Origin of the sequence: Microbacterium paludicola, from assembly GCF_015235415.1 — a bacterium.
Taxonomy (GTDB): domain Bacteria; phylum Actinomycetota; class Actinomycetes; order Actinomycetales; family Microbacteriaceae; genus Microbacterium; species Microbacterium paludicola.
Genome location: NZ_JADGLL010000003.1, coordinates 56632 through 171229 on the forward strand (window position 1 = coordinate 56632; position 114598 = coordinate 171229).

Sequence of the window (114598 nt, forward strand, 5' to 3'; positions counted from 1 at the left end):
GGGACGCGTCGACACCGACGGCCGAGAGCGACGTCCGGTTCGTGATCGACAGGACGTAGCCGAGCACACCGATGCCCCACATCAGCCACATGCGCCAGCTCGGCGCCACGGTGGGAAGGGTCACGCGGCGCCCCCGAGGACGATCGCCGCCGCCTCGTCGACGGTCTCGACGAGGTGGATGTGCCGCTCCATCGGGCGGCCCTTCGCGAGGGCCTGCAGCAGCGGCCACGCGGGAAGCGTCTCGGTCCAGTGCGCACGGCCGACGAGCACCATCGGCGCGATCGCATCCTCTGTCGCGTAGTAGTTCTCGCACGCGTCCTGGAAGATCTCCTGCACGGTGCCGCCCGCGCCGGGAAGGAACACGATTCCGCTCTCGCAGACCTGCAGCAGGATGGCCTCCCGCAACGCGTTGCGGAAGTACTTGGCGATCGCGGTGGCGAACAGATTGGGTGGCTCGTGCCCGTAGTGCCAGGTCGGCACGCCGAGGGTGTCGGTCGGCGGCGCGTCCGCGGTCTCGGTGAGGACGGTGCGCGCCGCCCCGATCCACTGCTCGATCGACGGGTGATACGACGGCGCGGTCGCGAGCACCTCGAGGGCTCCGGCGAGCGCGTCGTCCTCGGCTCGGGCGAGCCGCGCACCGAGGTTCGCGGCCTCCATGGCGCCGGGGCCGCCTCCCGTGGCGACGGTGAAGCGCGCGCCCAGGAGCTTTCCCATGCGGGCCGCGTCGGCGTAGGTGTCCTCGCCGCGCCGCAGCGCGTGCCCGCCCATCACGCCGACGAGCCGCCGCGTGCCCGTCCAGGCCGTCAGCGCCCGGTCGATGCCGTCGTCGTGAAGGGCGCGGGCGAGCAGCCCGTCCTCCTCCGACCCCTGCGACCACGCGTAGGCGCGGCCGTCGAGCGTGCGGCGGTACGTCATGTCGTCGTAGAGCTCATCCGCGGTGTAGAGCGCATCCCGGTTCGGATCGACCGGCGCCGTGTCGACGGCGGGAAGCACGAGCGCGCCGCGGGCCTCGTGCAGCTCGGCATCGCGCGGGGCGAAGGTGCAGCCGGCGAACGTCGTGCGGGAAGTGTCGCGGTCGGCGAGCACCTCGCCGCGCTCGCGCAGGTCGAGCCCGACAAGCCGCCAGCCGCGCAGGCGGTGCGCGCCCTGCGCGAGCCGCCGATCGAGCTCGGTGAGCGACTCGATGGTGACGATGCGTCCCGCGCGGTGCTTCATCCGTCGCTCCGGCCGGGGAAACGCGCACGCAGCAGCACCTCGGGGGAGGGAGCAGGCGACGGAGGAAGCATCCTGTCCAGTCTGCCGCACGGGCCTGTGGAGGAGTGCCGTCGGATGTCGGCGGCGCCTGCGAGGCTGGGGTTCATGACCGACGATCTCCGCCCCGCGGCGCTTGCCGCCCTCCGCCGCCTCGTGGGGCGCGACGACGCGGTCTTCCACGACGGGCAGTACGAGGCGATCGAGGCCCTGGTGGGCGGGCGGCGCCGGGCGCTCGTTGTGCAGCGGACCGGATGGGGCAAGTCGGCCGTCTACTTCGTCGCCACGCGGCTGCTGCGCGACCAGGGCGCGGGCCCGACGATCCTCGTGTCGCCGCTGCTCGCGCTCATGCGCGACCAGATCGCCGCCGCCGAGCGCGCGGGCGTCCGGGCGGTCGCGATCAACTCGACGAACGCGCACGAGTGGGGCGAGGTGCTCACCCGACTCGAGGCCGACGAGGTCGACGTGCTGCTTGTCTCGCCCGAGCGGCTGAACAACCCGACGTTCCGCGACGAGCAGCTGCCCGCCCTCGTGCGCCGGATCGGGATGCTCGTGGTCGACGAGGCGCACTGCATCAGCGACTGGGGCCACGACTTCCGCCCCGATTACCGCCGGCTGCGGGATCTGATCGCGCAGATGCCACCCTCGGTGCCGGTGCTCGCGACCACGGCGACGGCCAACAGCCGCGTCGTCGCCGACGTCGTCCACCAACTCGGCGCGGAGGGCGTCACCACCATCCGCGGCCCGCTCGCGCGCGCCTCGCTGCGGCTCGGCGTGCTGCGGCTGCCGGATGCGACGGCGCGGCTCGCGTGGCTGCTGAGCCATCTCGACGACCTTCCCGGATCCGGCATCATCTACACGCTCACGGTGGCGGCCGCGGTCGACACCGCGCGGCTGCTGCGCGAGCACGGGCATGCGGTGCGGGCGTACACCGGCCAGAGCGACGCGGACGAGCGGGAGGAATCGGAGGCGCTGCTCAAGCGAAACGAGGTCAAGGCGCTCGTCGCGACGAGCGCGCTCGGCATGGGCTTCGACAAGCCCGACCTCGGCTTCGTGCTCCACCTCGGCGCACCGTCCTCACCCGTCGCCTACTACCAGCAGGTCGGCCGAGCGGGCCGTGCCACCGAGTCGGCCGACGTCGTGCTGCTTCCCGGGCCGGAGGACAAGGACATCTGGCACTACTTCGCGACCGCGTCGATGCCCGATCGCGACCGCGCGGAGCGGGTGCTCGCCGCCCTCGGTGCGTCACAGGGGCCGCTGTCGACCGCCGCGCTCGAGGCGATCGTCGACATCCGCCGCACGCCGCTCGAGCTGCTGCTCAAGGTGCTCGACGTCGACGGCGCGGTGCGTCGCGAGAAGGGCGGGTGGGTCGCCACCGGCGCTCCGTGGACCTACGACGCCGAGCGCTACGGCCGGATCGCCGCCGAGCGACGGGCCGAGCAGGACGACATGCTCGCGTACGAGAGCACGACCGGCTGCCGGATGGAGTTCCTGCAGCGCCGCCTCGATGACGACACCGCCGTCCCCTGCGGGCGCTGCGACAACTGCGCGGGCCCCTGGCTCAGCGCCGAGCTGTCGCAGGACGTCGCCCAGTCCGCTGCCTCGGCGCTCGACCGCGTCGGCGTGCCGATCGAGGTGCGCCGGCAGTGGCCGTCCGGGCTGGATCGGCTCGGGATCCCGCTGAAGGGACGCATCCCCGCGGAGGAGCAGGCCGCCGAGGGCCGAGCCCTGGCGCGCCTCACCGACCTCGGCTGGGGCGGGGCGCTGCGCGAGCTGTTCCGCGCCGGAGCGCCCGACCAGGAGGTGCCGACGCGCATGTTCGACGCCTGCGTGCGCGTGCTCGCCGAGTGGGGCTGGGATGAGCGTCCCGTCGCGGTGGTCGCCGTGCCGTCCCGTACGCACCCGCGCCTTGTCGGCTCGCTGGCGCGGGGCCTCGCGCAGACGGGCAGGCTCGCGTACCTCGGCGAGCTCGCCCTGGATCCCGCGGCCCCCGCCGGGCGCCCCGGCGGCAACAGCGCCTTCCGCGTGGCCGACCTCCACGGCCGGCTCGACACCACGGGGCTGCAGGTCCCCGCAGGACCGGTGCTGCTCGTCGACGACCTCGCCGACAGCCGCTGGACCCTCACTCTCGCCTCCCGCGAACTGCGCCGCGCGGGCGCGACGGCCGTGCTCCCGTTCACCCTCGCGTTGCGCAGCTGACACGCCCGGGGGCACGGAGACCCTCCGCGGCGGCCTCCGCACGGCGGGACGTTGCATACGCTCGAGGGATGACGGAGACGACGTACCGACGTGTCAACGCCCGAGTCACAGGCATCGCCATCGCCGCCGCGCTCGGCGGATTCCTGTTCGGCTTCGACACGGCGGTGATCAACGGCGGGGTCGACGCCCTCGCGGGCGAGTTCGCGCTGTCGGCGGCGCTGAAGGGCTTCGCGGTGTCGAGCGCCCTGCTGGGCTGCGCCGTCGGGGCCTGGTTCGCCGGCTCCCTGGCCAACCGCTGGGGCCGGGTGCCGGTGATGCTGGTGGCCGCGGTGCTGTTCCTCGTGTCCGCGATCGGATCGGGCCTCGCGTTCGGCGTGGTCGACCTGATCGTGTGGCGTGTGATCGGCGGCCTGGGCGTCGGAGCGGCATCCGTCATCGCCCCGGCCTACATCGCCGAGGTGTCGCCGGCGCAGATCCGCGGCCGTCTGGGCTCTCTGCAGCAGCTCGCCATCGTGTCCGGAATCTTCGCGGCGCTGCTGTCGAACGCGCTGCTCGCATGGCTCTCGGGCGGCGCGGCCGAGGTGCTGTGGCTGGGGCTGCCCGCCTGGCGCTGGATGTTCATGATCGAGGCGATCCCCGCGGTCGTGTACGGCCTCATGTCGCTGCGCCTTCCCGAGTCGCCGCGGTACCTGGTGCTGCGGGGCGACTACGACAAGGCGTCGCAGGTGCTGCTCGACTTCACCGGCGCCAAGGACGTGAACCTGAAGATCCAGCAGATCCGCGACTCGCTCGAGTCGGAGCAGCGCGAGTCGGTGCGCGACATCCTCGGTCCCGTGCTCGGCCTGAAGCCCATCGTCTGGGTCGGCATCCTGCTGTCGGTGTTCCAGCAGTTCGTGGGCATCAACGTGATCTTCTACTACTCGACCACGCTGTGGCGCTCTGTCGGGTTCGACGAGTCGAGCGCGCTGCTCACGTCGGTGATCACGTCCGTGACGAACATCGTCGTCACGATCGTCGCGATCCTGCTCGTCGACCGCGTCGGCCGCCGCCGTCTGCTGGTTGCCGGATCGATCATCATGACCATCGCACTCGCGACGATGGCCGTCGCATTCTCGTTCGCGCAGCTGGTCACGGCCGACGACGGCACCACCAGCGCGACCCTCGAGGCGCCGTGGTCGATCATCGCGCTCGTCGCGGCGAACCTGTTCGTCGTCGGATTCGGTGCGACGTGGGGCCCGATCGTGTGGGTGCTGCTGGGCGAGATGTTCCCCAACCGCATCCGGGCCAGCGCGCTCGCGGTCGCGGCGGCCGCGCAGTGGATCGCGAACTTCGCGATCTCCACCACATTCCCCGTGATGAGTGCGATCAGCCTGTCGTTCGCGTACGGGTTCTACGCCCTGTGCGCCGCGGGATCGCTCGTCTTCGTGTTCTGGAAGGTGCGCGAGACGAAGGGCATGGAACTCGAGGACATGCACTGACCCCGGATCGGTGGGGTGTCGCTCGGGGGATGCCGGGCACCGCCGCTTAGGCTCGCTGGTGCCATGATCCGGTTCGAACACGTCACCAAGCGATACCGAGGGACCGCCCGACCGGCCCTCGATGATGTCGACTTCGAGGTCCAGCGCGGGGAGTTCGTCTTCCTCGTCGGCGCATCCGGTTCGGGCAAGTCGTCCTGCCTGCGCCTCATCCTGCGCGAGGACACGCCCAGCGACGGCCGCGTTGTCGTGCTCGGCCGCGACACCAAGACCCTCTCCAACCGCCGCACGCCGTACTTCCGGCGCCACATCGGCTCCGTCTTCCAGGACTTCCGGCTGCTGCCGTCCAAGACGGTGTTCCAGAACGTGGCGTTCACGCTGCAGGTGATCGGCTCCTCCCGCGCCTTCATCAAGCAGGCGGTGCCCGAGGCCCTCGAGCTCGTGGGTCTCGCCGACAAGGCGAAGCGCCTTCCGCACGAGCTCTCCGGTGGCGAGCAGCAGCGTGTCGCCATCGCCCGCGCTCTCGTGAACCGTCCCCAGGTGCTGCTCGCCGACGAGCCGACCGGAAACCTCGACCCCGCGACGTCGGTCGACATCATGATGCTGCTCGAACGGATCAATGCCTCGGGCACGACCATCCTCTGCGCGACGCACGAGGCGACGTTCGTCGACCAGATGCAGCGCCGCGTGATCGAGCTGAAGGACGGCAAGCTGATGCGCGACGAGCGGCACGGCGGCTACGGCGACCGGTCGGGGATCAAGACGCTCGAACCCCAGGTCGAGCGTGGGGCGGCCGCGGTCGCCGCGCTCACCGCGGTGTTGGAGCTGCAGCGCGAGGTCACGAGCAACCCCACCGGGGCGATCGACCCGCTTCCCGCGCAGACCCCCGACGCCCAGCCGCCGGCCGAGGCCGTCGAGGCCGCGAAGGAGGCGACGTTCGCCGACCTGATGGCGGATGAGCCGGCCCCCGCGGAGCCCGATCCCTTCCCGCAGGATGAGCCCGCCGAGCCGGAGGGCCCGTTCGCGGATGAGCCCGCCGACGAGCCGGCCGCGGACGAGAAGCCCGCGCCGCGCACGGAGCACGTCGACATCGAGGAGCTCGGCATGGCGGATCGTCTGGGGCTCCGGGCGAACGACGACGAGGTGGGTCCGACGTCATGAGGCTGGGACTGATCCTGTCCGAGGTGCTGACGGGACTGCGGCGCAACGCGTCGATGGTCGTGTCGGTGATCCTCGTCACCTTCGTGTCGCTCACGTTCGTGGGCGCCGCGATCCTGATGCAGGCGCAGATCGCCACGATGCGCGACTACTTCCAGGACCGCGCGCAGGTCGACGTCTACATGTGCTCGTCGATCTCGAACACCGAGACCTGCACCGGCGGCGTCGCCACGGAGGAGCAGATCGCGGCGGTGCAGGGCGAACTGCAGGGGCCGACGCTCTCCCCCCTGATCCGGGAATTCTCGTATCAGACGCCCGCCGAGGCGTACGAGTCGCTGGTCGAGAACTTCCCGGAGAACGCCACGGTGTTCACGGAGGAGCAGACGAGCGCCGTGTTCCACGTCAACCTGCTCGATCCCACCCGGTCCGACGTGATCGTCGAGGCGTTCAGCGGCGTGGAGGGCGTGGAGCAGATCACCGACCAGCTGCAGTACCTCGATCCGCTGTTCTCGGCCCTGACGATCGCGACCTACATGGCGGTCGGCGTCGCAGGACTCATGCTGATCTCGGCGGTGCTGCTGATCTCCACGACCATCCGGCTCTCGGCCTACGCCCGACGCCGTGAGGTCGGGATCATGCGCCTCGTCGGTGCCTCGAACCGCTTCATCCAGACGCCGTTCGTGCTGGAGGGTGTGGTCGCGGCACTGATCGGATCGCTGCTCGCCAGCGGTGCGGTGCTGCTCGGCGTGAAGTTCGGCGTCGAGGGCTACCTGACCGAGCGCATGGGCACGATCCCGTGGGTCGGTCTGGGGGAGGCGCTGCTCGTGGTCCCCGTGATCGTGCTCGTCGGCGTGGTGCTCGCTGCCCTGTCGGCGGGCTTCGCGATCCGGCGCTGGCTGCGGGCGTAGCCGCTCAGCAGCTGTCCGACCAGATCCGCTTCGGCCCGTCAGGGGTCGTGACGTCGTAGATCGCGTCGGCCTGGCCGCGCGGCGCCTCGTCGCGCACGTACTTGACCTGTTCCGCGTACGACTCGGGGGAGAGCGGCACATCGCCCTCCAGCCAGACGCGGAAGTGCCAGGCTCCGCGCAGGCGGGGGCTCAGCAGGAACCGGCCGTCGACGAGCAGGTAGCCGTCGCCGTCCTCCTTGCGGAACTCCGCCAGCGTCGCGCGCAGGGCGGTGTCGTCCTCGTCCGGCCGGTAGGCGTCGCCGTGCGCGCTCGCCCGGTTCGCCGATCGGCCCTGCGCCCGGATCGCGCCGGCGAGGTCGTCCGCGAAGCGCGCGGTCGCCTCCGCGGACGGTCCCTCGATCGCGACCAGGATCCGTCCGCGGCCGTAGTGCTGCGTGATGTCCGCCACGAGGGCGTCGAAGACCGCCGTCGCCGAAGTGTCCCTCATGCTGCAAGCATTCCACGCGTGCGCGGCGCCCACAGCTGCCGGTCTCGTCAGGCGGGCAGAGAGGCGCCGATCCGGTAGCGCGCGGCGCGGTGGGTGTCCTTCACGCGGTCGCCGGCACCGTGGAGCTTCTGCCGCAGCGTGCCCTCCGTGTAGCCCTCGGGGTAGACGCCCCGCTCGCGCAGCACGGGGATGACGTGCTCGATGACGTCCTCCCACGTGGCGGGGGTGACGGCGTACGCGAGGTTGAACCCGTCGATGTCGGTCTCCTCGACCCACGACTGCAGCTCGTCGGCGATCTCCACGCCCGAGCCGACGATCGTCGGCCCGAGGCCGCCGATCGCGTTGTGACGGCCGAGGTCGCCGACGGTCCACTCGCGGCCCAGGTCGGCCTCGTCCTGCAGGTGCTGAAGCACCGACTGGATCGCGTTGGACTCCACGTTGCCGACGGGCTCGTCCTCGCGGTACTGCGAGAGGTCGACGCCCATCCAGCCCGACATGAACGTCAGCGCGCCCTCGGGGCTCGCGTACTCGAGGTACTCGGCGTGCTTGGCGACCGCCTCCTCGTGCGTCGCGGCGGTGATCACCGTCAGCAGCGTGTAGATCTTGGCGTCGTACCGGTCGCGGCCGGCGGCCTGGAGGGCGTCGCGGATGCGCTTGACCGTGCCGGCGAGCACCTCCTTGGACGGTGCTGCGACGAAGATCGCCTCCGCGTTCTCGGCGGCGAAGCGCACACCGCGGGGCGAGGCGCCGGCCTGGTAGATGACGGGCGTGCGCTGCGGCGACGGCTCGGAGATGTGGATGCCCGGCACCGTGAAGTAGCGGCCCTCGTGCCCGATCTCGTGCACCTTCGCGGGGTCGGTGAAGACACCGCTCTCGCGGTCCTCGATGACCGCGTCGTCCTCCCATGAGCCCTCCCACAGCTTGTAGAGCACCTCGACGTATTCGTCGGCGTGGTCGTAGCGGTCGTCGTGCTGCATCTGGTCCTGCTGGCCCATGTTGCGCGCGGCGCTCGGCAGGTAGCCGGTGACGACGTTCCAGCCGACGCGGCCCTTGGTGAGGTGGTCGAGCGTCGTCAGGCGGCGCGCGAAGGGGTAGGGGTGCTCGAACGCGGTGCCGGCGGTGATGCCGAAGCCGAGGTGCTCGGTCACGAGCGCCATCGCGCTGACCAGCAGGATCGGGTCGTTCACCGGCACCTGCGCGCCGTTGCGGATCGCGGCCTCGTTCGTGCCGCCGTAGACGTCGTACGTGCCGAGCACGTCGGCGATGAAGATGCCGTCGAACGTGCCGCTCTCGAGCAGCTTGGCGAGCTCCGTCCAGTACTCGAGCGTGTTGTACTGCCGCGAACGGTCCTTCGGGTGACGCCAGAGCCCCGACGACTGGTGGGCGACGCAGTTCATGTCGAATGCGTTGAATCGGATCTGCCTGCTCATGCATGTATGGAAGCGGCTGACCCGGCGCGCGGGCAAAGCCGCGGAAACACCGCGTCACACAGTCCCGGTTGCACAGTGGGCCGCGCAGGAGGGGCGGTGCCCGGCATCCTGTGGATAGGATGGAGGGCTGTCTGCCAGATGAAGGAGGTGAGCACATGCCGAAGGAGCAGGGCGAGAAGATTGTCGCGACGAACCGTCGCGCCCGCCACGAGTACACGATCGAGAAGACGTACGAGGCCGGTCTCGTGCTCACCGGCACCGAGGTGAAGTCGCTGCGCCAGGGGCGTGCGAACCTCAGCGACGGCTACGCCTTCATCGACGGGGGAGAGGCCTGGCTCGACTCGGTGCACATCCCCGAGTACTCGCAGGGCACGTGGACGAACCACTCGTCAAAGCGCGTCCGCAAGCTCCTCCTGCACAAGGAGGAGATCGTCAAGCTCAGCCACGCGGTCTCGGCCGGCGGGTACACGCTCGTGCCGCTGCGGCTCTACTTCCTCGACGGGCGCGCGAAGGTCGAGCTCGGCGTCGCGAAGGGCAAGCGCGAGTTCGACAAGCGCCAGACGCTGCGCGAGCGTCAGGACAAGCGCGAGGCCGAGCGCGCGATGCGCACCCGCAACCGCATGGGGGAGTGACGTCGGAGGCGGTCGCTACCCTGGCGACATGGGTGTGCGGATCGCGTTCGAGTCGGAGGTCGTCCGGTGGGACGCCCGCACCGAGTCCTGGTTCTTCGTGCACGTCCCCGAGGAGCTCTCGGCCGATATCCGCGAGCTTCCGGCGCCGCCGCGCGGGTTCGGCTCGCTGCGGGTGGAAGCGCGGATCGGCGGCACGACCTGGCGCACATCGATCTTCCCGGGGCGCGACGGCTACTCGCTCCCACTCAAGCGGGCCGTCCGCGATGCGGAGTCGCTCTCGGAGGGTGACGTGGTCACAGTGAACGTCGACATCATCGACCTCTGACCTCCCGGCGCGCGGTTATCCACAGGGGCTGCGCGCCGCGATCGCCGGTTCCCTAGCCTCGTGCAGGAGGGGAGCGGCGATGAGCGGATCCGACGCGGTGCTGGCGGTCGCGCACGCCGGCGTGTTCGCGGTGTCGCTCATCCTGATCCGGATCGACATCCGCGATCACCGGCTTCCCGACGCGATCGTGCTGCCCGCCTCGCTGGGACTCGCCGCGCTGCTCGCCCTCGCGGCGGTCACCGCGGGAGATGCCGAACCGCTGGGGCGCGCCGCGGCCGGTGGGCTGGGGCTGTTCGCCTTCTACTTCGCCCTGCGCGGGCTGTTCCCCTCGGGGCTCGGCGGTGGAGACGTGAAGCTCGCGGCGCTGCTGGGGCAGCTGCTCGGCCTGCACGGCTGGACGGACCTCGCCGCCGGTGCCGCCGCCGCGTTTGTGCTCGGCGGCATCCACGCGACCGTGATGCTGGCGACCGGGCGCGCGAGCCGGGACACGCACATCGCCTTCGGCCCGTGGATGATCGTCGGCGCGTGGGCGGGGCTGCTGGCGTGACCGGGCTGTGGTGTCAACCTCTGCGCGGCACGCGCCGTCCCCGTTAGCCTGAAGCGCATGGCGGGTCTCATGGCGAAGCTGAAGGTCCTCATCGCGTGGGCGCTCGCCCGCAAGCCGGTACGGGCATTCCTGCTGTACTCGGAGCAGCAGGGCGCCCTGCTCGCCGGTGCCGTGACCTACCGCGCCCTGTTCTCGATCTTCGCGGGCGTGCTGCTCGGCTTCTCCGTCGCCGCCATCTGGTTGGTGGGGCAGCCCGAGCTGTGGCAGGCGCTGCTCGACTCGGTCGACAACGTCATCCCCGGCCTCGTCGGCGAGGGCGGGCTGATCGACGCCGACGCGCTGAGGCAGCCCGCGAGCTTCACCCTCGCCGGGATCATCTCGCTGCTCGGTCTGCTCGTGGCCGCGATCGGAGCCGTCGGCGCCCTGCGCACGGCGATCCGGATGATGGCAGGCACAACCCACGCGAGCGGTTCGCCCATCGTCGTCATCCTGCGCGACCTGCTGTTCGCGGTCATCCTGGGCGCGCTGCTGCTCGCGGCGGCCATCACATCGTTCCTCGGCTCGGCGTTCGTCGGCACCGTGCTCGATTGGATCGGCGCGGGCGAGACGGGCATCTCCGTCGTCCTCACGCGGTCGATCACCATCCTCGTCACCCTCGCCCTCGACGCCATCATGATCGCCGTCATGTTCTGGATGCTCTCGGGTGTGAAGGCACCCCCGCGCGCGGTGTGGGCCGGCGCGATCATCGGCGCGATCGGCCTCGTCGCGCTGCAGCAGCTGTCGAGCCTGTTCGTGAGCGGCGCGGGAAGCAACCCGCTGCTCGCCTCCTTCGCGTCGCTCATCGCCCTGCTGCTGTGGGTGAACCTGTCGGCGCAGGTCATCCTCATCGCGGCGGCGTACATCATCGTCGGCGCCGAGGAGCAGCACGACCGGGTGCATGCCCGCTTCGCGGCCGAGACGTTCGCGCAGCGGCGCGTCCGCCGGGCGGAGCACGCCGTGCAGGCCGCGGTCGCCGAGCTGAACGAGGCGCGTGACGCCGAGGACGCAGAGCGCACGAACGACCTCCGTCAAGTCCGCGAGAGCCACGACGCCTGAGGGCTAGGGTGAGGCACATGGCTATCGCACGACTGAACGGCGGACCCCTCGATGGACAGGTCCTGCCCCTGGAGACCCCCGACCTCGAGCAGCTGATCCTGCCCTACTCGGAGGGACAGCTCGTCTACGAGCGCGCCGGCGCGGCGGCGAACACCGGTTCGGACGACGGGCCGACCGAGGTCGAGTTCCGCTTCGCCGCGGAGCCGCAGGAGGTCACGCCCGGCGACGACGACGTGCGGCCGGGCGAGTGACGGCGGATCTCCACGCGTCGGACGGGCCGTCGCGCTCGGTCGAGATCGAGCGCAAGTTCGATGTGGACGCCGGGACGCCCGTGCCCGACTGGAGCGCGGTGCCGGGTGTCGTGTCGGTGACGGAGGGCGAGCCCCGCCACCTCGATGCGCTGTACCTCGACACCGACGACCTCGCGCTCGCGCGCGCCGGCGTGGCGCTCCGGCGTCGCACGGGCGGCCCCGACGAGGGCTGGCACGTCAAGGGCCCGCTCGTGGACGGCGGTCGCACCGAGCTTCACTGGCCGCTCACGGACGGGGACGACGTCCCCGCCGCGGTCGCCACGGAGATCGCCGAATACACGCCGACGGCGCTGCATCCGCTCGCGCGGATCCTGAACGACCGCACCGCCTACGCGCTGCTCGACGCGGACGGGGGAGTGCTCGCCGAGTTCGTCGACGACTCCGTGCGCACGATCGACCTGCGCACCGGGGAGAACCGCGCGTGGCACGAATGGGAGGTCGAGCTCGGACCGGCCGCCCCCGCCGACCCGGAGGCACGCGACGCGTTCTTCGCGGCCGTGACGGACGCCGCGTTCGCGGCCGGTGCGCGCTCGGCGACCTCGGCGTCGAAGCTCGCCCGTGCCCTGGGCCGCTGACGTGACGGGGATCGACCTTCAGGGCATCCTCTCGGGCGCGTTCGTCGCGCCCGAGGTGTTCGCGCTGCGCCCCGACTACCGCGCGCTGCTGATCGCGGTGGACGGGATCCGCCCCGCCGCCGGCGATGCCGCATCCGAGGCGCTGCTCGCGCGCGCCGAGGAGTCGGCACGCGCCGCCGTCGCCGATGCGCCCGTCGAGGAGGAGCCGCACGTGGCCGCCTGGCGTGAGGCATACCGTGCGTTCGGGGCCAAGCCGCAGCGCACGCGCAACAGCCTCGAGGCGCTGCTGCGCCGCGCCGCGGGAGACGGACTGCCGCGGGTGAACCGCCTGACCGACGTGTACAACGCCGTGTGCGTGCTGCACCGGCTTCCGCTGGGCGGCGAGGACCTCTCCGCCTATCAGGGCTCGCCGCGCCTCACGAGGGCGACCGGCGCCGAGCCGTTCGACACCGTCGCGGGCGGGGAGGACGTCGTCGAGCATCCGCTGCCCGGCGAGGTCATCTGGGGCGACGAGGCCGGCGTCACCTGCCGCATGTGGAACTGGCGTCAGGGTCGGCGCACGCGGCTGACCGACGAGACGGCGAGCGCGCTGTTCATCCTCGATGCGCTCGACCCGATGACCGACGAGCAGCTCCTGGCCGCGGCGGATGATCTGCTCGCGCACCTGCGCGAGGCGGATCCCGACCTCGTCGTCGCGCAGCGACTCATCGCCGCCGGCTGACCCGCAGACGACGACGGCCCCCGGAGCGATCCGGGGGCCGTCGTCGTGAAGAGCGGGGTCACATGTTGATGAAGTGTCCCTGCAGTCCGTGGAAGCCCTCCTGCAGCGTCTCCGAGAGGGTCGGGTGCGTGTGCACGTTGCGCGCGGCCTCGACCGCGGTGAGGTCCCACTTCTGCGCGAGCGTGAGCTCGGGGAGCAGCTCGGACACGTCCGGGCCGATGAGGTGGGCGCCGATGAGCTCGAGGTGCTCGGCGTCGGCGATGAGCTTGACGAAGCCGACCGGCTCGCCGAGGCCGTTCGCCTTGCCGTTCGCGCTGAACGGGAACTTCGCGACCTTGATCTCGCGACCCTCGGCGCGCGCCTGCTCCTCGGTGAGGCCGAAGCTGGCGACCTGCGGCGAGCAGAACGTCGCGCGCGGCATCATCCGGTAGTCGCCAAGCGGCATCGTCTCGGCCTTGCCGATGGTCTCGGCGGCGACGACGGCCTGCGCTTCGGCCACGTGGGCGAGCTGCAGCTTGGCGGTGACGTCGCCGATCGCGTAGATGCCCTCGACGTTGGTGCGCATGTAGTCGTCGATCTCGATGGCACCGCGCTCGGTGAGCTTGACGCCGGTGTTCTCGAGCCCGAAGCCCTCGATGTTCGGCGCGAAGCCGACCGACATGAGCACCTTGCCCGCGGTGATCTCACCGGGCTGGCCGTCGCGCGTCTCGTACGTGACGCGCACGGACGATCCGCTGTCCTCGACGGTCTTGACCGCGGTCGAGGTCAGGATGTCGATGCCGTACTTCTTGTACTGCTTCTGGATCTCCTTGGAGACCTCGGCGTCCTCGTTCGGCAGGGCGCGGTCGAGGAACTCGATGATCGTGACCTTCACGCCGTAGTTCGACAGCACGTACGCGAACTCCATGCCGATCGCGCCGGCGCCGACGATGACGATCGACTCGGGAAGCTCGCGGGAGAGGATCTGCTCCTCGTAGGTCACGACGTTGTCGCTCAGCTGCACGCCCGGCAGCAGGCGCACCTTCGAGCCGGTGGCGATGATCGCGTTGTCGAACGTGACCTCCTCGGTGGAGCCGTCGGCCTTGGCGACCGAGATCGCCTTCGGGCCGGTGAAGGTGCCGCGGCCCTCGTACTCGGTGACCTTGTTCTTCTTCATCAGGAAGTGGATGCCCTTGACGTGCGTGTCCGCGACCTTGCGGCTGCGGTCGAACGCCGCGCCGAAGTCGAAGTGCACGTCACCCGAGATGCCGAACAGGTCGGCCTTGTGGGTGAAGGTGTGAGCGATCTCCGCGTTCTTCAGCAGCGCCTTCGACGGGATGCACCCGACGTTGAGGCAGACGCCGCCCCAGTACTTCTCTTCGATGATCGCGACATTGAGTCCGAGCTGCGCGCTGCGCACGGCCGCGACGTAACCGCCGGGACCCGCGCCGAGGATGACGACGTCGTAGTGAGCCATGTCCTCCAGCCTAGTGCCGCGGACGAGGGCCTCAGCCCTGCGCGGTGGGGTCCGTCCCGGGGTTCTCGTCGTCATCGTCGCCGCGGCCGCGCGAGGCGAGGATCGCGATCAGCGCGCCCACGATCGCGATGCCCGTGACACCGAGCAGGATCCACGGCAGCACCTCGCCGAACGAGCGGTCATCGCCGTCGCCATCGCCCTCGTCATCGGCGGCGGGCGGGGTCGACGATGCGGCCGGGGTCTCCTTGACCGGCGTGGGAGTCACGTCGCCCTTCGCCGGCGGGGGAGTCGCCGTCTCGTCGTTCTCCGGAGCCACGGCCCCGGCGCCGCTCTCGGCGGAGGCCGACTCGACGGTGAACGTGTAGGTTCCCGAAATCGGGTGCGAATCGCTCGAAACGGCGCGCCATTCGACCGTGTACGCACCGGCCTCGGTCGCGGGGGATAGCTGCTGTCGAATAATGGCGCCGTCGATCGATTCAGCCCCGGTGGAAAGGTTCTCGCCGCTCGGGGCGAGCACATTGATGTATGTGTCGTTCTCCGTGATGGACTGGACCGCGGCGTCGAAGGTCAGTGTGATCTCGTCCGGCATGCTCTGGACGGTCGATCCGTCTGAGGGATCGGACGTCAGCAACCGATCGTGTGCCGAGGCCGGTGCCGTCGTCGCGAACACGCCGAGCATTACCAACAGCGCGGCGCTGCCGATAGTCAGAAGACGGTGCAGGGAAGACGGATGAGCGGCGCGCATGCCGCCACGGTACCCGGGCATCCTGATCCCCGGCCCCGATTCCGCCCAGGCGTCGTGACCGACTTGTGATCAGCGGAAAGGGATCGGTTAGGCTGGTCCGAAAGGAGGGAAGACGTGTCACAGAACGAGAACGGCGCAGGCTCGCCGATTCACCGCGGTGCCGAGACCACGCGATTCGGCCACGACGGTGCGGGCGACTCGACGCAGACGTTCGGGCACGACTCCGACCTGTCCTTCGTCCCGTTCGCGGGCGAGCTGACGGCGACCGAGCGCGACGCCATCGCGGCGCTGCCCTCCGGATCGGCCCTGCTGCTTGTGCGCTCCGGCCCCACAGCCGGCGCCCGGTACCTCCTCGACACCGACGTCACCACGGCCGGTCGTCACCCCGAGGCCGACATCTTCCTGGATGACGTCACGGTCTCCCGTCGTCACGCCGAGATCACGCGGCGTCGGACGTCGTTCGAGATCGTCGATCAGCGCTCGCTGAACGGCACCTACGTGAACGGCGAGCGCGTCGACCGCGCGGAGCTGAGCAACGGCGCCGAGGTGCGCATCGGCAAGTTCCGCCTCAACTTCTTCATCTCGCCGGCAGACCGCCAGGCTGCGGCACCCCAGAACGGATCGGGCCAGAGCGGATCGGGGCTGGGCGCCTGATGGCGGCTGCCGCCGCCCGCGACCACGCTTCCGCACGGAAGGCGCCCGCGGGGCTGCTGAGCATCGGTCAGGTGCTCGCGAAGCTCACCCCCGAGTTCCCCGCGCTCACCTCGAGCAAGCTGCGCTTCCTCGAGGTGCAGGGGATCGTCACGCCGCAGCGCACGGCGTCGGGCTACCGCAAGTTCTCGCCCGCCGACCTCGACCGTCTGCGCCTGGCGCTCACGCTGCAGCGCGATCACTACCTGCCGCTGGTCAAGATCCGCGACTACCTCGACGACGTCGAGGCCGGTCGCGCGCCGGCGACGCCCCAGGTGCCGCCGCCCTCGATCCACCCGGCGGTGCGCCGGCACACGCGCCAGGAGCTGCTGAGCGCGGCGGGCGCCGCGCCGCAGCTGCTGAACGACGCGGTGAGCACGGGCCTCATGAAGGCCGCCGATTCGTACGACGACCACGCGCTCGCTCTGCTGCGCGCGCTCGTGGCGCTGTCCCGCCATGGCATCGAGCCCCGCCACGTGCGGGGAATGCGCCAGAGCGCCGAGCGCGAGGTGGCGCTCGTGGAGTCGGCGATGTCCGCTCTGCTGCGCCGCACTGACGCGGGATCGCGCGCGAAGGCGAGCGAGCTCGCCCCCGAGCTCGCGGCGAGGCTCGACGAGGTGCGCTCCATCCTCGTCAAGGACGCGCTCAGCCGGCTGCTGCCGTAGCCTCCGCGCCGTCGCGCATGCCGGCGAGCGTCGCCCGCATCATCGGCGACATCGTCCCGTCGACGAAGCCCTGCACGGCCGGGCGCAGGATCGGCAGGGTCGGCAGCAGCGAGTACGTCCAGGTCAGGCGGGTGCCGTCTCCCTCGGCCTCGTAGCTGAACTCGGCCACGCCGTGCCGTACGACGAACCGCTGCGGGCTCGTGAAGCCCCAGATCATGTAGCGGAAGGTCTCCGGCGTGTCGACGAGCACCTGCTCGGCGAGGTAATGGCCGTCTGCGAACCCGACGCGCCGCCGGTCGCCCTCGCGGCGCCCCGGCACCCAGTCGCCGATCAGGGGCTGGGTGGCGGTCACGGCGGGGAAGCCGCCGTCGAAGTCGACCACGTCGGCAAGATCCAGCCCGGGATCGTTCGCCCAGGCCCACACGGCATCCGGGGGAGCAGCGATCAGCACCGAATGACGGGCCTGCACGTAGCCGTGGGCCGCCGGCTCCGGGGCATTGCCGTCGTAGGCCGGCGGCTGCGGCGGCGTCAGCTCGCGGGCGACGAGCGCGCCGGCGAGCAGCGTCACGGCGAGCAGCGTGGGGACCAGCCAGCGTCGGCGGCGGCGAGAGGACGGGGGCCTGCGGGACATTGCTTCCTCCAGGTTGACGTTGTCACCTTCGGGGCGAGCGTAGGTCGCCAGGGTGACACTGTCAACCACTCGCGTAGGATGAGCGGGTGACCGGGACGAGACAGGCACTGCTGGCCGCCGCCATCGAGCTGCTCGACGAGGGTGGGCCGGCGGCGGTGACGATGCGCGAGGTCGGCCGGCGCGCCGAGGTCTCGCACAACGCGCCGTACAAGCACTTCGCCGACAAGGAGCACCTGCTCGCCGAGATCGCCGCCGCCGAGTTGCGCGAGACGGCGTCGCTGCTGGGCGAGCACGGCGACGACATCGCGGCGGCGATGCGCGCCGTTGTCGAGCTGTCGCTGCGCCGACCCCAGCGCTTCCGGCTCGTCTACGGCCCGTGGCGCAGCGCACCGGGCGAGCTCGCGGACGCGGCCGCGTCCGCGTGGGGGGCGCTGATCGGCGCCGTCGAGCGCGCGATCCGGGCGGGTGCGCTGCCCCCGGGAGAGCCCGCCCGCATCGCCAACCTGCTGCGTGCCCTCGCCCACGGCGCGGTCGAGCTCGAGCTCGGCGGCCACCTCACCAAGAGCGGCGACGACGCGGATCCCGCCGGTCTCGTCGACGACCTGCTGAGCCGGCTGCGCGGCTGACGGCCACCGTTTCCGCGGCCCGCCGCGGTACTGTTGATAACGGCCGATAACGCTTGCGCGACACGCCGCCGGCGTCGCGCGGATGTCGTTGCCCGTGAGGGGTGGCTCCCATACGGTTGAAGAGTCACCGCACCCCGAGGAGGACGACTATGGACGCTGACGATCACACCGGTCGTGGCATGACCGAGCTCCTCTTCACGGACGGCCTTCCCGACCTCGACCCCGAGATGGGCTATCGCGGCGCCGTCGCCGCGCGGGCCGCAGGCATCACCTACCGTCAGCTCGACTACTGGGCCCGCACCGAGCTCGTCGAGCCCACGGTGCGCAACGCCACCGGCTCCGGATCGCAGCGCCTCTACGGCTTCCGCGACATCCTCGTGCTCAAGCTCGTCAAGCGGCTCCTCGACACCGGCATCTCGCTTCAGCAGATCCGCACCGCGGTCGAGCAGCTGCGTGCCGCGGGCATCCGCGACCTCGCCGGCACCACCCTCATGAGCGATGGCGCCTCGGTCTACCTCTGCACGTCGAACGACGAGGTCATCGACCTCGTCAGCCGTGGCCAGGGCGTCTTCGGCATCGCCGTCGGCAAGGTCCTGCACGAGGTCGAGGCGACCCTCGTCGACTTCGAGGCCACCGCCCCCGACGCCGTCGACGAGCTCGCCCAGCGTCGCGCCAAGCGCACGGCGTAGATCCCGCTTCGCGCCGGGCGCGCGAGACCGCATCTGGCTCGCGAGACCGCACCGGCCCACGCGGTATCGCGACACACGCGCGGTGTCGCGGACCAGACGCGAGGGGCGCCCGAGCGGCGGGACCTACTCCGCGGTCTCCTCGGCGGGATCCGCGATCCGCCCGGCGCGCATGATGCGGTCGAGCAGGGCGTCGAAATCGGCTGCGAGCTCCTGAGCCGACTCGCCGGGCCACACGTGAAGGGGCTTCGCGGCGCCCTGCGCCTGCTGCAGCGACGTGCGCTCCGGCAGCTGAGGCTCGAGGACGAGCGGGCCGAACATGTCGCGCAGCTCCTTGATGCGGAACTGGTGCTCCACCGACTGCGGGCGGACGCGGTTCACGACGATGCCGAGCGGCTGCAGGCGGGGGGAGAGGCCGCGGCGGATCTCCTCGATCGCGCGCAGCGCGCGGTCGGCCGCGGCGACCGAGAACAGGCCGGGCTCGGTGACGACCATGACGCGGTCGCTCGCCGCCCACGCGGTGCGCGTGAGGGCGTTCAGGGACGGCGGGCAGTCGATGAGCACGAGGTCGTACTCCGCCTCGATCGAGGCGAGCGCCTCCTCGAGCTTCCAGACATCCGCGACCGTGGGGTGCGGGCCGTCGAAGTTGATCGCGGACGGGCTGCCCAGCATCACGTCGATCGTGCCGTCGTGCACGCGGGTCCATCCGCTGGAGGTGATCGCCTGGCGGACGATCTTCTCCTTGGGGCTCGTGAGCACGTCCGAAACGTTCAGACGACCGGCGATCTGCACATCCAGACCCGTCGAGACGTCCGCCTGCGGATCGAGGTCGACCACCAGCGTGCGCAGCGAGCGTGCGAAGGCGGCGGACGCGAGACCGAGGGTTACGGTCGTCTTGCCCACGCCTCCCTTGAGGGAACTGACGCTGAGTACGTGCACAATCCCCAACGTTACAACGCCCTATGCTGAGAACCACTTCAGGGAGCAGCTCCTTGGAGCAATCCGACCTCACCGACCCCCAGTCGATGAAGTCATCACGCCCTGGCGGCCCTTCGTCGCCGAGGCAGACGGCAGCGAGGCCCGGTGTATCCCCACGCGCCGGCGCCCCGACGGAAGGACCTGCATGTTCTCGAAGATCCTTGTCGCGAACCGCGGTGAGATCGCCATCCGCGCTTTCCGCGCGGCGTACGAGCTCGGCGCCCGAACGGTCGCCGTCTACCCGTACGAGGACCGCAACTCGCTCCACCGCCTGAAGGCGGATGAGGCGTACCGCATCGGCGAAGAGGGACACCCCGTCCGGGCGTATCTGAACGTGGACGAGATCGTCCGCGTGGCCGTCGAGAGCGGCGCCGACGCGATCTACCCCGGATACGGCTTCCTCTCCGAGAACCCCGAGCTCGCGGCGAAGGCCGCGGCGGCGGGAATCACCTTCATCGGCCCGTCCTCCACCGTGCTCGAGATGGCCGGCAACAAGGTCACCGCCAAGGAGCACGCCATCAAGGCGGCCGTCCCCGTGCTGCGCTCGACCGAGGCCTCGGACGACGTCGATGCGCTCGTCGCGCAGGCCGATGAGATCGGCTTCCCCGTGTTCGCGAAGGCCGTCGCCGGCGGCGGCGGACGCGGCATGCGCCGTGTCGAGACCAAGGAGGAGCTCGCCCCGGCCCTCGCCGAGGCGATGCGCGAGGCGGAGAGCGCCTTCGGCGACCCCCGGATGTTCCTCGAGCAGGCCGTCGTGCGCCCGCGCCACGTCGAGGTGCAGATCCTCGCCGACAAGACCGGTGCGACGGTGCACCTGTTCGAGCGCGACTGCTCGGTGCAGCGGCGCCACCAGAAGGTGATCGAGATCGCGCCCGCGCCGAACCTCGACGATGCCACCCGCGCCGACCTCCACCGCTACGCCGTCGCGTTCGCCGAGTCGATCGGCTACGAGAACGCCGGCACTGTCGAGTTCCTGCTCGAGACGGCGGGGGAGCGTGCGGGCGAGGTCGTCTTCATCGAGATGAACCCCCGCATCCAAGTCGAGCACACGGTGACCGAGGAGGTCACGGATGTCGACCTCGTGCAGTCGCAGATGCGGATCGCCGCGGGCGAGTCCCTGGCCGACCTCGGCCTCCAGCAGGACCAGATCCAGCTGCGCGGCGCCGCGCTGCAGTGCCGGATCACGACGGAGGACCCGTCGCAGGGCTTCCGTCCCGACACCGGCAAGATCACGACGTACCGCTCGCCCGGCGGCGCCGGCATCCGCCTCGACGGCGGCACGACGGCCGCCGGATCGCAGATCAGCCCGCACTTCGACTCGATGCTCGCGAAGCTCAGCGTGCGCGGCCGCGACTTCGGCGCCGCCGTCGCCCGTGCCCGGCGTGCGCTGGCCGAGTTCCGCATCCGCGGCGTGGCCACCAACATCCCGTTCCTCCAGGCGGTGCTCGACGACCCGGCCTTCGTCGCCGGCGACCTGTCGACATCCTTCATCGACGAGCGTCCCCAGCTTCTGCAGGGCCGCGTGTCCAAGGACCGCGGATCGAAGATCCTGAACTGGCTCGTCGACGTCACCGTCAACAAGCCGCACGGCGAGAACCCGATGTCGTTCGCTCCCGCGGTGAAGCTGCCCGCCGTCGACCTGAGCACGCCCGCCCCGGCGGGCTCGCGCCAGCGGCTGCAGGAGCTCGGCCCCGAGGGATTCGCCCGCGCCCTGCGCGAGCAGACGGCCCTCGCCGTCACCGAGACGACGTTCCGCGACGCGCACCAGTCGCTGCTGGCGACCCGCGTGCGCACGAGGGACCTCGTCGCCGTCGCGCCGCACGTCGCACGCCTCACTCCGCAGCTGTTCTCGGTCGAGGCCTGGGGCGGCGCCACGTACGACGTCGCGCTGCGCTTCCTGGCGGAGGACCCGTGGGAGCGGCTCGACAAGCTGCGCGAGGCGCTGCCGAATGTCGCCATCCAGATGCTGCTGCGCGGCCGCAACACGGTGGGCTACACGCCGTACCCCACCGAGGTCACCGACGCCTTCGTGCGTGAGGCGGCGGCGAGTGGCATCGACATCTTCCGCATCTTCGATGCGCTGAACGACGTGTCCCAGATGCGCCCCGCGATCGACGCCGTGCTCGCCACGGGCACGTCGGTGGCCGAGGTGGCCGTCTGCTACACGGGCGACCTGCTGAACCCCGCCGAGGACCTCTACACGCTCGACTACTACCTGCGTCTGGCCGAGCAGATCGTCGACGCGGGCGCGCACATCCTGGCCATCAAGGACATGGCGGGCCTGCTCCGTCCCGCGGCGGCCGCCAAGCTCGTCTCGGCCCTGCGTGAGCGCTTCGACCTGCCGGTCCACGTGCACACGCACGACACGCCTGGCGGCCAGCTCGCCACGCTGCTCGCCGCCAGTGCGGCCGGGGCCGACGCGGTTGACGCGGCCTCGGCGCCGATGGCCGGCACAACGAGCCAGCCGTCCCTGTCCGCGCTGATCGCGGCGCTCGCCCACACCGAGCGCGACACGGGGATCGACCTGCAGGCGGTGTCCGACCTCGAGCCGTACTGGCAGGCGGTGCGCCAGCAGTACCGCCCGTTCGAGTCGGGTCTGGACGGCCCCACCGGCCGCGTGTACAAGCACGAGATCCCGGGCGGCCAGCTGTCGAACCTGCGCCAGCAGGCGATCGCGCTCGGCCTCGCCGACGACTTCGAGCTCATCGAGGACATGTACGCCGCGGCGAACGACATCCTCGGCCGCGTGCCCAAGGTGACGCCGTCGTCGAAGGTGGTCGGCGACCTCGCGCTGCACCTCGCCGCTGTCAAGGCCGACCCGGCCGACTTCGCCGAGAACCCGCACAAGTACGACGTGCCCGACTCGGTCGTCGGCTTCATGGCCGGAGAGCTCGGCGACCTGCCGGGCGGATGGCCCGAGCCGTTCCGCTCGAAGGTGCTCGCCGGTCGCGACGTGAAGATCGGCGTGACGCCGCTCGCGGCCGACGACCAGGCGGCCCTCGACGGCGACTCCGCGACGCGCCGCTCGACGCTCAACCGCCTGCTCTTCCCGCAGCCGACGAAGGCGTTCGAGAGCGCGCGCGAGACGTACGGCGACCTGTCCGTGCTCAACACGGCCGACTATCTCTACGGCCTCGAGCAGGGCGGCGAGCACGTCGTCGAGATCGAGCGCGGTGTGCAGCTGCATGTCGGCCTCGAAGCGATCGGCGAGCCGGACGAGAAGGGCATCCGGTCGGTCATGGCCACGCTCAACGGGCAGCTCCGCCCGGTCTCGGCGCGCGATCGCAGCATCGACGTCGAGGTGCTCGCGGCCGAGAAGGCCGACACCTCCCGGCCCGGCCAGGTCGCGGCCCCGTTCTCGGGTGTCGTGACCCTCAAGGTCGCCGTCGGCGACCGCGTCGAGGCCGGCCAGGCGGTCGCCTCGATCGAGGCCATGAAGATGGAGGCGGCGATCACCACCGCGGAGGGCGGCGTCGTCGAGCGCCTCGCCATCGCGCCGACCCAGCAGGTCGACGCGGGTGACCTTTTGGTCGTCGTCAGCCCCGCCAAGTAATCTTGGGGGGCCCGGGCGACCGGGCACCGGAGCGGGAGGGGCTCGCCCGGAGGGGAACCCGACCCCCGTTGGAGTGAAGCCGCAGTGGTGAAGAAGATCACGACCGAACCTGACGACCAGCCGACGGAGGCCGACGACCACGGCGTGCTCGCCGACGCCGGGCTCGACACGACGGCCATCGGCATCATGGGGCCGCAGACCGCGCAGGTGCGCGTGCTGCTGCCGCAGGTGCTCGAGGAGCCGGATGACGAGGTCGTCGACGACGAGCTCGAGCCGGGTGACCTGCGCAGCGGGGAGATCGTGATCGAGCTCCCCGCCGAGCAGGTGGACGAGGTCGCCGAGGCCGTCGCCGAGGCCCGTGAGACGGGGGAGGACCCCGCCATCACGGGCGAGATCGTCGATGACGTCGTGGACGCCGTGCGCGAGCACCTCGCCGACAACGACGAGTCGGTGGCAGATGACGCGGTCATCGACGTTGTCGTGATCCCCGAGCAGGACGCGCCGCAGCATGACGCGGACGACGCGGATGACGCGGATGAGGACGGCGACCCGTACGGCGACGACGAGGGCGACGAGCGCGAGGAGCTGCGCGCCGAGGATGCCCTCGTGGAGGACGAGCCGATCTCCGAGTCGGAGGATTCGGACGACGCCGATGAGCCGGAGTTCGTCGAGGACGTCCCGGCCGCCGAGGCGACGGTCGCCCCCGAGGCCGCGGATGACGAGACGGTCGAGGAGCAGCCCGTCGAGCCGGCGAAGCCCGTCGACAGCTGGCGCATGGCTGCGGCCGAACTCGCCGCCGAGCACGCGAAGACGGCTCCTGCCACCGAGCCGCAGGATTCGCCCGAGGAGGACGAGTCCGAGCAGGACGAGATCGATGGCGGCCCCGTCGAGGACGAGCTCGACACCGCGAGCGACGGCCCCGAGGCGGAGACCGAGATCGATGCCGAGGTCGACGCTGAGCACCCGGCCGAGGCCGAGCAGGGGGCGGATGAGGGCGGCGCGCCCGCGCCGTCCGCCGTCGACAAGGCGAAGTCGTACGCCCGGATCTGGGCTGAGGAGTCGGCGGTGGCCCGTGGCGCCTCCACGGACCTCGAGACCACGAGCACGCAGCAGACGACAGGAGCGATGACGATGACCGCGCGACGCCTAGAGGATCTCGGCAAGAACGCGGAGCGCGAGTCCAGCGACCTGCTCACGGCCGACCGCGTGCTGAACCCGCACCGGACGTCCCGGCCCGTTCCCGAGGGCGCGTGGAGCGAGTTCGTCTACGGCCTCACCGGCGGCCGGCTGAACCTTGGCGACAGCCGCAAGGTGCGCGCTCGCAAGGCGCTCGAGGCCCGCGTCGCGGCGCCCCTGTCGGGCGAGACGCGTTTTGTGCCGGTGCTCAGCCGCAAGGGCGGCGTCGGCAAGACGACGGTCACGACGCTGCTCGGCATGGCGCTCGCGGACGGCCGCGAGGACCGCGTGATCGCCATCGACGCGAACCCCGACCGCGGCACGCTCGCCGACCGGATCGGCAAGCGCACGGACAAGACCGTGCGCGACCTCGTGCACAAGGCGGGGGAGATCCGCGGCTTCAACGACATCTCGAGCTTCGTCGCCCGCGACGAGACCCGTCTCGACGTGCTGGCGTCCGACCCGGATCCGCGGATCGCCGAGGCCTTCGGCGAGGACGACTACCGCCGCGTCGCCGACGTCGCCGAGCACTTCTACTCGCTGGTGCTCACCGACACCGGCACGGGGATCATCCACTCGGTGATGGGCGCCACACTGACGCACGCCGACCAGCTGATCATCGTGACGGGCCTGAACCTCGACGAGGTGCGCCTGGCCTCCGAGACCATCACCTGGCTCGAGTCGAACGGCTACGAGGAGCTTGCGCGCAATGCGATCGTCGTGCTGAACCAGCAGTCGGAGGGAACGCCCATGGTGCGCCTGAGCGAGCTCGAGACGCACTTCGGCAGCCGCGTGCGATCGGTCGTCCACCTGCCGTACGACCGCGCCCTCGCGACCGGTGCGGCCATCGTCTACCGCGAGCTGCAGCCCGCCACGCGCGAGGCCGCCCGCGACCTCGCCGCCCGCGTCGTCGACGGTCTGCGAGAGGGCCGCTCGGCGTGACCGCCCGCGAGATCCGCCTGTACGGCGACCCGGTGCTGCGCACGCCCGCCGCCGAGATCGAGACGATCGACGAGGGCATCCGCGCGCTCGTCCAGGACCTGCTCGACTCCGTGGCGCTTCCCGGACGCGCCGGCGTCGCCGCCCCCCAGATCGGGGTGGGCCTGCGTGCGTTCAGCTACAACGTCGACGAGAAGATCGGCTACATCCTGAATCCGCGCATCGTCGAGGTGCGCGGCGAGCCCGAGCTGACGGGCGAGGGCTGCCTGTCGGTGCCGGGCCTGTGGCACGACACCCCGCGCCACCCGTACGCGCGGGTCGAGGGCATCGACCTCGACGGGCAGCGCGTCGTCCTGGAGGGCGAGGGGCTCATGGCGCAGATGCTGCAGCACGAGACCGACCACCTCGACGGCGTCGTCTACCTCCACCGCCTCACCAAGGAGGAGCGCGCCAAGGCCATGAAGGCCGTCCGCGAGTCCGACTGGTTCTGAGATGTTCCCCCTCCGCTTCGGGGGGGGGGGGGGAGTCCATGGATGGGTACGTCGGGACTCCCTCCCGACGCGGCACGTCATCGTGACTCGCCGATCACGAGCCGGAACCTCTTGAGCAAGACGCCCTGGGCGACGAGGTCGCGCCCTGGGATCATCCCGCTGTTCTGCCGGTCTCTGCGGCGGGATGGGGCTGGTCGTTCCGCACGGAGCGCGTGAGCATGGCGGACCTGCGGATCTTGCCGGCCTCGTTGCGCAGCGGGCCGTCAGCCGTGTGGATGACCGTCGGCGCGCGTGCGTGGAGTCGCTGCGCGGCATAGGCGTGGACGGCATCCGCCGTGACGTTCGGATCGGAGAGGACGACGGTCGCGTGCACCACCTGGCCGAGTTCGTCGTCGGGGGCCCCGAAAGCGACAGCCTCGAGCACCGCAGGGTGCGATTCGAGAACCGCCTCGACGCTGGCGGGAGCGATCTTCTCGCCACCGCGGTTGATGAGGTCGTCGGCGCGGTCGTGCAGATAGAGGTAACCGTCCGGGTCGAGGTGGCCGATGTCCGCGAGGCTGTCCCAGCCCTTCTCGTCGCGGCGCGTGACGGCGCCGATGTACTCGTACGCGGGTGAGGCGCCGCGATGCATCCAGATCATGCCCGCGTGACCGGTGGGGAGGTCTTCACCGTGCTCGTCGCGAATGCTCACGACGGTCCCGCCGATGCCTCGACCGACACTGCCCGGATGATCCAGCCAGTCCAGGCCGTTGATGTGGGTGAGTCCGTTCGACTCGCTTCCGGCGTAGACCTCGTCGACGCGGGCCGGACCGAGCCAGTCGAGGAAGGACCTCTTCAGCTCGATCGAGCACGGCGCCCCCATATGCAGGACGGCGCGGAGGGTCGAGAGGCGTGAGGCCTCACGAAACTCCTCCGGCAGCTGCAGGAGCCGGGACATCATGGTCGGAACGAGCAGGCCCCAGGTCGCGCGGTGCCGCTCGACGAGATCCACCCACCTGCGGGCGTCGAAGCGGCTCATGACGATCAGGTCGTGCCCGGTCAGCAGGCCTCGGAAGGCGTACGTGAACACGGCAGAGTGCCACATCGGCCCCGCGACGATCTGGGTTGCGCGGAGGGGCAGGAACGGCGCGACGGGCTCGTGCGGGTCGAGGAGCGCGGGCGCTGCCGCGCGCACGAGCTTGGGGCGACCGGTGGATCCGGACGTCGCCACTGACTTCCAGCAGGACGATGCCAGATCCGGGAGCGGACGCGCGTCGGGCTCGACCCTCACGGTGGGCAGCCAGGGGATCCCTGCCGTCTCGGGCTTGACGCCGATCGCGGCGGCCGGCGCGCTGAGACGTTCGATCTCGGCGCGTTCGACGGAGGCGAGCGCCGAGTCGAGGGGCTGTGGCGTGCCACCGGCCCGCCAGATGCCAGCGCAGGCGATGACGAAGTCGATCCCGTTGGGGACGGACACGGCGACCGAATCATCCGGTCTCACGCCCTGACGGATGAGCGCGTGAGCCAGGCTCGTGGCGGCCCGGTCCAGCTCACGCGCCGTGAGCGCACCGCGCTCGTCGCTCACGATTCTCCGGTGCGGGTGCGCCATCGCACGCTCGCGGAGGATGCGGGAGAAGGTGAGCCTGGTCATGCTCCTCGTCCGTTCTCCGCCAGGAAGCCGTCGTAGAAGCGCTCATGCGCGCGGGCCGCGGAGCCCCATGAGTGCCGCCGGACGAGCGCCATGCCCTGGACCGCATGAGTCGACTCTTCCTCGACGAGCGCCGCATCGATCTCCGCAGCTATTTCCGCCGGGTCGGCGGCGTAGCGAACAGTGGGACCGAACACCTCTCGGATGACGGGCAGGTCGCGTGCGACGACGGGCGTGCCCGCCGACAGAGCCTCCATCGCCGCGAGACCGAATCCCTCCTTCGTGGAGACGAAGGCCAGGACCTTGGCAGCGGCGACCAGCCCGGGCAGCTGGTCGTCCTCCACGGTGCCCAGGATCGTGGGGCTGATGCCGAGGCGCCGCGCGCGAGCATCGAACCGGGCGCGGTACTCGCGATAGTCGAACAGCGTCTCCCCTCCTCCGAAGACCAAACGCAATCCGGGGTGCGCTTCACGCGCGGTCGCATATGCCTCCAGCAGGTCCAGGGAACCCTTGCGCGGTTCGATGCCGCCGAGCGCCAGCACGTAGTCGCCGAGCCGGTCGCGCCACACCGCCCGCGCCGCCGAGCCGTCGGGCCCCGCCGCCCGCCCGAACCTGGCGGCGTCGACGCCGTTCGGGATGACAGCGGGCCGGTATCCGTAGGCTGTCTCGACCTCGTCGGCCACCGCACGCGAGACGCAGATGCGGGCGGCCGGCTGGTGCACGGCCCGCTCGTGGCATGCGACTAGGCGGGGTGTCGTGAAGGCATCAAGGTGATGAATGGTCCGGATGGGCGCCGCGCCGGCGTCGAGCACGGCGTTGGTCGAGATGCAGTCCTGCGCGTGCACGATGTCCGCGGAGGAGTCGAAGGCGGCGGCGAGGGCCCGGATGGACCGCTCGATCCGGTCGCCGACCGTCTCGTCGTCGCGTGGGGCGAACGGCACGACCCGGACCCGTACGCGAGGGTCGACGGCGCGGAAGAACGCACGGTCGCCGCCGCGCCCGAGGGTCCACACCTCGACGTCGTGCCCGCGGCGAGCGAGCGCCTCCGACAGTGCGAGGGTGTGCACGACGCCGCCGCGCGGCTTGGTCGAGTAGGTGAGCTGGGCGATACGCATGGGACTCCGTGAAGGTGCGCCCGCCGCAGGAGGCTCAGGCGCGGGTCGTGAGACGGTAGGCGTGCTCGGCACGCTGGTGGATGTGGTCGAGTGAGCGGCGGGCGCGGGCGACGGTGGCGTGCACGTCGGCCTCGGCGACCGCGAGGCCGCCCTTCGCCCACGTCTTCGCGACGATCTCACCCGCCGGATCGACGACCTTCGCCTGCCCGAGGAAGCGCAGCCCGCCGAGCACTCCCGTCTGGTTCGACGAGACCAGGTACACCTGGTTCTCGGCCGCTCTGGCGCAGTCGTACAGGTCGAACAGGTGCGCCTGCCGGTCGTTGCGCATGCGATCCGACCGGTCGGTGACGCTCGCGGGCCACGCACTGAGGCACGCGATCACCTCGGCACCGTCGAGGGCCAACGTACGCGCCGCCTCGGGGAAGGTCTTGTCGAAGTCGATGAGCATGCCGATGCGGCCGACGGGGGTGTCGAACGCCTCGAACACGTCGCCCGCGCGGTAGGCCTCGGACTCGCCCAGCGGCAGATGCACCTTGCGGTGGACGCCGAGAACCCCGTCGCCGCTCACGCAGACCGCGGTGTTGTACCGCACCGCCTCGCCGTCGACCACGGCGCGCTCAGAGAGCCCGACGCAGATCGTCATGTCGCCCGCGAGCGCGATGACCGACGCGATCTCCGGGCCGTCGAGGTCGACGGCCGGAGGCAGATCGGACTCCTCACCCCCCGGATGCCGCAGATCCCCGAGGTACCCGCCGATCGTGGCATCCGGGAGGACGAGGAGGTCGACGCCGCGCTCGCGCGCCTGCGCGATGATCCCCGGCAGCTTCGCGAGCGTCCGCTCGACATCGCGACCGAAATGCGCCGCGACCGCCGCCATCGTCACCGTGCTCATCCGACCAGGGTAGAACCCGTCAGGCGACGCCCGCCCTCGCACGGTCCGCGACGAGCGCGGCGACGTGCTCGGCATCTCGGGCGATCGCGTGGAACCGCCCCGATCCCCACGTGTGCAGCCAGGGCAGCCCGAGGAAATGGAAGCCGGGGACGGCGGTCGCCCCGCGCTCGTGCTGAGGGTGGCCCTCGTCGTCGAGCACGTCGAGATCGCCCAGCCACCCCCAGTCAGCCCGGAAGCCGACGGCCCAGACGATGCTGCCGATGTCCGCGAGATCGACGGTGCTGCCGCCGGGCCCCGGGCTCCAAGCCGGCTCGCGGCGGGGCTCGGCCGGGGCCGAGAGTCCCTCTCGCTCGATATAACGGTCGATGTCGTCCTTGATCGATTCGGCCACGGAGTCAGCGTGGTCGAGGTTCGCAGCGAGCGTGTCGTCGAAGCGCACGGCCCCGTCCACGACATCGAGCGCGCGACCGTGCAGGGCCATCCCGCGCAGCGCGAACTCCCGCAGGTCGATATCGCGGCCGCCGTCGCGACCCGTCACGTAGTGGTTCGTCGACTCGCGCTTGGCGAGGCCACGCGCCGTCACCGGGATGTCGTAGAGGCCCATCTCGGCGAGCCAGGTCATGCAGTCCTTGCCGCGGTAGAACCGCGCGACGCGGGGCGCGCGGCCGACGGCGAGGTGCACGGCGCGGCCCTCGATGAGGAGGTCCTCGGCGATCTGGGTGCCCGACTGGCCGGTGCCGACTACGAGCACGGGCCCGTCGGGCAGCTGGCCCGCGTTGCGGTACTCATGAGAGTGGACCTGCGCGACGGACGCGGGAACGTCGGCGGCCCATGAGGGCACGACGGGGTCGTGATAGCCGCCGGTCGCGGAGGTGACGGTGTCGGCCGTGATGACGCCCGCCGTCGTGGCGACCGTGAAGCCGCCCTCCGGACGGTGCGTCACGCGGATGACCTCGACGCCTTCGGCGACGGGCGCATCGAAGGTGTCGGCATACGCGCGCACCCAGGCGTGCACCTCGTCTCTCGTCATGAAGCCGTCGGGGTCGGGGCCGTCGTAGGGGTAACCAGGGAGCCGGCAGTGCCAGTTCGGGGTGACGAGGGTGAACGCGTCCCACCGGCCATCGCGCCACTCGTGCGCGACCTCGCTGCGCTCGATCACGATGTGCTCGATGCCGCGGTCGACGAGATGACGGCTGAGCGACAGGCCGGCCTGCCCGCCTCCGACGATGACGGCCTCGACGTGCTCGCCGTCCACGATCTGCCGGGGGATCACGCGCCGCTCCTCTCGAGCGGGGGTTCCATGGCGAGGATCTCCACCTCGGCCGCGGGATAGGTGTCGACGGGGTAGCGTGCCGCCGCAGCGGCGATCTCCTCCTCCGAGTGCATGGCCGACGTGCACGCGAACCCGTATCGGGCGCGCACACGCTCGCTGGCGGCGTCGAGCGCCTCCTTCGTGCGCGTGACGAACTCCTGCAGCGGGTAGCGCAGGCCCGTCACGAGGTAGTCGTGCATGACCAGGCTGGGGGAGTAGTGCGCGCTCTCGGCGCCGTCGGGCCAGCGCACGGTGAAGGTCATCTCAGGCATGCGCGAGCTCCCGCCATCCGTCGACGTGCGGCGCCGAGACCTCGGCGACGGGGCCGTAGACGTCGGGTCGGCGGTCGCGCAGGTGGAACATTCCCGCGCGCATCGTGCGGAAGGTCGCGTCGACGTCGATCTCGGCGATCGCGAGCCCCGTGCCGAGCAGGGTCGTGGCGAGGATGTTCCCGCCCGGGTCGACGACCTTCGCATTGCCCACGTAGCGCAGCGACCCGAATGTGCCTGACTGGTTCGACGCCACCCAGAACACCTGGTTGTCGAGTGCCCGGGCGATGTCGAACTGATTGAACCGGTAGGTCCAGCGGTCGTCCTGCAGATTCTCGGCCGTGGCGGTCCGCGCGGCCGGCCATGCCGACATGCTGACGACGATCTCGGCGCCGTCGAGCGCCAGCATGCGCGCGGCCTCGGGGAACGCCTTGTCGTAGCAGATCTGCATGCCGACACGACCCACCGGGGTGTCGAATGCACGGTAACTGTCGCCCGCCGAGTACGACATGTTCTCGCCGAGCGGCTGGTGCACCTTGCGGTACGACCCGTAGATCGTGCTGCCGTCGAGGCACACTGCCGCGTTGTAGCGCGTCTCGCCGTCTTCGGCGAGCTCGCAGAAGCCGATCGTCAGCACGATGTCGCCAGCGAGCTCCTGGACGCGGCGGATCTCGGGACCGTCCAGGCGGAGCGCGGGCGGGAGCGATCGGCGAGTGCTCTGCACGGTGTCGCCGTGGTTTCCCAGCGACGAGAGGTAGCCGCCGATCGCCGCCTCTGGGAAGGCGACGAACGACACGCCCTCGGCGCGGGCCTCGTCGAGCAGCTGCGCGATGAGCGCGTAGTTCTGCTCGAGGTCGCGCGTGAAGTTCGCGGACACGGACGCGATTTTGATGGTCATCGGAGTGCCTCAGAGGTTGTAGGTCGAGTTGATGATCGCGCCCTTGCGGGCGTAGTAGATGAGCGCGTCCTGCACGTCGAGCGGGTGCGCGGGGATGACGCCCTCGATGAGGTCCTCCTCGCGGATGCCGTGGAGGGCGAGGCCGAAGCGGCAGCAGTAGACCGTGCCGCCCTCCTTGATGAACGTCTCCAGTGAGGCGTTCATGTTCAGCTCTCCCGGGAAGCCGGAATCGCCCGTCGTGGGGAACCCGCGGTTCGCGGTCGCGGCGAGGGTGCCGGGGCCGTACAGGTAGATCGCGGACTCGAATCCCTTGCGCAGCGCGCGCGTCGCCTGGAGGATCGCGACGAAGCTCACAGACGACTCGTGCGGGATGCCGTGGATGAGGGTGAAGTAGGTCTCGCCGTCCTCGGCCTGGAAGTCAGGGAAGAGCTTCGTCGACCCGTACAGGTTGCTGCCCTTGGGAAGCGAGGGGTGGGGCACCTCGCCGAGCGACTTGGCGATGTTCTCGGCGATCTGGGCGTCGATGTCGGTGGTCATGGCACTGCCTTTCGTGACGGTGGGGTGGATCAACAGGGGAAGAGCCCCGTGGCGGTGAGGCCGACGGCGTCGGTCTCTACGCCGTCGGGCCAGAGGAGGCGCACGCCGCGCTCGGAGGTCGCGGTGCCGATGCGCGCGGTCTGCGCGATCGGAGTTGACATCCGGCCGCGACCGGGGCGGTCGGCGGTGATCATCCCGAACCCGGGGAAGCACGTGAGCCAGTCGCCGAACGCCACAGAGTCGGGAGCGGGGATGGTCGCGGGCTCGATCACGGCGCCGACCGACGACGCCTCGGCGAGCATGGCCGTCGTCCCGACGATCCCCGCCATGCTTACGTCCTTCGCGGCGGCCGGCCGCGCGTCTCGGACGAGGGTGCCGAGGGCGCGGAGGTCCTCGCCCGTGCGCGTGGACGTGCTGTCCCACTGACGGCCTTCGAAGCCGGGCCGCCAGCGTCCGTGCAGGTCGATGGTGAGCGAGATGTCGTCCCCGCGACGCGCGCCGCCTCCGGGGACGGGGCGGGTCGTCCGACCGAGTGCCGTGACGGAGAGCGCGGCCGGCACGCCGAGCTGCGTGTGCCCGCCGAGCAGTGGCACGCCCCACGCGTGAGCCGCGCTGCGCAGCCCGCCCATCACGCGGCGGGCGATCTCGGACGAGGGGGCGCCGAGCGCATCGAGAAGCCCGACGGGTGCGGCGCCCATGGCCGCGAGGTCGTTGACGTTGACGAGCACGGCGCACCATCCGGCCCATTCGGGGTCGCGCTCGATGAGCTCGGGGAGGATGGCGTCGCACGCGGCGACCACGTCGGTGCCGGGAACGGGGGCTCCGTCGTCGCCGACGAAGCCGGCGCCGCCCAGCGAGAAGGGCGCGTCGCCCCGCAGGGCGCCGAGGAGCGGCCCGAGCTCCGACTTCGTGGATTCGACGAGGTCGCGGATACGGGTGATGGGCCACCGCATGCGCACGTGCCGCATCCCCCCGATGTCGACCGTTCCCCACGGCGTCCAGCCGAGGCGGCGGAACAGCGCCTGGTTGCGCTCCTGGACGGTCGCCTCGAAGCGGAGGACGCCATGCTGCAGCGCGGTCGCGCACGCTTCCCGTACGAGGGCCGGACCGATCCCTCCGGCGTGGCGCGCATCTGCGCGCACGGCGAGTCGGCTGCCCGTCCACCACCCGATGTCGCGACGGGCCGTCGCGGGGGCGAGGCGCACTCCGCCGAGCACGGTGCCCTCGCCATCGCGCGCCACGAGCACGATGGTGCGCGGGTCGTCGTCGATGTCGTCGCGGTCGTCGTCGCCGAAGACCCCCTGCTCGGTGACGAAGACCTCTCGCCGCAGCGCCCGGTAGGCGTCGACCTCTCTGGCCTCGGCGCGCTGGATGGTCCAGGCGGGCGTCGACTGCATGACCGCCGGCCCCATGAGCGCGGGGATCTCGAGCATCTCAGGCACCCGCCGTCTGGAGCGCGCTGCATGCTCCGCACGCCGCGCATCCCGCACGCTGGTCTTCGCCGCGCATGCCCGCGGCCTGCAGCAGTGTCGCGACGCGCGCCGTGACGCTGTTGAGGATGCGGCGGTCGGGGGCGGGGACGCGGTCGACGTCGGTCGCGAGCGTGCCCTTGAGGGGGCGGAACGGGACGATGAAGGGGTAGACGCCCATCTCGATGAGCTCGGCTGCGCCGGCGACGAGCTCGTCGGGATCCTCGCCGAGGCCGACGAGGAGGTAGGTCGAGACCTGGTTCCACCCGAAGACGCGGACGGCCTCGCGCCACGACGCCCGGTACTCGTCCATGCTCACGCGCGATTTGCCGGGCATCCAGCGGGCGCGCACCGCGTCGTCCATCGACTCGACGTGGATGCCGATCGAACGCGCACCCGCCTCGTACAGGTCGGTGATGGCCTGGAGATCGGCAGGCGGCTCGCACTGCACCTGGATCTCGAGCGACGGAACCGCCTTCTTCACCGCACGGACGCACCGGGCGAGGTGTTTCGCGCCGCGGTCCCATCCGTTCGACGTGCCGGTCGTCATGACCATGTTCGTGACGCCGTCCAGGCGCACCGCCGCCTCCGCGACCTCGGCCAGCATCGCGGGAGTCTTCACGGCGATCGTCGTCCCGGCGTCGAGCGACGCCTCGATCGCGCAGAACCGGCACCGCTCGCTCTCGTCGTAGCGGACGCACGTCTGGACGACGGTCGTCGCGAGCACGTTCTTGCCGTGCAGCTTCGCGATCTTGTCGTACGCCACGCCCTCGGATGTCTGCAGGTCATAGAAGCGGGGCCGCGTCACGGGTGAGACATCGAAGCCGAGGTCGGCGCCGTCGAGCGTCAGCCGCCCTCGAGCGTTCACGACATAGGGGCTGGCGAGGTTGAGAGGGATGGCGGCCCCGGCTCCGTCTATGACGAAGTGGCCGTCGTCGCTCGGTCCGGCTCCGCCCGTGCGGCGGACGGGTGCGTCGCTGCGCACGCCGAGGAGCGCGATGCTGACGCGAGTGGAGACGCGGTCGGTGGTGCTCGTCGGTGCCGGGGTCATGCATCCAGTAGACGCATGGAGCGTTTCGGTGTGGTTTCGTTCGGAATGCGGTGTCGTTTCCGCGTCGAACGATCTCGTTTCCAGTGAAGTCGCGGTGACGAGAGGGGAGGCGGCCATGCCGAAAACATAAAGGCCACGAATACTTCACGCGCTAACAGAAAATGACAATCGTGTTTCAGCCCGCGCACACTCATCTCCCGCGGATGCGGGCAAGACGAGCGTCAGCGAGGGACACAGAGGCCTCCTGGCAAGTGAAGAACTCAGACAGCTCCACTAAGCCAGGAGGCCTCCTCGCATGACAGCAGGCGTGTCACCACGTCATGGCGGGGTCCACCTAGCCGGCGACGGAGAGGTTGGTCGTGGCGTCCTTGGCGGCGTAGAGGTCCTCGATCTCGTGTGCGAAGTCCTTCATGATGACGTTGCGCTTGATCGACATCTTCGGCGTGAGGTGACCGGTCGCCTCGGTCCACTCGGTGCCGAGGATGACGAACTTCCGGATGGACTCGGCGCGCGAGACGCGGGTGTTCGCCTCGTCGATCGCGCGCTGCACCTCCGCGCGCACCGTCGGGTTCTTCGCCGCCTGCTCGAGCGTGAGGTCCGAGCTCTCGCCGTGCGTGGCGAGCCAGGCCGGGAGCATCTCGGGGTCGAGCGTGATGAGCGCCGAGATGAAGGGCTTCTGGTCGCCCACGACGACGACCTGGCCGACGATCGGGTTCGCGCGGATCGGGTCCTCGAGCGCGGCGGGGGCGACGTTCTTGCCGCCCGCCGTGACGATGATCTCCTTCTTGCGGCCCGTGATCGACAGGTAGCCGTCCTCGTCGAACGTTCCCAGATCGCCGGTGCGGAACCACTCGCCGTCGAAGGCCTCGGCCGTGGCCTCGGGGTTCTGCCAGTACTCCTTGAAGACGTTGACGCCCTTGACCTGGATCTCGCCGTCGTCGGCGATGCGCACCGCGACGCCCGGGAGCGTCGGTCCGACGGTGCCGACCTTGCTCTTGTCCGGCAGGTTGACGGTCGCGGGCGCGGTCGTCTCGGTGAGGCCGTAGCCCTCGAGGATGTGGATGCCGAGGCTGTGGAAGAAGTGGCCGAGACGCCCGCCGAGCGGCGCGGATCCCGACACGGCGTAGGCGACGTTGCCGCCCATGAGCGCGCGCAGCTTCGAGTACACGAGCTTGTCGAACAGCGCGAACTTCACCTTCAGGCCGAGGCCGACCTTCTCGCCCTCCTGCACGCGGCGGGAGTGCTCCACGGCCGTGGCCGCGGCGGCGCGGAAGATCTTGCCCTTGCCCGCCGCCTCGGTCTTCGCCTCGGCCGAGTTGTAGACCTTCTCGAACACGCGGGGGACCGCGAGTAGCAGCGTCGGCTTGAACGAGCCGAGCGTGGCGACGAGGTTCTTCGTGTTCGGCTCGTGGCCCGTGCGCACGCCCGCGTGGATGTAGATGACCGACATGAACCGGGCGAACACGTGCGCCGTGGTGATGAACAGCACGGTGGAGGCGTCGCGCAGGGGACCCTCGAGCGCCTTCGCGGCGTTGCGCGAGGTCTCGACGAAGTTGCTGTGCGTGAGCACGCAGCCCTTCGGACGGCCCGTGGAGCCCGAGGTGTAGATGAGCGTCGCGATGTCGGAGCCCTTGGCGATGCTGCGCCGGCGCTCGATCTCGGCGTCCTCCACCGAGGCGCCCTGCGTCGTCAGCGACGCGATCGCGCCCTCATCCATCCGCCACACCTGACGGATGAGCGGCAGCTCGTCGGCGACCGTCTTGAACGACTCCGCGTGCGCGGCGGTCTCGACGATGAGGCCGACCGCGCCCGAATCGGACAGGATCCATTGGATCTGCGACGGCGAGCTCGTCTCGTAGACCGGCACCATGATCGCGCCCGCATAGAACAGGGCGAAGTCGATGAGGGTCCACTCGTAGGTGGTCTTGGCGAGGAAGCCGATCTTCTCGCCGGGCTGCACGCCGGCGGCGACGAGTCCCTTCGCGAGGGCGATGACCTGCCGCTCGAATTCGGAGGCGGTGATGTCACGCCAGCCATCGCCGTCCGGGACCGAGAAGATCGCCCTGTCGGGGGTGGTGCGTGCCCGCTCGACCAGGAGATCGGCGATGTTCGCCTCAGGGTCGGCGGGGACGATCGCGGGTGTCGAGAATTCGATCACGGCAGCTCCTTCGGTACCGGACGGGGTAAAGCGGGTTCGGTCGATTCTAGTGTCCCTCTAGACTTTCCCCGTGTTCTACTGGCTGATGAAGTACATCGTGGTCGGGCCCATCGTGAAGGCGATCTTCCGTCCGTGGATCATCGGCGCCGAGAACATCCCGCCGACGGGCGGCGCGATCCTCGCGAGCAACCACCTCTCCGTCGCCGACTCGGTCTTCCTTCCGCTGATGATCGAGCGGCCGATGACGTTCCTGGCGAAGGCGGAGTACTTCACCGGCAAGGGACTCAAGGGCTGGGCCACGAAGTGGTTCATGAAGGGTACCGGCCAGATCCCGATCGACCGCTCGGGCGGATCCGCCTCCGAAGCGGCGTTGAACACAGCCCTGCAGGTGCTCGGGCGCGACGACCTGCTCGGGATCTACCCCGAGGGAACGCGCAGCCCCGACGGCATCCTGTACCGAGGCCGCACGGGCATCGCGCGCATGGCGATGGAGGCGAAGGTCCCCGTCATCCCCGTGGTGATGGTCGACACCGACACGATGATGCCGATCGGGCGGAGCATCCCCCGGGTCATGCGCGTCGGCATGGTGATCGGCGAGCCGCTCGACTTCAGCCGGTACGAGGGCATGGAGAACGACCGCTACGTGCTGCGCTCGGTGACCGACGAGATCATGGTCTCCCTCCAGCAGCTTGGGCAGCAGAAGTACCGCGACGTGTACGCCTCGTCGGTGAAGAAGCAGCGCTCGTCGATGGATGACGCGGTGTCCGAGCCGGTCACCGACGCCGTCGCGGGCTGACACACGGTCTCTCGCACCTCTCGGGCGGCACTAGCATCGAGAGCATGCAAGACACGGCTCTTCTCGATCCGAGCGCCCTTGATGCGTGGCGCTCCCTTCCGATCAAGCAGCAGCCGGAGTGGCCGGACTATGCCGAGGTCGAGCGCGTCTCGGCCGAGCTCTCCCAGCTTCCGCCGCTCGTCTTCGCCGGCGAGGTCGACAGCCTGAAGGAGCGCCTCGGGCAGGCGGCATCCGGGCGTGCGTTCCTGCTGCAGGGCGGCGACTGCGCCGAGACCTTCGCGGGCGCCACGGCCGACAAGATCCGCAACCGCGTGAAGACGCTGCTGCAGATGGCCGTCGTCCTGACGTACGGCGCGTCGATGCCCGTCATCAAGATGGGGCGCATGGCGGGCCAGTTCGCCAAGCCGCGGTCGAACGACAACGAGACGCGCGGCGAGGTGACGCTGCCGGCCTACCGCGGCGACATCGCCAACGGCTACGACTTCACGAGCGCGTCGCGGACGCCGGACCCCCAGCGGCTGCTGAAGGCGTACCACACGTCCGCATCCACGCTGAATCTCATCCGCGCCTTCACGCAGGGCGGTTTCGCCGACCTGCGCGAGGTCCACTCGTGGAACAAGGGCTTCGCCGAGAACCCGGCGAACCACCGCTACGAGCGCCTCGCCGCCGAGATCGACCGCGCCATCAAGTTCATGGAGGCGGCGGGCGCCGACTTCGACGAGCTCAAGCGCGTGGAGTTCTACACGGGTCACGAGGGCCTGCTGATGGACTACGAGCGCCCGCTCACCCGCATCGACTCCCGCACCGGCCTGCCGTACAACACGTCGGCGCACTTCGTGTGGGTCGGCGAGCGCACGCGCGACCTCGACGGCGCGCACGTCGACTACTTCTCGCGCATCCGCAACCCCATCGGCGTCAAGCTCGGTCCGACCACGACGCCCGAGACGGCGCTCGCCCTGATCGACAAGCTCGACCCCGAGCGCGAGCCCGGTCGCCTCACCTTCATCACCCGCATGGGGGCCGGCAAGATCCGGGACGCGCTGCCGCCGCTGCTCGAGGCGGTGAAGGACTCGGGGGCGCTGCCGCTGTGGGTCACCGACCCGATGCACGGCAACGGCATCACGACCCCGACCGGCTACAAGACCCGTCGCTTCGACGACGTGGTCGACGAGGTGCGCGGGTTCTTCGAGGCGCACCGCGCGGTGGGGACGTACCCCGGCGGCATCCACGTCGAGCTCACGGGCGACGACGTCACGGAGTGCCTGGGCGGCTCCGAGCAGATCGACGAGGCGACCCTCGCGACGCGCTACGAGTCGCTGTGCGACCCGCGCCTGAACCACATGCAGTCGCTCGAGCTCTCGTTCCTCGTCGCCGAGGAGCTCGAGAAGCGCTGACCTCCGCCTCAATGACGAAGGGCGTCCGCATCGCGCGGGCGCCCTTCGTCATTCGGCGGATCTGGACGGGATCAGCCCGTGAGGGTCAGTTGGATGTACACCCGGGTACCCGCGGGTACGGTCTGGCCTGCCGCAGGATCCGTGCCGGTGGCCGTCGCCATCGGCGCCACGCTCCAGATGTCGCCGTAGGCCGCGTCAAAGCCCGCCGCCTCGATGGCTGCGACGGCGTCATCGCGGAGCATGCCTGCGACATCCGGCACGGGGAAGAGCTGAGGCCCGAGCGAGCGGACGATCGTGATCGCGTCGCCCGGACGCCAGTTGCCGCCCTCGGCGCGCGGCTCGACCCGGATGACCGTGTCGGCGCCGACCGAGTCGCTGTACTCGTCGACGACGTTCGGGGCGAGGCCCGCGTCGGTGAGCGTCTGCTGCGCCTCGCCGATCGGGCGGCCCGTCACATCCGGCAGCGCGCCGAGCGAGTTCACGATCGTGATGGAGTCGCCGGGGCGCCAGTTGCCCTCCTCGGCGCGGGGCTCCACGCGGATGATGGTGCCGGCCGCGACCTCGGCCGTGAACTCTTCGGCGACCGTGACGTCGAGATCAGCCTCGCCGAGGGTCTGCTGCGCCTCCGCGAGCGGCTTGCCCGTGACGTCGGGAAGGGGACCGAGGGAGACGATGAGGTCGGCCGTGTCGCCCTGGAACGCCGTGCAGCCGGTGAAGCAGTCGACCCGCTCCTCGCTCGCCGCCGGCAGGATGTCGAGGCCGATGACCTGGTCGGCCGGCGCGTCCGAGTACACGAGCAGGTTCTCGGCATCGTCGTACGCGATGTAGTTCTCGTCGAGCACCGCCTGCGCATCCGAGAGGGGCATCCCCTCGAACGAACCGAGCGTCACCTCGGCGGGGCCCGTGGAGATCACGACGGACACCTCCTCGCCCTTGTCGAGGCGTGTGCCGACCTCGGGGTCGGTGCCGATTGCCCGCCCGGCCTCCACCGTGGGGCTCGTGTCCCTGGTCTCGACCGCCGTGAGCTGGGCGTCCTCGAGCCGCTGCTGGGCCTCGGCGAACGTCAGGCCCGCGACCTCCGGCACCGGCACCTGCGAGCCGGGGCCCGACCCGAACCACCAGCCGGCAGCGCCGGCAAGGGCGGCCAGGACCAGGACGAGCGCGAGCAGGATGGCGCCGCGGCGGCGCCGCTCGTCGGTGCGACGGCGAAGGCGGGAGGCGTTGTCGGGCTCGGTGGGTCCGGTGTCGGAGACGTCACCGGTGAGATCCGCCGTCGTCGGCAGCACGCCCGCGAGCACCTTGGTGGCGCCGGCGCCGCCGCCATCGGCGGGAAGCGCGCGCGTCTCGAACGCGGGGGAGGAGCGCGTCGGCAGGGGAGCGATCCCCAGCTCGCGCTCGATCTCGCGCAGCCGCTCGAGCATCTCCTGCGCATCGGAGGGACGCTCGTCCGGGTCCTTCTCGGTCGCCCACAGCACGAGCTCGTCGAGCTGCTCGGGCACGCCCGGGTTCTTCACGCTCGGGCGCGGCACCGAATCGGTGGCGTGCTGGAAGGCGATCTGCATCGGCTGCTCGCCCTTGTAGGGCTGCTCGCCGGCGAGCATCTCGTAGAGCAGGATGCCGAGCGCGTAGATGTCGCTGCGCGCGTCCGCGGTGCCGCGCGTGACCAGCTCGGGCGCGAGATAGGCGATGGTGCCGAGAAGCTGGGCACCGGTCGCGGTGTTGGCGGATGACGCGCGCGCGAGGCCGAAGTCGCCGATCTTGATGCGGCCGTCCTCGGCGAGCAGCACGTTCTCGGGCTTCACGTCGCGGTGGATGAGCCCGGCCCGGTGCGCGGCGGCCAGGCCGCTCAGCACGGCGTCCATGATCGTGATGGTCTGCGTGACCGTCAGCCGGCGCTGCTCCTTGAGCAGCTCGCGCAGCGTGATGCCGGGCAGGTACTCCATGACGAGGTAGGCGAGCTCGCCGTCCTGGCCCTGGTCGAAGACGTTGACGACGTGCGGATCGGCCAGCCGCGCGGCGGAGCGGGCCTCCTGGATGAACCTGCTCTGGAAGACGCTGTCATCGCTCAGGTGGCCGTGCATGACCTTGAGCGCCACCCGTCGCTCGAGCCGCAGATCGGTCGCGACGTAGACCGTCGCCATCCCGCCACGGGCGATGCGGGCCCGCACGCGGTATCTGCCGTCGACAAGCCGCCCGATGAGGGGATCGACCTGCTGGCTCGTACTCACGTGTGAATTCTACGTTCGGGGCTCCTGTGAGCCTGGGAACGGCGCACCAGTGGAACGCCGCGCGAGGGCGGCTGTTCGAAGATGTCGACGGGCGTGGCGCGTCAGCCGAGCTGGGCGAGCCAGCCGAACGCGGCCGTCTCCCACTGCCCGTAGCGGTTCGGGAACGCGGAGATCTGGACGGCCTGCGCGGCCTTCGTGAACTCCATCTTCTCCCAGCCCGGGATGTCGAACAGGCCGCGGGTCTTGTCGCCGTTGGGGTTCTGCGGGCCGCCGAAGAACACGCGCGTCGCGCGCACCCGGTCGCGGATCTGCTCGGGCGTTCCCCAGCCGGCGCTCGGGCGCTGCTGGAAGAGACCGAGCGAGTCGCGGTCGCCGTAGTTCAGGTTGCGGATGCCCGACTCGACCATCGCCGTGGCGAGGGCGATGGCGATCGCGCGGTCCGACGCGCCGAGCTCGCGGCCCACCTGGATGATGATCCGGGCGTTCTCGATCTGCTGGGCGTCGAGCACGGCCGAGCGCTGGATGCGCGGGTCCTCCTGCTCGGCGGCCGTCGCGGGCGCTGCGGCGGGAGCCGGGGCGGGCGCGGAGAGCTTGAGCTTCTGACCCGGGTAGATGATCGCGCCCTCGGAGAGTCCGTTGGCCGCGAGGATCGTCTTGACGCTGACGCCGTGCTTGGCGGCGATCGCCCACAGCGTGTCGCCGGCCTTGACCTCGTGCGTGCGTCCGCCGACGCTCTTCGCGGGGGTGGAGACCGCGGCGGGGGCGGGGGCGACGACCGCGACGGTGGCCGGCGCGGGGGTGGCGGAGCCCGAGAGCTTCAGCTTCTGACCGGGGAAGATCGTCGCGACCGAGCCGAGGCCGTTGGCCTTGATGATCTCGGCGACGCTGGTGCCGTGCTTCTGCGCGATCGCCCAGACGGTGTCGCCGGTCTTGACCGTGTACGTGGCGCCGCTCGCTGCGGGGGCAGCAACGGGCTTGGCCGCGGGGGCGGCGGGAGCGGATGCCGGTGCCGGCGCGGCGGCGGGCTTCGCGGCGGCGGCAGACCCGCCGATCGTGAGCTTCTGACCCGGGTAGATCACGGCCGACTCGCCGAGACCGTTTGCACGGAGCACGGCCGCGACGGTGGTGCCGTGGCGGTAGGCGATGCCCCAGACGGTGTCGCCGGCCTTCACGGTGTAGGTCTTGCCGGTCGCGGCGGGCGCCGGCTTCGCCGCCGGCTTGGCGGGCGCGCCGCCCGGGGTGAGACGCAGCGTCTGGCCGGGGTAGATGGTGCTCGACCAGCTGAGGTTGTTCCACGTCAGGACGTCGATGGTGCGCAGGCCGGCGTGGATCGCGATGCGCGTGATCGTGTCGCCGGGCTGCACGACGTGCGTGGTGGGCACCGCGGCGGTGCGGACGGCCGCCTCGACGCGCGGGGCCGGAGCGGCGGCCACCGCGTTCGCGCCGTGCACCGCGCCGAAGGCATCGGTGCGCGCGTTCCCGTCGCGCACGCCGTCGCGCAGCTTCACGTCGGCATGCGCCGCCGCAGGCGTCGCGCCCAGGGACAGCGCGATGGATCCGGCGATCGCCACCGGAACGGTGGTGAGCAGCGAGCGCATCGGCTGGCCGGCGCGGGCGTGGCTTGCGCGTGCAGGAAGGCGTCGGTGCACGGTCGGGGTCCCCTCGGTCGACTTCCGCCAGGTGCGGTGGAAGATTCGGCTCCAGAAACCGTGTCACGGAAGTGAAATCGTGTCAACCAGTGGTATCGGGTGTGATCTGTGTTAACGGCGTGTCGAAAGCGATCAAAGTGATCGCTGTGACGGATGTGATTTGCGCGCAATCGACGGCATCAGCGTTCGCGCCGATCCGGATGAGATAGTTGCACCGTGACCGACGACTACTCCCGGATCCAGACCGAGTGGCTCAGCATCCCCGAGGTGGCAGAGCTGCTCGACGAGACGCCCGGGCGCGTCCGCCGCCTGCTCGACGACAACGCGCTTGTCGGCTCGCGCCGCGAGGGCCCCGTGAAGATCCCGGCGATCTTCTTCGTCGACGGCGAGGTGCTGTCCTCGCTGCGCGGCACGGTGTTCGTCCTGCACGACGTGGGCTTCAGCGACGACGAGGCGATCGACTGGCTGCTCACCCCCGAGGAGTCCATCGGCGTCGCGCCGATCGAGGCTCTGCGCGCCGGCCGCAAGGCCGAGGTGCGCCGGGTCGCCCAGACCCTCGGCTGAGAAGCGGCGCCGACCGGGTTACGCGCGGCGCTGCACGGCGGCGCGCGCCAGCGATCGCAGCTCGGCCGCGGCCTCGGCGTCGAGACGCGCGGCATTCAGCGCCGCGTCCGCCTCCGCCGCGTAATCGACGATCAGCCGCTCCACGCGGTCGAGCGCCCCGGTGGATGTGATGCGCTCGCGCAGCCACGCGATGTCGGCATCCGTCATCGCGCTGTCGCCAAGCAGCTCGTCGAATCGGGGCCGCTCGTCGGGCGCGAGCGCGGCGCGGGCGTACGCCACCAGCGCTGTGCGCTTTCCCTCGCGAAGATCGTCTCCCGCGGGCTTTCCGGTCTCGGCCTCGTCGCCGAACACGCCGAGCACGTCGTCGCGCAGCTGGAAGGCCATGCCGAGCGGATGACCGAACGCCCGCAGCGCCGCGAGGGTGGCCTCGTTGCCTCCGGCAAGGGCCCCGCCGATCACGAGCGGCTGCTGCACGCTGTAGCGCGCCGACTTGTAGGAGGCCACGCGCAGCGCGCGGTCGGCGAGCGTGTCGTCCGGCGCGGTGCTCCACGCCGACTCCTCGGCGATGTCGAGGAACTGGCCCGCGGTCACGTCGCGGCGCATGCGCGCGTACTCGGCGCGGGCCCTCGCCGCAGCGGCCGGCCGCAGGGTCGCGAGCGACTCCTCGAGCAGGTCGTCGCTCCACGCGACGAGCAGATCGCCCAGCAGCACCGACCCGGCGCGGCCGTAGGCCTCGGCATCGCCCGTCCAGCCCGCTCCGCGGTGGCCGGCCTCGAGCGCGCGGTGCGCCGACGGACGGCCTCGGCGCGTGTCGGAGTTGTCGATGAGGTCGTCGTGCACGAGCGCGGCGGCCTGGAACACCTCGAGGGCCGCCGCGGCGCCGACGACGGCGTCCGCATCGGCGGCGTTCTGGCCGGCGACGCCCCGCCAGGCCCACCAGCAGAAGCGGGCGCGCAGGCGCTTGCCTCCCTGCAGGCTCGCGGCCGCGTGATCGACGAAGGTGAGGCCCTCGGGGCCGAGCTCCGCTGCCTCTTCTCGTCGCTGCGCCGTGAACCTATCGACACGCTGGGAGATCGCTTCGACAAGGGGGAGGGAGGGTGGCACGGGCCTAGCCTAGTTCTCTGGCCCCAGACTAGAATGGGGCCAGCAACGAACAGAGGGGGACACGATGCCACTCTCCGAACAGGAGCAGCGCCTTCTCGACGAGATGGAACGCCATCTCATGCAGAACGACGCCGATGTCGTGAGCGCGCCTGCGGGGCCGCAGGTGCTGAGTTATCGCAATCTGATCATCGGCGCGCTCGTCGTGCTCGGCGGCCTCGGAGCCGTGATCGCGGGCATCGCGCTGTGGCGCACGAGCCTGCCCCTCGGCCTGACCCTCGGTGTGGTCGGCTTCGCCGCCATGCTCGGCGGCGTCATCCTCGCTCTCACCCCCGTCAAGGGCAGTGCGCCCGCCGCACGCCCGAGCGGCAGCGGTCAGGCATCGCGTGGACCGCGGCCGAACGCCTCCTTCATGGATCGCATGAACGAGCGCTGGGAGCGCCGCCAGAACGGCGAGCAGTAACCCTCCACTTCTCTCCAAAAGAGCGTCGACCTTCGGGTCGGCGCTTTTTTTATGCCCTGAACCACCCCTGTGGCCTCCTCGGCGTGCGATTTCGGTGGAATCCCCTCCACCATGCTCCACCAGCGCTCCACCGCGGAATCATGCGGCTCTCCAGGGCGACACGGTGCGGATCCGGCGCGATTGGCACTAGACAGTGGGGAGAAGTGGAGTAAAGTGGGGAATACCTCGGGACCGGCCGGACAAAGGGGGTGATGGCCAGTGCTGTTGGGTACGCATACCCCCAAGCTCGACGACAAGGGCCGCGTCATCCTGCCGGCGAAGTTCCGCGAGGAGCTCGCGGGCGGCGTCGTCGTGACGCGCGGCCAGGAGCGATGCCTGTACGTGTTCAGCACGGCTGAGTTCGAGCAGGTCCACGAGCGGGTCCGTCAGGCCCCGCTCAGCAACAAGCAGGCACGCGACTTCCTGCGCATGTTCCTGTCCGGAGCGAGCGCCGAGACCCCCGACGGCCAGAACCGGATCACGATCCCGCAGCACCTGCGCACGTATGCCGGGCTCGGCAAGGAGCTCGTCGTGACGGGTGTGGGTGCCCACGCCGAGATCTGGGACGCGGCCGCATGGAACGCGTACCTGGAGAGCAACGAGGAGAGCTATTCGGAGATGGAGCAGGAGGTGATTCCGGGCCTGTTCTAGACGTGACCCCGGTTGTGACCCCCAGCCGCAGCCCTGACGCACTTCCCCGGCGCCAGGTCGAGCGGATGGGGATCAGAGCCGGGGGACCGCCTCACCGAAACGGACCCCACGCATCATGAACCTCCGCGACATCCACATCCCCGTCATGCTCGAGCGCTGCGTCGAGCTGCTCGCCCCCGCCCTGCAGCGGGACGGCGCCGTCTACGTCGACGGCACCCTCGGCATGGGCGGCCACTCCGAGGCCTTCCTCGAGCGCTTCCCGGACATCCGTCTTGTCGGCCTCGACCGCGACCCGGACGCGCTGCGCATCGCGGGGGAGCGGCTCGCGCCGTTCGCCGACCGGATCGCGCTCGTTCACACGGTGTACGACGGCATCGCCGACGCACTCGCCTCCGCCGGCCACGACCACGCGGATGCGATCCTGTACGACCTCGGGGTCTCCTCCCTGCAGCTCGACGAGGCCGAGCGCGGCTTCGCCTACGCGCAGGACGCTCCGCTCGACATGCGGATGGACCCCACCCAGGGGATGACGGCCGCCGACGTGGTCGCGACCTACGGTGAGGGCGACCTGCGCCGGATCTTCGAGCGCTACGGCGAGGAGAAGCTCGCCGGACGCTATGCCCGCGCGATCATCGCCGCGCGGCAGACGGCGCCGATCACGCGCTCCGGCCAGCTCGTCGACATCCTGCAGGCGGCCACCCCCGCGGCCCTGAAGAACGCCGGGCACCCCGCCAAGCGCGTGTTCCAGGCGCTGCGCATCGAGGTCAACGGCGAGCTCGCCGCGCTCGAGCGCGCGATCCCCGCCGCGCTCGGCACGCTCGCCGTCGGCGGGCGCCTGGTCGTGCTGTCGTACCAGTCGCTCGAGGACCGGTTCGTGAAGCGGCTCTTCGCGGAGGCGACGAGCTCGACCGCGCCGAAGGGCCTTCCCTTCGAGCTGCCGGAGCACGCGCCGCAGTTCCGGCTGATCGTCAAGGGCGCCGAGCTGGCGAGCGACGAGGAGGCCGCGCGCAACCCGCGCGCCAAGCCGGTGCGCCTGCGCGCCATCGAACGAGTGAAGGAGGCGGTGTGAGTCTCGCAACCACGGCCGCGGTGAACGACCGCGCCGTCCGTCCCGCCGAGCGCCCCGCACCGGGGAGCCCGCGCCGCCGCCTGCAGGCGGTTCCCGACGCCGCCCCGCGTCGTCGTCCGCGCCTCGGCTACGCCATCGTCGCGTTCGCCGGCGCCGTCGCCATCGCCGTGGCGCAGATGAGCCTGTCGGTGCTGACCACGCAGTCGTCGTACGAGCTCGCGAACCTCAACCAGGAGCGCCGCGAGGCCTCGCTGCAGGCCCAGGAGCTGCGCGACGAGGTCGCCGGGCTCAGCTCGCCCCAGTACCTCGCCGCGAACGCCGCGGTCATGGGAATGGTGATCGACGGCGCGCCGAGCTTCCTCCGCCTGAGCGACGGGAAGATCATCGGAGACAGCGCGGCCGCCGGTGCCGCCTCGACCGTGGATGCCGCCAAGCGCGGCGCTGTCGGCAACGCGCTGCTCGAACGCCGTCCGCTCACCACCGACCCGAAGGCAACGATCGAGGGCAAGAAGGAGGAACCGGCGAAGGCCGCTCCCCAGGAGAAGCCCGAGGCCGAACTGCCGCCCCCGCTCACGGAGGGGCTTCCGAGCCCCACCACCCGCTGATCGCATCCGATCCGCGATCCCGTTCACCTGACAGACCCGACGACAGCCCGCCGCACGCAGGGGAGCCCGATGAATCCGATCGCCAAGCGCTCATCGCGCCGCCGCACGATGGTCGCCGCCGCACTGGTGCTGACCGTCCTCGGCGGCTTCGTGGTGCGACTTGTGGACATCCAGGTCGTTCACGCCGAGGAGCACGTCGCCGACTCGATCAGCACGGGCAACATGGCCGGCAGCGAGACGCTGTACGGCAACCGCGGCACCATCGTCGACGCCAACGGGGTGGTGCTCGCGAGCACCACGATGCGCTACGACGTCAACATCGACCCGACGGTCGTGACGCCCGCGAAGCGGGACGGCACGATCGATCCAGCCGACGCGAAGCTCTGGGAGGAGCAGTCGGCGGCGATCGCCCAGATCCTCGGCATGGACGCCGAGGAGGTCCGGCGCATCGTGGCCGACAAGAAGAAGAACGAGCCGGAGTCGCAGTGGGCGCAGCTGAAGCGCAACGTGTCCACCGCCCAGTTCCAGGCGCTGCGCGAGCTCGGTGTCACGTACCTGACGTACGACCCCCGCCCGGCGCGCGCCTATCCGAACGGCGCGGTCGCCGGCAACCTTCTCGGCTTCGAGTCGAGCGACGGCGAGGCCCTCGCGGGCGTCGAGCGCTGGCAGGACCAGTGCCTCGAGGCGAAGAACGGCGAGGAGAGCTACCAGATCGGCGCGACCGACGGCATCCGGATCCCCGGGTCCGAGAAGGTCACGCCCGCCGTCGACGGCGGCGAGGTGGCCCTCACGCTCGACTCCGACCTGCAGTGGTACCTGCAGCAGATGATCGCGGAGGAGACGCAGAACCAGAAGGCGATCTCGGGCACCGTCACGGTCGCCGAAGTGGACACCGGTGCGATCCTCGCCGCAGCGCAGTATCCGTCGATGGACCCGAATGACGTCCTCGCGACGGATCCGGAGTTCCGCGGATCCCTGGTGTTCGGCACCACCTTCGAGCCCGGCTCGACGTTCAAGGCGGTCACGGCCGCCTCGCTGCTCGAGGAGGGAGTGGCGACGCCGCTCAGCTCGGTGACCGCGAAGGACTGGGAGCAGTTCCCCAACGGTGCACGCCTCGGCGACTCGCACCCGCACCCCGAGCAGACCTACACCCTCGCGGGCGCCCTCATCGACTCGTCCAACGTGGCGCTGTCGAAGTTCGGCGAGCTGCTTCCCGACCAGACGCGCTACGAGTGGCTGAAGAAGTTCGGCATCGGTGCAGGGCCCGTCGTCGGGTTCCCCGGCGAGGAGAACGGCTGGATCGAATCCCCGGACAAGTGGGACAACCAGCAGCACTACGCCACGACGTTCGGGCAGGCGTTCACCGCGACGATCCCGCAGGTCGTGAGCGCGTACCAGACCATCGCCAACGACGGTGTGCGCGTGCCGCTGCGGCTCGTCGAGTCGTGCACCACGGCCGACGGCGAGGTGAAGAAGCCCGAGACCGGCGAGCCGGAGCGCGTCATCAGCGAGAGCACCGCCCAGCAGATGCAGCTCATGCTCGAGAACGTCGGCTTCCAGAGCTCGGTGGCCGACCAGATCAAGGTGCCCGGGTACAGCATCGCCTCCAAGACCGGCACGGCGCAGAAGCCGGCGGCGGGCGGCGGGTACAAGCCCGGTGTGTACTTCACCAGCATCGTCGGCTTCGCCCCGGCGGATGACCCCCAGTACGTCGTCATGATTACGCTCGACGAACCGAAGCGGGTAACCTCGTCTGCGGCCACGGCGCCCGCGCTTCAGAAGGCGATGAAGTACGTGCTGCAGTCATATCGGGTCGTTCCGGGTCGCTCGGAGCCCGAGACCAAGCTCCCCATGTTGAAGTGACACGCCGCCCTGATCCCCGGGAAGTGCGTGCGCCACGGAGGTATCCCATCCGCATGATCCGTCCTGCCCACATGATCGCGCGCGCCGCATGATCGCCCTGACGCTCACGGAGATCGCGGCGGCGGTCAACGGCGAACTGCACCTGCACGGGACCGACAGCGCCGAGACCGTCGTCTCCGGCGTGGTCGACACCGACTCGCGCACCATGGAGCCCGGTGCGGTGTTCGTCGCCAAGCCCGGCGAGACGACCGACGGCCACCTGTTCGTCGGCACGGCCGTCGAGGCGGGCGCGGTGCTCGCGCTCGTCGAGCGCGTCGTGGACGAGCCCGTCACCCAGATCGTGGTACCGGATGTCGTCCTCGCGATCGCCGACCTCGCGCGCGAGGTCGTCGCGCGGGTGCGCGCCGCCGGCGACCTGAAGATCGTCGGGATCACCGGATCCAACGGCAAGACGACGACCAAGAACATGCTCGCGACGATCCTGCGCCCCGAGGGTGAGACCGTCGCGCCCAAGGGCTCGTACAACAACGCGGTCGGCGCGCCGCTCACCATGCTGCGGGTGACGCACGAGACCCGGTATCTCGTGTGCGAGTTCGGCGCGGATGCGCCGGGCCAGATCGGGCGCCTCGCGGGCCTGGTCTCCCCGGACGTGGGAGTCGTGCTCATGGTCGGCATGGCCCACGCCGGCGGCTTCGGCGGTCTCGACGGCACGGTTCGCGAGAAGTCCGAGCTCGTCCGCGCCGTACGCCCCGGCGGCATCGCCGTGCTCAACGCCGACGACCACCGCGTGGCGGGGATGGCCCCGATCGCCGACGAGCGCCAGCTGGAGGTGCGCTGGTTCGGCGAGTCCGAGCGCGCGGACGTCCGCTCCGGCAGTCTCGAGGTGACCGCCACCGGCACGCACACCACGGTGACGATCGAGGGTCGGGAGCTTCCCCTTCACCTGCGGGTGCTGGGCGGGCACCACATCAAGAACGCCCTCGCCGCCATCACGGCCGCCGGCGCGCTGAGCATCGCCCCCGAGACGGCGATCGAGCGCCTCGAGACCATGGAGCTCGCCGAGCGCTGGCGCATGCAGGTGCTCACGCAGTCTCCGATCCGGATCATCAACGACGCGTACAACGCCAGCCCCGACGCCGTCGCGGCCGCGCTGCGCACGCTCGCGCAGATCACCGGCCCCGACGAGCGCATGGTCGCCGTCCTCGGTGCGATGAGCGAGCTGGGGGAGCATTCGGTCGAGGAGCACCAGAAGATCGGGCTGCTCGCGGTGCGCCTGCGGATCCCGCGCATCGTTGTCGTCGGGCAGGAGGCGCGCGCGCTGTACCTCGCCGCCGTCGCGGAGGGCTCCTGGAGCGACGAGGCGGTGTTCTTCGAGAGTGCCGACGAGGCGTTCGAGTACCTGAAGACCGAGCTGCGTCCCGGCGACTCCGTGCTCGTGAAGTCGTCCAACGCGGCGGGACTCAGGTTCCTCGGCGATCGTCTGGGAGAATCGTTCTCGTGAGATCACTCCTGACTGCGGCTGCGATCTCCCTGGCGTTCTCGCTCTTCCTCACCCCGGTGTTCCTGCGCCTGTTCCGGCGCTGGGGCTGGGCCCAGCCGATCCGCGTCGCGAGCGCGAAGATGCTCGCCCCCGATCACGAGGTCAAGCGGGGCACGCCCACGATGGGCGGCACGATCTTCATCGTCGGCACCGTGTTCGGCTATCTCGTCGGCTGCTTCGCGGGCGGCAACCCGCCGACGCCGTCCGGTTGGCTCGTGATCTGGCTGATGCTCTCCTTCGGCGCGGTCGGCTTCATCGACGACTACCTGAAGGTCAAGCAGGACCACTACGACGGCCTGAGCGGATGGCGCAAGATCGCCGGTCAGGTGCTCGCGATCATCCCCTTCGGCATCGCGGCGCTGAACTTCGAGAACGCGTACGGCCAGACGCCGGGCACGGGATACATCTCGCTGTTCCGCGACATCCCCGTGCTGTCGTTCATGGCCCTGACTCCCGTGCTCGGCTGGCTGCTCTACCTCGCGTGGCTGTCGCTGCTCGGCACCGGCTTCTCGAACAGCGTCAACCTCACCGACGGCCTCGACGGCCTCGCCGCGGGAGCCGGCGTCTTCGTCGTCGGCGCGTACAGCCTCATCGCGTTCTGGCAGTTCAACCAGGCGTGCACGCGTCTGCTGCTCGAGCCCGAGCTCGCGCAGGCCTGCTACAGCACCCGCGATCCGCTGGACCTCGCGATCGTCTCCGCGGCGCTGGTGGGCGGTCTCGTCGGCTTCCTGTGGTGGAACGCGCCGAAGGCGCAGGTCTTCATGGGCGACGTCGGGTCGATGGCGATCGGCGGCGTCGTGACCGCGATGGCGGTGCTGACCCGCACCGAGCTGCTCGGCATCCTGATCGCGGGTCTGTTCGTGATCTCGTCCGGCTCGGTCATCCTGCAGCGTCTGTACTTCAAGGCCACGCGCGGCAAGCGGCTGTTCCTGATGAGCCCGCTCCATCATCACTTCGAGATGCGCGGTTGGCCGGAGGTCACGATCGTCGCCAGATTCTGGATCATCGCCGGTCTCCTCTCCGTGGGAGGCATCGGCCTCTTCTACGTGGAATGGCTCAGCCGGACATGACCGATCGCCTCGACTCCCTGACCAGCTGGAACGCCGACTGGAAGGGGCTGCGCGTCGCCGTGCTCGGCCTCGCCTCGACCGGATTCTCGGTGGCCGACACCCTGACCGAACTCGGCGCGGATGTGCTCGTGGTGACGGAGACGGCGGCCGAGGAGTACTCGCGCCTCGTGCCCGTGATCGGCGCGCGCCTGTGGGAGGGGTCGCTCGCCGAGGTGCCGGCCGCGCTCGTCGACTTCGCGCCCGAAGTCGTCGTCGCCTCGCCCGGCTTCCCGCCGTCGCATCCCGTCGTCGCGTGGGCGCGCGAGACGGGCGTCGCCCTATGGGGCGACATCGAGCTCGCCTGGCGCGTGCGCGACAAGGTGACGCGGGCGGATGGGACACCGGCCGAGTGGGTCTTCATCACCGGCACGAACGGCAAGACCACCACCACGCGGCTGACCGCCACGATGCTCGTCGAGGGCGGCCTGCGCGCAGCCCCGTGCGGCAACATCGGCGTGCCGATCCTCGACGCCGTGCGCGATCCGGCGGGCTTCGACGTGCTGGTGGTCGAGCTGTCGAGTCATCAGCTCTGGTACCTCGGGCTCGACGACGGCCCGGGATCGCCGTCCCCGCACGCGGCCGTGTGCCTCAACCTCGCCGACGACCACCTGCTGTGGCACGGCTCCTTCGACGCCTACCGCGACGCGAAGGCCGTCGTGTACCGGCACACCAAGGTCGCCGCCGTCTACAACAAGGCGGACGATGCGACGATGCGCATGGTCGAGGACGCCGACGTCGTGGAAGGTGCGCGCGCGATCGGCTTCGACCTGGGCGTGCCGGGCCCGAGCGACCTCGGCGTGATCGACGGCATCCTCGTCGACCGCGCCTTCCTCGAGGAGCGCCGCACGTCGGCCCTCGAGCTCACCACCGTCGCGGCGCTGCACCAGCGCGGCCTCGCCGCCCCGCACATCGTGGCGAACGCGCTCGCGGCAGCGGCGCTGGCGCGATCGCTCGGCGTCGAGCCGGGCGCGATCCGCTCGGCTCTGGACGGCTTCCGCCTCGACCCCCACCGCATCGAGGTCGTCGGCCGCGCCGACGGCATCACGTGGGTGGATGACTCGAAGGCGACGAACCCCCACGCCGCCGCCTCGTCGCTCGCTGCGTACCCGGGGGCGGTCTGGATCGTCGGAGGCCAGCTGAAGGGCGTCGACATCGGTACGCTCGTCGCGCAGCGCGGGCCCGCGAGCCGCGCGGCGGTCGTGATCGGCGTCGAGCGCGCGGAGGTCGTGGCGGCGTTCGAGCGACACGCGCCCGGGGTGCCGGTGTTCGAGGTCGACCACACGGAGACTGAGAGCGTCATGACCCGGGCCGTCGAGCTGGCGGCCGGGATCGCGCGGGAGGGTGACGTGGTGCTGCTCGCACCGGCAGCCGCCTCGTTCGACCAGTTCACGGGATATGACGACCGCGGCTCGCGTTTCGCCGCCGCGGTGAGGGCTCGGATCGAGGGGGGAGCGGACCGTGAGCACGACGACGACGCGGACCCCGAAGGCGCGCGCGACTCCTGAGAAGCAGGAGCCGCGCTCCGGTGCACTGACGGCGCGCGTCTCGCTCGGCAGGGTGTTCGCGCCCGTGCCGCTGGAGTTCCTGCTCATCGCGTCGACCGCCCTGCTGCTGACGGGCTTCGGCGTGGTGATGGTGACCTCCGCCACGACGGCCTCCGCCTTGAGCCGCGGCGAGAGCCCCTACAACGACGGCATGCAGCAGGCGATGTTCGCCCTGCTCGGCCTCTCGATGATGTTCGTCGTCAGCCGGCTGCCGGTGAGGTTCTTCCGCCGGATCGGATGGGTCGCGCTCGGGCTCGCGCTGGTCGTGCAGCTGCTCGTGTTCACGCCGCTCGGCGTCGAGGTGTACGGAAACCGCAACTGGCTGAGGATCGCCGGTTTCTCCCTGCAGCCCTCCGAGCTGCTGAAGCTCTCGCTCGCGCTGTGGGCGGGAATGATCCTGTACCGCAAGCGCAACCTGCTCTCGAAGTGGCAGCACGTGTTCATCCCGCTCGTGCCGGTCTCGATGCTCGCGATCGGCACGGTGCTCGCGGGCAAGGACCTCGGCACCTCGATGGTGCTCGTGCTCATCCTGCTCGCGTGCCTGTTCTTCTCGGGCGTGAAGCTGCGCATCTTCGTGCTTCCGGTGATCGCCGGAGCTCTGGTGGTCGCGGCGCTCGCCATCACCAGCCCCAACCGGATGGGGCGCATCATGAGCTTCCTCGACCCGGACTGCGACTACATCAAGGAGTGCTACCAGCCCCTTCACGGCATCTGGAGCCTCGCGGGCGGCGGGATCTTCGGACGGGGCCTCGGCAACTCGATCGAGAAGTACAACTGGCTTCCCGCCGCCGGAGACGACTACATCTTCGCGATCGTGGGCGAGGAACTCGGCCTGATCGGCTGCATCGTCGTGCTTCTGCTGTTCGCCACATTCGCCGTCGGGGCGTTCCGGATCATCCGCAACAGCGACGATCCGTTCGTCAAGATCGCGGCGGGCGGCATCACCGTGTGGATCCTCGGTCAGGCGCTGATCAACATCGGCGTCGTGCTGCGCGTGTTCCCCGTGCTCGGAGTGCCGCTGCCCTTCCTGTCGGCGGGCGGAAGCTCCCTCGTCGCAGTGCTGGCTGCGTGCGGCGTGCTCCTGGCGTTCTGCCGGACCCTGCCCGATCCGTCCCAGGTGGCGATGCGCCGGCCGGGTGCCGCGCGGGGCGCGACCAACACTCCGGGGTCGGCCAAGCGTCGTCCTGCACGACCGAACCACCCTCGGGCGGGAAGATAGTCACGTGACGACGTATCTCCTCGCCGGCGGTGGCACCGCCGGGCACGTGAACCCCCTGCTCGCCGTCGCGGACGGCCTGCGCCGCCGCGAGCCGGATGACGACGTGCTGGTGCTCGGCACGCAGGAGGGGCTCGAATCGCGTCTCGTGCCTGAACGCGGCTACGAGCTGCTGATCGTCGCGAAGGTTCCCTTCCCGCGGCGCCCGAACGGTGCCGCGGTCGCCTTCCCCGCACGCTTCCAACGTGCCGTCGCGCGTGTCCGCGGATACATCCGCGAGCGCGGCGTCGAGGTCGTCGTCGGTTTCGGCGGCTACGCGTCTGCCCCCGCGTACGTGGCGGCGCGGCGCGAGCGCATCCCCTTCGTGGTGCACGAGGCGAACGCCCGTCCCGGCCTGGCGAACGTGCTCGGCGCGCGCCGCGCGGCCGGCGTCGGGGTGACGTTCCCCGGCACGCCGCTGCGCGGCTCCGAGGTCGTCGGCATGCCGCTGCGTCCTGAGATCGTGGAGCTCGATCGCGCCGGGCGGCGTTCCGAGGCCGCCGAGTACTTCGGGCTGGACCCCGCCAAGAAGACGCTGCTTGCATTCGGCGGATCGCTGGGAGCCCGTCGCATCAACGAGGCCCTCGCCGGGTCCTGGCGCGACATCCTCGACGCCGGCTGGCAGCTGCTGCATGCGACGGGAGAGCGCTCCGACCTCGAGGATCCCGGTGCCGAGGGATACGCGATGGTCCGCTACCTCGACCGCATGGACCTGGCCTTCGCGCTCGCGGACCTCATCGTCTCGCGCGCCGGCGCGTCGACGGTCAGCGAGGTGGCGGCGCTCGGGATCCCCGCGGTGTACGTGCCGTACGCGGTCGGAAACGGCGAGCAGCGGCTCAACGCCGCCTCCTCGGTCGCTGCGGGCGCGGCGATCCTGATCGACGACGCGGCGTTCACGCCGGATCGCGTGCGCACGGAGATCGTGCCTCTGCTGAAGGACGACGACCGCATCGCCCGGATGGCCGCGGCCGCGGAGAACGCCGGCGAGCGCCACGGCACCGAGAACGTGATCGCCCAGCTGGATCGCGCGCTGGGCCGCTGACGGACCGCGCCCCGCGTGCCGGACAGCCGCGCGTCGGTTCGTCGACCTACACTCGTAGGGCCATGATCAGACCCGACCTCAGCACCCCGATCCCCGCACACATCGGTGCCGCGCACTTCATCGGCATCGGCGGATCCGGCATGTCGGGCCTTGCCCGGATGTTCCTCGCTCGCGGAGTGAAGGTGTCGGGATCCGACCGCTCCGACAGCCAGAATCTGCGCGATCTCGAGGCGCTCGGCGCGACCGTCCACGTCGGTCACGACGCCGCCAACCTCGGCGACGCCGACACTGTGATCTTCACGGGCGCGATCTGGCCCGAGAACCCCGAGTACCTGCTCGCCAAGGAGCGGGGCCTGCCGATCATCCACCGGTCGCAGGCGCTCCATTGGCTGATCGGCGGACGCCGCCTCGTCGCCGTCGCCGGCGCGCACGGCAAGACCACGTCGACCGGCATGATCGTCACGGGTCTGCGCGGCCTCGGCGTCGACCCGAGCTTCGTCAACGGCGGCGTGATCGCGGGCCTCGGCGTCTCGAGCGACACCGGCTCCGACGAGCTGTTCGTGATCGAGGCAGACGAGTCGGACGGATCCTTCCTGCTCTACGAGACGTCGATCGTCCTGATCACCAACGTCGACGCCGACCACCTCGACCACTACGGCTCGCACGACGCGTTCGACGCCGCCTTCGTGCGGTTCGCCGACGCGGCGCGCGAGGCCGTCGTGATCTCGTCCGACGACGAGGGCGCGCGGCGCGTCACCGCGGGGCTCAGCCACGCGAACGTGGTCACCTTCGGGCGGGCCGAGGACGCGGACGTCCGGATCACCGACATCGTCACCGACGGGCCCGTGTCGTTCACGCTCACTCACGGCGGGCGCAGCGCCTCCGCGCGCCTTGCCGTGCCGGGCGAGCACAACGCGATCAACGCCGCCGGCGCGGTCGCGGTGCTGATCTCGCTGGGCCACGAGCTCGAGCCCGCGCTCGAGGCCGTCGCCGCCGGGTTCGAGGGGACCGTCCGCCGCTTCGAGCTTCACGGCACCGAGCGCGGCGTGCAGGTCTACGACGACTACGCGCACCACCCGACCGAGGTGGCCGCGGCGCTGTCGGCGGCGCGCACGGTGGTGGGCGAGGGGCGCATCATCGCGCTCCACCAGCCGCACACCTACTCGCGCACCCAGCTCATGGCGGGCGAGTTCGCCCACGTGCTCGAGGAGCTCGCCGATCACACGGTTGTGCTCGACGTGTACGGCGCGCGGGAGGATCCGATCCCCGGCGTGACGGGCGAACTCGTGAGCGGGGCCTTCGACGATCCCGAGCGCGTGCACTTCGTCGCCGACTGGCAGGAGGCCGCCGACTACACGGCATCGGTCGCGCGTGAGGGCGACTACGTCATCACGCTCGGCTGCGGCAACGTGTACCAGATCATCCCGCAGGTGCTCGAGTCGCTGCGGACGGGCGAGGGCAGCGAGTCGCAGTGAGGCGCCCCGGCCCGCTCCCTGCTCCGGAGGAGCGCGCCGCCGAGCGGACCGGGCGGCGACCGCTCGCCGACCCGGAGGGACTCGTCCCGCTGGAGGACGAGCCGCGTCGGCGTGCCCTGGTGGTTCCCTTCCGCCGTCGCGATCGGGACGAGGCGGAGCCGGATGCGCCGGAGCAGGACGAACCGGCCGGGGCGCCGCGGGGAACCGGCTGGCGTGACGTCTGGCGCGCCACACGTGCCCGCCGCCGCGCGCTGCGCTCGGAGATCCGCCGGTTCACGGTGCGCTCGCGCCGCCGGCGGATGATCTGGATCGGATCCATCTCGGCTCTCCTGCTGCTGGTCATCGGCAGCGTCGGTGCGGCCTACAGCCCGCTGTTCGCCGTGCAGCGCATCTCGGTCGTCGGGGCGGAGAAGCTCGACGACGACGCCCTGCAGGAAGCGCTCTCGGCGCAGGTGGGAAGGCCGCTCCCGCTCGTCGATCACGCCGAGATCAAGGCGGCGCTTGTGGAGTTCCCCCTGATCGAGACGTACACGCTCGAGGCGCGGCCGCCGCACGACCTGGTGGTGAAGATCGTCGAGCGTACCCCGATCGGCGTGGTGCGCTCCGACGCCGGATTCACGGTCGTGGATGCCGCCGGCGTTGTGCTCTCGACGACGGAGGCGCAGCCGGAGGACCAGCCGTTGATCGATGCGCGCGATGGTCTCGACTCGCCCGCGTTCGCCGCGGTGGGGCAGGTGCTGCGATCGCTGCCGGAGGACGTCCACGGCCTCGTGGTCGGTGCGCGCGCGACGACGCAGGATGACGTCACCCTGACTCTTCGCGACGGCACGGAGGTGCTGTGGGGGAGCGCGGAGAAGTCCGCGCTCAAGGCGCGGACGCTTCTCGCCGCCCCCGACGGCAAGAGCTTCTACGACGTGTCGTCGCCGGGCGTCCTGATCTTCCGCTGAGCCGCGCGCGATCCATCCGATCGGCCGTGGAGCGCCGCTGAGCGGGCCGGATCGGCGCGTTGCGGACACGACTCGCGACACGCCCAGGGCCAATCCGGGCGTGCGGCGCCCGCGCGCATACCTTCATGGAAGGAATTGCATACCGGGCAATACTTTAACCCTCACGTCGAACATGAAGGTTCAAGCCCGGATGAGACCAGGGGTTCGGAGCAAACGGAGGCCGGCATGAGCCAGAACCAGAACTACCTCGCCGTGATCAAGGTCGTCGGCGTCGGCGGCGGTGGCGTGAACGCCGTCAACCGGATGATCGAGCTCGGTCTCCGCGGAGTCGAGTTCATCGCGGTGAACACCGACGCGCAGGCGCTGCTGATGAGCGACGCGGACGTCAAGCTCGACGTGGGCCGCGAGCTCACGCGCGGTCTCGGCGCCGGCGCCGACCCCGAGGTGGGTCGCCGCGCCGCCGAGGACCACGCCGAGGAGATCGAGCAGGCGCTCGCGGGCGCCGACATGGTCTTCGTCACGGCGGGCGAGGGCGGCGGCACCGGCACGGGCGGCGCCCCGGTCGTGGCGCGCATCGCGAAGTCGATCGGCGCGCTGACCATCGGCGTCGTGACCAAGCCCTTCTCCTTCGAGGGACGCCGCCGCCAGAGCCAGGCCGAGGCCGGCGTGGCAGCGCTGAAGGAAGAGGTCGACACGCTCATCGTGGTGCCGAACGACCGCCTCCTCGAGATCAGCGACCGCGGCATCTCCATGGTCGAGGCGTTCGCCACGGCCGACCAGGTGCTGCTCGCCGGTGTCCAGGGCATCACCGACCTGATCACGACTCCCGGTCTGATCAACCTCGACTTCGCCGACGTCAAGTCGGTCATGCAGGGCGCCGGCTCGGCGCTCATGGGCATCGGCTCCGCCCGCGGCGCCGACCGCGCCATCAAGGCGGCCGAGCTCGCCGTCGAGTCGCCGCTGCTCGAGGCGTCGATCGAGGGCGCTCATGGCGTGCTGCTGTCGATCCAGGGCGGATCGAACCTCGGCATCTTCGAGATCAACGACGCCGCCCAGCTCGTCAAGGAGGCCGCGCACCCCGAGGCGAACATCATCTTCGGCACGGTCATCGACGACACGCTCGGCGACGAGGTGCGCGTCACTGTGATCGCCGCTGGCTTCGACGGCGGCGAGCCGCAGACGCGCCTCGAGGTGCCGTCGCTCGCCTCGAACCGCGCGTCGATGCCCACGCTCCCCGGCAGCGGCCTCGGCAGCAGCTCGTCGAACGAGACCGCCAAGAAGGACGAGCCCACGCGCGAGCCGGTCGCGGTCGCCGCGCAGGCGCCCGTCCTGCCCGACTCGGGCTTCGACTCGGCGTTCGGGGACGACGACCTCGACATCCCCGATTTCCTGAAGTAAGCGCCGGTGCCCGACCTCGCGCAGCGCCTCGCCGATGTGGACTTCCGCATCGGCGAGGCTGCGCGTGCGGCCGGACGCGATCCGGGGGAGCTGACGCGCATCGTCGTGACGAAGTTCCATCCGGCATCGCTCGTGAGAGAGCTGCACGCCCTCGGGGTGCGCGATCTCGGCGAGAACCGCCAGCAGGAGCTGAGCGCGAAGGCCGAGGAGACGAGCGATCTCCCCGACACCAGGTGGCACTTCATCGGGCAGGCGCAGACCAACAAGGCGCGCGCCATCCGGCGGGCTGCCGCGGTCGTACACTCGGTGGATCGCGAGCGCCTCGCCGATGCGCTCGACGCGGCCGCCGAGCCCGGCGATGCCGTCCTCGACGTCCTCGTGCAGGTGAACCTCACGGACGACGCCGGGCGCGGGGGAGTGAGCCCCGATGGGATCGAACCGCTCGCCGAGCGCATCGCCGCCGCCGCGACCCTCCGCCTGCGGGGCGTGATGGCCGTGGCGCCGCTCGACGAGGCGCCCGTCGCTGCGTTCGAGCGGCTCGCGGGCTACTCCGACCGCGTGCGGGCCGTCGTGCCCGAGGCGACCTGGATCTCTGCCGGCATGACCGGCGACTTCGCCGAGGCGATCGCCTGCGGTGCGACACACCTGCGGATCGGTTCCGCAATCACGGGACCGCGCCCACCCCGGGCGTAGCCTCGAAACAGACGAGCAGACTACGGAGGACGCCATGGCGAACCCGCTCAAGAAGACGATGGTCTACCTCGGCCTTGCCGACGAGGAGGAGTACGAGGATGCGCACGAGCAGCCTCAGCGCACGCATCGGGACGAGCCGCAGCACGACGACGCCAAGCCGGCGCCCGTCACTCCGCTGCGACGCCCGGCCGTCATCCGTCAGCCCGCGGCGGCTGCCGTGAACGAGATCGTGACGGTGCACCCGAAGCAGTACCGCGACGCGCAGACGATCGCCGAGCACTTCCGCGACGGCATCCCGGTGATCATCAACCTCTCGCAGATGAGCGACGCCGACGCGCGCCGCCTCATCGACTTCGCGAGCGGCCTCTCGCTCGGCCTCTACGGGCGCATCGAGCGTGTCACCAGCAAGGTCTTCCTGCTCTCGCCCGAGAACATCGCCGTGTCGGGTGACGGCGGGATCGCGCACGCGGACCCCGAGTCCGCGCCCTTCGCGCAGGCCTGACGCACACCGCCTCGTCTCGTCGTGGGTCCCGTCGGGCTGATCGCCTCGATCCTCAATCTCGTCATCCTGCTCTACATCCTCGTGCTGTTCGCGAGGCTGGTGCTCGAGTACATCCCGATGTTCAATCGCGAGTGGCGCCCCAGGGGGGCGCTGCTCGTGGTGGCTGAGGTGACGTACACGCTCACCGACCCCCCGATCCGGCTCCTGCGGAGGTTCATCCCGCCGCTGCGGATCGGCGGGATCGCCATCGATTTCGGGTTCGCGCTCACGATGCTGCTCTGCTTTGTGCTGCTGTCGGTGACGCGGGCCTTCATGATCTGATTCCGTCGCCTTCGGTCTCGCCTCTCGCGGCGCCGGAGGGGACGGTTATGCTTGCAACCGGAGAAGTGCCCAGGGCTCGGCCCACGGCCACAGACACCCCACGGAAGAGGAGCCACCCATGGCATTGACGCCGGATGACGTCGTCACCAAGCAGTTCCAGCACGTCCGGTTCAAGGAGGGTTTCGACCCGGACGAGGTCGACGACTTCCTGGACGAGATCGTCGTCGAGTGGCGCAAGACGATCGAGGAGAACAACGAGCTCAAGGCCAAGCTGGCCAAGTACGAGTCCGGTGAGCTCGCTCCGGCCGAGCAGGCCGCTCCCGTCGAGGCACCGGCCGAGGCCCAGCCTGAGCCCGCTGCGGCTCCCGAGCCCACCCCGGCGCCCGTCGCCGCTCCCGCCGGTGACGTCTCGAGCACGGCCACCAGCGCCGCCAGCATCATCGAGCGCGCCCAGCGCCTTCACGACGAGCACGTCGCCGAGGGTCGCCAGATGGCCGAGCAGCTCGTCGACGAGGCCAAGACCGAGGCCGACCGCATCCGCAGCGAGGCCGAGGCCAAGCAGCGCGAGCTCACCGAGAAGTACGAGCGCGAGCGCACCACGCTTGAGAGCCGCATCACCGAGCTGCGTCAGTTCGAGCGCGACTACCGCGCCCAGATGCGCAGCTACTTCGAGTCGAAGCTGAAGGACCTGGACGCCTCGGGCTCGACCTCGGGTGACACGCCGGTCTCGGCGATCGGTCTCTGAGCCGGTCTTGACTGACCGCGCACCCCTGCGCACTGCGGCGGCCAGCACCACCATCGCGATCCTCGCGGTCCTGGTGCTGGCCGCCGATCAGTTCGCCAAGCAGCTCGCCCTGAGGTCGCTCGAGTTCCAGACCCCCGTCCCCGTCCTGGGCGAGGTTCTGCAGTGGTACCTCGTGCTCAATCCCGGCGCCGCGTTCTCGATCGGCGAGGGCGTCACCTGGATCTTCAGCATCGCACTCGCGGTGGTCGCCTGCGCGATTATCTGGATCGGGCTCACCCGCGTCGGCTCCCGCATCTGGGCGGTCGTCCTCGGTCTTCTGCTCGGCGGCGTCCTCGGCAACCTGACGGATCGTCTCTTCCGCGACCCGGGCTTCGCCGTGGGGCACGTCGTCGACTTCATCTCGACCCCGTGGATGATGCCCGCGATCTACAACGTCGCCGACATCTTCATCGTCTGCAGCATGATCACCGTCGCGGCGCTCACCCTGTTCGGTGTGTCACTCGACGGGTCCGGCCGGAAGACCGTGGCCGAGGCGGCGGCCGAGTCGGCCGCGGACGAGGCGGATGCCGCGGAGACGACCGGTGACGGCACGACCGACGGCGTGGACGACCGCCGGCGGGAGAGCTGATGGAGTCGCGCAGCCTTCCGGTTCCCGACGGACTCGACGGGACGCGCGTGGACGCGGCGCTCGCCAAGATGCTGGGCTTCTCGCGCACCTTCGCCGCCGACGTCGCCGAGGCCGGCGGCGTGCGGCTGGACGGCGTGACGCTCGGCAAGTCGGATCGTGTCCGCGCCGGCGGGTGGCTGGAGATCGAGTGGCGCCCGAAGGAGGAGCCGCGGGTCATCCCCGTCGAGGTGCCGGATCTCGGCATCGCGTACCAGGACGACCACATCGTCGTCGTCGACAAGCCGTCGGGCGTGGCGGCGCATCCCTCGCTCGGCTGGGAGGGCCCGACCGTGCTGGGCGCGCTCGTCGCCGCGGGAGTGCGTGTCGCCACCAGCGGCGCGGCCGAACGGCAGGGAATCGTCCACCGGCTGGACGTGGGCACGAGCGGTCTTATGGTCGTCGCGAAGACCGAGCACGCCTACACGGTGCTCAAGCGCGCCTTCAAGGAGCGCACGGTCGACAAGATCTATCACGCGGTCGTGCAGGGGCATCCGGATCCGCTCGCGGGCACGATCGACGCTCCCATCGGGCGGCATCCGAGCCACTCGTGGAAGTTCGCCGTCACGCACGACGGCAAGGACTCGATCACGCACTACGAGACGATCGAGGCGTTTCCCGGCGCGTCGCTGCTGGAGATCCACCTCGAGACGGGGCGCACGCACCAGATCCGCGTGCACATGGCCGCCCACCGGCACCCCTGCGTCGGCGACCCGCTCTACGGCGCCGACCCGACGATGTCGGCGCGCCTCGGTCTCACCCGGCAGTGGCTCCACGCGCACGAGCTGTCGTTCGCGCATCCGGCCACCGGCGACTGGGTGACGTTCACCTCGGACTACCCGGCGGACCTGGCTCACGCGCTGGCGGTGCTGCGCGGCGAGTAGCGTGCGCTCCGGATGTCGGTGACGGCTGGCATCCTGGCCGCATGACGATCGAGGTGCGGGCGGCGACCGATTTCGAGGGCGTGCGCGTGCTCGTGGGTCCGAAGAACCCCGATGCGAACGTGTGCTGGTGCCTCAGTCACCGGGTGCCGGGCAAGGTCAACTCGTCTCTGCACGGACCCGAGCGCGGCGAGTTCGTGCGGCGGATGTGCGAGTCGGATCTCCCGCCGGGAGTGCTCGCCTACGACGGGGATGAGCCGGTCGGATGGGCGGGCGTCGCGCCGCGCGTCGACACGCAGTTCGCGCGGAGCCGGAAGATCCCGGTGATCGACGACCTCCCCGTGTGGACCGTGTGGTGCTTCCGCGTGCGGCCGGGGCATCGCGGCAAGCGGATCCTCGATCTGCTGCTGGAGGGCGCCGTCGACTTCGCGCGCGAGCGCGGCGCACCGGCGATCGAGGGGTATCCGGTCGACAACCGCGGGGCGAAGGTCGATCAGACCATGGCTTTCGTCGGCTTCCGGTCGATGTTCGAGCGGGCGGGCTTCCACAAGGCCGCGGACACGGAGTCGGTGTCCGGCGGCTTTCCGCGGGTGCTCATGCGCCGCGACCTGCGCTGAGTCAACCCCTGGTCGCCAGGCGCCGCGGTCGCGAGGATGGGCGCATGCCCGGCCGGATCACGACGCGCGACGCGACGATCGACCGGTGGACCGCGCACCTGGGCGAGGCGCAGGGCGATCCGGGCGGGGGAGCGGCCGCGGGGGTGATGCTCGCGCTCGCGGCGGGGCTGATCTCGATGGTCGCGCGGTACTCGCACGCGGACGAGGTCGCCGCACGGGCGGGCGAGCTGCGGCAGGCCGCGCTCGACGCCGCCGACGCTGATGCCGAGGCGTCCGCGGCCTTCGGCGCCGCGTTCCGGGACGCGGGTGAGGGGCGAAGGGAAGCGATCCGGGAGGCGTCTCTCGAGGCCGCCCGCTCATCCGCGCGCCTTGGCGAGCGCGCCCGCGGCGCCATCGCGGATCTCGAGCACCTGGCCGCGCACGGCGATCCGGCCCTCGTAGCGGACGTCGCCGTCGCCGCGGCGGCCCTGCGCGCCGCCCTCGCGAGTGCGCGCACGAACCTCAGCTACGACCTGGCGACCCTGCGCTCGGCGGGCGACACCCTCGACGAGGTGCGCGCGGCGCATCCGGATCTCTGGGCATCCGTCGCCGCCCTGGACGACGCGATCGCGCGCATCGACGGCCTCACCGCGCGGATCGACGACAGGGCCGCCCCGACCGACTGAGCCGAACCGGATCGCGACCGTCAGAATGAATCCGTGAACCGGATCCGCCCGTCTCGGCAATACCAAGTGTGAGCACAGACAGCGAGATCATCGCGCGGTCCGTGGACAGCCCAGGGCTGTTCTCGGAGATCTTCGAGCGGCATGCGACCGCGATCGGCGGCTACGCCCGCCGACGCGTCGGACATGACGCGGTGGACGACGTCCTCAGCGAGACCTTCCTCGTGGCGTTCCGTCGTCGAGGGTCGTTCGATACGCGATGGGGCACGGCGCGGCCGTGGCTGCTCGGCATCGCGACGCGCGTGATCAAGAAGCATCGCGCGACCGAGGCCGCGCAGTGGCGGGCGTTCGAGCACGCCGCCGGAGCCGAGGATGGGATCTCCGGATCGCACGCCGGCGACGCGGACGCGCGGATGGATGCGTCCGCCGCCCTGCGCGAGCTCGGACCGCGGATCGCGTCGCTGTCGGCGAAGGACCGGGACACGCTCCTGCTGTACGCGTGGGGTGACCTGACGTACGAGCAGGTCGCCGACGCGCTCGGCGTTCCCGTCGGCACCGTGAGGTCTCGGCTGAACCGCGTCCGCCGCAAGCTCGCGCCGCCGGGATCGCAATCCGCGACCCGGCTGACCTGGATGGCGAAGGAGGAGAGCGATGTCGCTTATGGAATGCGTGCGTGAGATCCGGGCGGACGAGGCGCACGTCGACGAGACGGAGCTGGACACCGCGCGGCAGGCGCTGCTGCGCGAGATCGCGGGAGCGGAGCGGCGGCCGGCGCGGCGCAGGCTCCGCCTCGGAGTCGGTTTGGCCGGGCTCGCCGCCGCGAGCGCCGTCGGCGCGATCGTCATCGCGAACACGATCGCACCGCCGGAGAGCGCCGCGGCCGCGGTGTTCGAGGAGGCCGCCGAGGTGGCCGTGACCGGCGAGGCGTTCGACGTGCCGGCCGGGTCCTACCTTCGGGTCTCCGCAGACAGCGAATCGCTCGTGCCTTGGGATGTCGACATGCCGGATGAGACCTCGCGCTTCAACAACGGCAACGTGGCGGACGCGGAGGCCGTGCTTCAGCTGCAGGGAACCACCGAGCTGTATCTCCCGTCGGATCGGAGCGGCGACTGGATTCAGACGGGCGGCGAGACGGAGTTGGTCGCGACGTACGGCGAGCGGGCGGATCAGGCACTCGCCGAGTTCACGTCCCAGGACGGCAGGTTCGGGGGCGAACCAACCATGCTGATCGCTCCGGGAGGCGTCTACCAGGCGCCGGGGGCCTTCGGAGAGACCGACCACACCTACTACCTCGACAGCCGGGAGTACTGGGCCGAACAGCCCACGGACCCGCATGAGCTGCTCGCGTGGCTGCGCACCTCGATGGGAGAGACGGATCCGGACAGTGCGGCCTCAGACAGCTCGATCGTCGAGACGCTCACCGACAGCATCGGCAACGCGGCGGCACCGCCGGAGCGTCGCGCCGCGTGGTTGCGGGTGCTGGCGCTGCTTGACGGCTCGACGGTCGAGTCCGTGGAGGGCGACGTCACGACGATCCGCTTCTCCTGGTCGACCGAGTGGTGGGACGCCTGGACGCTGATCGAGATCGACACCGCGCGGGGCGTCGTGCTCGGCGTGACGAAGTCCGGTGCGCAAACGGGGGCGGACGTGAAGATCGACGGCTTGCCACAGTGGGGGAGCCGCACGACGTTCACGTACGACGTCGTGGACGCCGCCCCCGCGCTGGTCGACTGAGCCCGTCCGTCGTCGCGAGGAGATCCGGCGAGCGGAGGAGATCCCGGACGGATTCGTCCTCTTTCGGCCGGATCTCCTCCGTACGCCGCGCCCGGCGATCCCGACACCCGGGTCGCCGGGCCGGCATGTCGGTGGTGAAACCTAGACTCGATCCATGGCATCCGACTCCTTCGTCCACCTGCATGTGCACAGCGAGTACTCGATGCTCGACGGGGCCGCGAAGATCGGGGCGATGACCCAGGCGGCCGCCGATTACGGCATGCCGGCGATCGCGGTGACCGACCACGGCAACACCTTCGCCGCCTTCGAGTTCTACAAGGCCGCGCAGGCCTCCGGCGTCAAGCCGATCATCGGCCTCGAGGCGTACGTCACGCCCGGCACCCACCGCAGCGACAAGTCGCGTGTGCAGTGGGGCTCGCCCGATCAGAAGAGCGACGACGTGTCTGGTTCCGGCGCCTACACCCACATGACGATGTGGAGCGAGACGACCGAGGGAATGCACAACCTGTTCCGCCTCAGCTCGCTGTCGAGCATGGAGGGGTACTACTTCAAGCCGCGCATGGACCGCGAGCTGCTGCAGACCTACGGCAAGGGCCTGATCGCGACCACCGGATGCCCGTCGGGCGAGATCCAGACGCGGCTCCGGCTCGGTCAGTACGACGCGGCGCGGGCCGCGGCGGCCGAGTTCCAGGACATCTTCGGCAAGGAGAACTACTTCGCCGAGATCATGGATCACGGCCTCTCGATCGAGCGTCGGGTGATGACCGACCTGATCAAGATCTCGAAGGATCTCGGCATCCCCCTGGTCGCCACCAACGACTCGCACTACACGCACCAGCACGAGGCCGACGCACACGCCGCGCTGCTGTGCGTGCAGTCGGGCTCGACACTGGATGACCCGAACCGGTTCAAGTTCGACGGCGACGGCTACTACGTCAAGACCGCGCAGGAGATGCGCCAGCTCTTCCGGGATCACCCCGACGCCTGCGACAACACGCTGCTGATCGCCGAGCGCTGCGAGGTCGAGTTCAACACGTCGGCCAACTACATGCCGCGATTCCCGGTTCCCGAGGGCGAGACCGAGGACAGCTGGCTGATCAAGGAGGTCGAGAAGGGTCTCCACTACCGGTACCCCGCCGGCATCCCCGACAAGGTCCGCAAGCAGGCCGAGTACGAGACGGGCATCATCCTGCAGATGGGCTTCCCGGGGTACTTCCTCGTGGTCGCCGACTTCATCAACTGGGCGAAGGACAACGGGATCCGCGTCGGCCCGGGTCGCGGCTCGGGTGCGGGCTCCATGGTCGCGTACGCGATGCGCATCACCGATCTCGATCCGCTCGAGCACGGCCTGATCTTCGAGCGCTTCCTGAACCCCGACCGCGTCTCGATGCCCGACTTCGACGTCGACTTCGACGACCGTCGCCGCGGCGAGGTGATCGACTACGTCACCCGCAAGTACGGCTCGGAGCGCGTTGCGCAGATCGTCACCTACGGCACCATCAAGTCGAAGCAGGCGCTCAAGGACGCGGGTCGCGTGCTCGGCTTCCCCTTCTCGATGGGGGAGCGCCTGACCAAGGCGATGCCGCCGGCCGTGATGGGCAAGGACATGCCGCTCGACGGCATGTTCAACCCCGAGCACCCGCGCTATAAGGAGGCGAGCGAGTTCCGCTCGCTGATCGAGACCGACCCCGAGGCCAAGACGGTCTACGACCGCGCGGTGGGCCTGGAGGGTCTGAAGCGCCAGTGGGGTGTGCACGCCGCGGGTGTGATCATGTCGAGCGAGCCGCTGCTCGACATCATCCCGATCATGCGCCGCGAGCAGGACGGCCAGATCGTCACGCAGTTCGACTACCCGGCGTGCGAGTCCCTCGGCCTGATCAAGATGGACTTCCTGGGCCTTCGCAACCTGACGATCATCTCGGATGCGCTCGACAACATCCGAATGAACCGGGGCGAGGAGCTCGACCTCGAGAAGCTCGAGCTCGACGATCGCGCCGCCTACGACCTGCTCTCCCGTGGCGACACACTCGGTGTGTTCCAGCTCGATGGCGGACCGATGCGCTCGCTGCTGCGCCTCATGAAGCCCGACAACTTCGAGGACATCTCGGCCGTCATCGCCCTGTACCGCCCCGGCCCCATGGGTGCCAACTCGCACACGAACTACGCGCTGCGAAAGAACGGCCTGCAGCCGATCACGCCCATCCACCCCGAGCTCGAGGAGCCGCTGCGCGACATCCTCGACACGACCTACGGCCTGATCATCTATCAGGAGCAGGTCATGGCGATCGCGCAGAAGGTGGCCGGCTTCAGCCTCGGCCAGGCAGACATCCTCCGCCGCGCGATGGGCAAGAAGAAGAAGTCCGAGCTCGACAAGCAGTACGAGGGCTTCTCGGGCGGTATGAAGGAGCGCGGCTTCGGCGACGCGGCCATCAAGGCGCTCTGGGACATCCTGCTGCCGTTCTCGGACTACGCCTTCAACAAGGCGCACTCCGCCGCGTACGGACTCGTGTCGTACTGGACCGCGTACCTCAAGGCCCACTACCCGGCCGAGTACATGGCCGCGCTGCTGACCAGCGTCGGCGACTCGAAGGACAAGATGGCGCTCTACCTCAACGAGTGCCGTCGCATGGGCATCAAGGTGCTGCCGCCCGACGTCTCCGAGTCGATCAACTACTTCGCGGCCGTCGGCACCGACATCCGCTTCGGCCTCGGCGCCGTGCGCAATGTCGGCACCAACGTCGTCGAGGGCATCATCGCCGGGCGCGCAGACGGGCCGTACACGTCGTTCCACGACTTCCTGAACCGCGTGCCCCTGCACGTCGCGAACAAGCGGACGGTCGAGTCGCTGATCAAGGCGGGCGCGTTCGACTCCACCGGATCGACGCGGCGCGCGCTCGTCGAGATCCACGAGGGCGCCGTCGAGGTCGCGGTCAACGACAAGCGCAACGCGGCGGGCGGTGCGATCGGCTTCGACTTCGACAGCCTGTGGGATGAGCCGCAGAGCGTGCAGAAGGTGCCGGATCGACCCGAGTGGACGAAGAAGGACAAGCTCGGTTTCGAGCGCGAGATGCTCGGGCTCTACGTCTCGGATCATCCCCTCGCCGGTCTCGAGGTGCCGCTCGCGAAGCACCGCACCATCACCATCAGCGCCCTGCTCGCCTCCGAGGACCTGCAGGATGGCGACCAGGTCACGGTGGCGGGTCTCGTCACGAGCGCGCAGCACCGAGTGGCGAAGTCGAGCGGCAACCCCTACGGCATGATCACGATCGAGGACTTCGAGGGTGAGGTCACGGTCATGTTCATGGGCAAGACCTACACCGAGTTCCAGCCGATCCTGCAGCAGGACGCCATCCTGGTCGTCCGCGGCCGCGTGTCCCGACGCGATGACGGAATGAACCTCCACGCCCAGTCGGCGTTCACTCCGGATGTCGGATCCTTCGACGAGGCGGGTCCCCTCACCCTCGTGCTTCCCGAGCAGCGGGCGACCGAGCAGGTCGTCCAGGAGCTCGCCGACGTGCTGCGCCGTCACCGCGGCGACACCGAGGTGCGGCTGAAGATGCACAAGGGACGCACGGCGAAGGTGTTCGAGGTGCCCATGCACGTGCAGATCACTGCCGACCTGTTCGGCGACCTCAAGTCGCTGCTCGGCCCGCAGTGCCTGGGGTGAGCCGGGCGGCCGCCGGATCGGGCTGCCCCCGGAAGGGGCGGAGCGCCGCCGGTAGGATCGTCCGCATCCGTGCCACGTCTTCGAGAGGATCAGCGTGACCGACCAGTACCCGGCATCCCCGGCTCCCGAGCAGCCCTCCACCACGGAGCCCGGCGCGGACGAGTCCGCACCGCTTCACGGCGTCGGCCCGTTCACGATCCGTGAGGCGATCCTGATCGGCCTGGCGGCGCTGATCCTGCTGTTCTCGTTCTTCTCGATGTACACGTTCGACCGCGTGTACTCGCCGATCTGGAGCTCGTCGCTCGACTGGGTGCTCGGCGTGGGCCTTCCCGTCGCCGCCGGAGTGATGCTCGTGATCCGCCGCGTCTCGCCGACGGCGCGCCTGCGCGTGGGCTCGCTCTCCGTCGACCAGTTCGCCTCCGTCGCGTTCTCGGTCTCGGCGCTGCTGTGGTTCAGCACGCTCGGGTTCGGCGTGCAGAACCTCGCCGACGGCTTCGGCTTCGGCATCACGTGGGTCGTCTGGATCGAGCTGCTTCTCACGCTCGCCGGCGTCTTCTTCACCGTGGTGGCTCCCTTCGTCGCCCCGTTCAAGGACGACTTCGTGCGCGCCGAGTCGCCCGCGCATCCCGTGGCGCGCGCCGTGCGACCGGTCGCCCAGCGCCCGCGCCCCGCTTCACAGCCCACGCCGCAGGCGTGGCCGCAGCCTGGGCAGGGCCAGCCGCCCTACGGCCAGCCGCCGGCGCAGGGCGCAGCCCAGCCGTTCGGGCAGCCGCCGTACGGCCAGCCCCCGTACGGCCAGCCCCCGTATGGGCAGCAGGGTTACGGCCAGGCGCCGTTCGGGCAGCAGCCCTATGGGCAGGCACCGCAGTACGGTCAGCCGCAGTTCGGCCAGCCCCAGTACGGTCAGCCGCCGTTCGGTCAGCCCGCGTTCGGTGCGCCGCACGGTCAGCCGCCGGCATACGGACAGCAGTTCCCGCTTCCCGCCGGGCCGCAGGTCGACGCGGAGCCCCAGGCGACCGAGCCGTTCCCGCCGGCGCCGCACGGAACGCCCGAGGCCGAGGCGATGACCGAGCAGGTCGTCGACAGCACCGCGGCGGTCGAGTCTTCCGCACCACTGGATGACGCCGTCCCCGCCCCGGAGGCGAGCCCCGAGCAGCCCGTCGAGCAGGAGCCCGTCACCCAGGTGCTGCCCGCCGCGGGGGAGGACTTCGCAGACGCGACCGCGGCCGACAACGACCCGGATGAGGTCGCCGCGGAGGACGTCGAGCACACGATCTCGACGACGCCGCGCTCCGACATCGAGCCCGAGCCGCAGCCGGCCGAGGACGAGGCGGGCGCGCAGCCCGCCGAGGACGGGACGACGGTGGCGTCCGCGCCGCAGGCCTTCTGGGCGCTCGCCCCGGAGGAGCGCGACGTCGTCGACGCCTACGGGGCCCCGCTGTTCCGCATCGGACCGACCGCGTGGGCGCTCGTCATCGAGGACCGCGGTGACTCGTACGTGGTCCGCCACGACGACGGCCGCATCGGCTTCCTCCACGACACGTCGGGCATCACCCGCGGCTGACGCCGGCGCACCCGCAGGGAACGGCGGGGGCGGGCTGGCAGAATGAGGGGATGCGCACCATCGATCTCCGTGGCCGGTCGCTCCGCGTCGCGGAACTGCTCGCCGTCGTTCCCCGAGCCGCCGAGGCCCGTGCGACCGCGCTGCATGTCGCCGCGGAGATCGTCGAGGACGTGCGCGTCCGCGGCGAGGAGGCCCTGCGCGAGCAGGCCGGGCGCTTCGACCGCGTGACCGACCACGCGATCCGCGTGCCCGCAGACCACATCGCGGACGCGGTCGCCTCCCTCGATCCCGAGGTCCGCGCCGCGCTGGAGGAGGCGATCCGTCGCGTCCGCGAGGCATCCGCCGCCCAGGTCCCGGCGCCGCGGACGACCGAGCTCGGGCCGGGCGCGCGTGTCACGCAGCGCTGGCAGCCGGTGTCGCGCGTCGGCGTGTACGTCCCTGGCGGCAAGGCCGTCTACCCCTCCAGCGTCGTCATGAACGTCGTTCCCGCGCAGGTCGCCGGGGTGCGCAGCGTGGCGCTCGCGTCGCCGGCGCAGGCCGATCACGACGGCCGCGTGCACCCGACGATCCTCGCTGCCGCCGGACTGCTCGGCGTGGACGAGGTCTACGCGATGGGCGGAGCCGGCGCGATCGGCGCGCTCGCCCACGGCGTGCCCTCCCTCGGGCTCGACCCGGTCGACGTCGTCTCCGGTCCCGGCAACAACTTCGTCGCCGCGGCGAAGCGCGCCGTCGCCGGAGTGGTCGGCACCGACTCGGAGGCGGGGGCCACCGAGATCCTGATCATCGCCGACGACACCGCCGACCCGCGGCTCGTGGCGTACGACCTCGTGAGCCAGGCCGAGCACGACGAGCAGGCGTCCGCCGTCCTCGTCACCCCGTCCGCACGCCTCGCGGAGGCCGTCGCCGCCGAGGTCGAGCGCGTCGGATCGGCCACCCGGCACCGCGAGCGGGTCGCCGCCGCGCTGGCGGGGGAGCAGTCGGCGATCGTCCTCGTCGACGACCTCGACGCGGCCGAGTCGTTCAGCAACGCCTACGCTCCCGAGCACCTCGAGATCCACGTGGCGGACGCCGCCGCATCCGCCGCCCGCTGCACAAGCGCCGGCGCGGTGTTCGTCGGCTCGTACGCCCCCGTGAGCCTCGGCGACTACCTCGCCGGCTCGAACCACGTGCTGCCGACCGGGGGACAGGCACGGTACGCCGCAGGCCTCGGATCCCACACCTTCCTGCGCCCGCAGCAGGTCATCGAGTACGACCGCGCCGCCCTCGCGCAGGTGCGCGACGGCATCGTCGCACTCGCAGAGGCGGAGGCTCTCCCCGCGCATGGCGAGGCGATCACCGCCCGCTTCGCCGGCGACCAGGGCCCGCAGGATCTCTCAGGCGCCTCCGCGTAGGCTGTCGCGTTATGCACTGCCCGTTCTGCCGCCACGGCGATTCCCGTGTCATCGACTCCCGCACGAGCGACGACGGCCTGTCGATCCGGCGACGTCGGCAGTGCCCCGAGTGCGGTGGCCGCTTCTCGACCATCGAGACCGCGAGCCTGAACGTGATCAAGCGCTCCGGCGCCGTCGAGCCGTTCAGCCGGGACAAGGTCATCTCGGGCGTGCGCAAGGCGTGCCAGGGACGCCCCGTCACCGACGCGGACCTCGCCATCCTCGCCCAGCGCGTGGAGGAGGCCGTGCGCCAGACCGGGCTCAGCCAGATCGACGCGAACGAGATCGGACTCGCCATCCTCGGCCCGCTCCGCGAACTCGACGAGGTCGCCTATCTCCGCTTCGCCAGCATCTACCAGGCGTTCGAGTCGCTCGAGGACTTCGAGGCCTCGATCGCCGAGCTCCGTGCCGACCACGCGCGTGCACGCGTGGACGACGCCGCGGCGACCGCGTCGGACTGACCTCCGGGCGACCGATACCCTGGACGGGATGTATCCCCTCCTCTTCCGGCACGTTCTCGCGCGCTTCGATCCCGAGACCGCCCATCACCTGGCAATGGCCGTGATCCGCTTCGCGGGCATCGCGCCGGTCGCCGCGGTCGTCGGACGCTTCACGCGCCCCGCCCCCGAGCTGGCCGTCGAGGCGCTGGGGCACGTGTTCCCGTCGCCGTTCGGCGTCGCCGCGGGCTTCGACAAGAACGCGGTCGGCGTGCGCGGCCTCGAGTCGCTCGGCTTCGGCCACGTCGAGGTCGGCACGGTCACCGCGATCCCGCAGGACGGCAACCCGAAGCCGCGTCTGTTCCGGTTGATCGCCGACCGCGCGGTGATCAACCGCATGGGCTTCAACAACCGCGGCGCGGAGGCGGCCGCACGTCGCCTCGCGCATCTGCGCCGTTCGGGAGCGATTATCGGCGCGAACATCGGCAAGAGCCGCGTCGTCGACGTCGACGACGCCACCGCCGACTACGTCACCAGCGCGCGGATGCTCGCGCCGCTGTCCGACTATCTCGCCGTCAACGTCTCCTCGCCGAACACGCCGGGCCTTCGCGGCCTGCAGGCGGTCGAGACGCTCGCGCCCCTGCTGCGCGCGGTCCGGGATGCCGCGGGATCCACACCGCTGCTGGTGAAGATCGCTCCGGATCTGCCGGATGACGAGATCGCCGCCATCGCGCGCCTCGCGGTATCCGAGGGGCTCGCGGGGATCATCGCGAACAACACGACGATCTCCCGCGACGGGCTCGCCTCGGACGCCGCGCGCGTCGAGGCGATGGGCGCCGGCGGGCTCTCGGGCGCTCCGCTCAAGGCGCGGTCGCTGGAGGTGCTGCGCATCGTCCGCGCTGCCGTTCCCGACGACTTCTGCGTCATCTCGGTCGGCGGAGTCGAGACTGCGGAGGACGTGCAGGAGCGCCTCGACAACGGCGCCACCCTGGTGCAGGGCTACACGGCATTCCTCTACCGCGGCCCCCTCTGGGCCCGCCAGATCAACCGCGGCCTCCTCAAGCTCCGAGCCTGACAGTGCCGGACGGGCCCGCGGTCCGCGGCCTGCTCAAGCTCCGGCTTGACGGCGCAGCACGAGCTGCCGAGCCTGACCGCGTGGGCATCTGAACGCCACGTGCGAGCGAAGCGAGCGTGCCCCGGATGGGGCCAATGCGGGCGCGAAGCGCACGCCCTCGATGGAGCGGCAGCGACAGCGTCTCGAACGCGAGTGCCGGCGCGGAGCGTCGGCGCGAGAGTTCGAGGGCGAGCGAAGCGAGCTGTTAAGAAGCCGGGTACTGCCCGCGCTTGACCTGCGCCTTGGGCAGGCGCATGAAGCGCATCTGCACCGAGCGCATCGCCGAGTACCAGCCGAGGCCCTTCTCGAGCTTGTCCTTGCCGAACTTCGCCGCGGCCTTCCGCTTCACGGTCGTCGACAGGATGATCATGTCGCCGACGACGAAGAGGATGAACGCCCACAGCGCCACGAACGACCAGAACTGGAAGAACTCGAGCGGGATGAACGTGGTGACGATCACGACGACCATCGCGGGCATCAGGAACTCGCCCAGGTGCCATCCGGCATCGGTGTAGTCGCGGGCGAAGCGTTTCTGGGGGCCCTTGTCGCGCAGCGGCAGGAACTTCTCCTCGCCGTTCGCCATGCCGATGCGGGCGCGGTCCTGGCGCTCGCGCAGCTCGGCGCGGGCGCGCGCCTTCGCCTCCTTGGTGTTCGCCACGAGCGGGCGCTTGCGGGCGGCCTCGCGCTCGGCGCGCGTCGGCGTCGGGCGGCCCTTGCCGGTGGCGAGCTCGCCGATGACCTCGCCATTGAGGACGGTTCCCTTGGTCGTGCCGTCGTTCACGGCCGGGGTTTTGCTCACGGGTATGCACCTCGGATCTGTCCCGGCGCCGCTCCGGCCCGGGAATCGCAGTAGTGGATCTGCCTAAGATTACCCGCATGAGTTCGGAGCCTTCTGTGGATGACCGCCTGCTGGACGCCGCGGAAGGAGGGATCCCCTCGGCGCTGGCCGATCTTGGACGTCTCGTGCGCATTCCGGGCATCGCGTGGCCCGCGTTCGATCAGGAGCAGCTGCAGCTGAGCGCTCGGGAGATCGCCCGCCTCGCCGAGGAGACCGGCGTCTTCGATGAGGTGCGGATCCTCACCGCCGCGATCCCGGGCACCGACGAGCACGGCCAGCCGGCGATCCTCGCCACCCGCCGGGCGCGCAACGGACGTCCGACAGTCATGCTGTACGCCCACCATGACGTGCAGCCCCCGGGTGACGACGCCCTCTGGGAGACGCCGCCGTTCGAGCCGACGGTGCGGGACGGGCGCCTGTACGGGCGCGGCGCAGCCGACGACAAGGCCGGAGTGATGGCGCACATCGCCTCGCTGCGGGCTCTGCGCGAGGTGGCGGGCGATGATCTCGACCTCGGCATCGTGCTGTTCATCGAGGGCGAGGAGGAGTTCGGGTCGCGGTCGTTCGGGCAGTTCCTCGCCGACAACGCCGAGGCGATGCGCAGCGACGTCATCGTCGTCGCCGACTCGGGCAACTGGGATTCCGAGACCCCCGCGGTCACCGTCTCGCTGCGCGGCAACGCCACGTTCCACCTGACCGTGCGCACGCTCGAGCACGCCTCGCACTCGGGCATGTACGGGGGAGCGGTGCCGGATGCGATGCTCGCCACGATCAAGCTGCTCTCAACCCTGTGGGACGAGAACGGCGCCGTCGCGGTCGAGGGCCTGGCGGCCCGCGACGCCGAGACGCCCGAATACACCGAGGCGACCCTGCGCGACGAGGCCGGCCTGCCCGACGGCGTCTCGCCGATCGGGGAGGGGGCCATCCTGTCCCGCATCTGGAACAAGCCGTCGATCACGGTGACGGGGATCGACTTCACGAGCGTCGCCGCCGCCTCCAACACGCTCTCTCCCGAGGTGACGGTCGTCGTGAGCGCCCGTGTCGCGCCGGGGCAGGACGCCAAGGAGGCGTTCGCGGCCATCGAGGCGCACCTGCGTGCGAACGCCCCCTTCGGTGCACAGCTGACGTTCGCGAATGTCGACCTGGGGAACGGATTCCTCGTCGACACCAGCGGATGGGCCGTCGCCGAGGCGCGCGACGCGATGCGCGACGGCTACGGCAAGGATCCCGTCGATCTGGGCGTCGGCGGATCCATCCCGTTCATCGCGGATCTCGTCCGGCAGTTCCCCGGTGCGCAGATCCTCGTCACCGGCGTGGAGGACCCGCACTCGCGCGCCCATAGCCCCAACGAGTCGCTGCATCTGGAGACCTTCCGCAACGCGGTGCGCGCCGAGACGCTGCTGCTGGGGCGGATCAACGCGCGGACTGTCTGATCGTCGGGGCCCGTCTCATCCTGGCGCGGTAGAATCGTGCCATCCCGCCGTCCCGGTCGATCCCGATCGGGCGGGCCGCACCCCGTTAGGAGCGTCATGACCGACACGACCCTCGCCGACACCCCCGGAATCGACACGGGCGTCGCCGAAACGCGCGCTCACGGCGTGAGCCTCACGGACGCCGCCGCGACCAAGGTGAAGAACCTCCTCGAGCAGGAGGGCCGCGACGACCTGCGTCTGCGTGTCGCCGTCCAGCCGGGCGGCTGCTCGGGCCTCATCTACCAGCTCTACTTCGACGAGCGCTACCTCGAGGGCGACGAGACCGTCGACTTCGACGGCGTCGAGGTCATCGTCGACAACATGTCGGTGCCGTACCTCGACGGCGCGAAGATCGACTTCAAGGACACGATCTCGGAGCAGGGTTTCACCATCGACAACCCCAACGCCTCCGGCAGCTGCGCCTGCGGCGACAGCTTCCACTGAGCCGCTCCGCGAAAGAGCCCCAGCCCTCGTGGTATGGGGCTTTTTCGCGTGTCAGGACGCCGCCGCGAGACACGCCCCGAGCTGGGCGGTTGTCCTGAAGCGGGTGAGAGGTTGCCCTAGACTGGACGTTGCCTCATCCACGTTCGAAAGGTGAATTCGTGCCGTCGAAACGCCGTCTCCGCTGGGCCGCGATCCCGGTCGCAACCGCCGCAGCCGTGGCCCTAGCAGGATGCACTCCGACCGAGCTGCACGGATACCTTCCCGGGTTCGAGCTCGACGGCCAGGCCGCCGAGCCGACCACCAACCAGGTCGAGCGCGTCGCATCGCTCTGGACCAGTTCGTGGATCGTTCTGCTCGCCGTCGGCATCATCACCTGGGGCCTCATGCTCTGGGCGATGGTCGTGTACCGCCGCCGCAAGGGTCAGACCGGTCTGCCGGTGCAGCTGCGCTACAACATGCCGATCGAGATCTTCTTCACGACGGTGCCGCTGATCCTGGTCCTCGGTCTGTTCGCCTTCACGGCGCGCGACCAGTCGGCCATCGAGACGCAGTGGGATGACCCGGATGTCGAGATCACCGCGATCGGCAAGCAGTGGGCCTGGGACTTCCAGTACAACGGCGAGGCCGAGGACAACTCGGACGCCGTGTGGACAATGGGCATCCAGGCGCAGCCCGATGCCGAGGGCAACATCGACCAGGCGCAGCTGCCCACGCTGGTGCTGCCGGTCGACAAGCAGGTGACGATCCACCTTCAGTCGCGCGACGTCATCCACTCGTTCTGGATCATCGACTTCCTCTACAAGAAGGACATGTACCAGGGGCGCGACAACACCTGGTCCTTCACCCCGACCCGTGAGGGCACGTACGCCGGCAAGTGCGCCGAGCTCTGCGGCGAGTACCACTCGATGATGCTGTTCAATGTCGAGGTCGTCAGCGAGGCCGAGTACGAGGACTACCTCGCCGAGCTCGAGGCCGCCGGTCAGACCGGCGACATCGACAACGCCTACGACCGCCTGGCCAACGCGCCCGGCACGACCGGTGCCGCCCCCGACACCACCGATTCCGAGGGAGAGGGCCACTGATGGCGACCACACTCCAGGAGCACAGCACCACGCTCCCGCCGCGTCAGGCAGCCCTGCTCAGCCGTTCACGGACTGAGCAGAAGGGCAACATCGTGGTCAAGTGGATCACCTCCACCGACCACAAGACCATCGGCTACATGTACCTGATCGCGTCGGTGCTGTTCTTCGCGATCGGCGGCGTGATGGCGCTGATCATCCGCGCGGAGCTCTTCGCCCCCGGCATGCAGGTGCTGCCGACGAAGGAGCAGTACAACCAGCTGTTCACGATGCACGGCACGATCATGCTGCTGATGTTCGCGACGCCGCTGTTCGCGGGCTTCGCGAACGCGATCCTGCCGCTTCAGATCGGTGCGCCGGACGTGGCGTTCCCGCGTCTGAACGCGTTCGCGTTCTGGCTGTTCCTGTTCGGCTCGACGATCGCGGTCGCCGGCTTCCTGACCCCGTCGGGTGCCGCGTCGTTCGGCTGGTTCGCCTACCAGCCGCTCGCGAATGCGACGTTCTCTCCGGGCGTCGGCGGAAACCTCTGGATGCTCGGCCTCGGCCTCTCCGGTTTCGGCACGATCCTCGGTGCGGTGAACTTCATCACCACGATCATCACGATGCGCGCCCCCGGCCTCACGATGTGGCGCATGCCGATCTTCACCTGGAACACGCTCATCACGAGCCTGCTGATCCTGGTGGCGTTCCCGGTGCTCGCCGCGGCGATCTTCGCCGCCGGTGCCGACCGCGTGCTCGGCGCGCACATCTACGACCCGCAGAACGGTGGCGTCCTGCTCTGGCAGCACCTGTTCTGGTTCTTCGGTCACCCCGAGGTGTACATCATCGCGCTGCCGTTCTTCGGCATCGTCTCGGAGATCTTCCCGGTCTTCAGCCGCAAGCCGATCTTCGGCTACAAGACGCTCGTGTACGCGACCATCGCGATCGCCGCCCTGTCGGTGGCCGTGTGGGCGCACCACATGTACGTCACCGGCGCGGTGCTGCTGCCGTTCTTCGCGCTGATGACGATGCTCATCGCGGTCCCGACGGGTGTGAAGATCTTCAACTGGATCGGCACCATGTGGCGCGGATCGATCACGTACGAGACGCCGATGGTCTTCGCCCTCGGCTTCCTGGTCTCGTTCGTGTTCGGCGGTCTGACGGGCGTCATCCTGTCGGCGCCTCCGCTCGACTTCCACCTGTCCGACTCGTACTTCGTCGTGGCGCACTTCCACTACGTCGTGTTCGGCACGGTCGTGTTCGCCATGTTCGCCGGCTTCTACTTCTGGTGGCCGAAGTGGACGGGCCGCATGCTGAACGAGCGTCTGGGGTACGTGCACTTCTGGATGCTGTTCATCGGCTTCCACATGACCTTCCTCATCCAGCACTGGCTGGGCGTCGACGGCATGGTGCGCCGCTACGCGGACTACTCGTACGCCGACGGATGGACCTGGCAGAACCAGCTCTCCACGGTGGGCGCGATGATCCTCGGCGCCTCGCTGCTGCCGTTCTTCCTGAACGTGTGGATCACGGCGCGCACCGCCCCGAAGATCACCGTCAACGACCCGTGGGGTTACGGCGGCTCGCTCGAGTGGGCGACGTCGTGCCCGCCGCCGCGGCACAACTTCACGTCGATCCCGCGCATCCGCAGCGAGCGTCCCGCGTTCGACCTCAACCACCCCGAGGCCGGCATCCCCGTCGGCATCGGACCGGCGAAGGACGCGCCTGACGCCCCCGTGATCGATGCTGCGGACGGAGAGGTCAAGTAATGCGCTCCAACATCGGAATCTGGTGGCTGCTCGCAGGCTTCTTCGCCCTGATGGCCGTCACGTACACGGTCTGGAGCCTGCTTGCCACGGGCGAGATCGAGTGGGCCGGATCCACGGCCCTCGGCTTCGGCTTCTTCATGTCGGCGATGATCGCGTTCTACATCCAGGTCATCCACAAGGGTCAGCACGGCGTGGACCTGCCGGAGGACCGTGACGACGCGGACATCGACGACGGCGACACCGAGCTGGGCGAGTTCAGCCCCTGGTCGTGGTGGCCGCTCGTGCTCGCCGGCTCGGCCGCGATCATGATCGTCGGTCTCGCCGTCGGCCACTTCCTCATCCCGATCGCGCTCGGTCTCTTCGTCATCGCGATCGTCGGCTGGGTCTACGAGTACTACCGCGGGTACTTCGCGCGCTGACGCACCTCTCGAACGGCCCCGGAGCTTCGGCTCCGGGGCCGTTTTGCGTGTGCGCAGTTCTGGCCCGACGGCCTCGTACAGGCTCGGTGGTGCAGGAGTGGCTCAGCGGGGCGGATGAGCCTGCACGCGGTCGCGGTGGCCTGTGCACGGGCGGTGCGGACCGCGGTGCCTATGCCGGGCAGCGGCCGACGGCAGGCTGGATGGTGCGGGAGCGCACTGCCGGGGCGGATGAGCCTGTCTCGCGCCCATCCAGCCTGTTTGGGAGGAGGCGGGTTGACCCCTGTGGTGCCAAGTCACCGTTGGCTCGTCCCCAGGCGCCGGTTTCCACCCGCGCCGTCCCCAGTTGCCGGTTCGCTGCGGCGGCAGCTCTTCGGTCGGCGACGCTGAGGTCGTGATCACGCCTCTGACGCTTGACCAGCAGAACAGCCTGTGGATGTGGACGACCGCGCAGCTGCGGGCGTCTGGCATGTCTAAGCACTCCATCGCCGCCGCTGTCAGCACCGGGTCCCTTATCCGCGCTCGGCGGGGGAGATACGTGCGACGGGATGCGGATAACGATGCGTGCGTCGCCGCCGCGATCTCGGCACGTCTGACCTGCGTGACGCTGCTGTCGAAGTACGGGGTCTTCGTACGAGAGCAGCCAGAGGGCGTGCACGCTCACGTGCCCCGGTCAGCGTCGCGGACGGCTGTGCCGGGGGACGGCGTTCTCCACTGGCGGCCCCTCTCGACCGAAGCGCCCGCAGAGCTCTGTGCCGTGAGCGTGCTCGACGCTCTCATCCACGCGAGCGAGTGCGTCGACGACGTCGACTTCGTCGCCGCGGTCGACTCGGCACTGCACCTGCAGCTGCTGACGAGACGTGATCTGGATCGGCTGTTCAGCGCCGTTCGTCCGGCAAAACGGCTTCTGCGTCGGCTTGTGAATGGCAGGGCCGAGTCGGGCACCGAGACGATCGTGCGGCTGCTGGCCATCCGGCTCGGCTTCCGCGTCGAGGTGCAGAAGTACATCGATGGCGTCGGACGCGTGGACCTGCTCCTGGACGGCTGGTTGGTCGTCGAGTGCGATAGCAAGGCGCACCACTCGAGTTGGGATGAGCAGCGCGAGGACCGGCGCCGCGACCAGGAGCTCGCGAAGCGCGGGTATGCCAGCTACCGCGCGCTGGCCGAGGACATCCTGTTCCACCTCGACCGCGTCGAGGCCGCGCTTCGCGGCTACCTGCTCGTCGGCCGCAAGCAGCTCGCCGGCGTCTGAAACGGGCGAACCCGGCCCGGTTGCATCCGCCGCGGTCGTCCGCGTACAGGCTGTACGGACGTGCTACAGGCTCAGCTGACTCGGGAGGCCGCTGGCGTCACATCCGGCCTGTAGGCGACCGATCCGCCCTCGCACTCCGGCGGAGCGCCTTGCCCCCGTACAGGCTGCTTGGGCATGCTGCAGGCTCGCCGGACGCAGGAGGTGACTCTGGTCACATCCAGCCTGTAGGCGGCCGATCCGCGTCTGGTCCCGCCGGCCGCTGGAAGCCCGACCCCGGAAACGACGAAGCCCCCGGTTCGCGAGGAACCGGGGGCTTCGGGGACGGGCTCAGTGCGAGTCGTGACCCGACTCGAGCTCACGCGGGCTCGGGCCGTACTCGTGCAGCGCGTGCTTCTGGTGCTCGACGGCCGCGTCCAGCTCGCTCTGCGTGAGCGGGGCGAGACGGTCCTCGAAGAACCAGCGCGACATGCCGGCACGCAGCTTCTCGCTGAAGGGGATCCGGCCCTGGTCGTTGGGGCGCAGGACGAGGGGAGCGTAGGTCTCGATGTCGACCAGCTTCCAGCGCTCGTACTCGCTGACCGGGCGGTGCACCTCGCGGTACTCACCGCCGGGCATCCGCACGATGCGACCCGACTCGTAGCCGTGAAGCGCGATCTCGCGGTCCTTCTTCTGGAGCGCGAGGCACACGCGCTTGGTGAAGAAGTACACGATGATCGGCAGGACGATCAGCGAGATCTGCAGGAAGCGGATCACGCCCTCCATCGTGAGCATGAAGTGCGTCGCGATGATGTCCGACGAGGCAGCCGCCCACAGCACCGCGTAGAAGACCACGCCGGCGGCGCCGATCGCGGTGCGCGTCGCGGCGTTGCGCGGGCGCTGGGCGATGTGGTGCTCGCGCTTGTCGCCGGTGATCCAGGCCTCGAGGAAGGGGTAGATCGCGACGAGCACGATGAACAGGCCGAGCACGATGACCGGGGCGATGATGCCGAACGAGAACGTGAAGTTGCCGACGACGATGTCCCAGTTGGACGGAGCAAGACGCAGGGCACCGTCGGCGAAGCCGATGTACCAGTCTGGCTGCGTACCTGCCGACACGGGCGACGGGTCGTACGGGCCGTAGTTCCAGATCGGGTTGATCTGGACCACAGACGCGATCAGCACGATGACGCCGAAGACGATGAAGAAGAACCCACCCATCTTCGCCATGTACACGGGCATCATCGGGAAGCCGACGACGTTGCCGTTCGTACGGCCGGGGGCGGCGAACTGCGTGTGCTTGTTAACGATCATGAGCAGCAGGTGCACCGCGACGAGCGCGATGACGAGCAGCGGCAGGATCAGGATGTGCAGCGTGTACAGACGGCCGACGATCTGGCTGCCGGGGAACTCGCCGCCGAAGAGGAGGAACGAGGTCCACGTGCCGATCAGGGGGAGGCCCTTGATCATGCCGTCGATGATGCGGAGGCCGTTGCCCGAGAGCAGGTCGTCGGGCAGCGAGTAGCCGGTGAAGCCCTCGGCCATGACGAGGATGAACAGGACGAAGCCGATCACCCAGTTCAGCTCGCGCGGCTTGCGGAACGCGCCGGTGAAGAACACGCGGAGCATGTGCACGCCGATTCCGGCCACGAAGACCAGGGCGGCCCAGTGGTGGATCTGGCGGACGAGCAGGCCGCCGCGGATGTCGAACGAGATCCGCAGGCTGGATTCGAGCGCCGACGACATCGCGATGCCGCGCATGGGCTCGTACGCGCCGTTGTAGTGGGTCTCGACCATCGACGCCTGGAAGAAGAACGTCAGGAACGTGCCCGAGATCAGCACGACGACGAACGACCAGAGGGCGATCTCGCCGAGCATAAACGACCAGTGGTCGGGGAAGACCTTGCGGCCGAGGGCCTTGACGAAGCCCGACATGCTCGTGCGCTCGTCGATGTAGTTCGCGGCGGCGCCGACGAACTTCCCGCCGAGGGGAGCGTCGGGGGTGCGGGTGTCGGGCTTCTCAGCGACGGTGGTGGTGCTCATCAATGACGCTCCCAGAAGCTCGGGCCGACGGGTTCGTGGAAGTCGCTCTGCGCGATGAGGTAACCCTCGTCATCGACGGCGATGGGCAGCTGCGGCAGCGGGCGCGCGGCCGGTCCGAAGATGACCTTCGCGTGCTCGGTGACGTCGAACTGCGACTGGTGGCAGGGGCACAGCAGGTGGTGCGTCTGCTGCTCGTACAGGGCCACGGGGCAGCCGACGTGCGTGCAGACCTTGGAGTACGCGACGATGCCGTCGTACGACCAGGACTTCTTCGACTCCTCCTCCTTGAGCTGCTCGGGGAGCAGCCGCATGAGAAGGACGATCGCCTTCGCCTTCTCCTCGAGGTAGCCGTCGCCGTGGCCGAGGTCGGCGAGCGACTCGGGGATGACGTGGAAGGCCGATCCGAGGGTCACGTCCGACGCCTTGATGGGAAGACCGCTGGGGTCGAGGGCGAGACGCTCGCCCTCCTTCCACATCGTGCGGTTCAGCAGCGCGACCGGGTCGCCGGCGATCGGGTCCTCGGGCGTCGAGTGCGGGGCCAGGCCGCGGAAGAGCGTGATGCCGGGCAGGATCGACGCCGCGACGGCCGCGAACAGCGAGTTGCGGATCATCTTGCGACGTCCGAAGCCCGACTCCTCGTTGGCGATCGAGAACGCCTCGATGGTCGCCGCGCGGGTCTCCTCGGAGCCGCGCGTGGAATGACGCTCTTCGACGTACTCCTTGTCGCTCATCAGCGCCTTCGACCAGTGGATGCCGCCGACGCCGATGGCGAGCAGCGCGAAGGCGATGCCCAGGCCGATCCAGAGGTTGTTGTTGCGGATCGAGAGCAGCGAGCCGTCCTCGATCGGGAACAGCATGTAGGCGGCAACCGCCCAGATGCTCGCCGCGACCGACACGTAGAACAGCGTGTAGACCGTGCGGTTCGCCGCACGCTCCGCCTTCGGGTCCTTGTCGGTCATGCGCGCCCGGTGCGGGGGCAGGCCCGGGTTCTGCACCGGGTCGGCGGTGGAGACGGCCAGGCCGGGGGAGGGCCGGTAGGCCTCCACCGCGTGCGCTTCGTTCTCGTGAGCCATGGTGTTCCTTGTCACGTCTTCTTCGTTCGTCATGCTCCGTGCGCCAGCCTCAGTTGGACTTCGCGGTGATCCACACCGTGATCGCGATGAGCGCGCCGATGCCGAAGATCCACACGAACAGACCCTCGGACACGGGGCCGAGCGAGCCGATCGTGAAACCACCGGGGGCCGGAGCCTCCTGCTGATAGAGCAGGGCCGAGATGATGTCGCGCTTGTCCTCGGGCGTCAGGTTCATGTCGTTGAACACGGGCATGTTCTGGGGACCGGTGACCATGGCGGCGTACATGTGGAGGGCGCTGGTGCCCATGATGTCCGGGGCGTACTTGCCCTCGGTCAGCGCGCCACCCGCAGCGGCGACGTTGTGGCACATGGCGCAGTTGATGCGGAACAGCTCGGCACCGCGGGACACATCTCCCTCGCCGTCGAGCAGGTGCTCGTCGGGGAAGTCGGGACCGGGCGCGACGGACTGCACGTACTCGGCCATCGCGACGATCTGGTCCTCGGTGAACTGCACGGGCTTCCGCGGCGCCTGGACATCCTGGCGCTGCATGGGCATGCGACCGGTGGAGACCTGGAACTCGACCGCGAGCGCGCCGACGCCGTACAGCGAGGGGCCGTTGTCGGTTCCCTCGAGGTCGAGGCCGTGGCAGGTTGCGCAGTTCGCCTGGAACAGCTTCTTGCCGTCGTCGGCCGTCAGGGCGGTGTGGGCGCTCGTCTCGGACGTCGCAGCGACCGCGGCGCTCGCGCCGGCGTAGACGCCGCCGCTGATGAGCAGGCCGATGCCGATGAGGGCAGCGGCGGCCAGGGGCGAGCGGCGACCGTTCGAGCGGCGCTTCTTCTCTCGTGCCATAAGGGTGATGTAGCTCCGCTCTTACTTGAGGAAGTAGATGACAAAGAACAGCGCGATCCACACGACATCGACGAAGTGCCAGTAGTACGACACGACGATGGCGGTGACGGCCTCCTTGTGACGGGCGCGCTTGACCGCGTAGAAGCGGCCGATGGTGAGCAGGAACGCGACGAGGCCGCCGGTCACGTGCAGGGCGTGGAAGCCCGTCGTGAGGTAGAACGCCGACGCGTAGGAGTCGGCGCTGATCGGCATCCCCTCGCTGACGAGGGTCGCGTACTCCCACACCTGGCCGGACACGAAGAACGCGCCGAGGGCGAAGGACACCCAGAACCACGGCACGACGCCCCAGCCGACGAGCTTCTGCATGAGGGCGCTCTTGAACTTCAGGCCCTCGGCCGCGAACACGCCCATCTGGCAGGTGACACTCGAGATCACCAGGATGATCGTGTTCACCAGCGCGAACGGGACGTTCAGGAGCTCGGTGCGTGAAGCCCACAGCTCCGGCGAGGTGCTGCGGAGCGTGAAGTAGATGGCGAAGAGGCCCGCGAAGAACATGACCTCACTGCCGAGCCAGACGATCGTGCCGACGGCGACAGGGTCGGGTCGCTTGACTGTTCTCGGTGCCGGGGCAAACGTTGCTGGTGCAGTCACTCGTCCATTATTGCCGATCCCGAAGGCGGTTTTCGGCAACTTCGACATCGCGTCGAAGTAAGTGCCTCCTAAGTGCTCGCTGTGGCACCCGCGTGAGATCCCCGTGAATCCGCCTGAGTAGGATCGCTCGTATGGCGGAACCGACCTGGCCGGATGTGCTCACGACCGTGCTCTCGCGCACGAACCTCAGCGTGTCGGAGGCCACGTGGGCGATGCGCCAGGTCATGGAGGGCCGCGCGACTCCCGCTCAGCTGGGCGGATTCCTGCTTGCGCTGCGCGCCAAGGGCGAGTCGGTCGAGGAGATCATCGGCTTCCGCGACGCGATCCTGGAGGCGGCTGTGCCGCTGGACGTCGACCCCAACGTGCTCGACATCGTGGGCACGGGCGGCGACCGCGTCGGCACCGTGAACATCTCGTCGACGGCGTCGATCGTCATCGCCGCGACCGGGATCCCCGTGGTCAAGCACGGGAACAAGGCGGCGAGCTCGCAGTCGGGATCGTCGGATGTGCTGAGCGCGCTCGGCATCGACCTCCGTCTGCCGCCCGAGTCGGTCGCCGGCGTGCTCGATCGCGCCGGGATCACGTTCGCGTGGGCCGCGGCGTTCCACCCGGGGTTCCGTCATGCCGGTCCCACGCGCGCAGAGCTCGGCGTGCCCACGGTGTTCAACTTCCTCGGTCCGCTGGTGAACCCCGCGCGTGCCGAGGCGAACGCGGTCGGCGTCGCGAACCCGGATGTGGTTCCGCTCATCACGGGCGTGTTCCGCACCCGTGGCGCGACGGCCCTGGTCTTCCGTGGCGAGGACGGGCTCGACGAGCTCACCACCACCGGCTACAGCCGGATCTGGGAGATCTCGCGGGGCGACGTGCACGAGTTCGACATCCATCCGCGTGACCTGGGCCTGCCGACCGCGCAGCTCGAGGATCTGCTGGGCGGATCGCCCGAGCACAACGCGGGAGTCCTGCGCCGCACCCTCGAGGGGGAACAGGGCCCGGTGCGCGACATCGTGCTGCTCAACGCGGCCGCGGGAATCGTCGCGTTCCGGCTGTCGCAGGACCCGACGCAGATGCAGCGCGGAATGGTCGAGCGGCTCGTCGAGGCGCTGGGCGAGGCGGCGGCCGCGGTCGACGACGGCCGCGCCACGGAGAAGCTCGACACGTGGATCGCGGCGTCGCAGGAGCTGGGCACGCAGCAGCCCTCGGCCTGAGCGGAGGAAGGCGGTTCGGGCATGGATCCGATCGAGGCGCTGAACGAGATCGCGTTCCTGCTCGAGCGGGAGCGTGCGTCGAAGTTCAAGGCCAAGGCCTTTCGCACGGCGGCGGCGACGGTCGCCGGTCTCGACGAGGCGACGCGGAAGGATCCGGATCGCCTGCGTCGCGCGAAGGGGATCGGCGCCTCGACGTTCGCCGTGATCGAGCAGGCCCTCGCCGGCGACGTGCCCGACTATCTCCGCGATCTGCGTGAACGCCTCGGCGATGTGCGCCGGTCCGAGCTGCGGGGTCAGCTGCGCGGCGACCTCCACTCCCACAGCGAGTGGTCCGACGGCACCACCCCCATCGACCAGATGGTGGCCGCCGCTCGCGGACTCGGGCACGAGTACCTCGCGCTGACGGATCACTCGCCCCGGCTGAAGGTCGCTCGCGGGCTCTCGCCCGAGCGCCTGCGCGCCCAGCTCGAGGTGGTGGCCGGGTTCCGGGACGAGGGGTTCACGCTGCTCAGCGGCATCGAGGTCGACATCCTGGGCGACGGCGGACTCGACCAGGAGCCCGAGCTGCTGGACGAGCTCGACATCGTGGTCGCCTCGGCGCATTCCGAGCTGCGGATGGAGGCGGCCTCGATGACGCGGCGCCTCGTCGCGGCCGTGTCGAACCCGCGCGTGACCGTCCTCGGGCACGTCACGGGCCGGCTGGTGACCGGGTCGCGCGGCACACGCCCGCCGTCCGAGTTCGATGCGCGGGCCGTGTTCGAGGCGTGCGCCGAGCACGGCGTCGCCGTCGAGATCAACTCGCGTCCCGAGCGCGAGGATCCGCCGGACGAGCTGATCCTGCTCGCGATGGAGATCGGATGTCTCTTCTCCATCGACAGCGACGCCCACGCGCCGGGGCAGCTGTCGCTCTTGGATCACGGAGCCGAGCGCGCCGAGCGGCTCGGCGTGCCGGCGGAGCGCATCATCACCACCTGGCCGCTCGGGAGGCTTCAGGCCTGGGCGTGGGGCGCGTGACGTCCGCGCGGAGGGTCTTCCCGTGGCTGGTGATCGCCGGGGTGCTGGTCGCCGCGCTCAGTCTGCGCGGACCCATCCTGGCGGTCACGCCCGTGCTGCGCGACATCGCGGGCGACTACACCTTGGACGGCGCGACGGCGTCGCTGCTGACGACCTTCCCCGTGCTCATGTTCGCAGCGCTGACGCCGGTGGCGGCGCTGGTCATCCGTCGTGCCGGGGCCGAGATCGCGCTGATGGCATGCCTGGTCGCGGTGGCGGTGGGCACGCTGATCCGCGCTCTGCCCGGCTTCGGCTGGATGCTCGTGGGGATGGCGGTCATCGGCGCCGGCATCACGATCGGCAACGTCGTCATCCCGGTGATCATCGGTCGCGATGTGCCCGCGGCGCAGGTCTCAGGCGTGACAGCCGCGTACGCCGCGGCGCTGAATGTCGGCTCGCTTGTCACCACGCTGGCCACCGCGTCCATCGCCCAGGCCACCGGATGGCGACTCGCGCTGCTGCTGTGGATCGCGCTGACGGTGCTGGGCATCCTGCTGTGGGCGCTTCACCTGTGGCGCGACCGGCTGCCGGGCGTGCGCTGGGACGAGCAGGTGCTCGGCGAGACGCCGCTGACGACCGCGACCGTGCCGGTCGTCGCCCCTCATTCCCGCCGCGTCCTGCACCAGCCGGTGGTCTGGCTGCTGCTGGCGGCCTTCGGCTGCCAGTCGGCGGCGTATTACGGCATGTCCACCTGGTTGCCGGCGATGCTCGGCGACCTGATCGGCGCCGATGCGGCGGTGGCGGGCGCCCTCGCCTCGCTGTTCCAGGGCGTCGCGATCCTCGGCCCCTTCGTCGTCCCCGTGCTCGCGCGACGGCTGCCGCTGGCGGTGCCGGCAGCTCTGATCGTGGTGTGCTGGCTGGGGTTCGCGGGCGGGATGCTGCTCGCCCCGCACCTGTTCGTGCTGTGGGTCGTGCTCGGAGGCATCGCCCACTCGGGCGGGTTCGTCGTGATCTTCACGGTGATGGTCGCCGTCTCCAGGACGAGCGCGGAGACCGCGACGATGTCGGCCGTGGTGCAGGGCGGGGCTTACGTCGTCGGTGCCGCGAGCGCGCCCGTGATCGGCGCGCTGCACGACGCGACGGGGACGTGGGATCTTCCGCAGACCGTCATCGTGGCGCTCACCGTGGGCTTCGGTGCGTGCCTGCTCACCGCGGTGGCGCGCGTGCGTCGCTGAAGCTGCAGGCGGTCGCGTCGCGGATCAGGCGAGCGCGGCGAGGACGCGGTCCATCGAGGTGCCGAGGCTCCAGCGCCCGGCGAACTCGGTGGCCCGGGCGATCGCGGCCTCGTCCGGACGGGGGAGCGTCGCGTCGAACTCGCCCAGGTCGAGGTCGGAGGCGACGGCGACCACCTTGGGTGCCACGTCGAGATAGTCGGATGCCGCCGCGAACTTCGCGCGCACGGCGGCCGACATCCCCTCGCCCCGCTCCACGGCCGCGCGGATGCCGGCGAGGTCGCCGTGCGCGGCGAGCAGCGTCGCGGCGGTCTTCTCGCCCACGCCCTTGACGCCGGGAAGGCCGTCCGAGGTGTCGCCGCGCAGCGTCGCGAAGTCGGCGTACTGCGCGGCGTGGACGCCGTACTTGGCGAAGACGACCTCGTCGGTGATGGTCTCGAGGTTGCTCATGCCGCGAGCGGTATAGATCACCCGGATGTCGCGCGCGTCGTCGATCAGCTGGAACAGATCGCGGTCGCCCGTGACGATGTCGACAGGCTGCGTGGCGCGCGTGGCGAGCGTGCCGATCACGTCGTCTGCCTCGTGCTGCGCGGCGCCCACGGTGGCGATGCCGAGCGTCGCGAGCGCCTCGCGGATGATCGGCACCTGCACCTCGAGGGGATCCGGGACCTCCTCGACATCCGGGCCGCCCGCGACGACCTCGACCACCCGATGCGACTTGTACGAGGGGATGAGGTCGACCCGCCACTGCGGGCGCCAGTCGTCGTCCCAGCAGGCGACGATGTGCGACGGCTCGTAGGTGGTGACGAGCTTCGCGATGATGTCGAGCAGCCCGCGCACCGCGTTCACGGGCGTGCCGTCGGCGGATCGCACGGTGTCGGGCACGCCGTAGAAGGCCCGGAAGTAGAGGCTGGCGGTGTCGAGCAGCATCAGGCGCGAGGTCACGAGGTTCAGTGTCCCAGATCGGGTCAGTGGAAGTCGCGGGCGGCGTGTTTGACGCCGACGCGGAGGTCCTCGAAGGCATCGGCGACGATGTTGGTGACGCCCTCGGGGGAACGCTCGAGGATGCCGCGGGCGATGAGCGCGGGGCTGTCGCGCACAACGCGGCGGTAGCGGTTCCAGACGCCGACCGAGCAGATGACGTTCACCAGGCCGTGCTCGTCCTCGAGGTTGAGGAAGGTCACGCCCGAGGCGGTCGCCGGTCGCTGGCGGTGGGTGACGAGGCCCGCGACCTCGATGCGGCGGCCCGTCTCATGCGAGCGCAGGAGCGCGGACGGCAGCACGCCGCGGGCGTCGAGCGCCTCGCGGAAATGGGTGAGCGGATGATCCGTGGTCGAGACGCCGGTCGCCCACAGGTCGGCGGCGAGCTGCTCGTAGCTGGTCGGATCGGCGAACAGCGGGGGCTGCACTCCCTCCGCGCCGAGTGGGGTCACGGTATGGGGCAGGAACTCGGGGCGATCCTGGGCGGCGGATCCGGCAAGCCAGATCGCCTCGCGCCGCGACAGGCCGAGGCACTCGAACGCGCCGGCGGTCGCGAGGGCCTCGAGGTGCTTCTGCGTGATGCCCGTGCGCCGCACAAGCTCGTGAAGGTCACGGTACGGGCCGCCCCGCGTGCGCTCGGCGACGATCCGCTCGGCGGTGTCCGCGCCGATCCCGGTCACCGCGGCGAGCCCCAGCCGCACGGCGAACGCGCCGTCGCGGCGGTGGGCGGCCGACTCGTCGGGCGCCTCCCGGTCGAACTCGCCCGGTGCCGGGTGCACCCGCACCAGGCATTCGTCGCGACCCGTGACGCCCGCGGATCTGTCCACCATGGGTTCGAGCACCTCGGTCGCGTCCGAGCGGTTGAGGTCGGGCCGGCGCACCTCGACGCCGTGGCGCCGGGCGTCGGCGGTGAGCGAGGCGGGGGAGTAGAACCCCATGGGCTGCGCGCGCAGGAGTCCGGCGAGGAACGCGGCGGGATAGTGCAGCTTGATCCACGACGACGCGTAGACGAGCAGCGCGAACGACAGCGAGTGCGACTCGGCGAAGCCGAAGTTCGCAAAGGCCTGGATGCGTGCGTAGATGCCGTCGGCGAGGTCGCCTGTGATGCCGTTGCGCGCCATCCCGGCGTAGAGCTTCTCGCGCAGCTTGTCGATCTTCTCCTTGCCGCGCTTGGACCCCATCGCGCGGCGCAGCAGATCGGCGTCCTCGCCCGAGCACTCGCCGACGGCCATCGCCATCTGCATCAGCTGCTCCTGGAACACCGGGATGCCCAGCGTCCGCGCGAGCACCGGCTCGAGCTTCGGGTGGTCGTACGTCACCTTCTCGGCGCCCATCTTGCGGCGCACGAACGGGTGAACGGCACCGCCCTGGATGGGCCCCGGCCGGATCAGCGCGATCTGGATCACCAGGTCGTAGAACCTGCGGGGCTGAAGCCTCGGCAGCAGCCCCATCTGCGCACGCGATTCGACCTGGAACACCCCGATCGAATCGGCCCGGCACAGCATGTCGTAGACCGCGGCCTCCTCCTTCGGCAGCGTCGCCAGCGTCCACTCCTCACCCGTGGAGTCGCGGATCAGGTCGAAGCAGTGCTGCAGTGCGGCGAGCATGCCGAGCCCCAGCAGGTCGAACTTGACCAGGCCCATCCAGGCGGCGTCGTCCTTGTCCCACTGGATCACCGTGCGGCCCGGCATGCGGGCGTGCTCGATCGGCACCACCTCGCCGACCGGGCGCTCGGTGAGCACCATGCCGCCCGAGTGGATACCAAGGTGCCGCGGCGCCTTCAGCAGCTCGGAGGCGTACGCGATCACCTGATCCGGGATGTCGTGATCCGGCCCCGTCTCGAGGCCGGCGCCCCAGCCCTCCACCTGCTTCGACCAGGCATCCTGCTGGCCCGGGGAGAACCCGAGCGCGCGGGCCATGTCGCGCACCGCGTTCTTCGGCCGGTACTGGATGACGTTCGCGACCTGGGCGGCGTTCTCGCGCCCGTAGCGCTCGTAGACCCACTGGATGATCTCCTCGCGCCGGTCGGAGTCGAAGTCGACGTCGATGTCGGGCTCCTCGTCGCGCATCGTCGACAGGAACCGCTCGAACGGCAGGGCGTACGCGATCGCGTCGACCGCGGTGATGCCGAGCAGGTAGCAGACGGCGCTGTTCGCGGCCGATCCGCGTCCCTGGCAGAGGATGCCGCGGCGCCGTGCCTCGGCGACGATGTCGTGCACGATGAGGAAGTAGCCGGGGAAGTCCTTCTGCTCGATGACCGCGAGCTCCTTCTCGATGCGGGCACGGTCGTCGTCGCCGAGGTCGGGATACAGGCGCGGGACGGCGTCCCACACGAGCTTCCGCAGCCAGGACATGGGGGTGTGGCCGTCGGGGACCTCCTGCTTCGGCAGTGCGGGCTTCATGCGGCGCAGCGGGAAGGCGAGCTCGTCGGCGAGCTCCACGGTGCGGGAGACGGCGTCGGGGTAGCGGGCGAACCGGGCCGCCATCTCGGCACCGGAGCGCAGATGCGCCGAGCCGTGCGACGGCAGCCATCCGTCGAGGTCGGCCATGCTGCGGGTCGCGCGCACCGCGGCGACGGCCGACGCCAGACGCGCCTTCTCGGGGGAGGAGTAGTGCGCGTTGTTCGTGGCGATCACCGGCAGCCCGCGCTCGGCGGCGAGGGCTGCGAGCACGTCGTTGCGGCGCGAGTCGAGCGGATCGCCGTGGTCGGTCAGCTCGACCTGCACGTTCCCGTGGCCGAACAGATCGACAAGGCGATCGAGGGGAGCGGCCGGATCCTCGCCCCGGGCGAGGGCCTGACGCACCATGCCCTTCCGGCATCCGGTCAGGATCGCCCAGTGGCCGTCTGACTGCTGGGCGAGCTCGTCGAGGTCGTAGAACGGGCGGCCCTTCTCGGCCCCACGCAGCTGCCCGTGGGTGAGCGCACGGGCAAGGCGGCGGTAGCCCTCCTCGCCGCGGGCGAGCACCAGGAGATGCTCGCCCTCCGGATCGGCGACGCCGTTCTGCGGGGACGGCAGCCCCAGTGACAGCTCGGCGCCGAACACGGTCTTCACCGCGGTCTCCTCCGCCGCCTCGGCGAAGCGCACAAGGCCGTAGAAGCCGTCGTGGTCGGTCAGGGCGAGGGCGTGCAGGCCGAGGCGCTCGGCCTCCTCGACGAGCTCCTCGGGGGAGGACGCCCCGTCGAGGAACGAGAACGACGAGTGGGCGTGCAGCTCGGCATAGGGGACGGCATCCTCGGGGCGCCGGATGGGCGGCGCCTCGTAGGCACCCCGCTTCCGGCTCCACGCGGGACTGTCGCCGCCCTCCGCCCCGGCGGGCCGGGCCTCGGGACGACGTCCGCTGAGCGCGCGTTCGAGCTCGGACCACGAGATCGGGGGATTCTGCCAGCCCATCAGCCGGCCCGCCCGTTCACGTGTACCGCCCTTCGATCCACCAGCGCTCGTCCTCGAGCACGAGCAGCCAGGCCGTCTGATCCGTGTCGACCATCTGGAACCGGTGGGCGCGCCGCGCCCTCGCCGGATCCCACTGCCGCTCGATCACGGGCCACGGGCCGGCCCACGCGGCGACCTGGCGCCCGTCGAGGAGGGCGGGGGGAGCCGACATCCCGCCGCGCTCGTCCACCGCGACGGGGGAGCCGTCGGATGCCGCGACCGCGGCGGGCCGGAGGGGGCGGTAGACCTCGCTCGGCAGCGGCTGGGGAAGGCTGCCCGGCCACGGCAGATCGCGGGGGTGGGCGGGACGTTCGGCATCACCCCAGGGCACGCGCCGTTCGCGTTCGCCGAGCCAGCGGCCGCCCGCGAGCAGCGGGGTGACGACCCCGCGGTGGCCGAGCATCGCCTGCACGCGCGACATCGCGTGGTGCAGCCGCTCGTCCGGACCCTGCCCGAGCAGGGCGGGCTGATGGTGCGCGGTGTCATCGACGGCTTCCGGCTCGATGCGGACGAGGGTGACGCCCCCGTTCTCGCCGCCGAACGCGCCGGACTCGCCCTCGAGTGTCGCCTGCAGCTGCCAGCGCACGCGGTCGACGAGCGCGGAGGCGTCGAAGCAGGTGGGATGCAGCCACACCCGCTCGCTGCGACCGCCGCGGTCATCGAGCAGGGTGATCCGCACCTCGGTGCACACCAGTCCGGCGTCGTCGAGCCCGGTGATGACGTCGTCGGCGGTGGTGCGCACGGCGAACGCCACCTGCTCGGCGAGCTCGAGCGGGGATTCGAACTCAACCTCGCGCGCGAGCTCGGGCGGCGGGACCCGCGGCACCACGGGACGCGAATCGGATCCGCCGGCGAGCGCATGAAGGCGGGCACCGTGGTCGCCGAGACGGTCGCGCACCGCGGCGATGTCGAGCGCGGCGAACTCGCCGAGGGTCTGCACTCCCAGGCGGGCGAGCAGCGCGACGAGATCGTCGTCGTTCAGCGCCGCGATCGTGAGGGGAGACAGGAATGCCGCGGATGCACCCCTGGGTACGATCCGGATGGACGCCGGGCTCATCAGGCGCGCCGCCTGCTCGGCCGTGAACAGGCCGTCGGCCACGCCCGCCCGCGCGTCGGGGATGCCGCAGGCAGCCAGCTCGTCGAGCAGGGCGCTCGCCGCCTGCTCCTCGCCGCCGTAGAAGCGTGCAGGGCCGCGGGCGCGGATCGCGCACAGCCCGGGGCGCAGCGGCTGCACGCCGGGGGCGAGCTGCTCGAGCCGGGTCAGGACGGGGCTGAACGCGCGCTCGTCCCGTGCCGGATCGGCGGGCACGAGCCGCAGCCGGGGACAGGCGCCCTGGGCGTCGCGGCGGCGCTGTCCGCGGCGCACGCCTTCGCGGCGCGCGGAGGCCGAGCAGGCGACGACCCGGTTGGCGTGCATGATCGCGATCGGCGCATCGTCCGGATCCGCCGCCGCGGCGGCCACGCCGTCGACGGGACGCGCCGCGGCGCGCGCCTCGCTGCGCAGGAGCGCCGTGACCGGCCAGTCGGGAAGCCAGAGGACGATGACGCGGGTGGGGGAGGTCATCCCGCCACCGCCTCGAGCCGGCCCACGGATCGCCACGTCGGCTGCTGGGCGGCGCCGCCGACGACCGCCGCGGGAGCCCCGAGCGGCCCGGGAAGCTGCACGCGGACGGACCGCGGTACGGGGAAGCGCCGTCCGGTGGCGGTGACCGTCACCTCGCGCGCGGCGAGGAGCCCGTGCCCCTGGCCGAGCCCTGTCCACGCGGGATCGCGCAGGCGCAGCGCCGCCTCTGCCTGGGGCCAGGCCCCCTGCACGAGCAGCACCCCGCCGCGGTCGCGCAGCTTGGCGCCGATGCGCGCGGTGTCGGCGTCGCGGGCGGCGCGAGGAGGGCGGACGGCGACCACGGGGAAGACCTCGGCCACCGCGGAGGTGACCGCGAGCCAGCGGTCGCCAGGGTCGGGCACCAACGCGAAGCGGTCGAGGTCGACGCCGTAGCCTTCGGCCGCCTCGGCGGCCAGCTCGGGCATGCCGATCGCGGCGCACCAGGAGCCGGCGCGGGACGGCGCCGCCATCAGGGCCAGCAGCAGGCTGGTGGAGGTGTCGAGGCTGTAGACCGAGCCGGGACGGAGGCCGCCCTCGGGGAACAGCGGAGCGAGCGCGGCGTGCACCGGCATCGCGTCGACCTGCGCGCTGCGGCGCTGCATGCGGGTGATCTGGGCCCGCAGGCGCTGCACCTCTGCAAGCGCCGGGGACGCCTGCGCGTCAGCCGGTGCTGACGTGGCTCCCCATCGGGAGACGGTCTCGTGAAGTGCCATCCCCATCCCTCAAGAATAGAACCGATGTTCGAAGAAGTCGACCTTACTTCGAACCCTAGTTCGTACATCCGACATCCGGATCCGGATGAGCGGCGCGAGGGTGGGGTCGCGCGGATCAGCCCTGGATCAGGGCGGCGATGCCCGCGATCGCCGATCCGAGGGCGAGGAGCAGAGCGACGCCGATCAGCACGGCGTGCACCGTCAGGAATCGCGTCGGGCGGCCGGCGTCGTCGCGAGCGCGCGGGTCGCGCGAGACGCGTCGATAGAACGTGGGCCAGACGAGCGCGTTGAAGGCGGCGTTGCCGAGCAGGAGCGCGGCCAGGAGGGAGGTCATCCATCGAGCCTATGGCGGAGATGTGGGGAGAGGTGCCCACCTGGTCATAGTGAAATATCGCCACCATGAGACGCATGACTGAACCGACCCCTACGGCGCGTCTGGTCGATCCCCATTCCACGGCGGCCGCGAAGGTGGGCGAGCGCATCGCCGCGCTGCGGCGACGCGCCCGCCTGAGCCGCCCCACTCTCGCCGACTGCGCCGACCTCGACGTGCGTCATCTCCAGCGCATCGAGCGAGGCCACGGAAATCCCACGCTGCTGAGCCTCATGCAGATCGCGGTCGCCCTCGAGGTGCCGCTGGCGCACCTTGTCGAAGACCTCGAGCCGGAGGACATGCCCGGCACCCGCCGCCCCTACGGGCACAGCACGCGCGACATGCAGACCCGCCGCCGCTACTACGCCGGCAACGGGGCGCTCGACTACTGATCGGCAGGATGACCTACTGATCGGCAGGATGAGCGACGCCGGCTAGAAGTCGGGCGGGTCACCGTCCCATGGTGGCGGATCGACGTCGTCAGAGGGGATGAAGCGGACGACCGGCGCGGGGACGTCCTGCATGGTGCGCCCCGTGGGGCTGCACCAGGTGATCGTGCCGTCGGCACCGTGGTGGGCGGTCCAGTTTCCGTAGTGCTTGAGCAGGTGATGCGCCCGGCAGAGGGCTGCGAGGTTGGTCACGGCGGTCGGGCCGCCCGCGGAGTGCGCGACCGTGTGGTCGAGGTCGCAGCGCATCACGGGCCGGCGGCATCCGGGGAACCGGCAGTGCTCGTCGCGTGCGCGAAGGAAGCGCTTCTGCGCCGCCGTGGGCACGTACGAGTCGACGGTGCGCAGGCAGCCGGTGTCGGGATCGGTGAACAGCCGAGACCACAGCGTCGCACCGCCGGCAAGGCGACGGGCCGTGTCGGGGTCGATGGGGCCGTGCCCGGCGAGGAACGCCGCGTCGTCGCCGATGCCGGTGAGCGTGGCGGCGGGGATCGTGATCTGCACCGTCGCGTGGATCGCGGCCAGGGCGTTGCCCCCGGACTCGTCGGCGACGTGCGCGGACGGGATGCCCGTCAGCATCACGTCGGCGACGACATCCGCCCGGATCTGGTCGAGGGTGCGCTCGTCCTCGGATGCGCCATCCGCGCGATTGGCCCGGTGGATGGTGATCGCGAGGCTCGTCGCGCGGTTCTGCATCGCCCGCGCTTCGGTCGCGCCGGTGAGCAGGCAGAACACGCCCATGCCGTCCTCGCGCGCCTCCACCCACGACTTCCGTCGGGCGAAGGCGACCTCGTGGCGCTCGGCGATCGTCGTCGGGTCGCACTCCTCCGCGACGGCCTTCGCGATCGCCCGCAGGCGGCCGGGGGACTGTCCCGCCGCGCGCTCCAGGACGAGCTGTTCGTACCGGCCGCGCGCGTCCGGGTCGGTCAGCCGCAGCCCCTCCTCCGTCACGGCCGTCGCGTGCCCGCGGGAGAGGCGCCCGTCGACGAGCGCCGTGAACGTGGCGGGGAACTGCTCGATGAGCACCGCGGCGTCGTCCATCCGTCCTCGGATCGTCCGATCGGACGCGTTGGTGGCGACCGCGATGTCGGCCGCGATCGCCCGCACCGGCAGGATCCATCCCGACGGAGCGCCCATCTCGGCGAGGATCTCCAGGCCATTGTCCTGTGCCGCCTTCAGCAGCATCGCCTTCGCCGCCTCGGCGTTCGCGATGACGCGCTCGGCCGAGGCGAGCCCATCGACGATTGTCGAGAGGACCTCGCGGCGCGCGGGATCGAGATCCCACCGCTCGGCGAAGGAGGTCCTGGTCATGCCTTCATGGTCTCACCAACCTCGGACATTCATTCGAATGTCGTCCGGCTCACACGACGAAGGACCACGCCCACTCGCGCTCGTCGTCGGGCAGGAACCAGGCGACGGTCACGGTGGCGTCGTCCAGTTCGCAACCGCACAGACACAGCTCGCGCGACTCGCCGGGCTGAAGGCGGCCCCAGGTCTCGACGTCCGGGGGCTCGCGGCCATCGGCGACGTAGAGGCGCACGTACTGGGCCGCCTGCGCCCCCTCGTTCGTCAGCAGGGGATGGGCAGGGTCGTCGCGATCCACGTGCCAGGGCACGCGGTGCGCGTCGGGGGCAGGGGATTCGGTGGGATCGATCGCTCGCAGCATGCCGTGGACGCTACGAGCAGCCCGCGACGCCGCAGGGCGTCAGGAGCCGTCGGGCGTGCGATCCGTGGACGACTCGACCGACTTCGGCCCTGTGGACGAGCGATGGGGGATCACCCGGCCTACGACACCGCTCACCGCCGACCCGACCTTCTTCACCCCGCGGATGGCGCTGTGCCCCAGTCGCTCGGCGCCCGGGAGGGGCTCGAGCTCGCCGGGGAGTACCGACGGCGCAGCGCCGAACGCCTTGCGCGAGGCGACCACGACCCGCCGGCCGAGGATGTGGTTGCCCGCACCGCCGATCGCGGCACCCACGCCGAAGGGCAGCGCCTTGCCGAGCAGCGACGCTCCGCCCGTGGCGGCGAAGCGGTGGATGAACGACTTCTTCAGGCGGTCGAGCAGCGGCCCGACCGTGGCGCGCGGCAGCGACTTGGTGACCAGCTCGCCCCAGTAGGCGGACCGGCTGCCGCTGCCGGAGGCCTGGCTGGCGAGCTGCCGCACGAGGTTCACTCCCTCATCGCCCATCATGAGCGTGAGGACGAGGGCGCGGGCCCGGTCGGGTGACTCGATCGTGATGCCATGCACCTCGGCGAGGGACTGTGCATACAGCGCGGTCGCCTCGAGGAAGCCCACCGTCTCGGCTCCCGACAGGCCGAGCGTCACGGCCGTGCCGAAGCCGGGCACGACGGCGGTCGCGCCCACCGCCGCGCCGCCCGTCGTGACGGCGGCGAGGTAGCGGTTCTCGAGGATGCGCACGATCTGATCCGGCGTCGCATCCGGATGGCGCAGCCGGACGGATCGGATGTGCGCGACGACCGCGGGCCGCTGGACCTGGATGACGCGGTCGAGCACGCGGACGAGGAACGGATGGTCCTCATGCCCGACGGGCGGCAGACCGCCCTTCCAGGGCGCGTCGGCAGGAAGCGAGTGGATCTTGTGGACCTTGGCGGACACGCGCGAGATCCTCAGCGATGAAAGCGAACGGCGCCTGAACGCCGTCAGACGTACTCGTTGGCGTGGACGAGATCCTCGGCCGTGTCGATCTCGACCGCGTAGAGGTCGGAGATGTCCATCGGCAGCAGATTCACGCCGTCGTGCTGGATGGCGAGCTCGAGTCCGCGCTCGAAGTAGTCCTGGTCGTCGACTCGCGCGAGGTGCCGCATGAACGCGGGCTTGTCGGCGCGGGAGATGTAGTTGATTCCCACGGCCTCGCCGATGCCGCCCACGACGGTCTTGGAGAGCTCGGCGATGTGGCCGGCCTCGTCGATCGTGTACTTGACCTCTTCGTCGCTCACCTTGGCGGTGTTGACCGTGACGAACGACACATCCTGCTCGATGAACGAGATCGCGCGTCCCAGGACGCGGGGATCGAAGACCACGTCTCCGTTCATCCAGAGCACGCCCTTCTTGCCCGTCGCCTGGAGGGCGCGCAGGAGGCTCTTGGACGTGTTGGTCTGGTCGTAGCGCTCGTTGTGCACGTACGTGGCGTCGGGGAAGGCGTCGATGATGGTCTCGGCGCGGTAGCCGACCACCGTCGTGACGCGGGCCTCGGGTCCGAAGGCGGCACGGATGTTGTCGCGCTGCTGCTGCATGATGGAGCGGCCGTCGTTGAGCTCCGTGAGCGGCTTCGGAAGCGCGCGACCGAGCCGCGAGCCCATGCCCGCGGCGAGAATGACGATTCGGAAAGACATCTGTTGCGCCCCCTGAAGTGCTCTGTTCGCGATCGGTTCACCGACCGGTCACCTCGATGTGCTGTCCCATGGTAGTCACAGTGGCCTGGGAAGCGGCAGAGATGGCCTCTGATCGGCGTTTCTGTGCACCACGTCACGGAACGGGCACATCCGGGCAGGTGTCGGTGGCGGTTGCTACGGTGAAGCCGTGACCACTTCGCCATTGGATGACGACGCCGGCACGACTTCGAGCGGAGGTGCCGCGCCCGCTCCCGGCGAGGCCGTGCAGCGCCCTGGCTCGGCGGGGTCCCCGGCGAAGCGTCCCGCGATCAGGCGCCCGGCGAAGCGTCCCACGGCCAAGACTGCGGCCGAGCGCGACACCGGCGAGAGCTCCACCACGCCGTCCGCAGCCGCACCGCGCAAGCCCGCGGCGAAGCGACCGGTGCAGGGCGGGAAGCCCAAGCCCCGTTCCGGCACGAAGACGTCGGCGGCGCGGAATGCGGCCGGCAGGTCGGCGGTCGCCCAGCCTCCCGCAGAGGCCGACGCACCCTCCGATCAGGATGTGCCCACCTCGGTCGTCCCGGTGGTGGACGTCGTGGAGCGACCTGCGGATCCCGTGACGGAACCGGATGCGCCCGCCGCCGCGCCCGAGACGGCCGCCGCGGAGACGACCACGACGGAAGAGGCCCCTGTCGAGGTCGAGGACGCCACCGTTGCCGTGGCGGAGATAGGTGCGCCCGAGACCCCGGCGGTCCAGCCCGAGACGCCGGCAGAGAACGAGCCCGAGACGCAGGCAGAGAACGAGCCCGAGACGCAGGCAGAGAACGAGCCCGAGACGCCGGCAGAGAACGAGCCCGAGGCGCCGGCAGAGGACGCTCCGGAGGCACCCGCCGATGCTGCGCCCGAGGCGCCCGTCCAGGTTGAGTCCAAGGTGCCCGCGGAGGTTGAGCCCGAGGCGCCGGCGGCGGAGCCTGAGACCGCAGTCCTTCCCGCGACAGGCCCCGCGACCGACCCCGCCGCAGCCCCGGCCGCCGAGGCCCGGCCGGAGGTGCCGCCCGCCCTCGTGCTGCGCGGCGTCTCGCGCTCCTACGGCGGGACGACCGCCGTCGCCGGCATCGACCTGACGGTCCCCGCCGGATCGTTCTACGGTCTCGTCGGTCCCAACGGTGCCGGCAAGACGACGACGATGTCGATGATCGCAGGGCTGCTGCGTCCGGATCGGGGTGAGATCTCCGTCGCGGGGGTCGATCTGGCGAAGGATCCGCGTGCGGCAAAGGCGCTGATGGGCGTGCTTCCCGACCGGCTGCGCACGTTCGACCGTCTCACCGGGCGGCAGCTCCTCTACTACTTCGGCGTGCTGCGCGGGCTGAAGCCCGACGTCGTCGAGAGCCGCACGGCCGATCTCGCGCGCGCGTTCGACCTCACGGATGCCCTCGGCCGCGTTGTGTCCGACTACTCGGCGGGGATGACGAAGAAGATCATGCTCGCGGCCGCCATGATCCACTCGCCGCGCCTGCTCGTCCTCGACGAGCCGTTCGAAGCGGTCGATCCGGTGTCGTCGGCGAACATCCTGGAGATCCTGAGCACGTACGTTTCGCGTGGCGGCACGGTGCTGCTCTCGAGCCACGGCATGGATCTGATCGAGCGCGTCTGCACGCGGGTCGCGGTCATCGTCGCGGGGCAGCTGCTCGCCGAGGGGACGGTCGAGGAGGTGCGCGGCGAGCTCACGCTCGAGCAGCGCTTCGTCGAGCTCTCGGGCGAGGTCAGCAGCATGGAGGGCCTCGAGTGGCTGCACACGTTCTCCGACTGAGGCTCGCCCTGATGGTCGGCGCCCTGCGAGGGCCGGCCACCCGTGTCGCCTACCGGGCGGCGGGGCTGCTCATCCTGGTCGCGGTCGTCATCGCGGTCGCCATCGGGGTCCTGTCCCTCGTCGACGCCTCGACCCCCGTCGCGTTCGCACTGCTCGTGCTCGCCGGATCGGCGATCGCCCTGTCGTTCGCGGCCGGCCCCATCGTCGCCGCGGCGACCGATCCGCTCGATCCGCGCCGCTTCGCCGTACTCGGGATGGATCCGCGCCCGCTCGCCTGGCTGCTGGCAGGTGCGGGGTTCGTGAGCGTCCCGGTGCTCGCGGTGGCGGTGTTCGACGTGTGCGCGGCCGTCGTCTGGACGGCGCATGGAGTCCCCGGCATCGTCAGCGCGCTGATGGCGATCCTGCACGTCGCGACCTGCGTTCTGCTCGCTCGGCTGAGCATGGCCGTCGGCGCCGCCGTGCTGCGCACGCGCCGCACGCGCGAGCTCTCGGGCCTGTTCGTGCTCGGGGTCATCGTCGTGCTCGTGCCGGTCATCGTGTTCCTGTCGTCGCTGGAGTGGGAGGGGCGGGTGCCGAGCGCGCTCGCCACCGCGGCGGACGTGCTCGCCGTGACCCCGATCGGCGCCGCGGCGGCGCTGCCCGGGACGATCGCGATGGGCAACGCGGGAGCCGCATGGCTGGCGGCCCTGGTGGCGCTCGCCACGCTCGGGCTCGCGGCGGCGGCCTGGCTGTTCGCCGTCGAGCGGGCGCTGACGACGATCGAGAATCCCGCGGCCGCGAGCGGGCGGGGCGGGCTCGGCTGGTTCGCTGTCATGCCCGGCACTCCCGCGGGCGTGATCGCCGCGCGCGGCCTCGTGTACTGGCTGCGCGACAGCCGCTACATCGTGAACTTCGCCATCATCCCGCTCGCCGGTCTCCTGCCGACCGTGCCGCTGCTTATCGCGGGTGTGCCCGAACCCGTCGTCGCGCTTGTGCCCGTGCCGATCATGGCGCTGTTCTTCGGATGGCTGCCGCACAACGACGTCGCCTACGACTCGAGCGCCGTGTGGATGCACATCGCCAGCGGCATCCGCGGCGTATCCGACCGGATCGGCCGCCTCGTCCCCGTGCTCGTGATCGCCATCCCGGTGCTGGCGATCGCGCTGTCACTGAGCGCCGCGTTCTACGGCCGATGGGCGGTGCTGCCCGCGATGATCGGCGTCGCGGCGAGCCTGTTCCTGACGGGCCTGGGCCTGTCCAGCGTCGCGTCGGTGCTCGCTCCCTACGCCGTCTCGCGCCCCGGTGACAGTCCTTTCCAGCAGCCGCAGCGGGCCGACTCGACCGGCGTCGCCGCGCAGGCGCTCGTGATGCTCGGCACGATCGTGCTGAGCGCCCCGACGCTGTGGCTCGGCTGGCTCACCGTCACCGATGATGTCGCGCATGCCGGCGCGGCGATGTGGACGGGGCTCGGCGTCGGGGTCGGCGTGCTGCTCGTCGGCGTGCTGCTCGGGTCGTGGATGTTCGAGCGCCGCGGCGAGCGGATCATGGCATTCGCGAGCACCACCTGACGCCCGCGGACGATGCTCGAGGGGGTCTCTGCGGCGTAGACTCGGGCCTCATGAGCACTCCTCTCGATACCCCCGGCGACGGCGGAACGGCCCTCCTCGACCGCGAGCTCGAGAAGCTCCTCGAAGAGGAGAACATCGAGCCGGGTGACCACGAGCGCTTCTCGCACTACGTGAAGAAGGAGAAGATCCTCGAGTCGGCGATCACCGGCAAGCCCGTCCGCGCGCTGTGCGGCAAGAAGTGGACGCCGGGCCGCGACCCGGAGAAGTTCCCGGTGTGCCCGACGTGCAAGGAGATCTACGAGTCGCTGAACTCGTGACCCGCGTCGGGCGCGGCCGTCAGCTCTCGTCCGCGTCGACGTAGACCGTCGGGATCGCCGGATCCGAGCGGCTGAGCGCGAGTGCGCGGATCGGCAGCTCCTCGCGCACGCGCAGGTGGTGCTCCCGTGCCGCCTCGACCCCGGCCGGGCCCTCGTACTCCGCGACCGGCTCGCCCTCGACGACGAGGGCCACCTGCAGGGGGCGCGCATCCGGGTACTCCGAGGGCTGCGCGAGCGGCTCGAAGCCGTCGGCGACCTCGACGAGCTCCTGCGTGGCGACCCCGTTCTCCAGTGTGCGGAACGCGGTCTTGCGCCCGCCCTGCGATCCCTTGCCCTCAGCGGTCTTCGACACCGAGACCCAGCCGCCGTCCGCGCCCTGACGCGCGACGAGCTTGTAGACCATGCCCGCGGTCGGATACCCGGATCCGGTCACGACGGACGTGCCGACGCCGTAGGCATCGACGGGCGAGGCCGCCAACGCGGCGATCGCGTACTCGTCGAGGTCGCTGGTGACGGTGATCCGCGTCTGCGTCGCGCCGAGCTCGTCGAGCTGCGCGCGGACCGACGCGGCAACCGTCGGCAGGTCGCCCGAGTCGAGGCGCACGCCGCCGAGGCCCGTGCCCGCGACGCGGACGGCCGTCTCGACGCCCTTCGCGATGTCGTAGGTGTCCACCAGCAGCGTCGTGTCGGTGCCGAGCGCCTCGACCTGGGCGCGGAAGGCGTCCTCCTCGCTGTCGTGAAGCAGCGTCCACGAGTGCGCGGCGGTGCCCATCGTCGGGATGCCCCACTGGCGGCCCGCCTCGAGGTTGCTCGTCGCGCCGAAGCCGGCGATGTACGCCATGCGCGCGGCGGCGACGGCGGAGGACTCGCCCGCACGACGCGATCCCATCTCCGCCAGGGGACGATCGCCCGCGGCGATACTCATCCGCGAGGCGGCGGTCGCGACGGCCGAGTCGTGGTTGAGCACGCTCAGCGCGAGGGTCTCGAGGATGACCGCGTCGGCGAAGCTTCCCTCGACCGTCAGGATCGGAGATCCCGGGAAGTACAGCTCGCCCTCGCGGTAGCCGGAGATGGACCCCGTGAACCGGTAGTTCTCGAGGTAGGCGACGGCCTCGGGGCTGACCACCTTCCCGTCGCGCAGGAAGCGCAGCTCGTCGTCGCCGAAGCGGAAGTCGCGCAGCAGCGCGAGCAGGCGTCCCGTGCCGCCGACGACGCCGAACCGGCGACCGCCGGAGAGTCGTCGAGCGAACAGCTCGAACACGCAGTGCCGCTGGGCGGTGCCGTCGCGCAGGGCGGCGTCGAGCATGGTGAGCTCGTAGCGGTCGGTCAACAGGGCCGAGGAGGCGCTCATAGGGAAAACCCTAGCCATGGATGCGCAGGTCGCGGACGACGCGGCCGACGAGCGAGCGCGGCGCGGCTTCCGGTGCGCGCGCCGCGGGTACGCTGGGACATCATGAACGACGCGCCGATCGGGATCTTCGACTCCGGCGTCGGCGGGCTCACCGTCGCCCGGGCGATCGGCGATCAGCTGCCGCGCGAGTCGATGATCTACATCGGCGACACCGCCCACTCGCCGTATGGCCCGAAGCCCATCGCCGACGTCCGGCGGTACTCGCTGGAGATCCTCGACACGCTCGTCGACCAGGGCGTGAAGATGCTCGTCATCGCCTGCAACACCGCGTCGGCGGCGATGCTGCGCGACGCGCGCGAGCGGTACTCGGTGCCGGTGGTCGAGGTCATCGGCCCCGCCGTCCGCACGGCGATGTCGACCACGCGAAACGGCCGGATCGGCGTGATCGGCACGGTGGGGACGATCGGATCCGGCGCGTATCAGGACATGCTCGAGGTGAACCCCGGCATCCAGGTCTCCACGGCCGCCTGCCCGCGCTTCGTCGAGTTCGTCGAGGCGGGCGACACCGACTCGCCCGAGGTGCTCGCCGCCGCCGAGGAGTACCTCGCGCCGCTGCGTCATGCCGGGGTCGACACCCTCGTGCTCGGCTGCACGCACTACCCGTTCCTCAAGGGCGCGATCAGCTACGTGATGGGCCCGGATGTCTCGCTCGTCTCGAGCGACTCGGAGACCGCGAAGGACGTCTACCGCCAGCTCGTGAGCCGCGACCTGCTGGCGGGCCCGGACGCGACGCCGCGTCACGAGTACGAGGCGACGGGAGCGGCCACCGCCGACTTCATCGCCCTCGCGAACCGCCTGCTCGGCCGAGAGGTGCGCGATGTGCGCCTCGTCCGCACCGGCGCCATCGACCTCCCCGCGCTCGACGCGCGATCCTGATCCCTTCCATCCGCAAGGAGAAGCAATGACCACTCGCGCCGACGGCCGCACGCCCGACCAGCTCCGCCCCATCACGATCGAGCGCGGCTGGAGCAGCCAGGCAGAGGGCTCGGCGCTCATCAGCTTCGGCGGCACGAAGGTGCTGTGCACGGCGTCGTTCACGAACGGTGTGCCGCGCTGGCTGACGGGCAAGGGCAAGGGCTGGATCACCGCCGAGTACGCGATGCTTCCGCGTGCGACGAACGACCGCAACGACCGCGAGAGCGTGAAGGGGCGGATCGGCGGGCGCACGCACGAGATCTCGCGCCTGATCGGCCGCGCGCTGCGCGCCGTCGTCGACACCAAGGCGCTCGGCGAGAACACCATCGTGATCGACTGCGACGTCCTGCAGGCGGATGGCGGCACGCGAACCGCGGCGATCACCGGCGCCTACGTCGCCCTCGCCGACGCGATCGAGTGGGGCCGCGAGAAGAAGTTCATCGGCCAGAAGGCCCAGGTGCTGCGCGACTCGGTGGCCGCCGTGTCGGTCGGCATCATCGACGGCGTGCCGATGCTCGACCTTCCGTACGTCGAGGACGTGCGCGCGCAGACCGACATGAACGTCGTCGTCACCGGAAGCGGGAAGTTCGTCGAGGTGCAGGGCACCGCCGAGGGCGCGCCGTTCGACAAGGCCGAGCTCGACGCACTGCTGGAGCTCGCCGTCGCCGGCGCGGCCGAGCTGCGCGTTCACCAGCAGGCCGCGCTCGACGAGCCCGCGGGGGCCTGAGCCGATGGCGCAGATCGTCCTCGCCACGCACAACGCCCACAAGGTGGCCGAGTTCCAGGGGATCGTCGCCCGCGTCCGCCCGGATCTCGAGGTCGTGTCCTACGACGGCCCAGAGCCGGTCGAGGACGGCACGACCTTCGCCGAGAATGCGCTGATCAAGGCGCGGGCCGCGGCGGCGCACACGGGTCTTCCTGCGCTCGCCGACGACTCCGGCATCTGCGTGGACGTCCTCGGCGGATCGCCCGGCGTGTTCTCGGCCTACTGGGCGGGACACGCGAAGGACGATCGCGCCAACCTGGCGCTGCTGCTCGACCAGCTCTCCGACGTCGCCGATCCCCATCGGGGCGCCCACTACAACTCGACGATCGCGCTGGTGACGCCTGCCGGTGCGGAGCACACGGTGGAGGGGCTCTGGCCCGGCCGCCTCGCGGATGCGCCGCGCGGCGAGGCGGGATTCGGGTACGACCCGATCTTCATCCCCGCCGACCAGGACGGTCCCGAGCGCACGGTCGCCGAGCTGACCGCGGACGAGAAGAACGCGATCTCGCACCGCGCCCGCGCCTTCGTGGCGCTCGAGCCGCTGCTCGCGCAGCTGTAGGCGGCCCGTCGGATCAGTGAACGGCGGCGAGCAGCACGCCCACGCCGACGAAGAGCGAGCCGAAGATGCGGCCGAGGATCTTCTGCCCCGACGGAGTGCGGGTGAGGCGGGCGAGGCCGCGCGCGGCGATGGCGAAGACGAACCACATCACCGCGATGTCGATCGCCACCACCGTCGCCGACAGCACCGTGTACTGCGGGATCAGCGGCTGATCGGGTCGGATGAACTGCGGCACGAAGGCGAGGAAGAAGACGATCGCCTTCGGGTTCGTCAGGTTCACGAGCAGCCCGCGCCGGAACATCGACCAGGCGCTCTCGCGCACGAGGATCGCGGATCCGTCCTCCGTCGCGTCCTGCGGGCGCGCGAGGAACTGCCGCACCCCGAGGTAGATCAGATACGCGGCGCCGGCATAGCGGATGACCTCGAACAGGATCGGCGAGCTCGCCACGAGCACGCCCACGCCTGCAGCGACGATCACGATGTGCACCACCAGGGCGACCTGCTGGCCGAGGATGCCCCACAGGGAGCGCCGCCACCCGGACGCGATCGCATTCGACATCGTGTTCACCGCGCCCGCGCCGGGCGTCAGGGAGATGAGTGCTCCGGCGCCCACGAGGGCCAGCCAGAGCGAGAGCGTCATGCTCTGGATTCTACGGCCGGGGTGTGCACCGACCCTGCACAGGCACGCGTGCGAGCATTGACATCAGAGCCCGTCAAGAGGCTCCCGGACGATGGTCAAGTACCCGGCGCGCGACAAGACTTGCCAGGAGTCGTGCCATGTCGTGGATCGTCCTCATCCTGTCCGGTGTCCTCGAGGCCGTCTGGGCCACCGCCCTCGGCAAGTCGGAGGGCTCCACGAAGCCCGCACCGACGGCCGTCTTCGCCGTCGGCATCGTCGCGAGCATGCTCGGACTCGCGTTCGCGATGCGGGACATCCCGATCGGCACCGCGTACGCCGTGTGGGTCGGCGTCGGCGCGGCGCTCACCGTCGGCTACGCGATGATCACCGGTGGCGAGTCGGTCTCATGGCTGAAGATCCTGCTGATCCTGGGCCTCGTCGGCTGCGTCGTGGGCCTGAAGCTCGTGAGCGACGGCGAGCACTGACGCGAGTGAGAATCGGACTCATTCCCGAGTAGGCGAAAGCCGTCGGACCTGGGGTTTGCCGCGCGTAGCCTGGGACCATGCATGTCCACGCGCACGAGAAGCAGGGCGGCGACGACCGTCGCCTGCTCGGCATCGCGCTGGGCATCACCCTCTCCGTCGTGGGGCTGCAGGTGGTCGGCGGGCTCGTCGCCGGGTCCCTCGCGCTGCTGGCCGACGCGGCGCACATGCTCACCGATGCGACCGCCCTCGGTGTCGCGCTGATCGCGCAGTCGATCGCCCGCCGCCCCGCCGACGACCGGCGGACCTTCGGGTATCGGCGCTTCGAGGTGTTCGGCGCGATGATCAACGCGGTGCTCGCGATCGCACTGAGCGGCGGCATCGCGGTGGCGGCGGTCGGGCGACTCTTCTTCGCCGCGCCGAGCGAGGTGCACGGCGGCACGATGATCGTGTTCGCCGTCATCGGCCTCGCCGCGAACGTGCTCACGCTGTGGCTGCTGGCGCGCGCCCAGCGCCGCAGCATCAACGTGCGCGGCGCCTACCTCGAGGTGCTCGGCGACGCGATCGGCTCGGCCGTCGTGATCCTCGCCGCCGTCGTGGTCCTCGCGACGGGCTGGGACCGTGCGGATGCCGCCGCGTCCCTGCTGATCGCGGCGTTCATCCTGCCGCGCGCATGGGTGCTGATGCGCGAGGGCCTCGCGGTGCTCACAGAGTCGGCACCGCAGGGGATGAGCGTCGCGGAGATCCGGGATCACCTCCGCGCGGCCCCCGGCGTCGTCGATGTCCACGACGTCCACGTGTGGCAGCTCACGCGCGGCGCGCCGGTGTTCAGCGCGCACGTGGTGGTCGACAAGGACGTGCTGGACCGCGGCGGGTCCGCGGCGCTGCTGACCTCGCTGCAGGGGTGCCTGGCGGATCACTTCGACGTCGCGCACTCCACCTTCCAGCTCGAGGCCGTCGGCCACGAGGACCGCGACGAGGCGCACCGCTAGGACTCGAGCACCACGTCCTGAGCCGCCTTGTCGGGGCGAAGGCCCCGCCAGCGCGGGTGGCGCATGCTGCCGCCGGGCGTCCACTCCGTGAACTCCACCTCGCCCACGAGCTCGGGCCGCACCCAGAGCACGTCCCGGGCGTCGAGCGGGGGAACGCCGTGCAGGGGAGACTCCGTCACGCGCAGCGGCTCCAGCTGATCCCACAGCCGGCCGAGCGCCCGCTCGCTGAACCCCGTGCCCACGCGGCCGACGTAACGCAGGCCGTCGTCGTCCGGGATCCCGAGCAGGAGCGAGCCGATGGATCCGGATCGTCCCCCCTTGCCGGGGCGGATTCCCGCGATCACCGCCTCCTGCGTCCGCGTGATCTTCAGCTTCAGCCAGCGGTCCGACCTGCCGGGGCGGTAGCGGGCATCCGGGTCCTTCGCCATCACCCCCTCGAGGTCGTGCTCGCGCGCGATGTCGAGGGCCAGGTCGATGTCGGGGAACACCGGCGGGACGTCGATCGCCGCCCCCGCGTCGGCCGCGATCCGCTCAAGCACATCGCGGCGCTCCGACAGCGGGCGGCCGGTCAGGTCCTCGCCGTCGGCGGCGAGCACGTCGAAGAGGTACAGGCGGGCGGGGGTGCGCCGCGTCTCGGCGGTGATCTCGGCGGACTTCGTCAGGTGCATCCGGTTCTGCAGCAGCGAGAAGCTGGGCCGCCCGCGCTCGTCCAGGGCGACGATCTCGCCGTCGACGACCGCCTCCGACGCAGCGAAGAACGCAGCGCCCGGAGCGGCGAACTCGGGATAGCGGTCGGTGATGTCCGTGCCGCTCCGGGCGAACAGGCGCAGCCGACCGTCCGACCAGACGCCCAGCGCCCGCACGCCATCCCATTTCATCTCGGCCCAGGATCCGGCGCCCATCGCGCGCGCGAGCCCCGGGGTGCCGTTGCTCGCGAGCATGGGGGACGGGGGCCTCGCCGGGGCTGCGGGCTTGGGCGGATTCGGGGGTTTCGACTCGGTCGCTTCGCTCCCTCGCTCAAGCGGCGAGGAGGGGCGGCTCTCCGGCTCGGCGGTCGTCTCGGCGTGCTGATCCTTCATCCGGTGAAGCAGCCATTGCGACTTCTCGCCGTCGCCGCTCGTGCGGATGAGCGCGAGGCGCACGCCGCCGGCGAGCGGGCCCGCGCCGTGGAGGGTGAAGATCACCTCGTCCGCCCGCCACTTCTCGAGCGCGTAGGTGCCCGACTCCCAGATGTCCATGTGGCCCGCGCCGTACTCGCCCTTCGGGATGTCCCCCTCGAACGTCGCGTAGGCGAGCGGGTGGTCCTCGGTCTGCACCGCGAGGTGGTTCTTCCCGGTCGTCTCGGGGATTCCCTTGGGCACCGCCCAGCTGGCGAGCACCCCGTCGCGCTCGAGCCGCAGGTCGTAGTGAAGCCGACGCGCCTCGTGCCGCTGGATGACGAAGCGCGGCTCGCCGCCGACCGTCGGCTCGATGGGCCCGCCCATCGGCTCGGGCGTCTTCGCCGCGTCGCGCTTGGCGACGTACGGGGCGAGCGCGGCATCCGGATCCGGCGCGTCGATCGGCGCGAGCGGGTCGCCGATGCGCTCCATCCGCTCCAGCACCTCGTGGAACAGCAGGTGCCGCAGGCCCGGATCGTCGAGCTCGTCCCACGTGCGGGGCGCGGCCACCCACGGCTGCGCGCGCCCTCGCAGCGAGTACGGCGCGATCGTCGTCTTCTTGCCGTTGTTCTGGCTCCAGTCGACGAGCACCCGGCCCGGGCGCACCGCCTTGCTCATCGAGCTCACGACGAGCTCAGGATGGTCGGCCTCGAGCGCCTGCGCGAGTGCCTTCGCGACCGCCGACACCTGCGCGCTCGTCTGCGACCCGGGCAGCCGCGCGTAGAGGTGGATGCCCTTGCTGCCGCTCGTGACCGGCAGGGGATCGAGCCCCATGTCGGTCAGGATGGCGCGCGCCTCGCGGGCGACCTCCGCGCACTCCGGCAGGCCGACCCCGGGCCCCGGATCCAGATCCAGGACGAGCCGGTCGGGCAGGCCCGGGGAGCCGTCCGGTGCGAAGCGCCACTGCGGCACGTGCAGCTCGAGACTCGCGACCTGCGCGAGGTAGGCGAGTGTGGCGACGTCGTCGACCAGCGGATAGGCCTTCGACCCGGTCGAGTGCTCGATCGGCTGACGAGGGATCCAGTCGGGCGCGCCGCGCTCGAGGTCCTTGGCGAAGAACGACGGGAGGGGCTCGTCGGCCGTGCCCACGCCCTCGACCCAGCGCTTGCGCGTCACCGGGCGGCCCGCGACGTGGGGGAGCAGCACGGGCGCGATGCGGGTGAGGTAGTCGATCACCTCGTCCTTGGTCGTCCCGGTCTCGGGATAGAGCACCTTCTCGAGGTTCGTCACGCGCAGGCGACGGCCGCCGATCCGCACGATCTGCTCGCCTGCCATGGCCTGAGCTTATTTCGCCGGTCGGCCCCGAAATCAAGCCCCTGGCAGTGACGGGTGTGACAGGTGTTCACTGGGACCATGAGATCGATCTGGAAGGGCGCGCTGACGTTCGGCCTCGTGAACGTCCCCGTGAAGGTCTACGCGGCCACCGAGGACCACGACGTCAGCCTGCACCAGGTGCACAACGCCGACGGCGGACGCATCCGCTACCAGCGTCGCTGCGAGGTGTGCGGAGAGATCGTGGCGTACTCGGACATCGATCGCGCCTACGACGACGGCGACCGCACCGTCGTGCTCACCGACGAGGATCTGAAGTCGCTGCCGTCCGAGCGCAGCCGCGAGATCGACGTCGTGGAGTTCGTGCCGAGCGAGCAGGTCGATCCGATCACCTACGACAAGTCGTACTTCCTGGAGCCCGATTCGGCGTCGCCGAAGGCGTACGTGCTGCTGCGCCGCACGCTCGAGCAGACGGATCGCACGGCCATCGTGCGGTTCTCGCTGCGCCAGAAGACGCGCCTGGCGGCCCTGCGCGTGCGCGGCGACGTGCTGATGCTGCAGACCCTGCTGTGGGCGGATGAGGTGCGGGCGGCCGAGTTCCCGTCGCTGAACGAGTCGGTCAGGATCTCCGCGAAGGAGCTGGAGCTGTCGGCGAGCCTCGTCGAGAGCTTCTCGAGCGACTTCGATCCGGATGAGTTCGTCGACGAGTACCAGAAGGAGCTCAAGACGCTGATCGCGGCGAAGCTCGAGAAGGGCGACGCCATCGACACCGACGCCACCTTCGGCGAGCAGGAGGAGGAGGGCGGCGAGGTCATCGACCTCATGGCCGCGCTGCGTGCGAGCGTCGAGCGCTCGCGTGCCTCTCGGGACAAGGGGGACGCGGGCAAGGACGCCGAGGACGACGCCGAGCCCGAGGAGAAGGCCGAGAAGCCCAAGCGGAAGCGGTCGACGAAGAAGGCCTCGTGAGGCTCAGCCCGCCCTGACCGCGGTCAGAGCTTGATGTCGGGCTTGCCGTCGCCGTCGATGTCGGCGCCGCGCTCGAACACCTCGGGCTCGAGGACGAGCTCCTCCACCGGGATGGGGGCGGGCTCGCGGCGGGCCTTGCGACGCTCGGCGAAGTAGTGCCAGAGCGTGACGAGCGCCGTGCCGCCGACCGCAGCCAGCAGGATGAGGTCGATGTACTCGGTGACGAAGTGGCTCACCCACGGGATGAACGCGATCAGGTAGCCCACCATCGTGAGGCCGAAGCCCCACAGCACGGCGCCGATCAGGTTGTAGAGCGAATAGCGCTTCCACGGCATATGACCCACGCCGGCCGCGACGGGCGCGAAGGTGCGCACGATCGGGACGAATCGGGCGAGCACGATCGTGATGCCGCCGAATCGTTCGAAGAAGGCATTTGTGCGTTCGACGTTCTTCGTGCTGAACAGCCCCGATTCCTTGCGTTCGAAGACGGCCGGCCCGCCCTTATGGCCGATCAGATAGCCGGCCTCTCCGCCGATGAACGCGGCGAGGGCGATCAGCCCGCTGGCGATCCAGATGTTCACGCCGAACACGTTGTGCGTGTTCGTCAGCAGCCCCGAGATGATCAGCAGCGTGTCGCCCGGCAGCAGGAATCCGACGAGCAGGCCGGTCTCCGAGAACACGATGAGGCAGACGACGAGCAGGGCCCACGGGCCGGCCGCGTCGATGATGGCCTGGGGATCCAGCCAGGGAATGAGAGCGAGGGGACGCAACGGTCATCCTGTCGTTGATTACTGC

General features: G+C 70.5%; 107 protein-coding genes and 1 riboswitch (1 of these 108 cut by a window edge). Of the genes, 68 read left to right on the plus strand and 39 right to left on the minus strand.

Going from position 1 to position 114598, the window contains the following annotated elements; translation table 11 throughout:
* Together IR155_RS02395 and IR155_RS02400 are read right to left on the minus strand one after the other, a co-directional pair.
* A protein-coding gene (locus IR155_RS02395) for an MFS transporter (protein WP_135113006.1) crosses the window boundary here: on the minus strand, window positions 1–91 show its 5' portion. 1169 nt of this gene lie to the left of the window's left edge; 91 of the gene's 1260 nt are visible here — the first part of the coding sequence; the start codon lies at window positions 89–91; its stop codon lies beyond the left edge, outside the window.
* A 29-nt stretch (window positions 92–120) separates the two neighbouring features.
* Window positions 121–1215 carry an LOG family protein gene (locus tag IR155_RS02400; protein ID WP_135112800.1) on the minus strand — a complete coding sequence of 365 codons (1095 nt, stop codon included), beginning with the start codon at window positions 1213–1215 and terminating at the stop codon, window positions 121–123.
* A gap of 144 nt (window positions 1216–1359) precedes the next feature.
* On the opposite strand from IR155_RS02400, the gene IR155_RS02405 reads away from it, so the two are divergent.
* From IR155_RS02405 to ftsX, 4 genes are all read left to right on the plus strand, one after another.
* Window positions 1360–3450: a RecQ family ATP-dependent DNA helicase gene (locus IR155_RS02405; RefSeq protein ID WP_135112802.1), complete on the plus strand. Its 2091-nt coding sequence runs from the start codon at window positions 1360–1362 to the stop codon at window positions 3448–3450.
* Window positions 3447–4928: a sugar porter family MFS transporter gene (locus IR155_RS02410; protein WP_228066560.1), complete on the plus strand. Its 1482-nt coding sequence runs from the start codon at window positions 3447–3449 to the stop codon at window positions 4926–4928. Before IR155_RS02405 ends, IR155_RS02410 begins: the two co-directional genes overlap by 4 nt.
* A 63-nt stretch (window positions 4929–4991) precedes the next feature.
* On the plus strand, window positions 4992–6086 hold the full coding sequence (ftsE, locus tag IR155_RS02415) for a cell division ATP-binding protein FtsE (protein WP_135112806.1): 1095 nt from the start codon (window positions 4992–4994) through the stop codon (window positions 6084–6086).
* Complete coding sequence (ftsX, locus tag IR155_RS02420; RefSeq protein ID WP_135112808.1) at window positions 6083–6991, plus strand: permease-like cell division protein FtsX; 909 nt, start codon at window positions 6083–6085, stop codon at window positions 6989–6991. Before ftsE ends, ftsX begins: the two co-directional genes overlap by 4 nt.
* A gap of 4 nt (window positions 6992–6995) precedes the next feature.
* Here ftsX and IR155_RS02425 read toward each other — a convergent pair whose 3' ends face one another.
* Complete coding sequence (locus IR155_RS02425; protein WP_135112810.1) at window positions 6996–7478, minus strand: nucleoside/nucleotide kinase family protein; 483 nt, start codon at window positions 7476–7478, stop codon at window positions 6996–6998.
* 47 nt (window positions 7479–7525) lie between these two features.
* A complete protein-coding gene (locus IR155_RS02430) occupies window positions 7526–8908 on the minus strand; it encodes an LLM class flavin-dependent oxidoreductase (RefSeq protein WP_135112812.1) in 1383 nt (460 codons plus the stop codon).
* 155 nt (window positions 8909–9063) lie between these two features.
* On the opposite strand from IR155_RS02430, the gene smpB reads away from it, so the two are divergent.
* The 7 genes from smpB (at window position 9064) to IR155_RS02465 (ending at window position 13114) form a co-directional block, all read left to right on the plus strand.
* Window positions 9064–9540, plus strand: coding sequence for an SsrA-binding protein SmpB (smpB, locus tag IR155_RS02435; protein WP_135112814.1), 477 nt, complete (start codon window positions 9064–9066; stop codon window positions 9538–9540).
* Window positions 9541–9568: 28 nt separating this feature from the next.
* Complete coding sequence (locus IR155_RS02440) at window positions 9569–9865, plus strand: DUF1905 domain-containing protein (protein ID WP_167760688.1); 297 nt, start codon at window positions 9569–9571, stop codon at window positions 9863–9865.
* 79 nt (window positions 9866–9944) lie between these two features.
* Window positions 9945–10412: a prepilin peptidase gene (locus IR155_RS02445; RefSeq protein WP_135112816.1), complete on the plus strand. Its 468-nt coding sequence runs from the start codon at window positions 9945–9947 to the stop codon at window positions 10410–10412.
* A gap of 57 nt (window positions 10413–10469) precedes the next feature.
* Complete coding sequence (locus tag IR155_RS02450) at window positions 10470–11507, plus strand: YihY/virulence factor BrkB family protein (protein WP_228066545.1); 1038 nt, start codon at window positions 10470–10472, stop codon at window positions 11505–11507.
* Window positions 11508–11524: 17 nt separating this feature from the next.
* Entirely contained in the window at window positions 11525–11758 is a 234-nt protein-coding gene (locus IR155_RS02455; RefSeq protein WP_135112818.1) for a response regulator, read from the plus strand.
* On the plus strand, window positions 11755–12393 hold the full coding sequence (locus IR155_RS02460; protein ID WP_135112820.1) for a CYTH domain-containing protein: 639 nt from the start codon (window positions 11755–11757) through the stop codon (window positions 12391–12393). Before IR155_RS02455 ends, IR155_RS02460 begins: the two co-directional genes overlap by 4 nt.
* Window positions 12377–13114: a B3/B4 domain-containing protein gene (locus tag IR155_RS02465; RefSeq protein WP_409366531.1), complete on the plus strand. Its 738-nt coding sequence runs from the start codon at window positions 12377–12379 to the stop codon at window positions 13112–13114. Before IR155_RS02460 ends, IR155_RS02465 begins: the two co-directional genes overlap by 17 nt.
* A 58-nt stretch (window positions 13115–13172) precedes the next feature.
* On the opposite strand, the gene lpdA is transcribed toward IR155_RS02465, so the two are convergent.
* Both lpdA and IR155_RS02475 read right to left on the minus strand, forming a co-directional pair.
* Window positions 13173–14570, minus strand: a complete 1398-nt coding sequence (lpdA, locus tag IR155_RS02470) for a dihydrolipoyl dehydrogenase (RefSeq protein WP_135112822.1) — start codon at window positions 14568–14570, stop codon at window positions 13173–13175.
* A 31-nt stretch (window positions 14571–14601) separates the two neighbouring features.
* Window positions 14602–15336 (minus strand): copper resistance CopC family protein, encoded by a 735-nt coding sequence (locus tag IR155_RS02475; protein WP_135112823.1) that lies wholly within the window; start codon window positions 15334–15336, stop codon window positions 14602–14604.
* Window positions 15337–15429: 93 nt separating this feature from the next.
* Here IR155_RS02475 and IR155_RS02480 point away from each other — a divergent pair, with 93 nt between their 5' ends.
* Together IR155_RS02480 and ftsR are read left to right on the plus strand one after the other, a co-directional pair.
* Window positions 15430–15969, plus strand: coding sequence for an FHA domain-containing protein (locus IR155_RS02480; protein WP_409366533.1), 540 nt, complete (start codon window positions 15430–15432; stop codon window positions 15967–15969).
* Window positions 15969–16670 carry a transcriptional regulator FtsR gene (gene ftsR, locus IR155_RS02485; RefSeq protein ID WP_135112825.1) on the plus strand — a complete coding sequence of 234 codons (702 nt, stop codon included), beginning with the start codon at window positions 15969–15971 and terminating at the stop codon, window positions 16668–16670. The genes IR155_RS02480 and ftsR overlap by 1 nt, the downstream gene beginning before the upstream one ends.
* On the opposite strand, the gene IR155_RS02490 is transcribed toward ftsR, so the two are convergent.
* A complete protein-coding gene (locus IR155_RS02490) occupies window positions 16651–17301 on the minus strand; it encodes an SRPBCC family protein (RefSeq protein WP_135112827.1) in 651 nt (216 codons plus the stop codon). The genes ftsR and IR155_RS02490 overlap by 20 nt on opposite strands.
* Window positions 17302–17387: 86 nt before the next feature.
* Between IR155_RS02490 and IR155_RS02495 the strand changes: the two genes are divergently transcribed.
* Together IR155_RS02495 and IR155_RS02500 are read left to right on the plus strand one after the other, a co-directional pair.
* Window positions 17388–17927 carry a TetR/AcrR family transcriptional regulator gene (locus IR155_RS02495; RefSeq protein ID WP_209306722.1) on the plus strand — a complete coding sequence of 180 codons (540 nt, stop codon included), beginning with the start codon at window positions 17388–17390 and terminating at the stop codon, window positions 17925–17927.
* Between the two features lie 149 nt (window positions 17928–18076).
* Window positions 18077–18616, plus strand: coding sequence for a MerR family transcriptional regulator (locus tag IR155_RS02500; protein WP_135112829.1), 540 nt, complete (start codon window positions 18077–18079; stop codon window positions 18614–18616).
* A gap of 123 nt (window positions 18617–18739) precedes the next feature.
* Here the strand turns inward: IR155_RS02500 and IR155_RS02505 are convergent, their stop codons facing one another.
* Window positions 18740–19552 carry a ParA family protein gene (locus tag IR155_RS02505; RefSeq protein WP_135112831.1) on the minus strand — a complete coding sequence of 271 codons (813 nt, stop codon included), beginning with the start codon at window positions 19550–19552 and terminating at the stop codon, window positions 18740–18742.
* Window positions 19553–19736: 184 nt separating this feature from the next.
* Between IR155_RS02505 and IR155_RS02510 the strand changes: the two genes are divergently transcribed.
* The 3 genes from IR155_RS02510 (at window position 19737) to def (ending at window position 25750) form a co-directional block, all read left to right on the plus strand.
* Window positions 19737–23144 carry a pyruvate carboxylase gene (locus IR155_RS02510; RefSeq protein WP_135112832.1) on the plus strand — a complete coding sequence of 1136 codons (3408 nt, stop codon included), beginning with the start codon at window positions 19737–19739 and terminating at the stop codon, window positions 23142–23144.
* 87 nt (window positions 23145–23231) lie between these two features.
* Window positions 23232–25262, plus strand: coding sequence for a nucleotide-binding protein (locus tag IR155_RS02515; protein ID WP_233441071.1), 2031 nt, complete (start codon window positions 23232–23234; stop codon window positions 25260–25262).
* Entirely contained in the window at window positions 25259–25750 is a 492-nt protein-coding gene (gene def / locus IR155_RS02520; RefSeq protein WP_135112834.1) for a peptide deformylase, read from the plus strand. Before IR155_RS02515 ends, def begins: the two co-directional genes overlap by 4 nt.
* Window positions 25751–25901: 151 nt before the next feature.
* On the opposite strand, the gene IR155_RS02525 is transcribed toward def, so the two are convergent.
* The 10 genes from IR155_RS02525 to IR155_RS02570 form a co-directional block, all read right to left on the minus strand.
* The gene (locus tag IR155_RS02525) at window positions 25902–27380 is read right to left on the minus strand and encodes an AMP-binding protein (protein ID WP_135112836.1); all 1479 of its coding nucleotides are present in this window, start codon (window positions 27378–27380) and stop codon (window positions 25902–25904) included.
* A complete protein-coding gene (locus IR155_RS02530) occupies window positions 27377–28492 on the minus strand; it encodes an MSMEG_0565 family glycosyltransferase (RefSeq protein WP_135112838.1) in 1116 nt (371 codons plus the stop codon). The genes IR155_RS02525 and IR155_RS02530 overlap by 4 nt, the downstream gene beginning before the upstream one ends.
* A 34-nt stretch (window positions 28493–28526) precedes the next feature.
* Complete coding sequence (locus IR155_RS02535; protein ID WP_135112840.1) at window positions 28527–29384, minus strand: carbon-nitrogen hydrolase family protein; 858 nt, start codon at window positions 29382–29384, stop codon at window positions 28527–28529.
* Window positions 29385–29403: 19 nt separating this feature from the next.
* Window positions 29404–30657, minus strand: coding sequence for an MSMEG_0569 family flavin-dependent oxidoreductase (locus IR155_RS02540; RefSeq protein WP_135112842.1), 1254 nt, complete (start codon window positions 30655–30657; stop codon window positions 29404–29406).
* Window positions 30654–30968: an MSMEG_0570 family nitrogen starvation response protein gene (locus tag IR155_RS02545; RefSeq protein ID WP_135112844.1), complete on the minus strand. Its 315-nt coding sequence runs from the start codon at window positions 30966–30968 to the stop codon at window positions 30654–30656. Before IR155_RS02545 ends, IR155_RS02540 begins: the two co-directional genes overlap by 4 nt.
* On the minus strand, window positions 30961–31863 hold the full coding sequence (locus IR155_RS02550; protein ID WP_135112846.1) for a carbon-nitrogen hydrolase family protein: 903 nt from the start codon (window positions 31861–31863) through the stop codon (window positions 30961–30963). Before IR155_RS02550 ends, IR155_RS02545 begins: the two co-directional genes overlap by 8 nt.
* A 9-nt stretch (window positions 31864–31872) precedes the next feature.
* The gene (locus tag IR155_RS02555) at window positions 31873–32400 is read right to left on the minus strand and encodes an MSMEG_0572/Sll0783 family nitrogen starvation response protein (protein WP_194210277.1); all 528 of its coding nucleotides are present in this window, start codon (window positions 32398–32400) and stop codon (window positions 31873–31875) included.
* Window positions 32401–32429: 29 nt separating this feature from the next.
* The gene (locus tag IR155_RS02560) at window positions 32430–33833 is read right to left on the minus strand and encodes an MSMEG_0567/sll0787 family protein (protein WP_135113020.1); all 1404 of its coding nucleotides are present in this window, start codon (window positions 33831–33833) and stop codon (window positions 32430–32432) included.
* 1 nt (window position 33834) lies between these two features.
* Entirely contained in the window at window positions 33835–34920 is a 1086-nt protein-coding gene (locus tag IR155_RS02565) for an MSMEG_0568 family radical SAM protein (protein ID WP_135112848.1), read from the minus strand.
* Between the two features lie 334 nt (window positions 34921–35254).
* Window positions 35255–37078, minus strand: a complete 1824-nt coding sequence (locus IR155_RS02570; RefSeq protein ID WP_135112850.1) for an AMP-dependent synthetase/ligase — start codon at window positions 37076–37078, stop codon at window positions 35255–35257.
* A 70-nt stretch (window positions 37079–37148) separates the two neighbouring features.
* Here IR155_RS02570 and IR155_RS02575 point away from each other — a divergent pair, with 70 nt between their 5' ends.
* Entirely contained in the window at window positions 37149–37874 is a 726-nt protein-coding gene (locus IR155_RS02575; RefSeq protein WP_135112860.1) for a lysophospholipid acyltransferase family protein, read from the plus strand.
* Between the two features lie 44 nt (window positions 37875–37918).
* On the plus strand, window positions 37919–39268 hold the full coding sequence (locus IR155_RS02580; RefSeq protein ID WP_135112862.1) for a class II 3-deoxy-7-phosphoheptulonate synthase: 1350 nt from the start codon (window positions 37919–37921) through the stop codon (window positions 39266–39268).
* Window positions 39269–39339: 71 nt separating this feature from the next.
* Here the strand turns inward: IR155_RS02580 and pknB are convergent, their stop codons facing one another.
* Together pknB and IR155_RS02590 are read right to left on the minus strand one after the other, a co-directional pair.
* The gene (pknB, locus tag IR155_RS02585; protein ID WP_135112864.1) at window positions 39340–41496 is read right to left on the minus strand and encodes a Stk1 family PASTA domain-containing Ser/Thr kinase; all 2157 of its coding nucleotides are present in this window, start codon (window positions 41494–41496) and stop codon (window positions 39340–39342) included.
* Window positions 41497–41597: 101 nt separating this feature from the next.
* The gene (locus tag IR155_RS02590) at window positions 41598–43145 is read right to left on the minus strand and encodes a LysM peptidoglycan-binding domain-containing protein (RefSeq protein WP_233441072.1); all 1548 of its coding nucleotides are present in this window, start codon (window positions 43143–43145) and stop codon (window positions 41598–41600) included.
* A 216-nt stretch (window positions 43146–43361) separates the two neighbouring features.
* On the opposite strand from IR155_RS02590, the gene IR155_RS02595 reads away from it, so the two are divergent.
* Window positions 43362–43709: an Rv2175c family DNA-binding protein gene (locus IR155_RS02595; protein WP_233441073.1), complete on the plus strand. Its 348-nt coding sequence runs from the start codon at window positions 43362–43364 to the stop codon at window positions 43707–43709.
* A gap of 18 nt (window positions 43710–43727) precedes the next feature.
* Here the strand turns inward: IR155_RS02595 and IR155_RS02600 are convergent, their stop codons facing one another.
* The gene (locus tag IR155_RS02600; RefSeq protein ID WP_135112866.1) at window positions 43728–44813 is read right to left on the minus strand and encodes a polyprenyl synthetase family protein; all 1086 of its coding nucleotides are present in this window, start codon (window positions 44811–44813) and stop codon (window positions 43728–43730) included.
* Window positions 44814–44877: 64 nt separating this feature from the next.
* Here IR155_RS02600 and IR155_RS02605 point away from each other — a divergent pair, with 64 nt between their 5' ends.
* The 28 genes from IR155_RS02605 (at window position 44878) to IR155_RS02740 (ending at window position 74802) form a co-directional block, all read left to right on the plus strand.
* Window positions 44878–45273 carry a DUF3040 domain-containing protein gene (locus IR155_RS02605; protein ID WP_135112868.1) on the plus strand — a complete coding sequence of 132 codons (396 nt, stop codon included), beginning with the start codon at window positions 44878–44880 and terminating at the stop codon, window positions 45271–45273.
* Window positions 45274–45531: 258 nt separating this feature from the next.
* Window positions 45532–45963, plus strand: coding sequence for a division/cell wall cluster transcriptional repressor MraZ (gene mraZ / locus IR155_RS02610; RefSeq protein ID WP_135112870.1), 432 nt, complete (start codon window positions 45532–45534; stop codon window positions 45961–45963).
* A gap of 115 nt (window positions 45964–46078) precedes the next feature.
* Window positions 46079–47032 carry a 16S rRNA (cytosine(1402)-N(4))-methyltransferase RsmH gene (rsmH, locus tag IR155_RS02615; RefSeq protein WP_135112872.1) on the plus strand — a complete coding sequence of 318 codons (954 nt, stop codon included), beginning with the start codon at window positions 46079–46081 and terminating at the stop codon, window positions 47030–47032.
* Entirely contained in the window at window positions 47029–47637 is a 609-nt protein-coding gene (locus tag IR155_RS02620; RefSeq protein ID WP_233441074.1) for a hypothetical protein, read from the plus strand. The genes rsmH and IR155_RS02620 overlap by 4 nt, the downstream gene beginning before the upstream one ends.
* A 69-nt stretch (window positions 47638–47706) precedes the next feature.
* Complete coding sequence (locus IR155_RS02625) at window positions 47707–49500, plus strand: peptidoglycan D,D-transpeptidase FtsI family protein (protein WP_135112874.1); 1794 nt, start codon at window positions 47707–47709, stop codon at window positions 49498–49500.
* A gap of 88 nt (window positions 49501–49588) precedes the next feature.
* On the plus strand, window positions 49589–51001 hold the full coding sequence (locus IR155_RS02630; protein ID WP_135112876.1) for a UDP-N-acetylmuramoyl-tripeptide--D-alanyl-D-alanine ligase: 1413 nt from the start codon (window positions 49589–49591) through the stop codon (window positions 50999–51001).
* Window positions 50998–52110: a phospho-N-acetylmuramoyl-pentapeptide-transferase gene (gene mraY, locus IR155_RS02635; RefSeq protein ID WP_135112878.1), complete on the plus strand. Its 1113-nt coding sequence runs from the start codon at window positions 50998–51000 to the stop codon at window positions 52108–52110. Before IR155_RS02630 ends, mraY begins: the two co-directional genes overlap by 4 nt.
* A complete protein-coding gene (gene murD / locus IR155_RS02640) occupies window positions 52107–53654 on the plus strand; it encodes a UDP-N-acetylmuramoyl-L-alanine--D-glutamate ligase (protein ID WP_135112880.1) in 1548 nt (515 codons plus the stop codon). Before mraY ends, murD begins: the two co-directional genes overlap by 4 nt.
* A complete protein-coding gene (gene ftsW, locus IR155_RS02645; RefSeq protein ID WP_135112882.1) occupies window positions 53608–54912 on the plus strand; it encodes a putative lipid II flippase FtsW in 1305 nt (434 codons plus the stop codon). Before murD ends, ftsW begins: the two co-directional genes overlap by 47 nt.
* 4 nt (window positions 54913–54916) lie before the next feature.
* Window positions 54917–55990: a UDP-N-acetylglucosamine--N-acetylmuramyl-(pentapeptide) pyrophosphoryl-undecaprenol N-acetylglucosamine transferase gene (locus IR155_RS02650; RefSeq protein ID WP_135112884.1), complete on the plus strand. Its 1074-nt coding sequence runs from the start codon at window positions 54917–54919 to the stop codon at window positions 55988–55990.
* A gap of 62 nt (window positions 55991–56052) precedes the next feature.
* A complete protein-coding gene (murC, locus tag IR155_RS02655) occupies window positions 56053–57465 on the plus strand; it encodes a UDP-N-acetylmuramate--L-alanine ligase (protein WP_135112886.1) in 1413 nt (470 codons plus the stop codon).
* On the plus strand, window positions 57462–58412 hold the full coding sequence (locus IR155_RS02660; protein ID WP_135112888.1) for an FtsQ-type POTRA domain-containing protein: 951 nt from the start codon (window positions 57462–57464) through the stop codon (window positions 58410–58412). Before murC ends, IR155_RS02660 begins: the two co-directional genes overlap by 4 nt.
* Window positions 58413–58637: 225 nt before the next feature.
* The gene (gene ftsZ, locus IR155_RS02665; RefSeq protein WP_135112889.1) at window positions 58638–59810 is read left to right on the plus strand and encodes a cell division protein FtsZ; all 1173 of its coding nucleotides are present in this window, start codon (window positions 58638–58640) and stop codon (window positions 59808–59810) included.
* 6 nt (window positions 59811–59816) lie between these two features.
* Entirely contained in the window at window positions 59817–60503 is a 687-nt protein-coding gene (locus tag IR155_RS02670) for a YggS family pyridoxal phosphate-dependent enzyme (RefSeq protein WP_135112891.1), read from the plus strand.
* Window positions 60504–60537: 34 nt separating this feature from the next.
* Window positions 60538–61005: a cell division protein SepF gene (locus tag IR155_RS02675; protein WP_135112893.1), complete on the plus strand. Its 468-nt coding sequence runs from the start codon at window positions 60538–60540 to the stop codon at window positions 61003–61005.
* A gap of 21 nt (window positions 61006–61026) precedes the next feature.
* Window positions 61027–61326, plus strand: coding sequence for a YggT family protein (locus tag IR155_RS02680; protein WP_135112895.1), 300 nt, complete (start codon window positions 61027–61029; stop codon window positions 61324–61326).
* 118 nt (window positions 61327–61444) lie between these two features.
* Window positions 61445–62071, plus strand: a complete 627-nt coding sequence (locus IR155_RS02685) for a DivIVA domain-containing protein (RefSeq protein ID WP_135112897.1) — start codon at window positions 61445–61447, stop codon at window positions 62069–62071.
* Window positions 62072–62078: 7 nt separating this feature from the next.
* Complete coding sequence (locus IR155_RS02690; RefSeq protein WP_135112899.1) at window positions 62079–62699, plus strand: signal peptidase II; 621 nt, start codon at window positions 62079–62081, stop codon at window positions 62697–62699.
* Window positions 62699–63619, plus strand: a complete 921-nt coding sequence (locus IR155_RS02695) for an RluA family pseudouridine synthase (protein ID WP_135112901.1) — start codon at window positions 62699–62701, stop codon at window positions 63617–63619. The genes IR155_RS02690 and IR155_RS02695 overlap by 1 nt, the downstream gene beginning before the upstream one ends.
* A gap of 41 nt (window positions 63620–63660) precedes the next feature.
* Entirely contained in the window at window positions 63661–64233 is a 573-nt protein-coding gene (locus tag IR155_RS02700) for a GNAT family N-acetyltransferase (RefSeq protein ID WP_135112903.1), read from the plus strand.
* Window positions 64234–64277: 44 nt separating this feature from the next.
* Window positions 64278–64898, plus strand: a complete 621-nt coding sequence (locus tag IR155_RS02705; RefSeq protein WP_135112905.1) for a cyclodeaminase/cyclohydrolase family protein — start codon at window positions 64278–64280, stop codon at window positions 64896–64898.
* 68 nt (window positions 64899–64966) lie between these two features.
* Complete coding sequence (locus tag IR155_RS02710; protein ID WP_135112906.1) at window positions 64967–65572, plus strand: RNA polymerase sigma factor; 606 nt, start codon at window positions 64967–64969, stop codon at window positions 65570–65572.
* Entirely contained in the window at window positions 65547–66629 is a 1083-nt protein-coding gene (locus tag IR155_RS02715) for a hypothetical protein (protein WP_135112908.1), read from the plus strand. Before IR155_RS02710 ends, IR155_RS02715 begins: the two co-directional genes overlap by 26 nt.
* A gap of 154 nt (window positions 66630–66783) precedes the next feature.
* Complete coding sequence (gene dnaE, locus IR155_RS02720) at window positions 66784–70296, plus strand: DNA polymerase III subunit alpha (protein ID WP_135112910.1); 3513 nt, start codon at window positions 66784–66786, stop codon at window positions 70294–70296.
* A gap of 94 nt (window positions 70297–70390) precedes the next feature.
* Complete coding sequence (locus IR155_RS15855) at window positions 70391–71860, plus strand: hypothetical protein (RefSeq protein ID WP_233441075.1); 1470 nt, start codon at window positions 70391–70393, stop codon at window positions 71858–71860.
* 50 nt (window positions 71861–71910) lie between these two features.
* Entirely contained in the window at window positions 71911–73251 is a 1341-nt protein-coding gene (gene hisD, locus IR155_RS02730) for a histidinol dehydrogenase (RefSeq protein ID WP_135112912.1), read from the plus strand.
* An 11-nt stretch (window positions 73252–73262) separates the two neighbouring features.
* Window positions 73263–73751, plus strand: coding sequence for a transcriptional regulator NrdR (nrdR, locus tag IR155_RS02735; RefSeq protein ID WP_135112915.1), 489 nt, complete (start codon window positions 73263–73265; stop codon window positions 73749–73751).
* Between the two features lie 28 nt (window positions 73752–73779).
* Window positions 73780–74802, plus strand: a complete 1023-nt coding sequence (locus IR155_RS02740) for a quinone-dependent dihydroorotate dehydrogenase (RefSeq protein WP_135112917.1) — start codon at window positions 73780–73782, stop codon at window positions 74800–74802.
* Between the two features lie 244 nt (window positions 74803–75046).
* Here the strand turns inward: IR155_RS02740 and IR155_RS02745 are convergent, their stop codons facing one another.
* Window positions 75047–75646, minus strand: coding sequence for a DUF3043 domain-containing protein (locus tag IR155_RS02745; RefSeq protein ID WP_409366535.1), 600 nt, complete (start codon window positions 75644–75646; stop codon window positions 75047–75049).
* Between the two features lie 71 nt (window positions 75647–75717).
* Here IR155_RS02745 and IR155_RS02750 point away from each other — a divergent pair, with 71 nt between their 5' ends.
* The 6 genes from IR155_RS02750 to IR155_RS15860 all read left to right on the plus strand — a co-directional run bounded on the left by IR155_RS02750 (window position 75718) and on the right by IR155_RS15860 (window position 82090).
* A complete protein-coding gene (locus IR155_RS02750) occupies window positions 75718–77112 on the plus strand; it encodes a dipeptidase (protein WP_135112921.1) in 1395 nt (464 codons plus the stop codon).
* 96 nt (window positions 77113–77208) lie between these two features.
* A complete protein-coding gene (gene erpA / locus IR155_RS02755; RefSeq protein WP_135112922.1) occupies window positions 77209–77595 on the plus strand; it encodes an iron-sulfur cluster insertion protein ErpA in 387 nt (128 codons plus the stop codon).
* A 158-nt stretch (window positions 77596–77753) separates the two neighbouring features.
* Window positions 77754–78677 (plus strand): aa3-type cytochrome oxidase subunit II, encoded by a 924-nt coding sequence (ctaC, locus tag IR155_RS02760; protein ID WP_135112924.1) that lies wholly within the window; start codon window positions 77754–77756, stop codon window positions 78675–78677.
* Window positions 78677–80422, plus strand: a complete 1746-nt coding sequence (ctaD, locus tag IR155_RS02765) for an aa3-type cytochrome oxidase subunit I (protein ID WP_135112933.1) — start codon at window positions 78677–78679, stop codon at window positions 80420–80422. Before ctaC ends, ctaD begins: the two co-directional genes overlap by 1 nt.
* Entirely contained in the window at window positions 80422–80841 is a 420-nt protein-coding gene (ctaF, locus tag IR155_RS02770; RefSeq protein ID WP_135112935.1) for an aa3-type cytochrome oxidase subunit IV, read from the plus strand. The genes ctaD and ctaF overlap by 1 nt, the downstream gene beginning before the upstream one ends.
* A gap of 754 nt (window positions 80842–81595) precedes the next feature.
* On the plus strand, window positions 81596–82090 hold the full coding sequence (locus tag IR155_RS15860; protein WP_228066549.1) for an endonuclease domain-containing protein: 495 nt from the start codon (window positions 81596–81598) through the stop codon (window positions 82088–82090).
* Between the two features lie 327 nt (window positions 82091–82417).
* Here IR155_RS15860 and qcrB read toward each other — a convergent pair whose 3' ends face one another.
* The 4 genes from qcrB to ctaE are packed head-to-tail and all read right to left on the minus strand — an operon-like array spanning window position 82418 to window position 86731.
* Window positions 82418–84109, minus strand: coding sequence for a cytochrome bc1 complex cytochrome b subunit (qcrB, locus tag IR155_RS02780; protein ID WP_135112937.1), 1692 nt, complete (start codon window positions 84107–84109; stop codon window positions 82418–82420).
* Window positions 84109–85182, minus strand: a complete 1074-nt coding sequence (qcrA, locus tag IR155_RS02785) for a cytochrome bc1 complex Rieske iron-sulfur subunit (protein ID WP_135112939.1) — start codon at window positions 85180–85182, stop codon at window positions 84109–84111. The genes qcrB and qcrA overlap by 1 nt, the downstream gene beginning before the upstream one ends.
* A 49-nt stretch (window positions 85183–85231) precedes the next feature.
* Complete coding sequence (gene qcrC / locus IR155_RS02790; RefSeq protein WP_135112941.1) at window positions 85232–86032, minus strand: cytochrome bc1 complex diheme cytochrome c subunit; 801 nt, start codon at window positions 86030–86032, stop codon at window positions 85232–85234.
* Between the two features lie 21 nt (window positions 86033–86053).
* Window positions 86054–86731: an aa3-type cytochrome oxidase subunit III gene (gene ctaE, locus IR155_RS02795; RefSeq protein ID WP_135112943.1), complete on the minus strand. Its 678-nt coding sequence runs from the start codon at window positions 86729–86731 to the stop codon at window positions 86054–86056.
* Window positions 86732–86814: 83 nt separating this feature from the next.
* Here ctaE and trpD point away from each other — a divergent pair, with 83 nt between their 5' ends.
* From trpD to IR155_RS02810, 3 genes are read left to right on the plus strand one after another with little or no spacing between them, the layout of a single operon-like run.
* Complete coding sequence (gene trpD, locus IR155_RS02800; RefSeq protein WP_135112945.1) at window positions 86815–87888, plus strand: anthranilate phosphoribosyltransferase; 1074 nt, start codon at window positions 86815–86817, stop codon at window positions 87886–87888.
* Between the two features lie 21 nt (window positions 87889–87909).
* Window positions 87910–88902 (plus strand): PHP domain-containing protein, encoded by a 993-nt coding sequence (locus IR155_RS02805; protein WP_135112947.1) that lies wholly within the window; start codon window positions 87910–87912, stop codon window positions 88900–88902.
* Window positions 88899–90116, plus strand: a complete 1218-nt coding sequence (locus tag IR155_RS02810) for an MFS transporter (protein ID WP_167760690.1) — start codon at window positions 88899–88901, stop codon at window positions 90114–90116. Before IR155_RS02805 ends, IR155_RS02810 begins: the two co-directional genes overlap by 4 nt.
* 24 nt (window positions 90117–90140) lie before the next feature.
* On the opposite strand, the gene IR155_RS02815 is transcribed toward IR155_RS02810, so the two are convergent.
* The 5 genes from IR155_RS02815 to IR155_RS02835 all read right to left on the minus strand — a co-directional run bounded on the left by IR155_RS02815 (window position 90141) and on the right by IR155_RS02835 (window position 97175).
* A complete protein-coding gene (locus IR155_RS02815) occupies window positions 90141–91058 on the minus strand; it encodes a 5'-3' exonuclease (protein ID WP_135112951.1) in 918 nt (305 codons plus the stop codon).
* Window positions 91059–91081: 23 nt separating this feature from the next.
* Window positions 91082–94486, minus strand: a complete 3405-nt coding sequence (locus IR155_RS02820; RefSeq protein ID WP_135112953.1) for an error-prone DNA polymerase — start codon at window positions 94484–94486, stop codon at window positions 91082–91084.
* A gap of 16 nt (window positions 94487–94502) precedes the next feature.
* Window positions 94503–96089 (minus strand): DNA polymerase Y family protein, encoded by a 1587-nt coding sequence (locus tag IR155_RS02825; RefSeq protein ID WP_135112955.1) that lies wholly within the window; start codon window positions 96087–96089, stop codon window positions 94503–94505.
* Window positions 96086–96841 (minus strand): hypothetical protein, encoded by a 756-nt coding sequence (locus IR155_RS02830; RefSeq protein ID WP_194210278.1) that lies wholly within the window; start codon window positions 96839–96841, stop codon window positions 96086–96088. Before IR155_RS02830 ends, IR155_RS02825 begins: the two co-directional genes overlap by 4 nt.
* Before the next feature lie 115 nt (window positions 96842–96956).
* Window positions 96957–97175, minus strand: a complete 219-nt coding sequence (locus IR155_RS02835) for an SCO4848 family membrane protein (RefSeq protein ID WP_135112957.1) — start codon at window positions 97173–97175, stop codon at window positions 96957–96959.
* Window positions 97176–97249: 74 nt separating this feature from the next.
* On the opposite strand from IR155_RS02835, the gene IR155_RS02840 reads away from it, so the two are divergent.
* Window positions 97250–97603 (plus strand): helix-turn-helix domain-containing protein, encoded by a 354-nt coding sequence (locus IR155_RS02840; protein ID WP_167760691.1) that lies wholly within the window; start codon window positions 97250–97252, stop codon window positions 97601–97603.
* Between the two features lie 42 nt (window positions 97604–97645).
* Here IR155_RS02840 and IR155_RS02845 read toward each other — a convergent pair whose 3' ends face one another.
* From IR155_RS02845 to IR155_RS02860, 4 genes are read right to left on the minus strand one after another with little or no spacing between them, the layout of a single operon-like run.
* Window positions 97646–98968 (minus strand): HNH endonuclease signature motif containing protein, encoded by a 1323-nt coding sequence (locus IR155_RS02845; protein WP_135112960.1) that lies wholly within the window; start codon window positions 98966–98968, stop codon window positions 97646–97648.
* Window positions 98969–99017: 49 nt separating this feature from the next.
* On the minus strand, window positions 99018–99323 hold the full coding sequence (locus IR155_RS02850) for a hypothetical protein (protein ID WP_135112962.1): 306 nt from the start codon (window positions 99321–99323) through the stop codon (window positions 99018–99020).
* A gap of 39 nt (window positions 99324–99362) precedes the next feature.
* Window positions 99363–100274 (minus strand): hypothetical protein, encoded by a 912-nt coding sequence (locus IR155_RS02855; protein WP_135112964.1) that lies wholly within the window; start codon window positions 100272–100274, stop codon window positions 99363–99365.
* A gap of 44 nt (window positions 100275–100318) precedes the next feature.
* The gene (locus IR155_RS02860) at window positions 100319–101011 is read right to left on the minus strand and encodes a phosphocholine cytidylyltransferase family protein (RefSeq protein WP_135112966.1); all 693 of its coding nucleotides are present in this window, start codon (window positions 101009–101011) and stop codon (window positions 100319–100321) included.
* Between the two features lie 187 nt (window positions 101012–101198).
* On the opposite strand from IR155_RS02860, the gene IR155_RS02865 reads away from it, so the two are divergent.
* From IR155_RS02865 to IR155_RS02875, 3 genes are read left to right on the plus strand one after another with little or no spacing between them, the layout of a single operon-like run.
* Window positions 101199–102800 (plus strand): ATP-binding cassette domain-containing protein, encoded by a 1602-nt coding sequence (locus IR155_RS02865; RefSeq protein WP_233441076.1) that lies wholly within the window; start codon window positions 101199–101201, stop codon window positions 102798–102800.
* An 11-nt stretch (window positions 102801–102811) separates the two neighbouring features.
* Complete coding sequence (locus tag IR155_RS02870) at window positions 102812–104347, plus strand: hypothetical protein (RefSeq protein WP_228066550.1); 1536 nt, start codon at window positions 102812–102814, stop codon at window positions 104345–104347.
* Window positions 104348–104397: 50 nt separating this feature from the next.
* The gene (locus tag IR155_RS02875; protein ID WP_135112970.1) at window positions 104398–104664 is read left to right on the plus strand and encodes a DUF3039 domain-containing protein; all 267 of its coding nucleotides are present in this window, start codon (window positions 104398–104400) and stop codon (window positions 104662–104664) included.
* A 19-nt stretch (window positions 104665–104683) separates the two neighbouring features.
* Here the strand turns inward: IR155_RS02875 and IR155_RS02880 are convergent, their stop codons facing one another.
* On the minus strand, window positions 104684–106015 hold the full coding sequence (locus IR155_RS02880) for a nicotinate phosphoribosyltransferase (RefSeq protein ID WP_135112973.1): 1332 nt from the start codon (window positions 106013–106015) through the stop codon (window positions 104684–104686).
* A gap of 102 nt (window positions 106016–106117) precedes the next feature.
* On the opposite strand from IR155_RS02880, the gene murI reads away from it, so the two are divergent.
* The 3 genes from murI to rdgB are packed head-to-tail and all read left to right on the plus strand — an operon-like array spanning window position 106118 to window position 108315.
* Window positions 106118–106951, plus strand: a complete 834-nt coding sequence (gene murI, locus IR155_RS02885) for a glutamate racemase (RefSeq protein WP_135112975.1) — start codon at window positions 106118–106120, stop codon at window positions 106949–106951.
* Between the two features lie 25 nt (window positions 106952–106976).
* Entirely contained in the window at window positions 106977–107717 is a 741-nt protein-coding gene (gene rph / locus IR155_RS02890) for a ribonuclease PH (protein WP_135112977.1), read from the plus strand.
* 4 nt (window positions 107718–107721) lie between these two features.
* Complete coding sequence (gene rdgB, locus IR155_RS02895; RefSeq protein ID WP_135112979.1) at window positions 107722–108315, plus strand: RdgB/HAM1 family non-canonical purine NTP pyrophosphatase; 594 nt, start codon at window positions 107722–107724, stop codon at window positions 108313–108315.
* Between the two features lie 13 nt (window positions 108316–108328).
* Here rdgB and IR155_RS02900 read toward each other — a convergent pair whose 3' ends face one another.
* Window positions 108329–108955 (minus strand): LysE family transporter, encoded by a 627-nt coding sequence (locus IR155_RS02900; RefSeq protein WP_135112981.1) that lies wholly within the window; start codon window positions 108953–108955, stop codon window positions 108329–108331.
* A gap of 63 nt (window positions 108956–109018) precedes the next feature.
* Window positions 109019–109083: riboswitch (guanidine-III (ykkC-III) riboswitch) on the plus strand.
* A gap of 9 nt (window positions 109084–109092) precedes the next feature.
* Here IR155_RS02900 and IR155_RS02905 point away from each other — a divergent pair.
* Both IR155_RS02905 and IR155_RS02910 read left to right on the plus strand, forming a co-directional pair.
* Window positions 109093–109419 (plus strand): DMT family transporter, encoded by a 327-nt coding sequence (locus IR155_RS02905; RefSeq protein ID WP_135112983.1) that lies wholly within the window; start codon window positions 109093–109095, stop codon window positions 109417–109419.
* A 77-nt stretch (window positions 109420–109496) separates the two neighbouring features.
* On the plus strand, window positions 109497–110408 hold the full coding sequence (locus IR155_RS02910; protein WP_135112986.1) for a cation diffusion facilitator family transporter: 912 nt from the start codon (window positions 109497–109499) through the stop codon (window positions 110406–110408).
* Here the strand turns inward: IR155_RS02910 and IR155_RS02915 are convergent.
* Window positions 110405–112840, minus strand: coding sequence for an ATP-dependent DNA ligase (locus IR155_RS02915; RefSeq protein ID WP_135112988.1), 2436 nt, complete (start codon window positions 112838–112840; stop codon window positions 110405–110407). The genes IR155_RS02910 and IR155_RS02915 overlap by 4 nt on opposite strands.
* 78 nt (window positions 112841–112918) lie before the next feature.
* On the opposite strand from IR155_RS02915, the gene ku reads away from it, so the two are divergent.
* A complete protein-coding gene (gene ku / locus IR155_RS02920; RefSeq protein WP_135112990.1) occupies window positions 112919–113803 on the plus strand; it encodes a non-homologous end joining protein Ku in 885 nt (294 codons plus the stop codon).
* A gap of 23 nt (window positions 113804–113826) precedes the next feature.
* Here ku and IR155_RS02925 read toward each other — a convergent pair whose 3' ends face one another.
* Window positions 113827–114573, minus strand: a complete 747-nt coding sequence (locus IR155_RS02925) for a DedA family protein (RefSeq protein ID WP_135112992.1) — start codon at window positions 114571–114573, stop codon at window positions 113827–113829.
* Window positions 114574–114598: the final 25 nt, after the last annotated feature.

Excerpts from the sequence above, each read along its gene's own strand:
- qcrC (WP_135112941.1), bottom strand. The coding sequence starts at position 86,032 with ATGGCACGAGAGAAGAAGCGCCGCTCGAACGGTCGCCGCTCGCCCCTG.
- IR155_RS02860 (WP_135112966.1), bottom strand. The coding sequence starts at position 101,011 with ATGTCTTTCCGAATCGTCATTCTCGCCGCGGGCATGGGCTCGCGGCTC.
- IR155_RS02835 (WP_135112957.1), bottom strand. The coding sequence starts at position 97,175 with ATGACCTCCCTCCTGGCCGCGCTCCTGCTCGGCAACGCCGCCTTCAAC.
- IR155_RS02740 (WP_135112917.1), top strand. The coding sequence starts at position 73,780 with ATGTATCCCCTCCTCTTCCGGCACGTTCTCGCGCGCTTCGATCCCGAG.
- dnaE (WP_135112910.1), top strand. The coding sequence starts at position 66,784 with ATGGCATCCGACTCCTTCGTCCACCTGCATGTGCACAGCGAGTACTCG.
- IR155_RS02525 (WP_135112836.1), bottom strand. The coding sequence starts at position 27,380 with ATGACCAGGCTCACCTTCTCCCGCATCCTCCGCGAGCGTGCGATGGCG.
- IR155_RS02605 (WP_135112868.1), top strand. The coding sequence starts at position 44,878 with ATGCCACTCTCCGAACAGGAGCAGCGCCTTCTCGACGAGATGGAACGC.
- IR155_RS02430 (WP_135112812.1), bottom strand. The coding sequence starts at position 8,908 with ATGAGCAGGCAGATCCGATTCAACGCATTCGACATGAACTGCGTCGCC.
- qcrB (WP_135112937.1), bottom strand. The coding sequence starts at position 84,109 with ATGAGCACCACCACCGTCGCTGAGAAGCCCGACACCCGCACCCCCGAC.
- IR155_RS02915 (WP_135112988.1), bottom strand. The coding sequence starts at position 112,840 with ATGGCAGGCGAGCAGATCGTGCGGATCGGCGGCCGTCGCCTGCGCGTG.
- IR155_RS02905 (WP_135112983.1), top strand. The coding sequence starts at position 109,093 with ATGTCGTGGATCGTCCTCATCCTGTCCGGTGTCCTCGAGGCCGTCTGG.
- IR155_RS02880 (WP_135112973.1), bottom strand. The coding sequence starts at position 106,015 with ATGAGCGCCTCCTCGGCCCTGTTGACCGACCGCTACGAGCTCACCATG.
- IR155_RS02830 (WP_194210278.1), bottom strand. The coding sequence starts at position 96,841 with ATGGCACTTCACGAGACCGTCTCCCGATGGGGAGCCACGTCAGCACCG.
- IR155_RS02875 (WP_135112970.1), top strand. The coding sequence starts at position 104,398 with ATGAGCACTCCTCTCGATACCCCCGGCGACGGCGGAACGGCCCTCCTC.
- IR155_RS02490 (WP_135112827.1), bottom strand. The coding sequence starts at position 17,301 with ATGTCCCGCAGGCCCCCGTCCTCTCGCCGCCGCCGACGCTGGCTGGTC.
- ftsZ (WP_135112889.1), top strand. The coding sequence starts at position 58,638 with ATGAGCCAGAACCAGAACTACCTCGCCGTGATCAAGGTCGTCGGCGTC.
- rsmH (WP_135112872.1), top strand. The coding sequence starts at position 46,079 with ATGAACCTCCGCGACATCCACATCCCCGTCATGCTCGAGCGCTGCGTC.
- IR155_RS02900 (WP_135112981.1), bottom strand. The coding sequence starts at position 108,955 with ATGACGCTCTCGCTCTGGCTGGCCCTCGTGGGCGCCGGAGCACTCATC.
- erpA (WP_135112922.1), top strand. The coding sequence starts at position 77,209 with ATGACCGACACGACCCTCGCCGACACCCCCGGAATCGACACGGGCGTC.
- IR155_RS02705 (WP_135112905.1), top strand. The coding sequence starts at position 64,278 with ATGCCCGGCCGGATCACGACGCGCGACGCGACGATCGACCGGTGGACC.
- IR155_RS02565 (WP_135112848.1), bottom strand. The coding sequence starts at position 34,920 with ATGACCCCGGCACCGACGAGCACCACCGACCGCGTCTCCACTCGCGTC.
- IR155_RS02825 (WP_135112955.1), bottom strand. The coding sequence starts at position 96,089 with ATGACCTCCCCCACCCGCGTCATCGTCCTCTGGCTTCCCGACTGGCCG.
- IR155_RS02560 (WP_135113020.1), bottom strand. The coding sequence starts at position 33,833 with ATGCTCGAGATCCCCGCGCTCATGGGGCCGGCGGTCATGCAGTCGACG.
- IR155_RS02445 (WP_135112816.1), top strand. The coding sequence starts at position 9,945 with ATGAGCGGATCCGACGCGGTGCTGGCGGTCGCGCACGCCGGCGTGTTC.
- ctaF (WP_135112935.1), top strand. The coding sequence starts at position 80,422 with ATGCGCTCCAACATCGGAATCTGGTGGCTGCTCGCAGGCTTCTTCGCC.
- IR155_RS02510 (WP_135112832.1), top strand. The coding sequence starts at position 19,737 with ATGTTCTCGAAGATCCTTGTCGCGAACCGCGGTGAGATCGCCATCCGC.
- ftsE (WP_135112806.1), top strand. The coding sequence starts at position 4,992 with ATGATCCGGTTCGAACACGTCACCAAGCGATACCGAGGGACCGCCCGA.
- IR155_RS02545 (WP_135112844.1), bottom strand. The coding sequence starts at position 30,968 with ATGCCTGAGATGACCTTCACCGTGCGCTGGCCCGACGGCGCCGAGAGC.
- IR155_RS02750 (WP_135112921.1), top strand. The coding sequence starts at position 75,718 with ATGAGTTCGGAGCCTTCTGTGGATGACCGCCTGCTGGACGCCGCGGAA.
- IR155_RS02870 (WP_228066550.1), top strand. The coding sequence starts at position 102,812 with ATGGTCGGCGCCCTGCGAGGGCCGGCCACCCGTGTCGCCTACCGGGCG.
- lpdA (WP_135112822.1), bottom strand. The coding sequence starts at position 14,570 with ATGGCTCACTACGACGTCGTCATCCTCGGCGCGGGTCCCGGCGGTTAC.
- ku (WP_135112990.1), top strand. The coding sequence starts at position 112,919 with ATGAGATCGATCTGGAAGGGCGCGCTGACGTTCGGCCTCGTGAACGTC.
- rph (WP_135112977.1), top strand. The coding sequence starts at position 106,977 with ATGACCACTCGCGCCGACGGCCGCACGCCCGACCAGCTCCGCCCCATC.
- murI (WP_135112975.1), top strand. The coding sequence starts at position 106,118 with ATGAACGACGCGCCGATCGGGATCTTCGACTCCGGCGTCGGCGGGCTC.
- nrdR (WP_135112915.1), top strand. The coding sequence starts at position 73,263 with ATGCACTGCCCGTTCTGCCGCCACGGCGATTCCCGTGTCATCGACTCC.
- IR155_RS02685 (WP_135112897.1), top strand. The coding sequence starts at position 61,445 with ATGGCATTGACGCCGGATGACGTCGTCACCAAGCAGTTCCAGCACGTC.
- IR155_RS02550 (WP_135112846.1), bottom strand. The coding sequence starts at position 31,863 with ATGACCATCAAAATCGCGTCCGTGTCCGCGAACTTCACGCGCGACCTC.
- IR155_RS02455 (WP_135112818.1), top strand. The coding sequence starts at position 11,525 with ATGGCTATCGCACGACTGAACGGCGGACCCCTCGATGGACAGGTCCTG.
- IR155_RS02820 (WP_135112953.1), bottom strand. The coding sequence starts at position 94,486 with ATGGGCTGGCAGAATCCCCCGATCTCGTGGTCCGAGCTCGAACGCGCG.
- IR155_RS02580 (WP_135112862.1), top strand. The coding sequence starts at position 37,919 with ATGCAAGACACGGCTCTTCTCGATCCGAGCGCCCTTGATGCGTGGCGC.
- IR155_RS02500 (WP_135112829.1), top strand. The coding sequence starts at position 18,077 with ATGGACGCTGACGATCACACCGGTCGTGGCATGACCGAGCTCCTCTTC.
- IR155_RS02625 (WP_135112874.1), top strand. The coding sequence starts at position 47,707 with ATGAATCCGATCGCCAAGCGCTCATCGCGCCGCCGCACGATGGTCGCC.
- ctaD (WP_135112933.1), top strand. The coding sequence starts at position 78,677 with ATGGCGACCACACTCCAGGAGCACAGCACCACGCTCCCGCCGCGTCAG.
- IR155_RS02695 (WP_135112901.1), top strand. The coding sequence starts at position 62,699 with ATGGAGTCGCGCAGCCTTCCGGTTCCCGACGGACTCGACGGGACGCGC.
- murD (WP_135112880.1), top strand. The coding sequence starts at position 52,107 with ATGACCGATCGCCTCGACTCCCTGACCAGCTGGAACGCCGACTGGAAG.
- IR155_RS02845 (WP_135112960.1), bottom strand. The coding sequence starts at position 98,968 with ATGACCAGGACCTCCTTCGCCGAGCGGTGGGATCTCGATCCCGCGCGC.
- hisD (WP_135112912.1), top strand. The coding sequence starts at position 71,911 with ATGCGCACCATCGATCTCCGTGGCCGGTCGCTCCGCGTCGCGGAACTG.
- IR155_RS02675 (WP_135112893.1), top strand. The coding sequence starts at position 60,538 with ATGGCGAACCCGCTCAAGAAGACGATGGTCTACCTCGGCCTTGCCGAC.
- murC (WP_135112886.1), top strand. The coding sequence starts at position 56,053 with ATGATCAGACCCGACCTCAGCACCCCGATCCCCGCACACATCGGTGCC.
- IR155_RS02400 (WP_135112800.1), bottom strand. The coding sequence starts at position 1,215 with ATGAAGCACCGCGCGGGACGCATCGTCACCATCGAGTCGCTCACCGAG.
- IR155_RS02555 (WP_194210277.1), bottom strand. The coding sequence starts at position 32,400 with ATGACCACCGACATCGACGCCCAGATCGCCGAGAACATCGCCAAGTCG.
- IR155_RS02425 (WP_135112810.1), bottom strand. The coding sequence starts at position 7,478 with ATGAGGGACACTTCGGCGACGGCGGTCTTCGACGCCCTCGTGGCGGAC.
- IR155_RS02715 (WP_135112908.1), top strand. The coding sequence starts at position 65,547 with ATGTCGCTTATGGAATGCGTGCGTGAGATCCGGGCGGACGAGGCGCAC.
- IR155_RS02805 (WP_135112947.1), top strand. The coding sequence starts at position 87,910 with ATGGATCCGATCGAGGCGCTGAACGAGATCGCGTTCCTGCTCGAGCGG.
- IR155_RS02630 (WP_135112876.1), top strand. The coding sequence starts at position 49,589 with ATGATCGCCCTGACGCTCACGGAGATCGCGGCGGCGGTCAACGGCGAA.
- IR155_RS02475 (WP_135112823.1), bottom strand. The coding sequence starts at position 15,336 with ATGCCCGGGTACCGTGGCGGCATGCGCGCCGCTCATCCGTCTTCCCTG.
- IR155_RS02405 (WP_135112802.1), top strand. The coding sequence starts at position 1,360 with ATGACCGACGATCTCCGCCCCGCGGCGCTTGCCGCCCTCCGCCGCCTC.
- ftsR (WP_135112825.1), top strand. The coding sequence starts at position 15,969 with ATGGCGGCTGCCGCCGCCCGCGACCACGCTTCCGCACGGAAGGCGCCC.
- ctaE (WP_135112943.1), bottom strand. The coding sequence starts at position 86,731 with ATGTCGAAGTTGCCGAAAACCGCCTTCGGGATCGGCAATAATGGACGA.
- qcrA (WP_135112939.1), bottom strand. The coding sequence starts at position 85,182 with ATGGCTCACGAGAACGAAGCGCACGCGGTGGAGGCCTACCGGCCCTCC.
- IR155_RS02910 (WP_135112986.1), top strand. The coding sequence starts at position 109,497 with ATGCATGTCCACGCGCACGAGAAGCAGGGCGGCGACGACCGTCGCCTG.
- IR155_RS02440 (WP_167760688.1), top strand. The coding sequence starts at position 9,569 with ATGGGTGTGCGGATCGCGTTCGAGTCGGAGGTCGTCCGGTGGGACGCC.
- IR155_RS02450 (WP_228066545.1), top strand. The coding sequence starts at position 10,470 with ATGGCGGGTCTCATGGCGAAGCTGAAGGTCCTCATCGCGTGGGCGCTC.
- IR155_RS02840 (WP_167760691.1), top strand. The coding sequence starts at position 97,250 with ATGACTGAACCGACCCCTACGGCGCGTCTGGTCGATCCCCATTCCACG.
- IR155_RS02700 (WP_135112903.1), top strand. The coding sequence starts at position 63,661 with ATGACGATCGAGGTGCGGGCGGCGACCGATTTCGAGGGCGTGCGCGTG.
- IR155_RS02850 (WP_135112962.1), bottom strand. The coding sequence starts at position 99,323 with ATGCTGCGAGCGATCGATCCCACCGAATCCCCTGCCCCCGACGCGCAC.
- IR155_RS02535 (WP_135112840.1), bottom strand. The coding sequence starts at position 29,384 with ATGAGCACGGTGACGATGGCGGCGGTCGCGGCGCATTTCGGTCGCGAT.
- ftsX (WP_135112808.1), top strand. The coding sequence starts at position 6,083 with ATGAGGCTGGGACTGATCCTGTCCGAGGTGCTGACGGGACTGCGGCGC.
- rdgB (WP_135112979.1), top strand. The coding sequence starts at position 107,722 with ATGGCGCAGATCGTCCTCGCCACGCACAACGCCCACAAGGTGGCCGAG.
- IR155_RS02530 (WP_135112838.1), bottom strand. The coding sequence starts at position 28,492 with ATGCGTATCGCCCAGCTCACCTACTCGACCAAGCCGCGCGGCGGCGTC.
- smpB (WP_135112814.1), top strand. The coding sequence starts at position 9,064 with ATGCCGAAGGAGCAGGGCGAGAAGATTGTCGCGACGAACCGTCGCGCC.
- trpD (WP_135112945.1), top strand. The coding sequence starts at position 86,815 with ATGGCGGAACCGACCTGGCCGGATGTGCTCACGACCGTGCTCTCGCGC.